The sequence below is a fragment of the Bradyrhizobium huanghuaihaiense genome, assembly GCF_025200885.1.
GTDB lineage: Bacteria > Pseudomonadota > Alphaproteobacteria > Rhizobiales > Xanthobacteraceae > Bradyrhizobium > Bradyrhizobium huanghuaihaiense.
This window is the reverse complement of the sequence record NZ_CP104172.1, coordinates 1,524,887-1,638,566: the sequence shown is the minus strand read 5'-3', so window position 1 is coordinate 1,638,566 and position 113,680 is coordinate 1,524,887. Positions and strand designations below refer to the sequence as shown.

The window sequence follows — 113,680 nt, the reverse complement described above, 5'->3', positions numbered from 1 at the left end:
GATGTTCCAGATTTTCGCGGCAAGGCGCGGGGCCCAGTAGATCACCTCGGGGCCGACCCGCAGCCATTCCGAATTCATGTGCGGGAACGAGGTCGGGAACGGCAGCACGTGGAAGCCCGGCGCGCGGTCGGTGGCGGTGACGTAGAATTGCGGCGCGTAGATGTTGAGGCCGACGAAGTCGTTCGGCGTGCCGATGATCTTCAATTCCTCGGGCGTGAACTTCGGCGCGTTCGCGCCGGCATAGGCGAGGAAGCCGTCGGTATACTTTCCCTCCAGCACCACGCCGAGAAAGCCGGCATTGAGCTCGCGCGTCGCGATCTCGGCGGCGCGGATGTTGTCCGGCGTCGCGATCGCCGGCACGCAGGCGGCGATGTTCTCGGCCGCGCCAACGCGCGTGCCGGCCCGCCCGGAGGCGCGGATCGCCTGCACGGCAAGCCCGTGCGCCAGCGCGACGTGATGGCGGGCCTGGTTGAGCTGCGCGGTCGGCAGCTTCAGGCCAGGCGCATCGATGCCCCAGCCATAACCGAAATTCACGAAGCGCCCAACCTCGTTCACGGTGAAGACGGTCTTGACGCGATCGGTCAGGCGTGCGGCGACGTAGGCGGCATAGTCGGCAAAGGCTTTTGACGTGTCGCTCGACTGCCAGCCGCCGACGCGGTCCTGCAGCGCCTGCGGCAGGTCCCAGTGATACAGCGTGGCGTAGGGCTCGATGCCGTTTGCGAGCAGCTCGTCGACGAGGCGGTTGTAGAAATCGAGCCCTTTTGGATTGGGCTGGCCCGATCCCTCCGGGAATACGCGTGGCCATGCGATGGAGAAACGATAGGCCTTGACGCCGAGCGCCTTGATCAGCGCGACGTCCTGCTTGTAGCGATGATAATGCTCGTTGGCGCGATCGCCGGTCGAGCCGTCCTCGATCTTGCCGGGCGTATGGCTGAAGATGTCCCAGATCGACTTGCCGCGGCCGTCCTCGTTGACGGCGCCTTCGATCTGGTAGGACGAGGTCGCCGTGCCCCACAGGAAATCCTTGGGGAAAGGCGCGGGCCCGTGACGGTCAGTGGTCTCGGCAGCCCTTGCACCCATTGCCGCGCCAAGCGCGGCGAGACCCGCAAGCCCTGCAAATTCGCGCCGCGAGACTTTTCCGGACATCGCTATCTCCGCGCCTGCTCCATATCGATCTGATAGACGGATATCCGGTCGATCTCGAAGGCCACGCTCGGCGGCGATTCCGCGTCGACCGGTCCCACGCCAATAAAGAACTTCGATCCGATCGCCAGGTTGACGATCATGTACATGGGATCGTCGAAGCCGATCGGCACCTTGATGTCGGACACCGGCCGACGGTCGATGAAATAGACCAGGCGATCCTCCTCCCACAGCACACCGTAATTGTGGAAGGTGTTCGAAGCATCGCCGACTGCGAAATCGAAGCCGCAGGACTGGATCTTCTGGGTCGACGGGACCCGCCAGTGCGTGGTCATCACGAGGTCCCCAGGCCGCTCGCCGCGGCCTTCCAGCACGTCGACTTCCGGCGGCCAGCCGCCGTCGTCCGCCAGCATCCAGAAGGCAGGCCACACCGCATGGCCGACCGGGACTTTTGCGCGGATTTCGAAATAGCCGTGCTTCTGCGCGAACGATCCCTGCGTCGTCAGGATCCCCGAGATGTACTCGTTGTTGAACAGAACGGATTTCAATTCCGGCGGCGTGCGGCTGGCGACGATGGAGAGCACGCCGTCCTCGACCTTGAACGGATCGAGCCCGAGCGGCGCCGCCCCGCGGCCGGCGTAACGCGGATCGACATAGATCTGCTGCTCGCCATTGGCGCTGGTCTTGCGCTTGAAGTCGGAGCCGTCGCCGCCCCAGTAGCGCGCCTCCGGCCACGCCGCACCGCCGGCATAATGCGGCACCCAGCGACCTGTCGCGAGCGGATGCTCGTTGAAATCGTCGTTGAACGTCCGGCGCAGCGTCAGGAACGCGAGCGACGAGGGATTGACCCTCTCCAGCCTGCGGCACTCGATCGTGGAAGGATCGGTCGTCACCTGCAGCGATACCGTGCCGGGCGCGTCACCGAGATCGTCCTGCGCCACGACAGGCGCAGGCACGACCGACAGACCGATCGCGACCAGAGCACCCTTCGTCCAACGGTCGATCATCACCGCACATCGAACATGCCAGGAAACCACACTGAAATTACCTTGCCTGTCCCTGAACGGGCAAGCGCACCGATCCGACGCCCCCGGGCGATTTCGCAAAGACATCTTGACCGCTCACGCCGATAGGCCCGGAAGCGCATCATCAGCACAAGCCTGATGACGAATCCGGGCAGATTCTCGCGCCAGGGACCGCTCCGCCGCCGAAATCCTTCCGGATTCCTTACCGTCCCTTAAGCCTCCAATGGCAGCCTTGCAGGGATCTGCGGACCTGCCCGGCCGGTCGCCAGTCCGTCAGGTATGAGGTTGCCGCCGCCATGCTCGCCGAAACACTGGAAGGAGTTCGGCTCTCGCCGTCGAAGCGGGCGACCTATGTGCGTCTCGTGCTGGCCGCGCTGACGGCGATCGTCGCTTTCAAGACCTTCTGGTTCGCCCGCTGGGGCGGCTGGACCGACCGCAAGCTCGCCGATTTCGACGCCTTCCACATCGTCGCGCAGCGCGCCTGGCGCGGCGACCTCGACCAGGTCTATCACTTCGAGGCCCTGCTGAAGATGCAGATGGAGGCCGCCGGCGGCGCGACCGGCTTCATGCCCTGGACCTATCCGCCGCAATACGATCTCCTGCTTGCGCCGTTCGCGTTGCTGCCGGTCGGCCTCGCCTATCTGCTGTTCACGGCCGCAACACTCGCGCTTTACCTCGCGGTGCTGCGCAAGATCGCGGACGTAAATTTCGCGCCGGTGCTGGTGATCCTGTTTCCGGCGCTGGCGATCACCATCGGCGCCGGGCAGAACGGCTTTCTCACCGGCGCGCTGATCGCGCTGGTCTGCCTCAGCGTCGAACGGCGGCCGCTTCTCGCGGGCCTTGCCCTCGGCGCCATGGTGATCAAGCCGCACCTTGCCATCGCCGTCGGCGTCTATCTGCTGGCGACGCGGCGCTGGGTCGCGCTTGCGACCGCGGCAGCCGTTGTGCTGGCGAGCTCGCTGCTCTGCACGCTCCTGTTCGGCTGGCAGATCTGGACGGCCTGGCTGGGCGCGATCAGGGAATCGGCGAGCTATCTCGAGCAGGGTTCCTATCCGCTCTATCGCATGATCTCGGCCTATGCCGCGCTCTACGAAGCCGGCCTTCCGGCAAATATCGCCTTTTGGGGCCAGGTGACCGTTGCAGGGCTGGCCTTGCTCGCCGTCCTCATCGGCACCGCACGGGGCACGTCGTCCAGATTCGCGCTTGGCATTGCGGTGATGGTGTCGGTGATGATCAGCCCTTACGCGTATGATTACGACTTGCCGATGCTGGGGATCGGTCTTGCTTTGATCCTGCCCGATCTCGCCACGCTGGCGAGCCCGCGCGAGCGCAGCTGGATGTACGGGTTGATCCTGCTCGCCGGCGCCTATGGGCTACTGCAATCGGCACGGCTGGCCGTGCAAGTCGAGCAGACAGCCGATCCCAGTCGGCATTTCACACCCGCCATTGGCGGCTTCGCGTTGATGGCACTACTGCTTTTCCTGCTCGGACTGCTGTGGAGACGGACACAGCCTGCACCGGCCTCGCCGCAGGCCGCACAACACCACGTCTAGGCGCGCTGCAATGCCAGCGTCACGCCGCCGAGCGTGAGCGCCATCGCCGCCCATTCGCGCAGGCCCAGCGGCTCGCCGAGGATGATTGCAGCGGAGATCACGCCGATCACGGGGACAATCAGCATGCCGGTCGACGCCGCGGTCGGCGGCAGGCGGCGCAGCGTCTCGAACCAGGTGACGTAGCAGAGGCCCATCGGCACCAGCGTCATGTAGACGAAGCAGCCGAGGCCCAGCGGGGTGATCGCCGAGACGTCCGGGTGCTCGAACAGCACGCCGAGAATCAGCATGGTGGCGCAGCCGAGCCCGACCTGCCAGGCGACGACGACCAGCGGCGGCATCGGCAGCGGCTTGCGATTAAGCACGTTGCCCAGCGCGAACAGGATGGCGCAGAGCAGCGCCAGGACGATGCCCAAGAGCTTGTCGGCGCCGAAGGCGAAGCCGTGGCCGCTCAGCAGCAGCGCAACGCCGGCAACGCCGAGGGCGAGCCCGAAACCATCCCGCAACGTGGGCCGGGTGTGCAGCACCGGCCAGGCGAACAGCATGGCCCAGATCGGCATGGTATAGGCGAGCAGCGCCCCTTCGCTCACGGTCACGTATTTCATTGCGACCGTGCCGAGCCCCATCCAGGCAAAGACATTGGTTAGGGTCGCAAACAGCAGCCGCGGGATCGCCTCCCGCGGCACGGCAAACGCCTCCTTCCGGCTCAGCGCCAGGATCCCGAGAATGACCGCGGCGCAGACACCGGCGAGCCCGCGGGCGAACAAGGGCGGCCATTGCTGGAGCAACAGCTTCATCAGCGGCCAGTTCAGCGCCCAGCCGAACGCCGTCACGCAGAGGCAGAGAGAGCCGATCGTCCTGTCGCGCCGCGCCGAATCCATGGCTAGCGCTTAGCAGGCGGACGCTGGCCGCTCCACCTCGGCTGGCGCATCCAGGCCATCGCAGAGCAGGGAACCCGAAGCCAGGCCGCCCGTTCACAGGGGAGGCCCGACGCTTTCGGATACACCGCGGGAGCGGTATCCGGGCCCGCCACAGCACAAGGGGAGACGCCTCATGCCCACCGCCGAGAAGGACCACGTCTACAAGATCCTGGAGCTGGTCGGATCATCCGAGACCTCGATCGAGGATGCGATCAAGAACGCGATCGGCCGCGCCGCCAAGACCGTCCGCGAGATGAAATGGTTCGAGGTGGTGCAGACGCGCGGTCACATCGAGAACAATTCCGTGCGCCACTACCAGGTGACGCTGCGGGTCGGATTTACGCTGGAGGGATGACGCGGCCGATGCCGGGCAAAACCGCCACGCCGCGGCAGCGTGGTTAACATCTGCCGACGACAGTCGATCAAGATCTATCGACCCGCCCCGGTTGAATACGGACCGCGCACAATCATCGCGGATATTGCAACAGGCCGTTAAGTCCAAAGTGAGAGGTTTGCTCCGATTTGGAGCAAGCCCGATGGTCACGAGCCGCGAACTCGGCAAGACGCGCCTTCCGCTCTGGGCGGCGGGTTTCGTCGTGCTCATCTGCGTGACGATCCTCGGCTTGAGCGCCTGGCGCGAATGGGAGACGCGAAATGCCGATCTCAGGAACGCCGAGATCGACATGGCAAATCTCGCGCATTCGCTGATTCAGCACGCGGACGACACGTTCGAGCTCGCCGATACGATCCTGGTCGGGCTGGTTCATCGTCTCGAACTCGACGGGATGGGTCCCGACACGATCGAGAAGCTCCAGACCTATCTGCCGACCCGCAAATCATCGGACCGCATCCGCGGCATCTTCGTCTATGACGAGACCGGCCGCTGGCTCGCCACGACCGAGCAGATCGATTTCTCCAGACTCAACAACAGCGACCGCGAATATTTCCAGCGGCACCGCGACTCTCCGGAAAAGGGCACGCTGATCGGGCGGCCCATCAAGAGCCGCGCCGGCGGTCAGTGGATCATCACTGCGTCGCGCCGGATCGACCGCCCCGACGGCAGCTTCGCCGGCGTCGCCCTGCTCACGATCGACGTCGCCTATTTCGTCAAATTCTACGAGCGCTTCGACGTCGGGCCGAACGGCTCGGCGTCGCTGCTGAACAATGACGGCATCATGCTGGCGCGCAGCCGCGACGAGAGCGGCGTCTTCGTCGGGCGCGACCTGTCGAAGGCGCCGTTGTTCAGGGAGTGGAAAAAGCGGCCGGTCGCGGCCGTCTACTATTTCAAGTCGCCGCTCGATGGCGTGCAGCGGCTGAGCTACTACCAGCGCAGCAGCCGCTATCCGCTGATGGTGCTGGCGAGCAAGTCGCAAGACGATGTGCTGACGCCCTGGCGACGCGCGGCCGTCACGCGCGTAACCTTCGTCCTCGGACTCGTCCTGTTGATCGCGGTGATCGGCTACTATCTGGTCCGACAGCTGTCGCAGCGCCAGCGCATGGCACAGGCGCTGGCCGCCAACGAAGCCCATTTCCGCCTGCTTGCCGAGCAATCCAGCGATATGGTGACCCGGATCGGGCTGGATAACCGCCTGCTCTACGTCTCTCCATCATGCCAGCGCATGATCGGCTGGTCGCCCGACGAGCTTCTCGGCAAGTCGGCCGTGGCCGGCATCCACGAGGAGGACATGGAACGGGTCGAGCAGGCCATCACCGCGCTGAAGAACGGCGAGGCCGAGGAGGCGAGGTTCGTCTACCGCCAACGCCATCGCGAGAACGGCGATATCTGGGTCGAAGCGGCCCTGCACGTGACACGGGCTTCCGACAGCGGCGAGATCGACGGCGTTGTTGCGGTCGTGCGCGACATGACCGAGCAGAAGGACCTTCAGGACAAGCTCGCCGCGCTTGCAACGACCGACGGCCTCACCGGCCTTGCCAACCGGCGCACGTTCGACGAACGCCTCACTGATGAATGGGCGCGCGCGCGGCGCGACGGCACGCAGCTTTCCCTCCTGCTGATCGATGTCGATCATTTCAAGAAGTTCAACGACCACTACGGACACCTGGCGGGCGACGGGTGCCTTCGCGCGCTGAGCCGGATCCTATCCGCTCACGCCAGGCGCCCCGCCGATCTCGCCGCCCGCTACGGCGGCGAGGAGTTCGCCGTGCTGTTGCCGGACACCGGCCCGGACGGCTGCGCCGAGGTCGGCGAAGCGATTCGCCAGGCGCTGCGCGATCTCGCAATGCTGCATGCGCAAAACCCGCCCTCTCGCCTGGTGACCGTCAGCGTAGGCGCCGCGGCAAGCCTCCCATCGGAAACCACTGCGGACGCCAGCACGCTGGTCGCGGCTGCCGACCGCGCGCTCTACGCCGCCAAGGACAACGGCCGTGACCGGCTGGTGATGTCGGGACAGGTCGTCCCCTGGCCGGCGAAGACCGCGTGACGGGATCGACCTCTCACCAGGCGCAACGAACGCTGCGGCGTGCACCACAACCGTAGAGACAGTCCCGGGTTTGTCCTCAGTCCGCCGGCGCGATATGACTGCAGTCACGGCCGGATGTTCGGCCACTCCAAGAGTGCTGTTGTGACCGACGGAATCAAGCTCGTCCTGTTCGACATGGACAACGTGCTTTGCGACTATGACAGGGCCAAGCGCGTCGCCTGTCTGGCGGAGCTGGCGGGGACGACCAGCGAATTCATCCACGAGGCGATCTGGGACAGCGGCTTCGAGGCGCTCGGCGATTCCGGCGCGCTCGATGCTGCGGATTACCTGCGAGGCTTCGGCGAACGCATGCGCTATCCGCTGTCGCTCGACGAGTGGGTGCAGGCGCGACGCCGTTCGATGCAGGCGAATGCCGAGATGCTGGAGATCGTCCGCTGCCTGCGCAAGACCGTCGATGTTGCGGTCCTGACCAACAACACCACGCTAGTCGCCGACCATATCGACGCGCTGCTGCCCGATCTGCGTCCGCTGTTCGGCTCGAGGATCTACGCCTCGGCCCGGTTCAAGACCGCGAAACCGGACCCGCGCTGCTATCGCCGCTGTCTGTCCGAGCTCAACCTGATGCCGCAGACCGTGCTGTTCGTCGACGATCTCATGGCCAATGTTACTGGCGCGCGCGAGGCGGGGCTGCTCGCGCATCACCATACGTCGGTAGAGGTTTTCAGGCAGGCTCTCTCGGATTATGGCCTGCTTCATGGATGAATATGCGTAACAGCGTAACGCCGATGAAGGCGTCCAGGCAGGCTCGGTCCCGGCGCGTCACCTGTCGCGATTGGGGACCCATTCCTCCGCGGTCGAGTCCCAATGGTGGGTATCGTCGAAGTGCCGCCATGGGGGCTGCTGTGGTTTGGGCTCGGCGGGCTTGTTCCGCGGTTGGGGCATGAGCGCGCCAAGCCTCATCGTCCAGTCACGAGCGCTCTGTTCCCAGTACGGCCTGTTGAAGGGCGTCAGCATCGGGGCCTCCTAAGAAGCGTCGCCATTCTAGCACCATCGGAGGCATGTGGTGTAAGATGCTTCACAGTCCGAAATGTTTTTTTCCGCTTACTCCTTCGCCCAAGAAGCTGCCGGGGATCCATGCCGCCCATGGAAGCGTCGAACGCGGGGGCGCCGGCCTTCGTTTCGAGGGGCCGGATTCCAGGCCGGCGAGCACTGGGACGTCCGATGCTCAACTTCCGTACAGATAGTTCGGCAGCCACAGCGTCAGGCCGGGCCAGATGTACATGAATACCATGCAGACGATCACGATCAGCATGTAGGGCATCATGCCGGAGAAGATCTGGTTGAGCGTGACGTGCTTTGGCGCCACGCCCTTCAGATAGAACGCCGACATCGCCACGGGCGGCGACAGGAATGCGGCCTGGAGGTTGACGAAGACCAGCACGCCCCACAGGACCGGATCGATGTTGAAGTGTTTCAGCATCGGCAGGAAGATCGGCACGAAGATCACGATGATCTCGGTCCATTCCAGCGGCCAGCCGAGCAGGAAGATGATCGCCTGCGACAGGATCATGAACTGGACCGGCGACATGTTGAGCGAGAGCACCCAGCTTTCGAGGAGCGCCTGGCCGCCGAGGATCGCGAACACCGCCGAGAACAGCGCCGAGCCCACGAAAAGCCAGCACACCATCGAGGTGGTCTTGGCGGTCAGGAACACCGCTTCCTTGGTGCGCTTCCAGTCCAGCGTCCGGGCCTGGAACGCGAGCAGGAAGGCGCCGGCCGCGCCCACTGCCGCCGATTCCGTCGCGGTGGTGATGCCGAACAGGATCACGGCGAGCACGACCACGGTCAGGATGCCGAGGGGCATCACGGACATGACCAGGAGCCGCAACACCTCGAACTGCTCGGCCTCCATGGTCCAGTAATAATAGAGCAGCATGAGCGCGAAGATGCCGGCGACGACGGCAAAATAAGTATAGAACTCGGGCGGCGGTCCGGACTCCACGGGCGCGGCCGTGGTCTTGCCCCGCAATTCGGCACTGCCCATCTGCTGGAGCACCTCGGGCTCGTTCGTCGTGGACCTCTCCGACCGGCTGGCGGCGCCGCCGAGCTCCTCGAGCTTGTCTTCGGCGCTCTCCTGCTGCTGGGCGCCCGCGCCGAGCGGCTGGAGCGTCTCCTCCGCGCGAGGCTGTTGCTGCGTCGCGGCCGCGACCGGCGTTTGAATGTCGGCCTGCTGGTGGATCACGACGTACCACCAGGTGACCCAGAGCGTTGCGAGCGTGAGGACCAGCGGCACCAGCGCGTAGCCGAGGCTCTTCACGAGCGTTGAATAGGTGACGCGGGCGCCATCGACGCCGGCGCTGACGATCCTGGCGGGCGCCAGCAGCGCCGCAACGAGTGCCGGCAGCACTTTGCGCGAATAGGCTTGCTGCAGCGTGACGAGCCACGGACGGACCGGAACCTTGATTTCGCTTTCGGGAAGCTTCGGCGCAATCTTCGGATTGAGCAGCGCCCAGCCGACGATGTAGACGAGATAGAGGAAGGCCAGGAAGAAGCCCGGAAACATCGCCGCCGCGTAGAGCTTCACCACCGACTGTCCGGCCACGGCCGCGTAGACGATGATCATCACCGAGGGCGGAATCAGGATGCCGAGCGTGCCGCCGGCGGTGATGACGCCGGAGGCGAGCTTGACGTCATAGCCGGCCTTCAGCATCGGATTGAAGGCGATGACGCCCATCAATACCACGACCGCGCCGACGAGCCCGCTTGCGATGCCCCAGAACGTGCAGACGATCAGCGTCGCCACCGCGAGCGAGGCAGGCACGCGGCGGAAGGCGAGCTGGATCGAGTAGAACATCTTGTCGACCAGCGCGCCGCGCTCCATGACGTAGCCCATCAGCACGAACAGCGGGATCGAGATCAGGACGTCGTTGGTCATCGCACCATAGGTGCGCTGAACCATCAGATCGAAGATGTGATTGTCTCCCCAGGCTTCGCCCGCCCGGTGATAGGCGAAGAAGCCGAAGAACATGCCGAGCCCCATCAGGGTGAAGGCGGTCGGAAAGCCCATCATGATCACGACCACGATGAGGCCGAGCATCAAGAGTCCGAGTGCCGGATCGCTGATCATCCCTGCAGGTCTCCGCCCATGCCGCGCTGCCGCGCGCTTTCCTCGATGTCCTGCGCGCGTGCGATCGCTGCCGTCCGCGCCTCTTCGTCGACATGCTCGCTGTGCGCAAGCTGCTCCTCGATGACGTCGATTTCGGAGACATCGGCGAGCCGGCTCGGCCAGGCCCCCGTCTTGAGACAGAGCACGCAGCGGGCGATTTCGGCTATGCCCTGCAGCAGCACCAGAGCGCCTGCGAGCGGAATCATGAACTTGAAGTGGTAGACCGGCGGACCCTCGGCGGTGACGTTGGAATGCTCGTTGATGCGCCAGGAATCCAGCGCATAGTCCCATCCCGCATAGACCAGCGCGGCGATGCCGGGCAGGAAGAATGCGAAGTACAGCACGAGGTCGAGGCTCGCCTGGGTGCGCGGCCGCATCGAGGAGTAGAGGAAGTCGCCGCGAACATGCGCGTTCTGGGCCAGCGTATAGGCGCCCGCGATCATGAACAGGGTGCCATACAGCATGTTCGAGGCGTCGAAGATCCAGGCGGTCGGCATGTTGAGGATGTAACGCTTGAAGACCTCGGCGCAGACCAGCGCCATCAGCCCCACGACCAGCCAGGCCGCGAACTTGCCGGTCCACGTGCTGATCGCGTCGATGGTGTACAGAAAGCGCTGCGGATTCATGTGCGTTGCCACCGCCAATCCTGGCGTTACTGCTGCCTAGAGACAAGACAAGCGCCATCCGGGTTGCGGTCCCGGATGACGCTTCGACCGTGCGATGAGCCGGCTAGCTCTTCTTCTTGGCGTTGGGACCAAAATAGTGGGCGTAGGCCATGCGGCGGCTGACCACCGTATCCTGCTCCCACTGCGTCGCCCGCTTGGCGAAGGCCAATTGCGATTCCACGATCTCCTTGAACAGCGGGTTCTCTGCCGACTTCTTCTCGGCCACCTGGTCGAACACCTCCAACTGCTTCTGGAGGATCGAGTCCGGTGTCTTGTAGAACTTGACCTTGTCCTTGGTCTGCAGCTCCTCGTAGTCCCTGGAATAGCGGTCGATCGCCTTCCAGGCCATGTCCTGGCCGGCCGAGTCGACAGCATTGGCGATGATCGCCCTCATCTTCTCCGGCAGCGCGTCGAACTTGGTCTTGTTGAACAAGATCTCGAACTGCTCCGCGTTCTGGTGGTAGCTCTGGAGCATGCAGATCTTGGAAACATCCGGGAAGCCGAGGACGCGATCGGATGTGGCGTTGTTGAATTCGGCCGCATCCAAGAGGCCACGGTCCATCGCCGAGACGATCTCACCACCCGGCAGCGCGTTGACTGCTGCGCCGAGGCCAGTGAACACGTCGATGGAGATGCCGACGGTGCGGAATTTCAGGCCCTGGAAATCCTCCACCTTGGTCATCGGCTTCTTGTACCAGCCGAGCGGCTGGGTCGGCATCGGCCCGTACGGGAACGAGACGACGTTGGCGCCGATCGAGGCGTAGAGCTTCTCGAGGAGCTCCTTGCCGCCGCCATAGCGGTGCCAGGCGAGCAGCATGTTGGCATCCATGGCATAGCCCGGACCCGAGCCCCACAGCGCCAGCGCGTTCTGCTTGCCATAGTGATAGGCGAGCACGCCGTGCCCGCCGTCGAGCGTGCCCTTCGACACTGCATCCAGCAGGCCGAAGGCCGGCACCACAGCGCCGGCGGGAAGCACCTCGATCTTGAGGTCGCCGCCGGTCATGTCGTTGACCTTCTTCGCATAGTCGAGCGCGTATTCGTGGAAGATGTCCTTGGCCGGCCAGGTGCTCTGCCAGCGCATGCTGATCGGCCCCTGCGCCAGGACGATGGTTGGTGCGGCGACAGTGGCGGCCGCCCCAGTTGCGGCCGCCTTCAGAAAACGGCGGCGCGTCGACGCGCCGTCCTTGCTCGTCTTCGTCATGATGTCCTCCCTCAGCGCGATCCGTGACGGATCGCCCCTTTTTTGTAAGGAGAAGACAAGGACTTGCGCCGGACTTTGGCAAGAAAGTTCCCGACGATGCGACGCTACGACGCGGAGGGCGTGCGGGACGACACCAACTCGCCCGTTCGAATTATTCCCCGCCCGTCGGATCAAATTAAGCGGCGGTGTAAGGGCGCCCGCTGCGCATGGCGCACTGCACCATTACGCCAGATGACACGCCACGAAATGCCCGCCCGCTCCCTCCTTCAGCTCCGGCGCGCTTTCGGCGCAGCGCGGCTGAGCGATCGGACACCGGGTGTGGAAGTGGCAGCCCGACGGCGGCTTCATCGGGCTCGGCACGTCGCCCTTGAGGCGGATGCGCTCGCGCTTGAGCTTTGGATCGGGCACCGGCACCGCCGATAGCAGCGCCTTGGTGTAGGGGTGCTGCGGATTGCGGTAGAGGTCGCTGGCCTTGGCGAGCTCGACGATGCGGCCGAGATACATCACCGCGACGCGGTCGGAGATGTGCTCGACCACCGAGAGGTCGTGGGCGACGAAGAGATAGGTCAGATTCAGCTCGGCCTGGAGATCTTCCAGCAGGTTGATGACCTGCGCCTGGATCGACACGTCGAGCGCCGAGACCGGCTCGTCGCAGACGATCAGCTTCGGCTCGACCGCAAGCGCGCGCGCGATCACGATGCGCTGGCGCTGGCCGCCGGAGAATTCGTGCGGATAGCGCCGCATGTGCTCGGCCTTGAGCCCGACCTTCACGAGCAGGCCCGCGACGCGCTCCTCGCGCTCCTTGGCGGACGAGGCCAGATTGTGGATGGTGAAGGCCTCGCCGAGAATGGCGCCGATCGTCATGCGCGGATTGAGCGAGGCGAACGGGTCCTGGAACACCAGCTGCATGTTCCGCCGCATCGCGCGCAGATCTGTACCGCCGAGCTTGCGCACGTCCTGGCCGTCGAAGGTGACCTCGCCGTCGGTCGGCTCGATCAGGCGCAGCACGCAGCGCCCCGTGGTCGACTTGCCGCAGCCGGACTCGCCAACGAGGCCGAGCGTCTCGCCGCGATTGACCGAGAACGACACGCCGTCGACCGCATAGACGCTGCCGACCTGGCGCGACAGCAGGCCGCCGAGCACGGGGAAATGTTTCTTCAGGCCGCTGACGCGGAGCAAGGGCTCGCTCATGCCGCGCCTCCCAACTGTGTATCGCCGAGGTGACAGGCCATGCGATGGCCGGGTGAGACCTCGCGCAGCAGCGGCTCCTTCTCGATGCAGACGTTCATGGCGAACTTGCAGCGCGGCGCGAAGCGGCAGCCGACCGGCGGATTGATCAGGATCGGCACCGAGCCGCCGATCGCCTCGAGCCGTGTCTTGTGCTCGCTGTCGAGGTCGATACGCGGGATCGAGCGGATCAGGCCTTGCGTATAGGGGTGACGGGGATCGCCGAAGAGATCGTCGACGGGCGCCTCCTCGACCACCTTGCCGGCATACATCACGACGACGCGCTGCGCGGTCTCGGCGACGACGCCCATGGCATGGGTGATCAGCATCACCGCCATGCCGAAGCGCTCCTTCATGTCCTGCAGGAGGTCGAGGATCTGCGCCTGGATGGTGACGTCGAGCGCCGTGGTGGGCTCGTCGGCGATGATCAGCTTCGGCTTGCAGGCGAGCGCCATCGCGATCATCACGCGCTGGCGCATGCCGCCGGAGAACTGGTGCGGATAATTGTGCACGCGGCCTTCGGCATTGGGGATCTGCACCAGCTTCAGCATCTCGATGGTGCGCTCGAGCGCCTGCTTCTTGGTCACCGCTTCGTGCCGGCGCAGGCTCTCGGCGATCTGCTCGCCGATCGTGAGCACCGGATTGAGCGAGGTCATCGGCTCCTGGAAAATGAAGCCGATCTCCTTGGCCCTGATCTCGTCGAGCTGATTGCTGGTCAGCGGTACGAGATCGCGGCCTTCGAAGATGATCTGGCCGGCCGCGATGCGGCCCGGCGGCATCGCGATCAGCTTCAGGATCGACATCGCGGTCACGGTCTTGCCGCAGCCGGATTCGCCGACGACGCAGAGCGTCTCGCCTTTGTTGATGGAGATGTCGACGCCGTCGACGGCCTGGAGGATGCCGTCGTCGGTGGAGAAGTGGGTTTTCAGGCCCTTGATCTCGAGCAGCGGCGCCATCAGATCACCCGTCGCGCATCGAGCGCGTCCCGCAGGCCGTCGCCGATGAAGTTGATGGCGACCACCGCGATGAAGATCGCGCCGCCCGGGAACAGCGCCCAGTGCGGGCCGATGTCGAGGAAGTCCTTGGCGTCATACAGCAGTCGTCCCCAGGTCGGAGTATCGGGCGGAAAGCCGAGACCGAGGAAGGACAGCGTCGATTCCGCGATGATGGCGGCGGCGACGTCGATGGTGCCGGCAATGATCACCGGGCCGACCGCATTGGGCAGGATGTGGCGCACCACCTGCCGCACCGGGCTGGCGCCGAGCGCGCGGGCCGCCTCGACGAACTCCTTCTCGCGGATCGACAGGAACTGCGCGCGCACGAGCCGCGCCACCGGCATCCAGCGCAAGCCCCCGATCACCAGTACGATCAGGATGAAGATGCCGCCTTCGGGACCAAACACCTGCTTCAGCCCGTCGCGGAAGAGATAGATGAGCAGGAGCAGCAGCGGCAGTTGCGGCAACGACAGGAAAAGGTCGGTGAGCCACATCAATCCGTGCCCGAGCGCACCACGCGACATGCCGGCGAGCGCGCCGATCAGCGTGCCGATGAAGACCGAGACCAGCATCGCGGCGAGTCCCACAGCGAGCGAGATGCGGCCGCCATAGATCATGCGCGCCAGGATGTCCTGGCCGAGATCGTCGGTGCCGAAGGGATGGGCGAACGACGGCCCCTGCATGCCCGCGACGATGTCGATCTCATTGATCTTCACGCGCCACACGAAGGGCCCGAGCACGACGGCGAGCACCAGGATGAGGAGCAGGAAGGCGCTGACGACAGCGAGCCGGTGGCGGCTGTAGCGCCGCCACGTCTCGCGCCAGGGCGAGTAGACGCCCCGCTCAGCGGAGGGAGATGCGAGGGTCAAGCCAGCCATAAAGGACGTCCGCGATGAGGTTGAACAGCACCACGAGGCACGCGAAGACGAAGGTGACGGCCATCACCACCGGCGTGTCGTTGGAAAGGATGGAGGAGATCAGCAGCGAGCCGATGCCGGGGATACGGAAGATCTGCTCGGTGACGATGGCGCCGCCGAACACCGCAGGCATCTGCAACGCGATCAGCGTGACCACGGGGATCATGGCGTTGCGCATCACGTGCTTGACGATCACCGTGGCCTGGCCGAGGCCCTTGGCCCGCGCCGTGGTGACGTAGTCGAGCCTAATGACGTCGAGCATCGCCGAGCGCACGAAGCGCGTCATCGACGCCGCCTGGAACAGGCCGAGCACGGCCACCGGCATGATAGCCTGACGGATCATCTCCAGCACCCAGTGGATGCCGGTGGCCTTGAGGTCGGTGGTGTAGACGAAGGGCAGCCAGTCCAGCGTGACCGAGAAGATCAGGATGAACAGGATGCCGGTGAAGAAGGTCGGCAGCGAGAAGCCGACGAAGGCGAGCGTGTTGGCAATCTGGTCGAACAACGAATAGGGCTTCGTCGCGGCATAGACCCCGACCGGAATCGCGATCAACAGCGCCAGGATCTGCGCCGAGCCGATCACGTAGAGCGTGGCCGGCAGGCGCTGGAGGATCAGCGTGTCGACGTTCATCCGGCTGACGAAGGAAAAGCCCCAGTCGCCGTGCAGCATGGCGTTGAGCCAGTGCAGGTAACGGAGGTGGATCGGATCGTCGAGGCCGAACTTGGCCCGAAGCGCGGCTTGCACTTCGGGCGGCACGTTCGGGTTCGTCGCCAGTTCAGAGAACGGATCGCCGGGGGCGAGCGCAAGCACGACGAACAGCACGACCGAGATTCCGAGCAGGCTCGGAATCGCGATCAGCAGGCGACGCAGGACGTATTGACTCATGAGGGAAGGGCCCCGTCTAGAGTTGGGGGATCATTCCTCGCGATACCAATCGTGCAGATTGTCGGTTTCGTTGGCCCAGCCGCTGATGATCGGCCGCAGATTGTTGGCCGCCGCTTCCACCTTCAACCGATGCTGCACCGGGATGAACACGGTGTCCTGATACATGAGGTCGTTGGCCTTGATGTAGTGCTCCGCGCGCTTGATCGGATCCATCTCGCTTTCGGCGGCTTCGATCGCTGCGTCGTAGTCCTTGTTGATCCAGCGCGGGAAATTCGTGCCCTGCCACTTGTTCTCCTTGGTGGCGACGTTGGTCGACAGAAAGCGGCGCATATGCTGCGACGGATCGGGCTGGCTCAGCGGGATCTGGAACATCTCGATGTCGGCATAGAATTTCGCATAGGTGTCGGGATTGGCGACGTCCGACGAGAAGAACACCGAGGCCACGACCGACTTCAATTCGACGTCGATGCCGGCCTTCTGACAGGCCTGCTTGACGATAGCCTGCGTCTTCTGGCGCGGACCGTTGATCGAGGTCTGGTACAAGAGCTTCAGCTTCTTGCCGTCCTTCTCGCGGATGCCGTCCGCGCCCGGCTTCCAGCCGGCATCGTCCAGGATCTTCGAAGCCTTCTCGATGCTGAATTCCCACGAAGTGTTCTTGGAGACGAATTTTTCCGGGCCGTTGAGGAAATTGGCCGTGGTGCGGCCGGCACGGCCGTAGATCGCCTTCTTCACCGACTCGCGATCGATCAGCAGCGATAGCGCCTTGCGGACCGCGGGGTCGGAGAACAGCGGATGCTTGGTCTTCATCGACGACTTCTCGCCGTCGACCTCGGTGTTGGGGTCGGTGAAGTTGAGCGCGATGAACTCGGTGTCGCCGCCGACGGCATAGATCGTCTTGCCCTTGCCGCCCTTCTCCAGGCGCAGGAGGACGTCGTCCTCGACCTGGATGTTCCAGCCGAAATCATATTCGCCGGTCTGGATCACGGCGCGCGCAGCCGAAACCGCGTCACCACCGCCCTTCATCTCGACCGTGTCGAAATAAGGCCGGTTCGGCATGTGGTAATCGGGATTGAGCTGGCCGCGGACGAGATCGCCGGGCTTGAATTCGACGAACTTGTACGGGCCGGTTCCGACCGGCGACAGGTTGGTCGGCGCTTCCCGCGATTTGGACCCCTTGTAGTCGGCGAACAGATGCTTGGGGATGATGGTGTTGGGCGCGCCAACAAAGGCGTCCGCCCAGAACGGCGTTGGCTTCTTGAAGGTGATGCGAACCGTCAGGTCGTCCACTTTCTCGACCGTGATGTCGCGGTAGGTGGCCACGGTAATGGCCGCTGTCGCGGGATCGATGATGTATTCCCAGGTGAAGACAATGTCGTCGGCGGTGAACGGCTTGCCGTCATGCCACTTCACGCCGGGCTTCAGCTTCCACGTCACCGACTTGCCGTCAGCCGCGAGCAGACCGTTCTGGATCGACGGAATTTCGGATGCCAGAACCAGCTTCATGTTGCCGTCCGGATCCCAGCAGGCGAGCGGCTCGTAGAACAGGCGCGAGCCGTCCTGGTCCTTGGTGCCGGTGGCGAAGTGCGGGTTGAGCAGGGTCGGACCCTGCCACCACAGCAGCTTCAGCGCGCCACCGCCGCCACGCTTGGTCGGCTTGTAGGTCGAGGGGCCCTCCGCCATGGCGACACCGCCAAGCGCGAGGATCTGGTTGGCCAGGGGGGCGGTGAGACCGACAGCGGCCATGCGCTTGATGAAGGCGCGGCGATCCATCCGCCCGTCCTTCACCTGACCGATCATCGAACGCAGTTCTTTATCCAGCATGGTTGTCCCCCGTCTGGTTCCCGTATGGATGCAGGCGGCCGCAAGACGCGACCGCCGGGTTTGGCTGGCGGTAGATGGCACACCGATTAGGGGGCACGTCAACTAGGACCGTGTGTATGCAAACGGTCTTCTGGCTGTCCGTTGGGCAAAACCCTGTTCCGCAGCCCAAGCGTTCGGCAATCCGGCGCCAAAATGCGCCGGAAACCGCGCTGCACTGCGGAAAATTTGTTCGCCGGATCAGACGAAGTATCGAGACGGAATTCTACGCCACGGACATATCGAGCGGGGGCGCGACATGGTCCGGCAGCGGACAAACGTAAGGCGTTTTCGCCGTGCGCTTCTGAAGGTCGGCCTTGGCGGCCTTGATCAGCTCCGGATCCGTCAGCGCCTTGATGCCGAGCCCGGCCATCGCCTTGGCCGCCTGCACCATGGCCTTGTGCGCGTGCGGGCTCTTGCCTTGCGCTACCACCTGCCAGGTGTGGAAGGGCGTGCCGATTGCAACCGTGGGTGCGTGAACCTGCACGGTCGGCACCACCCAGCTGACGTCGCCGACGTCGGTCGAGCCGACAAGCGGATTGCGCTTGGCATCGAGCGGCACCAGGAAATCGGCCAGCGGCCGATCGGTCGGCTCCATGCCGATCGCGTAGTAGACCGAGGAGATGTCCTTGTCGCTCAGCGTCGCGCGGATCTCTGTGGCAAAGCTCTTGTCCGCATCGTCGAAATGCGGCGGTCCGAGCTCTTCCATGACCCGATGCAGCGCCTGCTCCAGCGGCGCGTTCGGCAGGATGTTCGAGACCGCGGAGATGATCTTCATCTCGACCTTGGTCTCGGTCATCAGCGCAGCACCCTGCGCGATCTTGGACACGCGTTCGACCAGCTCGTTCATGCCGGGAAGATCGCGGGCGCGGATCGAGTAGCGCACGCGCGCATGCGCCTGCACCACGTTGGGCGCGATGCCGCCGGTGTCGAGCAGCGCATAATGCACGCGGGCATCGCTCGGCATGTGCTCGCGCATGTAGTTCACGCCGACATTCATCAGTTCCACGGCATCGAGCGCGGAACGGCCGAGATGCGGCGAGGCCGCCGCATGCGAGGTGCGGCCGGTGAAGATGAAGTCGGCGCGGGTGTTCGCGAGCGACGGCGTCACCGCCACTTCCCAGAAGCTGTGCGGATGCCAGGTGATGGCGATGTCGGCGTCCTCGAACGCGCCGAAGCGCACCATGAAGGCCTTTGCCGCGCCGCCTTCTTCGGCCGGGCAGCCGTAATAGCGCACGCGGCCGGGCACCTTGTTCTCGGCAAGCCAGTCCTTCACGGCGGTCGCAGCGAGCAGCGCGGCAGAGCCGAGCAGGTTGTGGCCGCAGCCATGGCCATGGCCGCCGGTCTCGACCGGACGGTGTTCCGCAACGCCCGCCTCCTGGCTGAGGCCCGGCAGCGCATCATATTCACCCATAAAGGCGATGACCGGTCCGCCCTCGCCCCATTCGCCCACCAGCGCGGTCGGGATGCCGGCGACGTTCTCGGTGATGCGGAAGCCCTGATGACGCAGCTCGGCGAGATGTTCGGCGGCGGACCGCGCCTCGGTGTAGCACACCTCGGGCGTGCCCCAGACCTTGTCGCTGAGGTCGATGAAACGCGCCTTGATCGTGTCGACGCCACGCCAGATGTCGCTGCGGTTATCCATGCTTCGGTCCGTGATCCCTTGGTCAAACGAAGCGGCAATGGTTAGCAGCTTCATTGCAGCCCGCCTAGCACCTCGCCGGACAGCAGCCATGCGGCCGGTGCCGGATCGCGCCGTTGCCCGCCCGCTGTGCACGAGGTGTTTCCGTGCGTTTCGAAGATTTCATGCGGCGTTCTCCGGAATTGTTGAGCAACGAGGCTTTCAAGACGGCCCTCTCCGGCCTAAATTATACGTGCTTCGCGCGTCGTCCGGCATGAATGGCGGCGCGATGCACTCAGCCAGGAGAACTCCATGCCCGCCCTGACCGAATGGAGAGTGCCGCCGGCCAATCAGCCGCGTGCGAGCGATTACGGATTCGATCTCGACCGCGCGCTCGCTTCCGTCGTCGGCCTGCACGCCATCGTCCCGCCGGACGCATTCAGCGCCGAAACGCTGGGCACCGAACGCGCCGGCAACGGAGTCGTGATCGACGACGGGCTGGTGCTCACCATCGGCTATCTCATCACCGAGGCGGAATCGGTCTGGCTGCACCTCGCCGACGGACGTGTCGTCGAGGGGCATGCCCTCGGTTTCGATTCCGTCACCGGCTTCGGCCTCGTGCAGGCACTCGGTCAGCTCGACGTCGAACCCTTGCCGCTTGGCAACTCGGCCGATACTCGCATCGGCGACCGCGTCGTGGTCGGCGGCGCCGGCGGCCGCACGCGGTCGGTTGCAAGCCAGATCGTGGCCAAGCAGGAATTCGCCGGCTACTGGGAATATCTACTGGATGAAGCCGTCTTCACCTATCCCGCGCATCCGAACTGGGGCGGCACCGGCCTGCTCAATGAGCGCGGCGAGTTGATCGGCATCGGCTCGCTCCAGCTCGAGCGAGAACGCGACGGCAAGGCCGAGCACGTCAACATGATCGTGCCGATCGACCTCTTGAAGCCGATCCTGGAGGACTTGCGCAAATTCGGCCGCGTCAACAAGCCGTCGCGGCCCTGGCTCGGGCTCTACTCGACCGAGATCGACAACCGCGTGGTGGTGATCGGGATCTCCGCCAACGGCCCGGCCGCACGCGCCGAACTCAAGACCGGCGACGTCATCCTCGCCGTGGACGGCGACAAGGTCACGAGCCAGACCGCCTTCTACAGGAAGATGTGGGCTCTCGGCGCCGCCGGCGTCGACGTGCCGCTGACCATCCATCACGAGGGCGTCACCTTCGACGTCACGGTGACCTCCACCGATCGCTTCAGGCTGTTGAAGGCGCCGAAGCTGCACTGACCCCAAGCCAGGAACGCCGCGATGAGCGAGGCCGTGATCGACGACATCGTGGCCGTTCTGCCGCCACTCCTCAATGCCCTTGAAGCGCTCGGCTTCTTCCAGCGGCATTTGCACCCGCCGGCCTTCGCCACGGTGATGAACGCGATCGGCGCGCCGGACGAGGCGCTGCAGGCATCGCACGCCGCGATTGGAGAATGGCCGGAGCAATTCGCCGGACTGCGCGAACGACTTGATCGCGCCTGCAGCGAGACGCTCGCCGCCTTTGTCGGCATCCGCGAGGTCGAGCGCGGCAATGGCGATCTCGTCGCCGTGTTTCGCGCACTGCGCCACGCGCCGCGCGCGCTGGAGGCGCTCTATCCGCTGGCGGCCCAGTTTCCGCCCGTGAGCAGCTTCTTTCTCAATGCCGCCAATCGCGAGAATGGCGATCTGCTCTCACGGCTGGAAGTCGGCGCAGGCGAACACACCGGCATCTTCCATGACCACAACGAGCCCGGCAGCCGCGGTGGCTTCTCGGTCTATGTCCCCGAATACTACACGCCCGATCGCGCCATGCCGCTGGTGATGGCGCTGCATGGCGGCAGCGGCAACGGCCGCGGCTTCCTGTGGAGCTGGCTGCGCGACGCACGCAGTCTCGGCGCGATCCTGCTGGCACCGACTGCAACCGGACCAACCTGGGCACTGATGGGCGACGATTCCGACACGCCGAACCTGATGCGCATCCTCGAGACCGTCCGCAGCCGCTGGACCATCGACGCCTCGCGCATGCTGCTGACCGGCATGAGCGACGGCGGCACCTTCTGCTACGTCACCGGCCTCGACGGCGCCTCGCCCTTCACGCATCTCGCGCCGGTCTCGGCGACCTTCCATCCGCTGATGGCGGAGATGGCGGACGCCGAGCGCATGCGGGGCCTGCCCATCTTCATCACCCACGGCAAGCTGGACTGGATGTTTCCGGTGCAGACCGCGCGGCAGACTCAGGCCACGCTCTCCGCCGCCGGCGCCGACGTCAGCTACCGCGAGATCGACGACCTCAGCCACACCTATCCGCGCGAGATCAACGCGGAGCTGCTGGCGTGGCTGAACGGAGAATGAACAACCTCTCCTTAGATGCGCCGCATGGCCGCGGAACCATCGTGGCCGTGCCGACGTTATCGGCGCGACACCGGAGGCTCGCTATGAGGACTTTTTTCGGAATGATTTTGGGCGCGCTGCTGCTTGCGGGCGGCGTCTATGTCTATGACTCCATGCAGACCTCGTCGGTCGCCAATGGCGAGGTCGCAACCACCAATCGCACCATCGTGAACTGGGATGTCGCGAAGGCCGATTGGGATGCGCTGCGCGATCGCGCGCACAAGGACTGGGTCCGCATCTCGTCGAAGTAACGTCGCGGTATCATGAACAAGGCGCCGTCGCGGGTCCGCGGCGGCGCCTTTGTGTTGGGCGACGATCAACGTTGCGCGCGTCAGTTCATCTTGGCTTTGCGGGCGTCGGCGATCACCTGCTCGAACTCGGTCATGCTGAGCACGCCGGGCACGCGGTACTTGCCGACGATGAAGGACGGGGTGCCGCGGAAACCAAAAGCCTCAGCCTGCTCGTTGTTGCGCTTGAGGATGGCGTCGATGTCCTTGGCGTGATCGGTGAGATCGCGCTTCAACCGGTCCATGTCGACGCCGGCGGTCGCGAGCAGCTCGTTGATGCGCGGCTCGGTCAGGCGCGAAGAGACGCCCATCATGGCGTCGTGGGCCTGGTGGTACTTGTCCTGGAATTTGGCCGCGAGCGCGATCCGTGCCGCCGTGACCGAGACCGGCCCCAGGATCGGCCAGTCCTTCATCACCAGCCTCACCTTGCCGTCATCCTGAACGACCTGGCGCAGCTCGGGCTCGAGCTTGCGACAATAGGGACAATTGTAGTCGGACCATTCGACGATGGTGATGTTGCCATCGGGATTGCCGGCGACCGGCGTGTCGGGATCGCGCAGCACCTTGGTTTCTGTCAGCACCTCGTCATCGTCGGTGGCTGCCAGCGCAGAGGTGATGCCGCCCGCCGCAAGCGCGCCCGCCCCGATCAGCGTCAGCGCCGCGCGCCGGGTCGGCACCAGGCGGCTCTTATTTCCAGATCCAGTCATATCTCGTCCCGTTTCGGTCCCATCTTCGGCAAATACGGCTTGGGACCGGGAATTGTTACCGACCATATAGAGTGTCGCGGCAGCGATGTCATCGCACCAGCAGCGTGACCGCCAAGGGTACCAGGAACGAGGTCACCAAAGCGTTCAGGCTCATGGCGATGCCGGAGAAGACGCCGGCGATCTCGTCGACCTGGAACGCGCGCGCCGTCCCGATGCCGTGCGCGGCAAGGCCCACGGCAAAGCCGCGAGCCCGATAATCGGTGATGCCGGTGCGGTTCATCAGCGGCGTCACGATGATCGCGCCCATGATGCCGGTGAGGATCACCGCGACCGCCGCCAGCGAAGGATCGGCGTGCAGGGATTCGGCGATGCCCATGGCGACGCCGGCGGTGACGGATTTCGGCGCCAGCGACAGCACGACATCGCGCGGCAGTCCAGCGACTTCGGCCAGCAGCACCACCGACACCACCGCCGTGACCGAGCCTGAGATCAGCGCCACCAGCATCGGCACGATGGATGAAACCACGCGCTTGCGGTTCTCGTAGAGCGGCACGGCCAGCGCGACGGTCGCGGGTCCAAGCAGGAAATGCACGAACTGCGCGCCGGCGAAATAGGTCGTGTAGGAGGTGCCGGTCAGGAGCAGGAACGCGCCGATGATCCACGTCGCATGCAGCACGGGATTGGCGAGCGGATGGCGCCGCGTCGCCAGCGACACCGCATCCGTGCTCGCATAGACCAGCAGGGTCACGGTCAGCCATAGCAGCGGGGACTGCGAGAGATAGACCCAGAGCGAGAACGGGTTGTCCTTCATCGCGCGTCCTGTTGCCGCAACAATCGGCTGACGAGGCGGAAGGTCAGCACAGTCGCGAGCAGCGTGACGACCACGGACAGCGCGAGCACGACGACGATGGCGATACCGTGAGACGCGAGGAGATCGAGCTCCTGCACGACACCGACGCCGGCCGGCACGAAGAGCAGCGAGAGATGGACCAGAAGGCCCTTGCTCGCCGTCTCGATGCCGCCATCGCGCAGCGGCCCGCGCGCAAGCAGCGCAAAGCGGTCGCGGGCGAGCAGCACGATCAGGAGCAGAAGAAGTCCGAGCACGGGCCCCGGCAATGGCAGGCCGAGGCCGCGCACGACGGCTTCGCCGATCAACTGGCAGAGCAGGATGAGGCCGAGACTTGCAAGCATGGCGTTCGCATCAAGGGATGCGCCGCCAGGCTTGTCAATCGCCGCTATGCGCGCGACGCGCGCACCTCATGCGAACTCGCAGGGCGAGGCAGCATCGCCATCAGCGTCCCGGTCATCGTGGCGATCAGCGTGGTCTTGCCGTCATGCTCGGCGAAGGCCTTTGCCTCGCAGAAGGTGAGTGTCCGGCCGGGCTTGACCACCTCGGCCTTGAAGACGAAACGCTCGCCCCGGGCGGGTGCGAGCAGCGTGGTCTTGAATTCGACGGTGAGGATGTCGGCCTCCGGTGGCATCAAGCTGTAGGCGGCAACGCCGCAGGCGTTGTCGAGCCCGGCCGTGATGATGCCGGCATGGATGAAACCGTTCTGCTGTGTGAAGGCCGGCGCATGCAGCATCGCCAGCTCGACCTCGCCCGGCGCGAGACGGACGATCACGATGCCGAGCGTGCGCATGGCCGGCTGGCCGTCGAACATGGCGATGGCCGCAGCACGATAGCCCGGGTTTTTCGGCTCGAATGCGGTCATGGCTCATACCTCGGCCGGTTCGACGAGATGCCGCGAGGCAGCTTCGCGGATGGCATCGGCGAACGGCGCGGACTTGCGGAGCTGACGGTCCATATGCACGCCCGTGATCTCGCACGTCGCGGCGATCTCCCCGGTCTCGGCATTCCGCATGTCGTGCCGGAAGCGGATCGACTTGTCGCGGACCTCGAGCAGGTGGCTGTGAATCTCGACGATGTCGCCGGCGAGCAGCTCGCGCTTGTAGGCGATGTTCTGCTGCACCGCGGCCATGCCGCGCCCGGAGCTGCGCAGGTAACTCGGCGTCAGCCCGAGACGGGCGAACAGATTCCAGTTGGCCTCGTCGAACTTGCCGACATACCACATGATGTTCATGTGGCCGACATGGTCGCATTGCCACGGATAAACCGTGCCGCGATAGGTCGCCTCCCGCTCCATCGCAATTTTCTCCCTGCCCGTTCCGTTCTTTGTTGTTGATACGGTAGCGTATCAGGGCTCCGGCGCGTTAGCAATACGGCACCGTATCAAGAACCGGTGAGGCTTCCTTCATGAGTGACGGCAAGGGCGATGTCTGGGTCGAGGCGGGGTTCGCCGAGCTCGCCCGCACGGGGGTCGAGGGTGTCAGGGTCGAGGTGCTCGCCAAGAATCTCGGCGTCACCAAGGGTGGCTTCTACCGCCGTTTCGCCGACCGCGCCGCGCTGCTCGAGACCATGCTGGAACGCTGGCGCGAGGGGCGCGCGGCGTCGATCGCGCAGCAGACGAGCCTCGACGGCGAGGCGCCCCGCGAACGGCTGAAGGCGATGATCCAGCTCTATTCCGAGCGGCTCAATCCGGAAGGCATGGCGATCGAGCTCGCGATCCGGCAATGGGCCCGCTCGGACGAGAACGCCGCGGCCGCGGTCGCGAGCGTGGATGCAGCGCGGCTCAAGCACGTTGCCGAGCTCTATCGCGCGATCGGCTTAGAGGCCGAGGCGGCCGAGGCGCAGGCCTTCCTGTTCTATTGCTTCATCTTCGGCCAGAGCCTGCTGTTCGTCGAGCGCGGCCCGCGCAAGCGTTCGCAGCTCGTGGCGAAATCGGCCGAGAAGCTGTTGGACTAGACGATCGGGTCAAACGAAAATGGCCGGAGCTTTGCTCCGGCCATCGCATCCCGTTCCGTTGAAGCTCAGGCGGCGCCCTTCAGCTTCTTGGTGCATTCGCTGTAATAGCCGCCGCCTTTCTGGATCCACTTCAAGCCGCCATTGCCGTTGGTGGTCTTGTTGGCATTGTACTGGTCGACGCAGGTGTGCAGGCGCGCCTTGCCGGCGGGCTCCTTGGCGTATTTCGGATCGACCGCGTTCGGATAGATCGCGGGGCCGGCCGGCAGCGCCGGCATGGCAGCGGGAGCCGCCTCCTTCTTGGCCTGCTTCGGTTCGGCCGGAGCGGCAGGCGCGGCAGGAGCAGCTGCGGTCGGCGCAGCGGCCGGCGTCGCATCGGCCCCGCACTGGGCCTTGCGGAAGTCGTTCCACTTCATGGTGCCGAGCGAGCCGTCCTTCTTGGCGGCCTGATATTTCGCGCTGCACTCCTGCGAGGTCAGCGCCTGCGCCGGCGCGGCGGCCATCAATGCCACGACACCTGACGCCACAATCGCACACAGCAATTTTGTCTGATTGGTCATCCCTGATCTCCTCCTTGGTCTTCCCTTGATCTTCCCTTGGGGGAAGTGAAACGAGGATTGCTATCCTAGCGTGCCGCCGGCTCGCGACAAGGAAGCGATGGCTTTCGCCGCAAAAATATAGTGATCGCACCGTTGAAATCATTCATGTCGCGTTCAGCATCGCGAGCCGACGTTCCAGCCCTCCGCAATTCTCGCAAGAAGAGTGCAACATCATGACCCTCGCCTCTCGCCTCGCCGCCGCCGCCCTCGTCTCCCTGCTCGCCTCGGGCGCCGCCTTCGCGCAGGCCACCGCGCCGGCCGCCAAGACCGATACCGCTGCCACCGCCGACAAGAAGGCGGCGCCGAAGGAGCGTTCGGCCGAGTCGCTCGAATGCTCCAAGCAGGCGGATGCCAAGGCCCTGAAGGGCAAGGAGCGCAAGAAATTCCGCCGCGAGTGCATGAAGGAAGCCAAAGCCGGCACTGGCGCCCCTGCCGCCGACAAGAAGTAACTCGGTCACAATACGGTTCGCGAGCATCAAGGAGAGGCGTCGCGCATTGCGGCATGACGTAGCCGCAATTGTGCGCCTCTCGCTGATTTGCGATAAGGTGGCGTGAAGCAAATCACCGCCTCCCTGCCGTTCGAATGGCCGAGCCGTGCCAAGATCCTGAGCACGGCGGAAACGCTTGTCATCGGCACAGCCGGCGGCCTGGTGTTTCTCTTCGCCAACCTTCCCGGCGGGTTGATCTCGGGCTCGATGATCGCGGTCGGGATCGCCGCGATCGCCGGCCGCCAGCTGACGCTGCCGCCGATCCTGACCCAGACCGTGCTCGTGCTGCTCGGCATCTCGCTGGGCTCGGTCGTCTCCCGCCATCTGATCCAGCAGGTCAGCGCCTATCCCCTCACGATCGGGCTGCTCGCGCTCGCCACCTTCTGCTCGACCTTCGGCTCGAGCTATTACCTCCAGCGCATCCATGGCTGGGACCGCACCTCGGCCTTCCTCGCCGGCAGTCCCGGCGCGCTGTCGCAGATCACGATCTTGGCCGTCGAGCGGGGCGCCGACCTGCCGGGCATCGCGGTGGTGCAGACCATGCGCGTCATCATCCTCACCGCCGCCCTGCCGATGGTACTGGCACTCGCGGGCGTGGCGCCTTCGGCCGCGCCGTCGCTGGCGACGACGATCGCCTCGCCGCTCGGCCTCCTGGCGCTGGTCGCGGCCTCCCTGGCTGCGGCGCTCCTGCTGCGGCTGGTCAAGTTTCCGGCGAGCTGGATGTTCGGCGCGATGATCGGCTCCAGCGTGCTGCATGGCGCGGGCTGGGTCGAGGGCGGCCTGCCGGATTGGGGGCGCGGCGTGGCGCTGGTCGGCATCGGCGCGCTGATCGGCAGCCGCTTTGCGCGGATGCGGATCAAGACGCTGGCCGGCCACATCAATGCGGCGCTGGGCTCGTTTGCCGTGGCCATCGCCGTCTCCGCGATCTTCGTCGGCATCGTCGCGCTCACCACGCAGGTGAAGTTCTCCGACGTGGTCGTCGCCTTCGCGCCGGGGGCCATGGACGCGATGCTGGCGCTGGCGCTGACACTGCATATCGACCCGATCTTCGTCGGCGCCCATCACCTGTCGCGTTTCGTGTTCGTGACGATCGCAACACCGGGCATCGTGCACCTGTTCGGGCGCACGCAGGACGATGTGGACGACTAGCTAGCTCTTCTCATCCCGAGCTCTCGTAGGATGGGCAAAGCGAAGCGTGCCCACCAGCTATGCCCGCTTCGCCGTCCGCACAAACCCCCACGCGGCGATCGCGGCCATCAGGAGCGAGATCAGCACGTTGTAGCCGGCGAGCGAGAGGCCGAGGAAGCGCCACTGCACCTCGTCGCAGCGGACCACCTTGACCGTGTCGAGCTTCGACAGCAGATCAGCAGCGCTGCCAAGATTGACGACGGGACCGGAGCAATCGGTCGGCCCCTTCCAGAAGCCCCATTCGACGCCGGAGTGGTAGGTGCCGAGGCCGGCATTGGCGAGGGTCGCCAGCGCGAGGATCGCAAGCCCTGCAAGCAGCAGCGGCCGCGGCGCGCCGGCGCGTGCCGCAAGCGCCGTGAGAGCGCCGACCGGGATCGCCAGATAGTAAGCGTAGCGCTGCTCCAGGCACAGCGGACAGGGCACGATTTCCAGCACGAGCTGGAAGAACCAGGCGCCTGCGATCGTGGCCGCCGCGATCAGGGTGACCGCAAGCGAGGCGGCCAGCGCGGAGCTCGTGGCCGCCGGCTTGAACGCGGGTATTGCGGCACTCTGGGTCGTCACGGCAGCCTCTTTCCGATCGGTCGCGCTCCCATGCCTCTAGCCCCGGCCCAAGCGGCTGTCGAGAACGGCCGGGATCACTTTGGCGCGGGTTGACCCCGCCTTGCCCATGGCTATAGTCCGCCGGCTTCGTGACGCCCTCCTTGGAGGGGCCGACCGAGGGCCCCTGTGGCGGAACTGGTAGACGCGCTCGACTCAAAATCGAGTTCCGCAAGGAGTGCTGGTTCGATTCCGGCCAGGGGCACCAACTAGGCGGTTCAGGCCCGTTCCAAATCGTTCGCAGCCGTCCGCGCAGTGCTCGGAAACCCTTGAAAAATAGGCACTTCCGCGTACATTTTCGTTCGTCACCGTTTGTTCTCGTCCGATCCCAGCCGCCCGATTTGCTGGTATTTTTGCTGGTATCGTGCTGGTATCAGGAGAACAAACGTTCACGGCGACTTTCGCTTTTCCGAATGAAGGAATTGAGCAGATGGCCGGCAAGAACGACCGCGCGTGCGCCAATCCCACGCAGATCAGGACCGACGTCGACTGCCGCGCCGCCCGACCGAAATTCGACAATGGCGCGTGGAGCCCCGCCAAGATTTCCGACGTGACCGGCGGCTGGCTATATCTCTTCGTCACGCCGGACGTGAGCAGGCCCGGCGACGCTGCCTCCAAGCTCTGGCGGATGGACTACCGCTTCCACGGCCGCCAGAAAACCTACTCCATTGGGCCTTACGGCAACGGCAAGGATGGCACCTTCTCGCTCGCCGACGCGCGGCGCGAGCGCGACAAGGCCAAAGACCTGCTCAAGGACGGCAAGGACCCGAGCACCGAGAAGCAGCTCGACAAGCACAGGCAGGCGGCCGCCCGGCCTTTCGGGCAATGGGCCGACGAGTGGCTCGCGAAGAAGAAGGTAGAGAAAGTCAAACGCGGCAGGATCGTCGCGGTGCGCGACCCCAAGACCATCGAGGTTCTTGAGCTGCGCGTCGGCTATATCAAGAAGCGCTTCGGCAAGCTGTGCAGGCCGGATATCAAGCGTCCGGACGTGCTCGCCTTCATGCGTTCGTATGAAAACGAGGGAAAGCTGGAAACCCGCGACCGCGTGCGCAGCATCGGTGAGCAAATCTGCGACTATGCCGACGTCGAAGGCGACGGCTATAATCCATTCCGCAATCTGCGTGGGCAAATGATTGCCAACATTTCGACGCCGCGTCCTGGCGTCACCGAGCCACGTGACGTGACGCGCGTCTTCAAGCTCATCAGCGTACCGTGGGCGGCAGCGCGGTTTGGTGACGTTGTTGGCCTTGCCTTGCGCTTCGATGCGCTGACCATTCCCCGCCCCGGCATGGTCAATGAGATGGAGTGGAGCGAGGTCGATTGGGACGCCGCTCGGTGGACTATTCCGGCCGTTAAAATGAAAACCGGTTGGGATCATGTCGTGCCTTTGTCGCGACAGGCGCTCGCAATCCTGCGCAGCGTTCAGAAGTTGACCGGCCATCGCCGGTACGCGTTTTCCTGCTCGAAGGACGCGCCGCTATCAAACAACACGCTCAACAAGCGCTTGCGGCTGCTTGGCATTGACACCAAAACTGATCATTGTGCCCACGGATTTCGGACTACCTTCTCGACCCTGTCTCACCACGAAGAGATCAAAGACGCCAAGGCCTGGGATGGTGATGTCGTCGAGTTGCAGCTTGCGCATCTCGATAACTCTACTGTGGAAGGTCTGTACAAAAGGCATGGACCGCTCGCGCTGATCGGCTCGCGCACCAAGCTGATGCAGCATTGGGCTGATCGAATCGACCACTGGCTAGATCCCAAGAAGGTGATCCCGATCAACGAAGGCGCGCCTGCTTGAAGTCACCTCAAGGCGTTCCCGGTCGCCTGGGCGGACATCGTGATATCGGCGCGCGCCGCTGATCAGACGCAGGCACAAAACTCCGCAAAGCAGTGCTTCATAATCTTTTGGAAGCTTATCCAGATTTCACGCGCCTTCACTCCTGCCGCGTTTCGCTGTTTCGGAGCATGCTTCTCCGAGCATCTTTGCCAAACTACTTTTCGGCGAGCGGGTGCTAGGTGGCCCAGGGGACTTGTGGTCTGGTCTCGAAGGTACGGCATGGCTATACCTCCGCGGCCGATGAGCTGAGCGTCGAGCTTATCGCTGCGCGGACGTGGCCATGCTGGTCAACGCGTATGTCTTCGTGCGGGCGTGATAGCATCAGCGGGGGCACAATCGGCTCGCGTCACGGAAATCATTGGACGTCCTTGTTTCCAACACACCGTGAAGCGCTTGAGGAATGGGATGGCCTGCGCTTCCTCACCGTTTTCGATCGCGCGCCGCTGTTCGTCGACTGGTACAAAGCGGTCGGCATAGACAACAGTAGTTCCTCGCTCGCCCTTGCGGACGTGACTGACCTGCCACTGCGTATTTCCTCCAGAAGGAGTTAGAGTCCGGCCCGAAGAAGGACGGACAGATGAAGCGAGCAAGGTTCACGGAAGAGCAGATTATCGCGGTATTGAAGGAGCATGAGGCTGGGGCGAAGACAGCCGACCTGGCTCGCAAGCACGGTGTTTCCGAGGCGACGATCTACAATTGGAAGGCCAAATTCGGCGGTATGGACGTTTCCGAAGCGAAGCGGCTGAGGGCCTTGGAAGAGGAGAACGCGAAGCTGAAGAAGCTTCTGGCCGAGCAGATGCTCGATGCGGCCGCACTTCGCGAGCTCCTTTCAAAAAAATGGTAGGGCCCGCCGCCAAGCGCGCTGCGATCGCGCATCTGCAGGCCGTCATGAGCCTGTCGGAACGGCGGGCCTGCTCGATTGTGGGGGCGGATCGGAAGATGATCCGCTATCGCTCCAGCCGCCCGCCGGACGCAGTTCTGCGTGGCCGATTGCGCGATCTCGCCAACGAGCGGCGGCGTTTCGGCTATCGCCGGTTGTTCGTCTTGCTGCGGCGGGAGGGCGAGCCATCGGGGATCAACCGGATCTACCGGCTTTACCGCGAGGAAGGGCTCACCGTCCGCAAACGGCGGGCTCGCCGCAAGGCCGTGGGGACCCGTGCCCCGATCCTGGTCGAGGCGAGGCCGAACGCGCGCTGGTCGCTGGACTTCGTCCACGACCAGTTCGCCAATGGCCGACGCTTCCGCATCCTCAACATCGTCGACGACGTCACCAAGGAATGCCTGGGCGCCATTCCGGAGACGTCGATCTCGGGGCGGCGCGTGGCCCGCGAACTGACGGCAATCGTCCAGCGACGCGGCAAGCCAGGAATGATCGTGTCCGACCATGGCACCGAATTCACCTGCAACGCCATGCTCGCTTGGTGCAAGGACGCAGCCATCGATTGGCACTTCATTGCGCCGGGAAAGCCGATGCAGAACGGCTTCGTCGAGAGTTTCAATGGCCGGATGCGCGATGAGCTACTCAACGAGACCCTGTTCTTCGATCTCGATGACGCCCGCGCCAAGATCGCCAACTGGGTCGCCGACTACAATCTCCAGCGTCCCCACTCGTCGCTGAAATACCTGACCCCCGCGGCCTACGCCGCCCACCTCACCGCAACGGACGATCGGCTGCGCAACCCCGACCAGCTCCGCCGATCGTCCGTTGCTCCATCCGCGCCACTTGGCGTACAAAACCGCGAGACTCTAACTGCCGCTGGATGAAAATGCAGTGGCAGGTCAAAATTGAAGAGAAGGCGTGCCGGTGCGCCTGACGCTACGGCAGCGCTGTCGCTATCAATTTTAGCTCACGCAATTGCGACGATCTCGGAGCAATCGGCTTAGATCGGCTTTCGTGCGGCATGCTTCTCTCCCGAACGACCGTCGCTGAGATGATCAATGCGTGGAACGTCTGCCGCTTCTCTCACGGCGATCGAATATCTTGTTTGGCTTCACGACGAGAGCTGCGGGCCTCGCTAATAGCCTCTGGCCCGCGCTAGGGAAAGACCGGAATTTCGTCCATCGCTCCTTTCAATTGGCATTGCCAGGATATTAGTCACCTTGTAAACGAGCCCCATACCATTTCGAGTCGGTTTCAACGACCGCCCGCAGCGGGGGCCTGTAGCTCAATGGTTAGAGCCGGCCGCTCATAACGGTCTGGTTCCTGGTTCGAGTCCAGGCGGGCCCACTACGCTGCAAATAATAATAATTAATACTACTGCAGCAGAAACGGTCCTCTCCACCTCAGGAACGCGGGAAAGCTGCGCTGATTTCGATCTACGTGTTTCCGTTCAGCGCGACCAACCGCATTTTGGTGAAATGATGCGCAGCTGTCGAGTAATTTCACGAGCTCGGCTAAACCCATGCTGCGATCGACGCATAACGCGAGAAGCGAACGCGCAGGCATTCTCGAGTTGACGTGACGATTGCTGTCGCTTGCGGCGGGCGCCTCCAACCTTGGTGTTGTCCATAACAAGCAAGGCTTGTAGATAATCCTGAACTACTTTTGATTGTAAGAGATTTTGGAGGTCGACTCTTGAAGATAAAGTCTATCGCTATCAAGAATTTTCGCTCTTTCAAGAACATGGTGGTTGACCTGGATGATTATACCGCTTTCGTTGGCCCTAACGGTGCCGGAAAGTCCACCGTTCTGTGCGCGCTGAATATCTTCTTCCGTCAGACAGAAGAAGCTCCGACGAATCTCATCGAGCTGGATATTGAGGATTTTCACAACGGAAACGTCAAAGAGCCTGTCGAGATTACGTTGACCTTCCACGATCTTGAACCGGAGGCTCAGGCCGATTTCTCCGAATATTATCGATCAGGCATCTTGGTCGTATCAGCCCTGGCGGAGTTCAGTGAGGCCACCCGCAAGGCACCGGTCCGCCAGTTTGCTAAGCGAAGCGCAATGAAAGAGTTCAGCGAATTCTTCCGCAGGTACAACGATGCGGCGTCGGCGGGGGAATTGGCAGGAATTTATGAGGAGGTTCGAGAGACTCACCCTGAATTTGGCCTTCCCAAGAAGGGCAGCAAAGAAGCAAATCGACAAGCCCTTCGATCCTATGAAGAGGATCATCCTGAGCGGTGTGTTCTGATCGACAGCGAAGATCAGTTCTACGGCTTCAGCAAAGGCGGCGATCGCCTATCCCGCTATATCCAGTGGGTTTACGTCCCAGCCGTAAAGGACGCGACGAAGGAAAATGTTGAAGGCCGCAATACTGCCCTCGGCAAACTCCTCTCCCGGACGGTGCGCTCAAAAGTAAATTTTGAGGGAGAGATGGCCTCGCTAAGGGACTCCACACTCGAGTCTTACAAGAAAATAATCCAGAAGCAGCAAACTGCGCTAGACGATCTCTCGCAGGCGTTGACAGCCAAGCTCGGTGAATGGGCACATCCCGAGGCGGTTGCGAGGCTAGAATGGACCGAGGATCCGATCAAGTCTGTACAAATAGCCGATCCAATTGCGCGGCTCTTCGCCAGCGAGGGAACGTTTTCCGGCGATCTTGCCAGATTTGGGCACGGCCTTCAGCGTTCCTATCTTTTGGCCCTCCTTCAGGAGCTTGCCGCGACGAACGAAGCAGCCCAACCTCGGCTGATCCTTGGGTGTGAAGAACCAGAGCTTTATCAGCATCCGCCCCAGGCACGGCATCTGGCCTCTGTCTTTAAGAAACTGAGCCAGAAAAACGCACAAATCCTGGTTTCGACCCACAGCCCTCATTTCGTGTCGGGGCGGCATTTCGAACATGTACGCCTGGTTCGCAGGGATGAAAGAAAAAAGGAATCCGGCATACGTGGGACCACCTGTGAAAAGGTTGCCCGTAGATTATCCGAAATCTCCGGAGATAAGGTAGCGCCCATTGAAGCCGAGCGCGCCCAGCTCCACCAAGCCCTGCAACCCCATATAAACGAGATGTTTTTCACGCAGAAGCTGGTGCTCGTGGAGGGGCTGGAAGATACGGCTTACATCACGGCGTGGCTCGCATATTCGAACCTGTGGGATGACTATCGTAAGTCCGGATGCAACATCTTCGTCGCGAACGGAAAGAGCTCGCTCATAGAGCCGCTTCTCATAGCGAAGGAACTTGGGATTCCGACATTCGTCGTCTTCGATGCCGATGGGGATGTGCAGGACCCGGGGCGACGAAACCTTCATAAACTGGACAATCTGAAAATTCTTACCCTGTTGGACGGTGATGTAAACACGCCTTTTCCAGACAATCCGGTGTGGACCAGCAGCTATGCCGTCTGGCCGGAGAATCTCGGCTCTATTCTCAAGCAAGAGGCTGGCGCAACGTTGTGGGACAGCTCCTATTCGGCGGCAACGAGGGGATTGGGCAATCCGTCGGGCAGCTTCACCAAGAATACGGTCCATATCGGCGACCATCTGGCGATCTTGAGAAGCAAAGGCGCAAAGATTCCCACGCTCGACCGGCTTTGTGCAGCGATCCTAGCGCTGACATAGGAGACTTTGAAAATGATGGATTACGTGAAAGTGAGGTCCAGCACCGTGGCAGCGGTCGGCTACGACGACTCGGCAGGGGCTCTCGGCGTGCAATTCGTCAACGGCAGTGAGTACCACTACTTTGCCGTGCCTAAGTCCCTGTTTGATGGCCTTAGAAATGCGTCCTCGGTCGGGAGCTACCTGAACAAATTTGTCAAGAATGCCGGTTACCAGTTCAAGCAAGTCAGATAGAGGAACGGCACGGAAGGACAGAGACACAATATGATCGAGCCAACCATCACCTGCCCGAAGTGCAGCAGCGAGATAAAGCTGAGCCAGGCAGGTTGGTGGCGATCCGCAAAGAAGAAGAACAGCCGCTTGACCTTCACGCTGCGGCATTCGGTCAGTAATTTCTGCAAACGTCGAGGGCTGAGATTGGCAAGGCGCTGCATCAGCATATCGGCCTGATGGAAGCTCTCGTGCTTCGGGCGCTCGTCGAGTATTCGAGAATGGCCCGCTCCGGCGTCGATACTGCAAGGGGCCAATCCCACTGACCCCATGATTGGACTATCCAGTTTTCACTGGGGCCGCTTTCGGGTTCGCTTTTGGCCTGGCCGAGATTCGTAAGAGGTTCGAGCGGTAAACCGTGGCGAAAGAGCTTGCGATCGTTGTGGTAGAGAAATTGAACATCGAGACTAAGCTTGTTCAGCCACTGCGGCGGTCGTTTGGGGCCGTAGAGATGAACCTGTCTGATGTTCTGAACCAGATAATGGGCGTATCCTTGTCCTTCGAGCGCCGTAAACAAGCAGCGGATAAGAGAGTATTGTCTGAAGTGAGATGACCCCTTGCTGCCAGGAAAGAGCACCACGAGGCCGACGGTACACTCCACGCGTCGGCTGCTTAAGCCAGCCCGCACTCACATAATGATTGAGCAATTGCCGGAAATAGCCGCGGATCCTGAGCCATGCAGCATCGACAAGGACTCCCTCGCAAGCTCTCTTTCGAGGCGGTTCAAAAATCGCTGATTTTGTCCAGCCATTACTTTAGCACATCTTTAAACCAAGTTCCTAGTTTGAAAAACACCCCTTAAGACAAGCCAAACTAGACAAAGGGTTGATATTGTAAACCACTAGGAGGGGCCTTCCAAAGGCGATCCGACGTTCGGAGTGGTTGCGGGAGCTGGATTTGAATCAGCGAATCGGCAAAAGGACCCCGGGCACAGCCCAGATCAATCGAAACGGTTCTTCCTTTTTGTACGCCACAGTAACCCAGCAGCCATATCTGCCCACTTGATTTCTTTCTTGCTAGAGCAGCCTACGATCTTATCGCCTCAGACTGACCGTGGTTCGGGACCGAGGGATGAGCGGCAAGCGCGAAAAGACTCCGATCGAGCCCTTGGAGTCGCTGCCGTCTGCCACGAAGCGCCGTCGTAAGAACCGTGGCATGCCGCCGCCGGCGACATTCGATATCGATACGCTGCCGGGTAGCTCTAACCTGACCGCACTAGAGGCAGCCGCGGTCATCCGTCGCACGCCCGGCGCATTGGAGCAGTGGCGGCGCGATCCGAACCACCCCCTGAAATGGCGTTACGTCGACGGCCGGCCACTCTATCGTGTTGATGCGGTGCGTGACTATCTGGCCAAGTGCGACAAAACCCCTAAGACGCCTCAGCCGCATAGTGCTCACGGAGACGCCCGAGGAGCTCGGCCTTGATCGGGTCAAGCGGATTCGTCCGCTGAAGGCGCACGACTTTGCCGACCCGTTTTGCGCCGACCAACTCCGCAATGTAGTCGTGAGCCGCTTCGAACGCCATCTTGCGGATGATCCATTGTTCGTCGTGATTGTAGACCTGATCGATTCCGCTAGGTTTTTGCCCGACACACAGCCGCTGGATTTCGTTGTCATAGCCACAGCGTGACATGACGGTGCGCAAGCTGCGCCTTAAGTCATGCATGGTGAACTTGGCGACGCTCGCTTCCTTGACCAGTCGGTTGACCATCTTGGTGAAGCCGGACATCTGGCCGCCGGTCTTCGGTGACGGGAAGACATAGTCGGAGGTTGCCCGCTGGAAATGTTTCGCGGCCGCGAGCACCTCGTTAACCAGGTGAGTGCGCGGTACATCGTGGTGCAACCCCATCTTGGTCCACGCCGCATCGAAGGTGATACGGTCGTCCATGATGTCCTTTCGCCACTCGATCATGGTAGGCTCGCTGCGGCGCGGGCCACCAAGCAGGCACATGCGTGCCAGGAGACCGAAAGCCCCGAGCTTGCCGCATGCATCCCAGACCTTGATGATTTCTTCATCGGTCAGCGCGCGACCCTTCGTTCGGCGTCCGACCCTTTGCGCGCGGGTTTCCTTGGGCGCGCGATAACCGGCGAGCACGTTGTGCTCGACGTAACCTTCGCCGACGCACCATTCGAGGAAGGTATGCACGTGCTTGCGCAAGTCCCTAGCTGCACCGCGCTTGCCAGTCTTGGCAATCTTGTCGACCGCAGCCATGATCTGCCGTCGCGTTAGGTCCCCCACACCGCTTTCGGCGTGATCCTTGAGCCCGCGCCGCAGCGCCGACATTGCTGGCTTCCAGTTGACGACTTGACGTTCGGTCAGGGAGGTTTGGTAGGGACCATCTTCAACAATGAGGGTCGCGAGCGTGGTGCGCTGCTTCTCGGCTACCTGTTGCCGCCTCGCCTCGCGCTTCGCGTCGTTCGGGTCCAAGCCCTTGACGACCTCGCCTGCGGCGATGGTGGCGGCCTTGCGCGCGGCCTTCTCATTATATTTGGGCCACGCGCCAAGGGTCTTGCGCTGGGTCCCCCTAACCCCCGGCTTGGTGAAGAGGTAGACCCAGGTCCGGCCGCCGGTGTCGCGCATGCGCAAGGCGAGGCCCGGCAGCTTGTCGTCGTGGAGATAATGCTGCGCCTTACCCGGCGGCAGCGTTGCGTTGCGGATCACCGCATCGGTGAGTGTCAGCTGGTTGGCCGGCTCTGTCATGATTTCTCCCCTCTCTCTGTGGGCCGGTATGCCCCGCAAGAAGGGCGTCAGCCCTCGAACAGAACCGGGCCTCAGACCTTCCCCTTGCCGTGTGCCCGCGCAGGGAGGATCCACACACCCAAAAAGAACCGGGTCTCAGACCTCCCGCCGGTTTTGTGCCCCAAGGGAAAATCCGCGGCGGGCACAACGGGGGCATACAAAATGTAGCAAGGTCACCTGTGGCCCTTTATGGCCGACAAGGCCATAACCCTACTTACTCAAAGGGATTTTTACATTTCAACTATGGCCGGATTTGGCTGGCTCAGGTCTACGGATTGTGGTTCACACGGGAGAGGTCCAAGGTTCGATCCCTTGTGCGCCCACCATCCATCCCCCTGACCCCATGCTGGTTGCGGACGATCATCCACGCTTGGAGGCGTTCGGCGCCGTCCAAATCAAAAATGTCGAAAACAACCCCATGCACAGTAGCCGACGTCAGTCGGATCAATGTGTTACGCCTTTTCCGAATCCCGCTTGCTCCGTCGGGCAAAACAGGGGCATGATGGCATGATCCCGCGACAGGCCGGCGCGCGGCTCTAATGAGCCATCAGGACAGGCAAATCCGCGTGTTCCATGATATAGCTGGTCGCCCCACCGAAGATCATTTGCCGCAGGCGAGTGCGGGTGAAGGCTCCCTTGATCAAGAGATCGCAGCCGTGAGCCCTGGCGGCATCGAGGACCGCCTCTCCGGTGTCACGATTTTCCAGTTCAACCCTTATCACATGGGCTGCAACGTCATTGTACCGCAGCTGTTGGACGATCCGATCGGCAGATGGTCCCGGTACCCCTTGGCCGCCAATAACGGTTAGGACCGATACCCTTTCGGCCGAACGAAGCAACGGCATGGCAAACGCATTTGCCCGAGCTTGCTCGGTACTACCGTTCCAGTGGATCATGATGTTCGTCGCGATGCTTCTTGATGCGTTCAACGGCGCCAGCAGGACCGGCCTGCCGCTCTCGAACAACGCGGATTCGATCGCGCGACGGTGAGGGCCCGCAGCATCAGCGTCAGACCGTGCCATCACGATCAGATCGAAAGCGCGTCCATAACTCCCGACGAAGTCTTCGCCCTCAGGCGCGTTTTCCAACCAGCCGCAGCATGCTCCGCTCGATCCCGCAGCCGCTCGAGGAATATCGTGCCTCATCATGAATGCCTCGAAAAAGGTGCGCATGTCGTTCAATTCGACTTCGCTCTTCTCCTGGTACGAATCCACAGGAATGCCGGTGGCCAATTCTGCGGTTAGATATCGGGGGATGCCGAACCGGAGTGGAAAAGCTTCGACGTAGGCGCCGAAACGTTGCGCGAGGCCCACGACGACATCGAGCGTGGACGGCATCATCGAAATATTCTGGAGCGGGACCAAGAGCGTCTTCATTCGTACCTCCCGGTGTTTTCGGTGAACATAGACGTAAGATGCCTAATCTCACTTGGGATAGCGGCGACCATGGTTTCACCTTGCGAGCCGTTCCGGTTTGTCATCGACCACGGCAAGGCTTCCGGTCATGCGGCCTGCTCGAGCCTCGTATCGATCTCCTGGCGCAGCGCGGCGAAGTCGATTGGTTTGGTCAACAGATCGGCTGCGCCGCTCGCCAGCGCTTTACGCTTGGTCTCCGCGTCACCGTAGGCCGTGATCATGATGACCGGCACATCGGGGTGGGCCGAGCGCACGATAGGTAGCATCTCCAGCCCGCTCATTCCGGGCATGTTGATGTCGGACAGGATCAGAATCAGGGTGGCATCCTCTATCTCGACCGCACGCGCCAGGGCTGCGGGTGCGGACGATGCGAACTCCATGAGAAAGCGGCCGGCGCGCAAATCACGCCGAAACTGCTGGCGGAACAACGCCTCGACGTCCGGCTCGTCGTCGACGACCAATATGTAGACGCTCAACTTCTGCCTCCGGTCTGCAATGGTGCCGCCAGCGTACGCGGCAGCGTAATGATGAACTCGGTATAATCGCCAGGCGCGGTATCGACTTCGATGCGGCCGCCGTGCTGCTTCACAACGATATCGTGACAGATTGACAGGCCGAGTCCGGTTCCTTCGCCCGCGGGCTTGGTTGTGAAGAATGGGTTGAATATCTTCTCTCTCACGTCGGCTGGGATGCCGGCGCCATTGTCCCGGATCCGGATTTCGACGGCGCCGCCGAGACTTGCGGTCGTTGCGCGCAGCTTCGGCTCGAAGCCGTCGCCGACGGCGTCCTTTTGTTTGCTCGCCGCGTAGAATCCATTCGAAATGAGATTGAGGAACACCCGCGTGATCTCCTGCGGATACAGCTCGAGCGCCCCTGCAGACGGATCGAGGCTCCTTTCAAGCGTGATATTGAAACCTGCTTTTTCAGCGCGCGCCCCGTGATAAGCAAGATTGAGACTCTCCTCGATGATAGCGTTGATATCGGCCGAGCGGCGTTCGCCGGACCCCTCGCGAGAGTGCAGAAGCATATTCTTGACGATGGAATCGGCGCGCTTTCCGTGCTGCACGATCTTTTCCAAATTGCCTTGCAGCGTTTCTATCAGCGCGTCGATGTCCCGCCTTGCTGCCTCGCCAAGTGCGACTGCGCGCAGCCCGTCGCCGAGCTCGTCGATCAGTTCGGAGGAAAGCGCCGCGAAGTTATTGATGAAATTGAGCGGGTTCTTGATTTCATGTGCGATGCCGGCGGTAAGTTGCCCGAGCGAGGCAAGCTTCTCGGTCTGGATCAACCGATCCTGCGCATTTCGTAATTCCTCGAGCGATTGCGACAACTCCATGGTGCGCTCGCGCAGTTCATTCAGGAGGCGCGCATTCTCGATCGCGATCACGCCCTGGTGCGCGAAATTGGACACGAGCTCGATCTGCTTGTCTGTGAAGGGTTTAACTTCCTGGCGAAAGATCGTGATGGTGCCGATCAGTTCATCTTCCTTGAGCATCGGCACGATGACGAGGGTCCTTGCGCCGGCAAGGTCGGCAAGCGCGCGAACGTCCAGGTTGCCTTCGACGTAGGGCGGCTGAGTCCTGATATCGTCGATATGAACCGTCTGATGATTTTTCTCGACGGTGCCGAGCCCGCTCGCCGGATGTGGACGAATGCTCTGGTATAGCCGGGTATCGACATAGGCCTGCGGCGCGTTGTGAAGTGCGACCGTGCGAAAGCCGCCGTCCTCGTAGAGATTCATGGTGCCGAAGCCGGCGCCGCAAATTCGCGTCGCATTCTCCAGCATCTTATGGAAAACCGGAGTCAAGGCGCCCGACGAAGCGCTTATGATCTCCAGCACCTCCGACGTCGCCGTCTGTCGCTCCAACGATTCGTTCAGTTGCTCGAACAGACGCACGTTGCCGATGGCGATGACAGCCTGATCCGCAAAGGTCTGCAAGAGGTTGATCTGCTTCTCGCCGAATGGGCGCACCTCCGTGCGACGCAGCACGATCGCACCCATGCTCTCGCCTTCGCGCAAAAGCGGCACACTCAGAACGGTGCGAACGTTGGAGCGAAGCGCAAATTCCCGTCCTGTCGGGAATTCCTCCCCTTCGGGCCCGAGCAGGTCGTGCACATGAACGGTACGGCGGTCGATAATGGCCCGGCCACTGGGCGATTTGACATTGATCAATCGCCGGCTCCACACCACGGGGACTTGTCCATGGTGCGCCTGGACAACGATCTCGTTGCCATCCCTCAGAACGACCAGCGCATCATATGCCTCGCAAAGTCCGCAAGCGCTTTCCACGATGGCCTTGAGCACCGGACCGACCTCGGTCGGCGAGGACGCGATAACCCGCAGGATATTGGCGCTGCCGGTCTGGTACGTCAGCGCCTCAGACAGGTCTCGCGTCCTGGTCTGCAATTGTTCGAAGAGCCGTACATTCTCGATGGCGATCACGGCCTGGTCGGCAAAGGTCGCGACGAGTTCGATCTGCTTTTCCGTGAAAGGCTGCACACGCCTGCGGGCGATCACGATCGCGCCGATGGGCTCGTTCTCGCGCAGGAGGGGAACCCCGAGCGCCGTGCGCTGACCAGCCATGGTAATGGACTCGCGCAGGCCGTATTCGGGATCGGCCGCGACATCGAGGACTTGCACCGGACGGCGCTCGATCACGGCCCGACCCGTGACCGTGCTCTGTCCGGGGGCGATCGGGTGCCCCCGCAGAAACTCGATGTAGTCCTCGGAGAACCCTACCGCTGCGCCGGCCAGATATTCATCGCCCTCGCGGCGCATGATGAATGCCATCTCCGCTTCGCACAGCCGCGCCGCCGAATCGACCAGCGTGTTGAGCACGGTTTGCAGGTCGAAGGTCGAGCGGCTGATCACCTTCAGCACATCGGCAGTCGCAGTTTGCTGCTGAAGCGATTCGGCGAGATCGCGCGTCTTCGCCTGGACCTCATCGAACAGCCGCGCATTCTCGATGGCGATAACGGCCTGATCGGCGAAGGTCTGCAGAAGTTGCACATGATGTGGCGCGAAGGTACCGGGCTCGACCCGCGTGACGCTGATCATGCCGATCACCGCGCCGTCGGTCGTGAGCGGAACGAACAACATGCTGCGAAAGCCGCGGGCGCGCGCGATGAATTTAATCTCGTTCGTCAGCGCTTCGGTGTCGGGGGTCGGTACCACGTTACCCGCCTGGGTTCTTGCGAAACCCTCAAAATCGGTGATCGCCCTCGGAAACATATTCTTCAGAGCCTCGTCGGCGGCAGAATTCGTCGGCGTGAATGCACTCAAGTGGGCAGTGCCGTCGATGAAGCGGAATACGGCCGTCGAAAAGCCGCCGAGCAAGGCATTGGCCCGCTTCGCGATTGCATCGAAGACCGGCTTCACCTCTGATGGCGAGCTGGCGATGATCTTGAGAATGTCCGCGGTGGCGCTCTCGCGATCTTGTGCGGCGCGCAATTCGGCCAGGAGCCGCGCGTTCTCTTGCTGCAAATCCGCCACCACGTCCTGAGGAAGCGCGGCCATGATGAAAATCCACATCGCCAGCCGGTTCGGGCCGACTTAAAATCCGATCAAGGAAAGCGTCAGGAATTATTCCACTCTCGGGTCCTTCCGACCAGACGTATCTTGAGTTGATTTTCCATCAGCTACGCGTCGGCCCGATCCTCGGAAATACCTCGGCTTCCTCCCGGCGGTGGTCTTGATCGCGCCGGATCTCGGGAGCTCAAGGTTTGATCCCTTGCGCGCCCCCCAATCCTCCTCCTGAACCATGCCGATTGTGGAGATCATCGACGCGTACGGCGGACAAGCCGCGCGCGATGACGGAGCAAGCTTCAAGCAGCCCGCTGCGGCCTTAAGACTGCGTAGAGACCGACGAGGGTCCCGATGGCGACCAGTGCCGCCGCCAGCAGCACCTGCAATTGCCCGTCATCGGTGGGGCCGACGGACGACACGAGCCTGGTCACGACGACGAACAGAATGCCTACGGACGCCGCTGCGCCCACGCACAGATGCGCGAGCTCCCGCGTCAGGTTGCCGCCGAGAAGTCCGAGTGCCGTAAAGTACATCGCGCAAGCGTTGGGGTGAACGAACAAGGCAACGCGCGCGTAAGGACCGTAGGTGTCGAGGAGGGACTCGCATCGACTCAGTGCCGCTTTTGAGGCGACCCGCTGCAGGAGCGGTCTGAAGAAACGCGCCTGTCCGTAACTCAAGACGGCGCCCACGATGATGGCCAGCCACGCCATGATGAAAACGGGCATGTCCGCGGACTTCGGACTGAGCGCCACCGACATCAGGATGAGCGCGGTCCCGGGAAAATAGCCAAAGTAAGGGAAGACCGACTCCAGCAGCACGCAGACGAACATGAAGACCGGAAACCATGCTGAACCGGCCGCCCCTTGGACGACGGCGTTCAAGTCGAAGAAGTTTGTCTTGTACAGGACGAGGTACATGCACATGGCGAGGCCCGCCAGTGCGTAGAACGGCAACGCTCCCGACAGAAACCGTTTCATTCAACTATCGGGCTTCGTTTCACGGACACGGCGGGAGCCATCTTACGCAATCGATACAATCTCGATCTCCTGCGTGCCCGTCCCCACGACGTCCCCCACCGCCTTCCCCATCAGCGACCTCGCGACCGGCGAGACGAACGAGATCGATCCGGCCTTCGGATCGGCCTCATCCTCGCCGACGATGCGATAGGTCTGCACGCGGCCGTCGGGGCGGCTGAAGGTCACCGTGCTGCCGAAGGCGACGATGTCGGTCGAGGTCGGGGTGGGCATGACCTGCGCCGTGCGCAGCCGCTCCGTCAGATAGCGGGCGTCGCGCAACGGCACGGCCGACTGCCGGCGCTTCTCGTTGACTTCGTCGATGGCTTGTGCGGCCTCATAGGCCTCGCGCGCTTGCTGGAGCTGCATCTGCAAGGCCTGCAGGCCGGCCTCTGTCACGAGGTTCGGATGCGGCGAGATCGGGCGATCCGGCAACAGCGTCTCGGACGCGGTCTCGGCGCTTTCTTCCTTGGTAAAGGCGACGCTCAATTCAAGAATCCTGTCGAACTGTCTGGTCGCGGCGCCACGCGCCGCCGTTAGCCCGGATTATATCTCAAGTGCGACGAAACGACGGAGCTTGACGACGAGATCCGGCATCGCCTGGCGGAACCGGGTCGCGTTCTGGAAGCTGGTGGAGAACGGCGCGAAGGTGATCATCGCGTTCCAGTGCCGGTAACCATAGACCGTCACGGACGCGCCGGTCGTCGGGAAATCCTCGATCTTGCGGAGCTCGCCGAGCACGAGATCGGCAATCGCTTCCGCCGGCAGCAACTGCCTGCCGTCCGGCGTCGTGGCGATCTTTACGGGCGGTTCGGCCGGCTTGGTTGCCGCGGGCGCGGCATTGGTCGCATGGTCGGGCTTGGGCGATTCGGCATCGGGACTCGACGCCGCGACCGGCTCGAATGCATGCGTCGGGGCCGTCGGTGGAACCTCGGTGAGCGGCGGCGGAGCAACGATGTCTGCGCGCTTGTTGCCTCCGAGGATGCTGCTGATCATGGCCACGAGGCCAGCATCCTTCACGTCGTCGCTCATTACGTCCCCCGGCACGCCCTTCGGCTTTGACGTACTTTAGCACCGCTCCGGCAGACCGCCACAATGGTTATGCAGTCCGCCTTTGCTTGACCCAGGCCAGCTCGCCAGCGGTCCATCCTTCGAGACGCCCGCCTGCGGCGGGCCGTCAGGATGAGGTTACGTCTTGCGGCGAGATGTCAGGCCCTCATGGTGAGGAGCCCGCCCGCGGGCGTCTCGAACCATGAAGGTCATGCAATCCGTCACTGCTTCTCGAACGGAATATATTGCCGGTACTGCTTCGGGACCGAGCTGCGGTAGCGCGCGGGCACGGTGCCGCTGTCGATCGAATGATCGATCTCCTGTTGCCGGGTCATCTTCTTCTTTGCCGGCTTCTTCGATGCGCTCTTCTTGGAGTCGGATGGCTGGCTGGTATCGGTGGTCGCGCCCGGCGCCGTCGTCGCGGCTGGCGCAGTGGTTGTCGCCGCAGGCGCCGCGGTGCCGCCGGCGGCCGGTGCGCTCTGCGCCAGCGCGAGCGATGATTGCGCGAGAAGCGCCAGCGCTGCTGTCGCAGCCAGCAAATATGAACTTTGCATCAGAACCTCCAAAAATTGACCTGACCCGAATGAGGAAAAGCGTAAGCTTTCGGGAGAGGCGCGTGCAAGTCCGCCGACGGTAAGTTGAAAGCAGGTGGCGAACTGTGGCCGAGATCACATTACTCGCCGCGGCTTGCCTCATCATAGGCGTATGTTGAACGCGGTGCCCACTGCGGACACCAAGACGAGCACGACTAAGTGTCGGACAAGTCGCGGAACACGCAAGTTGAGCTGGTGTTCCTCATCCCACCGTTCTCGAAGGAGACTGAAATGCGTCGCACCATCCTCACCCTCGCATCGTTCGCGGCCCTGATGGCCGCGATGGCCCCGACGGCCCAGGCCCAGCCCGCACCCGACAGATATTGCCTGCAGGGCCGCATCTGGGGCTATCCCGGCAACTGCCAGTTCGCGACCTATCAGCAGTGTCAGGCCTCCGCCTCCGGCACGTCGGCCTATTGCGGCGTCAATCCGCGCTACGCGTTCGCGCGGCAGCGCTACTACTGATGTGGTTGCGGCGTGCGCGCGATCACGCGCGCCGCCACAATTTTCACGTGAAGACGATCGCCGCGCCGACGGCCCGGCGAGTCGACATCGCACCCGCGGCTCGCGCGCACCGATGACGAGAATGTTATCCGTCATCGCTTCGGGAAAAATTTGCAAAGCGCGACCGCAGCTTGCCCGCACCCCTTCGCTTCGGAACAGCATCGACACCGCGCACAGTGTGAAGCCGCGGCTTGTGGCGCGCCAAAATCCCTGATCTAGCTTCGCCTGCATATTCTGCTGCAAACAACTTTAGCTTTATTCGTTCCGTCGTGACTTTTTCAGGGAGGTGTTTTCAATGAGCAGCCGCCACGCAATTGCTCCGCGCGGATTGAACGCAACCCGTTCGCCGCTTTCGCAAGGCCGCTTCGGCCGCATGTTTCGCAAGCTCACTCCGGCAAAATTCGGCGCCAGCGACTCCGCCAACATCGCCAACCTTTCGGCGCTGGCCGACAAGATGGTCGGCAAGTTCGATGAGCCCAAGGACGGACCGGACGCGGAGGAGAGCGGCATTCCCTCGCTCTACACCTATTTCGGCCAGTTCATCGACCACGACATCACCTTCGATCCGGTCAGCTCGCTGACCAGGCAGCAGGATCCCGACGGGCTCGTCGACTTCCGCACGCCGTCATTCGACCTGGACAACGTCTACGGCCGCGGGCCGAACGACCAGCCCTACATGTATGACGGCAACAAGTTCCGCCTCGGCGAGAAGCTGAGCGGCACGGGCGTGGCCGACACCCACGACCTGCCGCGCTTCAAGGGCCGCGCGCTGATCGGCGATCCCCGCAACGACGAGAACAGCATCGTCTCGCAGTTCCAGGCGTTGATGCTGCGCTTCCACAACCGCATGGTCGACGACAATGACAGCCTGTCGTTCGAGGAGGTGCAGCAGCGCGTCCGCTTCCATTATCAATACGTCGTGCTGAACGATTTCCTGCCGCGCATCGTCCACGCCAGCGTGCTGGACGAATTGAAGACCTCAGGGCACTACGACCGCAGCAAGCTCGCCAACTACCACTGGAAGACCTATCCGTTCATGCCGGTCGAGTTCTCGGTCGCGGCCTATAGGCTCGGCCACTCCATGATCCGCCCCGGCTACCGGCTGAACGATGCGGACAACTTGCTGCTGCAGATCTTCCCCGATCCGAACAATCCCGATCACAACGCACTGACGGGCTTCCGGGCCATGGGCCCGGGACGCGCCATCGACTGGGGCCGCTTCATCGATCTCGACACGCGGCCTTACGGCGTCGAGGACGACGACACCAATCCCGACAACAAGCGCCGGCTGCAGTTCGCCTATCGCATCGACGCATCGCTGGTCGATCCGCTGCGCAAGCTGCCGCCGGAGGTCGCATCCAATCCGGCATCGCTGGCGCTGCGCAATCTCGAGCGCGGCTGGCGGCTCGGCCTGCCCTCGGGCCAGGCTGTCGCCAGGGCGATGAACCTGACGCCGCTGACCGACGATCAGATCATCATCGGCAAGGCCGTCGACGAGCCCGGCCCTGACGATCCGCAAGCGCCCATCGCGACCATTGCGAACGGCGTGTTCGCCGGCAATTGCCCTCTCTGGACCTATATCCTGGCCGAGGCGCGGCAATTCCAGATCGCCGTGACGATTCCGGCTACCGGCGCGCCGGCGGCGGGAATCAACACGCCTCAGCTCGGCCCCGTCGGCGGCCGCATCGTGGCCGAGGTCTTCCTCGGCATGCTGTTCGGCGACAATTCCTCCGTGCTGTCGCTCGACCCGCAATGGACGCCGGTGACGGGCCCAAGCTTTGCGCTGAAGGACCTCGTCGCCTACGCGCTCGGCCAGGGCGATCCGCTGCATTGAGCGCGGGACGGAAGACGATGCAAGGGCCGCTCGCGTCACGCGGGCGGCCTTGTACCCGCCAGTCGCGTCCGGTTTGCTCTTTGAAAGCGACATTGAAAACGACATGCATCACGTCGGCCTTGGGCCAGAAGCTGACCTCGCGATTGGCTTATGGGCCCGGCATCATCATGGTCGGCTTTTCCAGCAGGGAAAAGTCATAGCCCTCGCAGCTAACATTCGGGTTGGTGGGCGCAAACATGCCGAGCGGGTTGTCCTTGAACAACCAGGCATGCAGATCATAATGCACAAACTCCTTTGGAATGAGCGGCTCATGTCCTTCCATCGGGCCCATAAAGGGTTGGTCGAAGAGAGAGGGACGCTGCGTGGTATCCGCCATTAGAGGCACCAGCCACTCAACAGCTACGAGCTTCAATTCCTTGCCCACGGGCTCGTAGATCAGGACGTTGGGCTTCATCGGATCAGGAGCGCCTCGCACCGTGAGATTGACAAAGTGCACTCCCATAGCGCCTTTGGCATACTCCATGTGGTGCGGTATTTTCTCGCCAGAATAATGCACGCAGCCCACCGTCGAGAGGTAGCGGTCGCGCACGGCTGCCTTGTAGTCCTGGTATTTCTCCAGCGATTTGCGCAACGTGTCGAGTTGAGCCTTGTAAGGCTCTTCTGCCGCAATTGGTCCGAGTGCTGCACCGAGAAAGGCAAGACCCAACGCGGCGACGAAGGTACCACGGACAGATTTGCGCATGTTCCCTCCTGGCTTTTCATCAATGCGGTGTCGGAATGAGCTGACCTAACCGAGGGTGAGCGTTTTTGCCATTTCCAACAAGGCGGTAACAACCTCGTGGCCCGCCAATCGCGATGGAAAAATGGTGGTACTCCGTCTTGGGCGGACATGGGCCTTGGATCGCTCAGCCGACGGACCGCGTTCTTCATCGCTCGACTGCCAAGAGGATGTCTCAATCGGGTCATCAGCAGTCGTTGTTGGTCGGGCGGGGCGACTTCCGCCTTGTCCTCGATATCCGACGCTTGAAAGCACACGCCCTAATGCGCGGCCCCTAATCCATTCTCCTCCAGCCGCGCTGCGAACCAGCGCGACATCGAGTCGTCGACGAGGCCGCTGACATAGACTTCCGACAGCGTCACATGCTGCTTGTCCAGCACCAGCAGCACGCCGATCCAGTAGGGAAACCAGACATGCACGTCGGTCAGCGCCCGCAGCTTGTGCTGGTCGTGCGCCAGCGGCGTGTGATTGCTCGCCTTGCGGATCTCCACAGTGAGCAGGTTGTTCGGAATCTCGCGCTGGTGCACGGCGACGTCGGGGTAGATCGACTTGCCCAGATGGTCGTCCGTCGAGATGATGGTGCCGTGCGGCAGATGCAGTGTGCGCTCGCCGAGCCGGTCGTAATTACAGTCGACGGCCCAGCCTGAAAACTGGCGTTCGAGATAGACGGCGAAGCGATGCGTGATCGCGCGCTCGCCGATGTCCTTCTCGAACAAAAATCCTTCGTGGGCGTAGAAGTCCCGGAGCGCCGCGATCACCTTGTTCAGCTCGGTCTGCATCGTGCCTCCGCCGCAGCGCGCGCCTCACTTTCAGTGTCGTCCCGGCGAAAGCCGGGACCCATACCGCGAGGTCTATCGAGTGCGCGCGGTGCGCGTACCGGCCCCCGAATCTTCGCCAAACCTCTCCCTGGGGTTATGGGTCCCGGCTTTCGCCGGGACGACAGCAGGAGAGCTTGGCCAAACAAACTACATCTGGACTTCGATCAGCCGCGGCCCGGGCTCGGCGACGGCTTCAGCCAGCGCCTTGTTGAACTCGTCGGCATTGGTGACGGCACGGCCAGGGACGCCCATGCCCTTGGCCAGTGCCACGAAGTCCAGCGTCGGCCGGTCGAGGCGGAGCATGTCGTTGGCGCGCTGTCCGGGTTCGCCGGCGCCGACATTGTCGAACTCGCCGCGCAGGATCTGGTAGATGCGGTTGGCGAACACGATGGTGACGATGTTGAGATTCTCGCGCGCCTGGGTCCACAGCGACTGGATCGTGTACATCGCGCTGCCGTCACCGACCATGGTGATGACCTTGCGGTCCGGGCAGGCGATCGCAGCACCAATCGAGAGCGGCGTCGAGAAGCCGATCGAGCCGCCCATGTTCTGCAGCCAGTCGTGCGGAGCCGCCGCCGCGGTCGGCGGGAAGAAGCCGCGGCCGGTCGTCAGCGACTCGTCGACCATGATCGCGTTCTCGGGGATCGCACAGGCGATCGCCTGCGCGATCGAGGCGAAATTCAGCGCGCCGGTCGGCTTGACCAGTTCAGCCAAGGCCTGCGGCTTGACGTCCTTCGCACTCGCCTTCACGGCACCGGCCAGCGCCTCGAGCGCGGCGACGGAATTCTCGCCCCAGGAGGTCATGCGATGCACCTCGCAGCCCTCGGGCTTGAGCATGCTCGGCTTGTTCGGATAGGCGAAGAAGGCCACGGGATCGTCGGACTCGACCAGCACGATGTGACGGAACTTCGCCAGCATCGGCAGCGCGTTCTCGATCACGTAGTGGATGCGGTCGATCGAGTAGCGGCCGCGGCCGCGCGCCATCTTCGGGCGGAAGGTCGGGCCCATCACCGTGCAGCCGGTCTTGCCCGCGATGCGCTCGGCCAGCGCCAGGCCCTGCTCGCTCAGCGCGCTGCCGGTCATCAGGAGCAGCGTACCCTCGCCGTCACCGTGCAGGATCTTGGCGGCCCGCTCGACCGCCTGCGGCGAATAGCTGGCGCGCTGCTGCTCGGCCGGCACCTCGGCGATGCCGTCGGCCTCGTTCCAGGCGGTGTCGGCAGGCAGGATCAGGGTCGCGATCTGCCCCGGGGCGCTTTTGGCGGCGGCAATCGCCGCGGCGCCGTCGGCGGCGACGGATTTGGAATTCGGCGAGGTCCGGACCCAGGACGACATCGGCCGGGCCAGGCCCTCGATGTCGGAGGTCAGCGGCGCGTTGTAGTCGATGTGGTAGACGGCATGCTGGCCGACGATGTTGACGATGCCGGAATTGGCCTTCTTGGCGTTGTGCAGGTTGGCAAGGCCGTTGGCGAGGCCGGGACCGAGATGCAGCAGGGTCGAGGCAGGCAGGCCCTTCATGCGGTAATAGCCGTCGGCCGCGCCCGTCACCACGCCTTCGAACAGGCCGAGCACGCAGCGCATGCCGGGAACGCGGTCGAGCGCCGCGACAAAATGCATCTCGGAGGTGCCGGGGTTGGTGAAGCAGACGTCGACCCCACCCTTGACCATCGTCCGCACCAGGCTTTCCGCACCATTCATTCTTTTTGCTCCCGCTACCGGCGATTTCCAGTGATCCGTCCGATCAATCATTGTTCGCAGGCCTCGTCAAAGCAATAGCGGCCGTTGCGGCCCTGCCCCGCGCGGCGACGCGCCGGCTTGGCTAACGCCCCGTTCCGATGGGATCGGAACGGGGCATTAGATTCTTGTTTTGACGCGTTTTCTTTATGCGAACCGGTATCCACTTCGCTTGAAAACGCTCTGACGCTTTGCTGCAAATTGGCCCGGTTGCCGATTTGGTAACGCCAATCGTTAAGCATGGCCTGCCTCACGGGGCCGTGGCTTGCGAAACCCTCGCAAATATGGCCTCTGACGTTCGTTGAATCGATTTTTTTCCGGGGGAGACAATGATCCGGTTTTTTGCCGCGCCGATTGCCGCCATCGCACTTTTGACCGCCACGGCCGGCGGCGCACTCGCCGAGGAGTTCGACTCCCGCGACATCATGGGCGGCGGCCCGAACTTCTTCCGCGGCGGCGCGAGCCCGATCCCCCGCTCCACCGTCATGTATAACGGCAATTACGCCCCCGGCACGATCGTGGTGAATACGTCCGAGCGGCGGCTGTATCTGGTGCTCCAGAACGGCCAGGCGCTGCGCTACGGTATCGGCGTCGGCCGCGACGGCTTCCGCTGGGGCGGGGTGCACAGGATCACCGCCAAGAAGGAATGGCCGGCCTGGACGCCGCCCTCGCAGATGCTGGCCCGCCGCCCGGACCTGCCGCGCCACATGAAGGGCGGCATCGAGAACCCGCTCGGCGCCCGCGCGATGTATCTCGGATCGACGCTTTACCGCATCCACGGCTCCAACGAGCCGGAGACGATCGGCCAGGCGGTGTCTTCGGGCTGCTTCCGCATGACCAATGACGACGTCACCGACCTCTACAGCCGGGTCTCGGTCGGCACCACCGTGGTGGTGCTGAACAACTGACCGAACAGCCACAGCAGGAACCTGCAGGCGCGTGAATTTGCGGTCTTGTGCGCGCGACGCGAATACGGCAGCGTCGCACAACGATGAGCGCATTGGACCTGTCCTCGGCTGCCCTTCGCATCGCCCTGCTGGCGCTCGCCACGCTCACCTGCGTGCCTGACACCGCTACCATGGCCGCCGCGGGCGAACTGCCCGCGATCGCGTCGCGCCAGCGCGCCGAGAAGAAGAGCTTTACCGACAACGAGATCGTCGAGGGTTTTCTCAAGACCGCGTTCGGTGCCGAATATCACCTCGCCGGCCGCGTCGACCGCATCCGCAAGTTCGACGGGCCGGTGCGCGTGTTCGCCGAGAGCGATCGCGCCGACCGCAAGACACAGCTGGCAAAAGTCGTCGCCGACATCGGCAAGCGCGTGCAGCATCTCGACATCGCCATGATCGACAGCAGCGAGGCGGCGAATGTGCGGGTGAAGCTGGTGCGCGACCGCGACCTGTTCCGCACCCTCACCAGCTTCTACGGCGTCGAGAAGGCGCGCGAGATCCGCTCCTCGCTCGATCCGCAGTGCCTGTCCGGCTTCCGCAAGAACGACAATTTCGAGATCGAGCATTCCGACGTCATCCTCACCGTCGACAATGGCGATTTCACCTTCCTCGACTGCGCCTATGAGGAGCTCCTGCAATCGCTCGGGCCCATCAACGACACCGCGAGCGTGCCGTGGACGATGTTCAACGACAACGTCTCGATGGGCTATTTCGACGTCTACGACCAGTACATCCTCAATCTGCTCTACGACCCCCGGATCAAGCCCGGCATGACCGTGCCGGAGGTCAAGGCCGTGCTGCCCGCTGTGCTCGCGGACGTCAGGGCGTGGGTGAAGCGGGTGAATGACCTGAGGGAGTGAGCGCTTGCCCTTCCCTGGAGGGTAAGCGCAGCGTCTCCTCCAGACGTCAGGCCCGTCCTACCAGCCATTGATCCGCGGCCAGACCGCGCTCACTCCGCCTTCCCGGTCCAGCACCTGATAGCGATCATATTGCGCGCCGGTCGCGCAGGCGTGGTTGGTGAGGATGCGGACGCGGGAGCCGATGGGCAGGTCGGGCAGCGCGGCATGCGAGCCTTTGCGCAAGCCGACGATGCCGTGCTCCTGGTTGGCATCGGTGACGATGAGGTCCGGGTACGGTTTCCCAGCGAGATCGCAGACCACGCCATAGCCCTGGTCGAGCGCCTGTTTCGCCGTGCTGCGATCGCGCGACAGCGCCATCCAGCCGGCGTCGACGATGATCCAGCCTTTTGCCTTCTGATGTCCGATCACGGTGGCAAGCACGGAGAGCGCGAGATCGTCCATCGCCACGGAGCCGACGCCGGCCTGATAGAGATCACCGAACATGAAGACACCGGCGCGCACTTCGGTGACGCCGGTGAGATCGCGTACATAACGCGCGGTCGGCGTCGCGCCGACGCTGACGACGGGACAGGGCAGACCCGCGCTGCGCAAGGCGCTCGCGGCAGTCACGGCGGCGATGCGTTCCGCTTCCGCCGCCTCCGCGATGGCTGCGGGATCGTTCAATGCGTAGCTGTCGCCGGCGTGCAGCAGCACGCCGCGCAAGGTCGCGCCGCCCGAGGCCAGGCGCTCGCCGATGGCGACCAGCGCTGCCGCGTCGGTCGGCGCAACGCCGGAGCGATGGCCGTCCGCGTCGACCTCGATCAGGACCGGGATGGCATCGCCGCTGCTCGCGGCATGCGCGGCGACGGCCTCGGCCTGTTCGATGCTGTCGAGGATCACGGCGAGATCGGCGCCGGTAGCCCGGATGGCAGAGACGCGCGCGAGCTTCGCAGGTGCGATGCCGACGGCGTAGATCATGTCGCGGACGCCGCCGGCCGCGAAATATTCGGCCTCGCGCAGCGTCGAGACCGTTGCCGGCCCCGCAGCAGAGGTCATCGCGATGCGCGCGACCTCCAGTGATTTTGCAGTCTTCAGATGCGGGCGGAAGGCCACGCCGAGACCGGCGAGGTGCGCCTTCATCCGCGCGACATTGGCGCGGAGCCGCTGCTCGTCGAGCAGCAGACAGGGTGTTTCCAGATCCAGCAAGCCTTGCACTATCGGGCATCGGCATATACCGTGGCACGCGACACTCCGAGATGAGCCGCAATGATGTCCGAGGATCGACGTACCTGCATGCAGCCGGCGTCGCGCAACTCGCGCAGCAGCGCGCGGCGATCCTCGGTGTTGAGCGCGCGGGGCGTGGTGGCACGGCGCGCGGCGAACTGGTCGATATGGGCGCGGATGGCGTCCGCACCCACGGGGCTCAGCGACTCGCGCGGGCCGTTCTGCGCATCGACGCTGACAAACTGGCCGATTGCGCTCTGCAAGCCCTGGAACAGCGTCAGGTCGACGTTGAGGCAGAGCGCAGCGACATAAGAACCATCCGCACCCTTGATACCGATGGACGTGCTCTTGGCCTGCCGTCCGTCGGCAAAGCTGTTGGCATAGTTCGAAATCACCTGCGCATAATCGGGGTCGGCGATGCGGGCAAGGCCGAGCTCGGTTGCGGGCTGGCCGACCTTGCGTCCCGACAGATTGTTATGAATGGCGACGATCGCCTGTTTGGGGTCGGTGAGATCGTGCAGCACGACTTCGCAGAACGGGGCCAGAGTCTCTCCCAACCCCTGCGCAATCTGCTGCAACTGATCGAACAGCAGTTTTCGCTCGGCTGCGGACTTGCCCGGGGCTGCTGATTTGCTGCGGCTCATCACCCGGTCCTACTGCACGAGATCGGCAACGGTGGTCGCGGCCTTGAGGCCCGTGCCGGTGAGCACCGCGACCGTAGTCTCGTTTGCCTTGATGGCACCGGCGGCCGAGAGTTTTTCAAGTGCTGCAGCCGCGCTGGCGCTGGTCGGCTCGGCAAACAGGCCCTGCCGCGCGAGACGCCGCAAGGCGGCGACGATCTCATCCTCGGTGAGCGCGACGGTGCCGCCGCCGCTCTCGCGCAAGGCGCCGATGATCTCGCGCAGGCGCAGGGGATTCTTGATCGCGGTGCCCTCGGCGATGGTCTTGCTGACCTCGCGCCCGACCGGCGTGTCGACACCGGCCTTGAAGCTTGCGTCGATCGGCGAGCAGTTTTGCGGCTGTGCCGCGAACAGACGCGGCAGCTTCGCGATCTGCCCGGCTTTCAGGAGCTCGCGGAAGCCGAAGGCGCAACCAAGGAGACTGCTGCCGGCACCGACGGGGACGATGACGTTGTCGGGGGCGCGGAAGCCGAGGTCTTCCCAGATTTCATAGGCGAGCGATTTGGTGCCTTCGAGGAAGAACGGCTGCCAATTGTGGCTGGCGTAGAAGGTCTGGGTGGACTGGCGGATGGCCTCGGCCTCGGACTCCTCGCGCGGCCCCTCGACCAGTTGCACCGTCGCGCCATAGGCGCGCACCTGCGCGATCTTGGCCGGCGACGTCGAGGCAGGCGCCAGAATCTTCACCCGCATCTCGCCGGCGGCGCCCAACCCCGCCATCGACGAGCCGCCATTGCCGGACGAGTCCTCCAGAATGGCGTCCACGCCGATCTGGCGCAGGAAGGACAGCATCACGGAGGAGCCACGGTCCTTGAAGCTGCCGGTCGGGTTGAACCATTCGAGCTTGAAGAACGGGCGCAGCTCGCCCCAAACCTGCTGGACCAGCGGCGTGCAGCCTTCGCCGAGTGTGATCGGGTTCGCGATCTCGACCGGCAGCGCCGCCCGGTAGCGCCAGAGCGAGCGCGTCCGGCTGTCGATATCCTCGCGCGATATCCCCGCGCCCGGCGTCACCAGCAGCGGCGTGCGCTCGTCCGAACACCAGCGCGGCTGGTCAAGGGAATAGAGCTTTCCGTTGCGGGGATCGATGTAGCTGGCGGCGGGCATGGCGAGCTCCGGGGCAGAGGCAATCTATACGATTTGTCTGATTATATACGTTTCGTCTAGCCTCGGCAATCGTCACGGCAGCCCCTTGAAACCAGAAAAAGTAAAACTATTTCAAATCCTTAGATCTATCCTCAGGTCGAACGGCAGAATTCTGCCGGAGCGACGAGGTGGCCGTCGGGCGAGCCGGACCTGCCGGTCGATGACGGGAATTTGGCCGCGAGCGGCCCTGCCCGCGCAGCACGATTAACTTGTCTGTCGTGCCTCGCCGCTACAATATGTTGGATTGAGCTTGCGCCGCCGGTGGTCTGCACCCGTAACGCAAGCGAGCCAGGCCCGTCCAAGCGGCGGGCCGTTGGCTTTTTGGGAGCCTGGACATGAGCCGCGCGAACCGTACCGACCACATCCGCCTGACCTCCCATCCGGAGCCGGGCCGGAAGGCCGCCTTCCCGATCCATTGGGGGGCAGCCGACGCCCGCGCCCGCGGGCCGATCATTGGCACGGTGTCGCGCGCCGGGGATCGCAACGTGATCGGCAGCCATGGCGGGTCCTACGCGATGTACCGCGCGCTCGCCGTCTCCGCCGGCGCGCTCGACCCGATCCGGCGCCCGGATCTCACCAACACCTTTCCGGCCGCGACCATCGGTCCGTTCGAGCAGTGGCGCGATCCCGCAAAGATCGTAGCGCTCGATCCCTGGGGGCACCTCGTCGCGGAGAATTTCGGCAAGGACATCGCCGAGGGCGTCGACATCCGCCCGAGCATCGCGGTGACGCGCGCGCGGCTCGACCTCCCGGAGATCCGCGAGGCGCTGGCGGCAAAACGCCTGCGCGCCGACGGCGAGGTGGTGCACGCCAATGGCAGCGTCTCGGTGGTGAAGATCGCGATCGATCCGGTCTGGTACCTGCCGGGCCTTGCGACGCGTTTCGGCACCGGCGAGACCGAGCTGCGCCGCACGCTGTTCGAGCAGACCGCCGGCATGTTCCCCGAACTCGTGACCCGGCCGGACCTGAAGGTGTTCCTGCCGCCGATCGGCGGCACCACCGTCTACATGTTCGGCGATGTGACAAAACTGCCGGACCATCGCACAAAAATCACCTGCCGCGTGCATGACGAATGCAACGGCTCCGACGTGTTCGGCTCCGACATCTGCACCTGCCGGCCCTACCTCATCCACGGCATCGAGGAATCCGCGCGCGGTGCGCAGGAGGGCGGGCTCGGGCTCGTCGTCTACAACCGGAAAGAGGGCCGCGCGCTCGGCGAGGTCACCAAATTCCTGGTCTACAATGCGCGCAAGCGCCAGGAGGACGGCGATGCCGCCGCGGCCTATTTCGAGCGCACCGAATGTGTCGCCGGCGTCCAGGACGCGCGCTTCCAGCAGCTCATGCCCGACACCATCCACTGGCTCGGCCTGAAGCGCATCGACCGCTTCCTGTCGATGAGCGACATGAAATACGACGCGCTGACCTCGCAAGGCATCGACATCGTCGAACGCGTGCCGATCCCGCCGGAGCTGATCCCGGCCGACGCCTATGTCGAGATCGCCGCGAAAAAGGCCGCCGGCTATTACTCGACCGACATCGCGCCGGAGAAGGACGTCGACGGCGTGGTCGGGCGCTCGCTGGAAAAATACTGATCGCGATGACGGAGAGTTTGGAACTGCAGGCGCGCACGCTGCTCACCGCAAAAGCGGTGCGTACGCGCGCCGGGCAGATGCTCGAGCTCGGCCTTGCCGGCGGGCTCACACATTTCACCATCGATCTCGATCGCATGGATGGCGTTGCCGAGGCCGTTCTCGCGGTCACGCGAAAAGCCTATCCGACGCTGGATGTCCCCTTTCATGCGCGGTGGCGGCACTTTGTGCTTAGCGGCGTCGACCGCTGGGCCCGGCTTGCGAACGCCCCATCATGGCCGGATCGTGCCGCGCGGGCGCGCGCCGAGTTCGACCTTGCGATCGTCAGCGTGCTGCTCGACGCCGGCGCAGGCGCTGCGTGGCGCTACCGCGATGCCGTGACCGGCGAAGCCATTGGGCGATCCGAAGGGCTTGCGATTGCGAGCCTCGACATGTTCGCGAGCGGGCTCTTTTCACGCGATGCCCGCGCGCCGTTCAGGGCCGATGCGGACGTGCTGGCAAAGCTGCCCCTCGCCGCCCTCACCTCCGCCTTTCAGGTCAGCGATGGCAATCCGCTGCTCGGGCTTGAAGGACGCACCGATCTGCTGCGGCGCCTCGGCAAGCAGGTCTCGGAGCGTGCGGACGTGTTCGGACTGCACGATACGCCGCGGCCGGGCGGGCTGTTCGATCATATCGCGGCGCAAGCCGTGGGCGGCGCGATCGCCGCGCCCGCCATTCTGTCGGCGGTGCTGAACCAGCTCGGACCAATCTGGCCGTCGCGGCTCGAGCTCGCGGGCGTCCCGCTCGGCGATTGCTGGCGGCATCCGGCGATCAAGGCCGACGATGCGACAGGAGGCCTCGTGCCGCTACACAAGCTGTCGCAATGGCTGAGCTACTCGCTGATCGAGCCGCTGCAGCGCGCCGGCTTCGCGGTTACCGACATCGACGGGCTGACCGGGCTTGCGGAATACCGCAATGGCGGCCTGTTCGTCGATCACGAGGTGCTGCGCCTGCGCGATGCCACGGATGCCGAGCGCGCGCATGCGGTGGATTCCCTGCTCGTCGTGGAGTGGCGCGCGCTGACGGTCGCACTGCTTGACAGGCTCGCCGAACTGGTTCGCGCCAAGCTCGGCCGCACACCCGAGACATTACCGCTCGCCAGCATTTTGGAAGGCGGCACCTGGGCCGCCGGCCGCGCCATTGCGTTTGCGCGCCGCCCCGATGGTTCGCCGCCGCTCAAGGTGATCAGCGACGGCACGGTTTTCTAGGTCATGGACAAAGATTTTCGGCCACGCGCGTCATTGCGAGCGCAGCGAAGCAATCCAGAATCTTTCCGCGGTGGGACTCTGGATTGCTTCGCTGCGCTCGCAATGACGATCCGGTGAATTTCAGGAGCAACCGATCATGGAAGGCGTCACGATCGTCGATCACCCGCTGGTGCAGCACAAGCTGACGCTGGTGCGGGACAAATCCATCTCGACAAAGTCGTTCCGCGAGCTGATCAAGGAGATCGGCATGCTGCTCTGCTACGAGGTGACGCGCGACCTGCCGCTCGCCGACACCGTCATCGAGACGCCGCTGGCGACGATGCACTCGGCCAAGATCGCCGGCAAGAAGCTGGTGTTCGTGCCGATGCTGCGCGCCGGCACCACCTTCGTCGACGGCATGATGGATTTGGTGCCGACCGCGCGCGTCGCGCATATCGGCCTCTACCGCGAGCCGCTCAGCTTTGCCGCGGTCGAGTATTTCTTCAAGTCGCCGTCGGACCTCGGCGAGCGCCTCGCCATCGTGGTGACCCCGGTGGTCGCGACCGCCAACACGGCCGTCGCCGCCATCGACCGGCTGAAGGAGCGCGGCGCCAGGGACATCCGCCTCGCCTGCCTGATCGCGGCCCCCGAAGGCCTCGAGCGGCTGCGCGGGCTGCATCCTGATGTACCGATCTGGACCGCCGCCGTCGACGAAGGTCTCGACGAGAACGGCTTCATTCTCCCGGGCCTCGGCGATGCCGGCGACCGCGCCTACGGGACGCGATAAGCAGCGAAGCCTAGATCTTCCCGCTGCCGCAAATCAATTTCAACGACTGCCACTCCTTGTCGGTCAGCAGCGGCGGGCCGTTGGCGGGACGATCTTCCTTCGTCATGCGGGCGAGCCGGTCCTCGGTCAGCGGATGGCTGGCGAGGATATTCGTCAGACCGGAGCCGCCTTCCTTGCCGGTGATGCGGAACATCAGCTCGGCCGCGGGCTTGGGCGAACGTCCGAGCGCGTGCATGATCTCGATCGCGAACGTATCCGCCGCAGTCTCCGCCTCGCGCGAATAGGAGGCCTCGACCACGCTGCGCGAGGCGAAGATCACGGCGGACGAGCCGGTGACGTCGCCGAACAACAGGCCGATCAGGAACGACGTGCCGCCGTTGTAGATGAGGCCGCGCATGTTGTCGTGATGCTTGAGATGGCCGAGCTCGTGGGCGAGGATGCCGGCGATCTCGTCGGGGCTATCGGCCTTGTCGAGCAGCCCCTTCAGCAGGAACACCTTGCCGCCGGGCAGCGCGAACGCATTCGGGATCGGGGTCGGCAGCACGCCCGCGGTCATGGAATCGTCGTCGAGGCCGGCGGCATCGCGCAGGCGGTTGACGAGCTTGGTGAACGCAGCCTTGCCCGCGGGGTCTTCGCAGACGCTGCGGCCGAAGATGGTCTTCACCTGCACTTCGGCGGCATCTCCGATCCGCCGTTCGACCGGCTTCGGCACCAGCGGTGCAAGCCGGTCGGCGGCGAGCGGCACGCCGAACAGCACGACGCAGACGATGGAGGCGGCAGCCGCCACCGACCAGCCGACGATCTTGGCGATGCCGCGGCGCGAGGTCTGGTGCTCGTCGAGACGGGTGCAGCGGGCGATCAATTCGGCCGCGAGCGCGGCGTCGCGGATCTCGAGCCGCGCCAAAGGCGGCGCAGCGGTGCAGGCCAGACGCAGGACGCCCGTCGGACTGTCGGCACGGCGAATATCGGCATAGGTCCAGCGGACGGGCGTTCCGCCCTCCTCGACGATCTCGAGCGCATCGCCGAGCGCAAGCGTCACCTGCCGCCTGCGGCTCGACACACCGTCGAAGAAGATGGTCGGCTTGGCGGACTGCGCCGGAGCCTCGGTAGACAACTCACTCACAGCTCAGAATCCTGCAACGTCAAGCCCATCGGCAAAGCCTTCGCCGAGCGCGCTGGCAAGTTCGCCGCTGCCGCGCACGTCCGACGCGGCGGCAATGTTGTGCACCTCGACCGTTTCCAGCACCTTGGCCCAGAGATCGCGCTGAAGATAGACGCGCATCACGATGTTGATGGCAAGGGCGACCGCGAAGTAGCCGATGACCATGATCACCAGCATCGGGATGCTCTTGGCGGGATCGCCGGACCCGAACAGCTGCTCGGCCGAGAGACCGCTCAGCTGGACGATGAGCGCGGTGGCGCCGCCGAGATAGGCGCCGAAAATCATCGAGAGCAGCACCCACCAGCCGATCACCTTCCAGTACAGGCCATAGAACGCGTTGTGCGGCAATTCGGAGGAGAGGCTGACGCCGCCGATACGGATGCCGTCCAGCCACCAGCGCCACTCACGCGCCTTGAACTCGGCATAGAAGAACGGCGCGAGCGGAAAGATGATCAGCGCGATCGGGCTGAGCAGCCACAGCCACCAGCCGCGCTTGAAGAAGGTCCAGCCATTGCCCTCGAACTCCCCGCGCAGATCGCCGTAATGGGTGTGCCGCATCTTGTAACGTTCGAGTGAAGCCGCGCGCCACGGCAGCGCCAGGCCGAGGGTCAGGAACACCAGGAGGCCCCACGCCATGGCGCGGAACGAATAGGCCCAGCCCGAGCCGTCCATCCAGAACCGCACGCCGCGCCAGACCGTGCGGGTCAGGCGATAGCGCCGCGCGCGAAAGATCGCGAACTGGCCGAAAGCGTAGAAGCTGATGAACAGCGGCGTCGAGGCAAAGCCCTGCCAGCGCTCGAACTCGATGCCGATGAGGAAGTAGGCGAGATAGATCGGCACCAGGATCGCGAGTGCGAACAGGAAGCCGACCAGCAGCTCCTTGCCGCGACCGGTATATTCGGCCGCATCGCCGTCGATCGCGGTGTGCGTCCATAAATGACGGCGAATGTCGGTGACCAGCCAGAACCGGTAGAAGCCGAAGGTGACGAGCTCCAGCATGGCACCCTTGGTGACCATGTTGAAGAACCCGGACCGATTGCCGCTGAAATCCACCCGCGTCGGCGGCAATGGTGGCGGGACCGGTTCGGAGCCGATGGGCGTCCACTGCATGTCGTTCACGGCGGCAACCTCGGGATGCGCATCTGCTGCGGTCAAACTATAGATCAGAGATTAGTCGATCCCCAAGATGGGCGGGTTCGATTTACCCCGATTCCAGTCGATTTCTGACGGGAATTCATGACGAACGGCGTGCGGCAGGTCACGCTGCGGATGTCCCGCAGCCCGGATTTCGCTCCGCGCCATCCGGGCTACGCGCCCGGCCACGCCCAAAGGTTGGATGTGGCAAAAGTCTCCCTTGCTCCGGCGCAGACAACGGGTTGTAATTGCAAATCAAATACCGCAGCGCAGAATTCAAAAAAGACGCGCGGAGGAACGCCAGGGAGAACGGTCATGCATGGGACCATTGAGAGCGCGTCCAAACTCGACGCACTTCGCGAGCGCGCGTCGACATTGCCGCTGGAGCAATTCGATCCCGGCGATCCGGAACTGTTCAGGACCGATACGTTTTGGCCCTATTTCGATCGTCTGCGCCGGGAAGATCCCGTGCACTACTGCAAGGACTCGATGTTCGGCCCGTACTGGTCGGTGACGCGGTACAACGACATCATGGAGATCGAGACCAACCATGCGGTGTTCTCCTCGGCTTCCGCGCTCGGCGGCATCACCATCCGCGACATCGATCCGGATCTGCGCCGCGAGAGTTTCATCTCGATGGATCCGCCGCGCCACGCCGCCCAGCGCAAGACCGTGGCGCCGATGTTCACACCGACGCATCTGGACAATCTCGCGCTCAACATCCGCAAGCGCTCGGCCGAGTGCCTGGACAATCTTCCCCGCGGCGAGGTGTTCGATTGGGTCGACCAGGTCTCGATCGAGCTGACCACGCAGATGCTCGCTGTGCTGTTCGACTTCCCGTGGGAAGACCGCCGCAAGCTGACGCGCTGGTCTGATATCGCCACCACCATTCCCGGACCTGACGGCCTCGTTGCCACCGAGGACGAACGGCAGGCCGAGCTGACGGAATGCGCGGGCTATTTCTCGAGGCTGTGGAAGGAACGCATCGAACAGCCGCCGAAGAGCGACCTGTTGTCGATGATGGCCCATGGCGCCGCGACGCGCGACATGGACGCGAAGAACTTCCTCGGCAATCTCGTCCTCTTGATCGTCGGTGGCAACGACACCACCCGCAACACCATGTCGGGTTCGCTTCTCGCGCTGAGCCAGCATCCGGAGCAGTATCGCAAGCTGCGCGAGAATCCTGCTCTGCTCGACAGTTTCGTACCGGAGGTGATCCGCTGGCAGACGCCGCTGGCGCATATGCGACGCACCGCGCTCGCCGATTTCGAGTTCCGCGGCAAGCAGATCAAGAAAGGTGACAAGGTCGTGATGTGGTACGTCTCCGGCAACCGGGACGAAGAGGCGATTGAAAAGCCATACGATTTCATCATCGACCGCGCCCGCCCGCGCACGCATCTCTCCTTCGGCTTCGGCATCCACCGCTGCGTCGGCCTCAGGCTTGCTGAACTCCAGCTCAAGATTATTTGGGAAGAGATCCTCAAGCGCTACGACCATATTGATGTGGTCGGCGAACCGAAGCGGGTCTATTCGAGTTTTGTGAAGGGACTTGAGACGTTGCCGGTGAAGATTGCGGCGTGAGTTAACTCCTCTCCCCGTTCTTACGGGGAGAGGGTCGGGGTGAGGGGCTCTCTCCGCGAACACGCTGAGACGGATTCGCGGAGAGTCCCCCTCACCCGGAATTCAAGCTTCGCTCGAATTCCGGCCTCTCCCCGCCCGCGGGGGGAGGCGAAGGAAGAACCAACTGGAGCCACGACGATGAATATCCAAGCGCCGGTTAAAGTGGACAGGGCCGAACGCATGCGCAGGGCGCGGGAAGAGGCCTATGCGACGCCGCTGGCGCAATTCCACCCCGGCGCGCCACGGCTGTTCCAGGACGACACGCTGTGGCCGTGGTTCGAGCGGCTGCGCAAGGAGGAGCCGGTGCATTACTGCACCAACGCGCCGATCGAGCCGTACTGGTCGGTGGTGAAATACAACGACATCATGCATGTTGACACCAACCACGGCATCTTCTCGTCGGACTCCACGCTCGGCGGCATCTCGATCCGCGACGTGCCGGAAGGCTACGACTATCCGAGCTTCATCGCGATGGACCAGCCCCGGCATTCGGCGCAGCGCAAGACGGTGTCGCCGATGTTCACGCCGACACACCTGGACGAGCTGGCAAAGCTGATCCGCCAGCGCTCGCAGACCGTGCTCGACAATCTGCCGCGCAACGAGACCTTCAATTTCGTCGAGCGCGTCTCGATCGAGCTGACCACGCAGATGCTGGCGACGCTGTTCGACTTCCCCTGGGAGGAGCGGCGCAAGCTGACGCGCTGGTCCGACGTCTCCACCGCGCTGCCCAAGAGCGGCATCGTCGCCTCCGCCGAGGAGCGCCGCCGCGAGATGGACGAGTGCTATGCCTACATGTCCAGGCTCTGGAACGAGCGCGTCAACTCGGCGCCGCGGAACGACCTGCTGTCGCTGATGGCGCATAACGACGCCACCCGCCACATGGACCCCGACAACCTCATGGGCAACATCATCCTGCTCATCGTCGGCGGCAACGACACCACGCGCAACACCATGACCGGCTCGGTGCTGGCGCTGAACGAGAACCCGGAGCAATACGAGATGCTGCGGAAGAATCCGGCGCTGATCGATTCCATGGTGCCGGAGGTGATCCGCTGGCAGACGCCGCTGGCGCATATGCGGCGCACCGCGCTGCAGGATACGGAGATCGGCGGCAAGCATATCAAGAAGGGCGACCGCGTCGTGATGTGGTACGTCTCCGGCAACCGCGACGAGGAGATGTTCGAGAGACCGAACGATTTCATCATCGACCGCCCGCGCCCGCGCACGCACCTCTCCTTCGGCTTCGGCATCCACCGCTGCGTCGGCATGCGCCTCGCCGAGCTGCAGCTGCGCATCGTCTGGGAGGAGATGCTGAAGCGGTTCGACCGGATCGAGGTGGTCGGCGAGCCCAAGCGGATCTATTCGAGCTTCATCAAGGGATATGAGTCGCTGCCGGTGCGGATTCCGGGGTAGGCGCCATCCTCCGTCATTGCGAGCGCAGCGAAGCAATCCAGACTGTCACCGCGGAGGGACTCTGGATTGCTTCGCTGCGCTCGCAATGACGAGTTCCGGGATGCAGATGCGCATCAAACCCGCAGCGCCCCCGCCCCAGCTATAAAATTTCGGCATGACAGCTCGCACCAGATGCGAAGGCCATACGGCGCGCGACTGTTCTACGACACGGCATCTAACTCAATTTGATGTCCCACACGCCTTCCTTGCGGCAGGCGGCGACCTCCTCGCGCAGGAGCGCCGTGATGGCGAGCGAGGCCGTCGAGGCCGGGCGGTCGATCGGAGAGGCGAAAATGAGCTCGCGCGTCATCGGCTTGGACACGGCGGTGATTTCCAGCCGCCCCTCCGCGACCTCGCCATGGACCGACGAGGGCGGCAAGAGCGCAAAGCCGAGCCCTTCCTCGACGAGGCTGGTCAGCACACGGAACGAATCCGCTTCCAGCTGGACGTCGAGCTTGATCTTGCGCTGGGCCGCGGCGTGCTCGATCAGCGCGCGGAGGCCGTGGGAATGACTGGGCAGCACCAGGCGCTGCCGCAGCAGCCAGCCGATATCGACGCTCTTCTTGCGCGCGAGGCCGCAGCCGCCCGGGCCGACCGCGACGATGTTGTCGCGGCCGAGGCTCTGCACGTTGAGATGCAGATCGGCGGAGCGGCCATAGAGGATGGCGAGGTCCATCTCGCCGCGATGCAGCCATTCGACCAGATGGCCGCTGTAGCTCTCGACGATGCGCAGCGAGATGCCGGGAAATTTTTCGACGCAGCGCCGCGCAAAGCGCGCCGACAGCACGCAGCTCACGGTCGGAACCAGGCCAAGCACGACCTGGCCGGACGGCGGGCCCTTGGCGGACTGGATGTCGTCGCGGATCTGGTCGATCTGCCTGACGATGCCGGAGGTGCGCGCAAGCAGAAGGCGCCCTGCTTCCGTCAGCACCATGCCGCGGCCGTTGCGCGTGAACAGCTCGGTGCGCAGCTCGTGTTCCAGCAGCTTGATCTGCCTGGAGAGCGCCGGCTGCGCCACGCGCAGCGTGTCGGAGGCCTTGGAGAGGCTGCCGAGCTCCGCCACGCAACTGAAGGTCCTGAGCTGTCGGAAATCCATGCTTGCCAATCCTGGAAGGCTACTCCATACGCTATAACAAATGAGCATAGGGGGCTGGCGTTGTTTTCACAACGCCTGAGGATTGGCCGGCGTTATCTTAACTGCCGCTACCAACGGGAAACGCCATGAGTGAACAACACCACACCGAAGATCACGCCGACATCCGCGAAGCCGTCGCAAAGCTGTGCGCGCAGTTTCCCGGCGAATACTGGCGCAAGCTCGATCGCGAGATGGCCTATCCGAAGGCCTTCGTCGATGCGCTGACGCAGGCGGGTTACCTCTCGGTGCTGATCCCGGAAGAGTATGGCGGCGCGGGGCTGAAGCTGTCCGCCGCCGCGGCGATCCTCGAGGAGATCCAGCGTGCCGGCTGCAACGGCGGCGGCTGCCACGCCCAGATGTACACGATGGGCACGGTGCTGCGGCACGGCAATGCCGAGCAGAAGGCAAAATACCTGCCGAAGATCGCGAGCGGCGAATTGCGCCTGCAGGCCTTCGGCGTCACCGAGCCGACCAGCGGCACCGACACCTCCTCGCTGAAGACCTTTGCGCGCAAGGAGGGCAACGACAGCTACATCGTCAACGGCCAGAAGATCTGGACCAGCCGCGCCGAGCATTCCGACCTGATGGTGCTCTTGGCGCGCACCACGCCGAAGGAGCAGGCCAAGAAGCGCACCGATGGTCTGTCGGTGTTCATCGTCGACATGCGCGAGGCCAAGAACAACGGCCTCGAGATCCGCCCGATCCGCACCATGATGAACCACGCCACCACCGAAGTGTTCTTTACCGACATGAAGGTGCCGGCGGAGAATCTGATCGGCGAGGAAGGCAAGGGTTTCCGCTACATCCTCTCCGGCATGAATGCCGAGCGTATCCTGATCGCGGCCGAATGCATCGGCGACGCCAAATGGTTCATCGCGAAGGCCACCAACTACGCCAAGGACCGCGCAGTGTTCGGCCGTCCGATCGGCCAAAATCAAGGCATCCAGTTCCCGATCGCCAAGGCCTACGCCTCGATGCGCGCGGCCGAGCTGATGGTGAAGGAGGCGACGCGCAAATACGAGGCCGGGCTCGACTGCGGCGCAGAGGCCAACATGGCCAAGATGCTGGCGGCGGATGCGTCCTGGGAAGCGGCGAACGCCTGCATCCAGACCCATGGCGGCTTCGGCTTTGCCGAGGAATACGACGTCGAGCGCAAATTCCGCGAGACGCGGCTCTACCAGGTGGCGCCGATCTCGACCAACCTCGTGCTGTCCTATGTCGCCGAGCATGTGCTCGGCATGCCGCGCTCGTACTGAGGCAACAATCATGGGCGCACTTGACGGGATCAGGGTGATTGCGGTCGAGCAGGCGGTGGCGGCGCCGTTCTGCTCCTCGCGACTGGCGGATGCCGGCGCGGAGGTGATCAAGATCGAGCGGCCCGAGGGCGATTTCGCCCGCGGCTATGACGCGGCGGCCAAGGGCCAGAGCAGCTACTTCGTCTGGCTCAACCGTGGCAAGCAATCGGCGGTGGTCGATCTCGCAACGAACGAAGGCTGCGCCGAGCTGGAGAAGCTGATCGCCAGCGCCGACGTGCTCATTCAAAACCTCAAGCCCGGTTCGATGGACAAGCTCGGCTTCTCACGCGAGCGGCTTTTAAAGGACTATCCAAAGCTGATCTCCTGCACGATCACCGGCTATGGCGACGAGGGCCCGTATGCGCATCGCAAGGCCTATGACCTGCTGATCCAGGCCGAGAGCGGGCTTGCCTCGATCACGGGCAATCCCGACGGCGCCTCGCGCGTCGGCATGTCGATCGTGGATGTTGCGACCGGCGCCACCGCGCACGCAGCGATCCTGGAGGCGCTGATCGGGCGTGGGCGCACCGGCAAAGGCGCCGACATCCGCATCTCCATGTTCGACGTGATGGCGGACTGGTGCACCGTGCCGCTGCTCAATGCGGAGGCCGGCAATCCGCCCAGGCGCATGGGCCTGCGCCATCCCTCGATCGCGCCCTATGGCGTGTTCACCTCGAAGGACGGCAAGGACATCCTGATCTCGATCCAGAGCGAGCGGGAGTGGAAGACGCTGTGCGCGAAGGTGCTGGATCAGCCCGATCTGCCCAGCGATCCCCGCGTCGCCAACATGGTCGAGCGCGTGCGCAACCGCGACTTCACCGACAAGACCGTCGCCGACATCTTCGGCAAGATGACGCGCGACGAGCTGCTCAAGCGGCTCTCGGACGCGGACATCGCCTTTGCCGAGGTCAACACCATGGCCGACCTCACCAACCATCCGCATCTGCGCCGGATCGAGGTCGACACGCCGAACGGCCGCGTCAGCTATCCCGCTCCGGCACCGATCATCGTCGGCGAGTCGCGCGCTTACGGCGCGGTGCCCGCGATCGGCGAAAAACCCAAGAAGTAACAGAGCGAGGCGTCATGACCGAGAAGCTCGACATTGATCATTTGCGGCAATGGATCGGCCGCAGCACGGAAGCCACCGACATCGTCACCGCGCAGCTCGTGATGGGCCTGCGCGCGACGCTGTTCCAGGAGGTCGGCGAGCCCAAGAAGGGCGATGCGGCGCCGTTCACGGTGCACTGGTGCCTGGCGCAGCCGGTGTTTCCGATGTCGATGCTCGGACCCGACGGGCACCCGACCCGCGGCGGCTTCCTGCCGCCGGTGCCGCTGCCGCGCCGGATGTGGGCCGGCGGCGAGATCGAATTTTTGCAGCCCTTGCGCGTCGGCGATGAATCGACGCGGACTTCGCGCATCGCCGACGTGCAGGTGAAGACGGGATCGACCGGCACGCTGTGCTTCGTCTCGGTCGAGCACAGCATCTCCTCCCCGCGCGGCACCGCCATCCGCGAGCGGCAGGACATCGTCTATCGCGAGATGACGAGCAGCGCGCCCGCTGGCGGCAAGGCGCCGCCTCCGCCGCCCAAGGCGCAGCACCGCGACACCCATGTCTCCGATCCCGTGCTGCTGTTTCGTTATTCCGCGCTGACCTTCAACGGCCACCGCATCCATTACGACCGCGACTATGTGACCAAGGTCGAGGGCTATCCGGGCCTGATCTTTCACGGCCCGTTGCAGGCGGCGCTGATCATCGAGATGGCCGCGAAGCTGCACGGCGGCAAGGCGCCGAAGAAGTTCACCTATCGCGGGCTTCAGCCGCTGTTCGAGGGCACGGAGTTCTCCGTCAACGCCAATGACAGCGGCGAGAGCATGGAGCTGTGGACCGCGAACGCGGAAGGGCAGCCGACGATGAAGGGCACGGCGGTGTGGTGAGCCACCGCTGTTTCCTCCTCGTCATTGCGAGCGCAGCGAAGCAATCCAGAATCCCTCCAGTGAGACAGTCTGGATTGCTTCGTCGCAAGGGCTCCTCGCAATGACGGGGTGAGGCTGCTACCTTTCATAAGCAACAAGGGACGGAAACCATGGCCAAGAACGGCAAGACCGGCAGCAAGTCCGTCACTGTCAAGCAGGCGACGCTCGACCTGCTGCGATCGTTCGGCATCGACCGTGTCTTCGGCAATCCCGGCTCGACCGAGCTGCCGTTCCTGAGCGACTGGCCCGACGACATCGACTACGTGCTGGCGCTGCAGGAGGCCAGCGCAGTCGGCATGGCCGATGGTTACGCGCAGGCGACGCGCAATGCCGGCTTCGTCAATCTGCATTCGGCCGCCGGCGTCGGCAACGCGCTCGGCAACATCTACACCGCACACCGTAACCAGACGCCGCTGGTGATCACCGCGGGCCAGCAGGCGCGCTCGATCCTCCCCTTGCAGGCGTTCCTCTATGCCGAGCGCGCGTCGGAGTTTCCGCGGCCTTACGTCAAATACAGCGTCGAGCCGGCGCGGGCCGAGGACGTGCCGGCTGCAATCGCACGCGCCTATTACACCGCGATGCAGCCGCCCTGCGGGCCGACCTTCGTGTCGATCCCGATCGACGACTGGGCGCATGCCTGTGCACCGGTTGAGGCGCGCAAGGTCAGCCGGGAGATCGGGCCCGAGCTTGACCCGATGAAGGCGCTGGTTGCCGCGCTCGGTTCGGCAAAGCACCCTGCCCTCGTCGTCGGCCCCGGCATCGACCGCGCCGGTGCGGTCGACCTGATGGTGCGCGTCGCCGAGAAGGCCAAGGCCAGCGTCTGGGTCAGCCCGTTCTCGGCGCGCTGCTCGTTTCCCGAACGGCATCCGCAGTTCGCGGGCTTCCTGCATGCTTCGCCCGCCCAACTCTCGGACGCGCTGCGCGAGCACGATCTCGTCGTCGTCATCGGCGCGCCGGTGTTCACTTTCCACGTCGAGGGCCACGCCGCGATCTTCGATGGCGGCGCGACGATCTTCCAGATCACGGATGATGCGGATGCGGCGGCCGTGACGCCGGTCGGCACCAGCATTGTCGCGACGATGAAGCCGGCACTCAGCATGCTGCTTGACCTCCTGCCGGAGAGCAAGCGCGCCACGCCAAAGGGCCGTACGCTGCCGCCGGCACCGAAGGCCGCCGACCCGCTGCCGGTCGAATTCCTGCTGCACTCGCTGTCTCAGGCGATGCCTGACGACGCATCGCTGGTCGAGGAAGTGCCCTCGCACCGGCCGGCGATGCAAAAATTCCTGCCGATGCGCGGCCAGGACAGTTTTTACACCATGGCGAGCGGCGGCCTCGGCTATAGCCTGCCCGCCGCCGTCGGCATGGCGCTGGGCAAGCCGAAGCAGCGCACCGTCTGCCTGATCGGCGACGGCTCGGCGATGTATTCGATCCAGGCGCTGTGGACCGCAGCGCAGCGCAAGCTGCCGCTGACCGTCGTCGTCATCAACAATTCCGGCTACGGCGCGATGCGCTCGTTCAGCCAGGTGATGCAGGTCAGGAACGTGCCGGGGCTGGAGCTGCCGGGCATCGACTTCGTGCGGCTCGCGGAGGGTATGGGGTGCCATGCCGTGCGGGTGAGCGAGGCGGCGGAGCTTGGCGAGGCGCTGAAGCGCGGCATGGCGTTCGCGGGCACGAGCCTGGTTGAGGTCGTCGTGGATTCGGCGGTGCCGGTGCTGTACGGGCAGAAGCATTGACGCCGTCGTCCCGGCGAAGGCCGGGACCCATACCCACAAGCAGGAGTTTGGCGAGGACTCGTAGTGGGCAGTCTCGCGCTACAACTCCTCCCTGGGGTTATGGGTCCCGGCCTTCGCCGGGACGACATCGAGTTTGCCGCACCACCACCCGCAACTACGACGCCAAAAATCCCCCGTCCGCCGCGAGCACGTGGCCGACCACGTAGGACGACGCGTCCGACGACAGCCATACCACCGCCTCGGCAACTTCCTCCGGGCTGCCCATTCGGCGCAGCGGCAGGCCGGCGCTCACCGTCGCGACATCGCCGACGCCGGCGCGCAGCATCATGTCGGTGACGACGCGGCCGGGCGCAATCGCATTGATGCGGATGCCGCGCGGGGCGTTCTCCATCGCCGCCGAGCGCGTCAGCGAGATCGCGGCGGCCTTCGAGGCCGAATAGAGCGAGAAGCCGGGATTGGGATTGCGCAGGCCGCTGACGGAGGCGTTGACGACGATGCTGCCGCGCCTCTGCGCCAGCATCGCCGGCAATTGATGGCGCAGACAGAGAAACAGCGCGCGGACATTGGTGTCGAACACGCTGTCGTAGATGTCGGTGCCCTGCTCTTCCAGCGGCGCACGGCGCTCCTGGAAGCCGGCATTGTTGAAGGCGACGTCGAGCCGGCCGCAACGCTCAACGGCGGTACCGACGAGACGCGCAACCTCATCCTCGCGCGTGATGTCGGTCTTGAGCGCGATCGCTTCCACGCCATGCTCGCGGCACGAAGCGGCGGCCGCCTCGATCTCGGCTTCGCGCCGTCCGGCAATGACGATCGCTTCCGCCCCTTCAGCCGCCATCCTCAGGGCCGTGGCGCGGCCGATGCCGCTGCCGCCGCCGGTGACCAGGCAGACCTTGCCCTTCATCCGCATCCCGGTTGGCAAAGTTCCGGTCATGGTCCCACTCCAAAACGCTTGCATGCGCCACGTTGCGCATATAGTTGTATGATACAACTATATGCGGAGAGTCAAGAGATGGCCGAGCTTGCGCTGATCGACGACATCCGCGCCGCCTCGCGGCTGATGGTGCGCGAGCTCGGCTTCATGGATGCGACGGTGGCGGCGTCGGACTATCCGCCCTCGGCGGTGCACACAATCCTGGAGATCGGCATCCGCGGCCCGATGACGTCGGGCGAGCTCGGCGACTTCCTGCGGCTGGAGAAATCCAGCGTCAGCCGCCTGGTGCGCAAGCTGATCGATTGCGGTGAGCTCAGGGAGACGCCGGACGAGCTTGATGCGCGCAGCAAGCTGCTGTCGCTGACGGCGAAGGGCCGGCGCACACTCGAGGCGCTGCACGCGTTCGGCCGGCAGCAGGTACGCGGCGCGCTGGCGGCGCTGACGGAGGCCGAGCAGCGCACGGTGCGCGAGGGGATGATGCTCTATGCGCGGGCGCTCAGGCAGAGCCGGGTGGAGGAGGAGGTCGTGGCGTGAGGCTGCCGTAGCCCGGATGGAGCGTAGCGCAATCCGGGGCCTTTCACGTCGCGGAGGGACTGTCCCGGATTTCGCTACGCTCCATCCGGGCTACGCCATCGTCGTCCTGGCGAAAGCCAGGACCCATTACCCCAGGGAGGAGTTTGGCGAAGACTTGTCGTTCGGTACTGCTACGCGGCAAGATCGATGGACCTCGCGGTATGGGTCCCGGCCTTCGCCGGGACGACACCGATTATTTGGCGCGAGCGTGGCTCGAAATACTTAGCCCGGAATCTCGAGATCCCGGGTTCGGTCCTGCGGACCGCCCCGGGATGACCTCAAGGTCACTTCCCGAACTCCTCCCGCATCTTGGCCTGGATCTTGGCCATGCCGCCGATCCAGCGGTCGTAATTCTCCGTCTTCTTGCGCATGTAGCCGAGCACCTGGGGATGCGGCAGGATCAAAAACGTCTCCTGCTCGAGGCCGGCGAGCACGTCTTTTGCGACCTGCTCGGGCGTGAGGTCGCCGTCGCCGGATTGCGGGCCCTTCGGGATCGAGCGCAGCATGTTGGTGTCGACGCCCTGCGGACAGAGAATCGAGACCTTGATATTGTCAGCCTTGTGCGAGATCGCGAGGTTCTCGGCAAAGCCGACCGCCGCGTGCTTGGTCGTCGAATAAGCGGGGCTGCCGACCTGCGACAACAGGCCCGCGGCCGAGATGGTGTTGAGGAAATAGCCGCGGCCACGCGCCTTCATCCGGGGGATCAGATGCCTGGCCGCGTAGACGTGCGCCATGACGTGGATCGCCCAGCTCCGCTGCCACGGCTCATCGGAGGCGCCGCCGGCATTGACCGACATCGGATCGAAGCCGCCGCCGATGCCGGCATTGGAGCAGAACAATTCGATCGGGCCGAACTGCCGCTCGGTCTCCTCGATGACGTGGGCGATGTCCTTTTCCTGCGCGACATCGCATTTGAACGCGGCGCCATCGACCATGGCGGCGACGGCCCTTGCATTGGCGGCGTCCATGTCCGCGACGACGACCTTGGCGGCGCCCGCCTTGTGAAAGGCCTCGCACAGCGCCTTGCCGATGCCGTTGGCGCCGCCCGTGACGACCACGACCTTGCCGGTCACCTGCATGCGACGTCTCCTCTTGTCTTGTATTGTCTTTTTGTCTTGTACCGCTTTATACCGCGCCGCTTATTCCGCGTCGCGGGTCCTGCTCAGCTCAACACGAGGTCGAGCACTGCGGTATAATGGCATGCCGCGCCGGCCAAGACAAAGCCGTGCCAGATCGCATTCTGGAAGCGCAACCGCCGCCAGGCATGGAAGATCACGCCAAAGCTGTAGAGCAGCCCGCCGGCAAGGATGAAGCCCAGCACCAGCGCGGGCAGCGCCTTGACCACGGGGCCGTAGAGCATGACGCCGCTCCAGCCCATCGCGAGATAGATGCCGACCGAGACGCGGTCGAACCGGCCCGGGAAGAACAGCTTCAGCACGATGCCGAGAATGGCGACGCACCAAACGCCGGCGAGCAGCACCAGCGCGAACACGCTGTCCTTCACTTCCAGGATGAACGGCGTGTAGGTCGCCGCGATCAGCAGATAGATCGCCGAATGGTCGAAGCGCCGCAGCAGCCATTTCGCCGGTGACACCGGCCAGAGATTGTAGGTCGCCGACAGCACCAGCATCGACAGCAGGCCGGCGACATAGATCGAGACGCCGACGATGTCCGTCGCGTCGGAATAGACCGTCGTCAGCACCACCAGCACGGTCGCGGCGATGAGGCCGGAGAGCACGCCGATCGCGTGGACGACGCCATCTGCGATCAGCTCGGCGCGGTCGTAATCCCAGCCGATCACGTCGGCGGCGGCGTGGACGGAGGAAGACGCAAACTGTTTCAGCTGGAAGACGGTCATGGCAATCCGCAAGGCTAGGGCAATGCCCTCTTCTATGGGTGTTTCGGGACCGGCGCGTCGTTCAAACGGCTGATTTGCCGACAAAGGCGGTGGAAGTATGAAAGCTTGATTTTCCTCAACCAGTTGCCACTTTTGTGATTAGTCCGTTTTGCGTACCCCTCGCCCGAGCCCCCTCACGTTCATATGGCATTCAGTTTCCAGGATATGGTCGAGGAGGCGCGGCTGTCGGCCCGGGCGCTGATCGACTATGGCGAGCATTTCTTCAACCCGACCGTGCGGCTTGGTGTCACCGGCCTGTCGCGCGCCGGTAAGACCGTATTCATCACCGCGCTGATCCATGGGCTGACGCGTGGCGGCCGGTTTCCGGTGTTCGAGGCCTATGCCTCGGGCCGGATCGCGCGGGCGCATCTGGCGCCGCAGCCTGATGATGCCGTGCCGCGGTTTGCCTATGAGAACCATCTTCGCGCGCTGGTCGAGGAACGGCGCTGGCCGAACTCCACCGTCGACATCAGCGAGCTCCGCCTCGTCATCGACTACCAGCGCCCGAACGGCGCCGACCGCACGCTGACGCTCGACATCGTCGATTATCCCGGCGAATGGCTGCTCGACCTGCCGCTGCTGCAGAAGAGCTACGAGCAATGGTCGGCGGAGAGCCTGGCGCTGTCGCGCGAGGCGCCGCGCGCGCATCTTGCGAGCGAATGGCACGCGCATCTCGCGACGCTCAAACCCGAGGCGCGCGAGGACGAGCAGGCGACGCTCACGGCCGCAAAACTCTTCACGGATTATCTGCGCGCCTGCCGCGACGAGCGCTTTGCAATGAGCCTGCTGCCGCCCGGCCGTTTCCTGATGCCGGGCAATCTTGCAGGCTCGCCGGCGCTGACCTTTGCGCCGCTCGACGTGCCCGCAGGCGGACAGGCGCCCGAGGGTTCGCTGTGGGCGATGATGGTGCGGCGCTTCGAGGCCTACAAGGACGTCGTGGTGCGACCGTTCTTCAGGGATCATTTCGCGAGGCTCGATCGCCAAATCGTGCTGGCCGACGCGCTCGCCGCGTTCAACTCCGGCCCCGAGGCGCTGCACGATCTCGAAGCGGCACTGGCCGGCATTCTCGACTGCTTCAACATCGGCCGCAGCACGATCCTCTCCAGCCTGTTCCGGCCGCGCATTGACCGCATCCTGTTCGCGGCGACCAAGGCGGATCATCTGCATCATTCCAGCCACGACCGGCTCGAGGCCGTGCTCCGCCGCGCCGTCTCGCGTGCCGTTGCGCGTGCGGAAGATACCGGCGCGGCGATCGATGTCGTGGCGCTCGCCGCCGTCCGCGCCACAAGAGAAGCTCAAGTCGCGCATGGCCGCGACAAATTGCCGTCGATCCTGGGAACGCCCGCCGCGGGCGAGAGCGCCGGCGGCGAATTCTTCGACGGCAACACGGAGGTTGCGACCTTTCCGGGCGATTTGCCGCTGGATCCCGAGCCGCTGTTCAATGGCAGGAACGCGTTCCAAGGGTTGTCGACACATGCCGCCGAAAAGAGCGATTTCCGCTTCCTGCGCTTCCGCCCGCCCAAGCTCGAACGCGAGGGTGCTGACGAGCCTACGCTGCCACATATCCGCCTCGACCGTGCCTTGCAGTTCCTGATCGGAGACAAGCTCGCATGAACGACCGATCGAAGCCACGGCGGCCGGCGACGTTCCGGCTCGACGATCCCGGCGTCGTCGTCACCGAAGCCGACGAGACCAGCCGGCTCGGTCGCGCGACCATCCAGATCACGCCGGAGCCCGATCCAATGACGCTGCCGGTGCCGGTGCAAGCCGCTCTGCCGGCACGGCGCGGCTTTCCCTGGGGCACGCTGTTCTGGTCGGGGCTCGCGGGATTGACGCTGCTCGGCACCGGGCTTGGCGTCGTGCACCTGATCGAGGACCTGTTTGCGCGCAGCGAAACGCTCGGCATCATTGGCGTTTCCTTCGCCTTCGTCACCGCGCTTGCACTCGCAGTGGTGATCGGACGCGAGGCGTTTGGCCTGGCGCGCCTTGCGACCATCGAGAAGCTGCATCAGCGCGCAGCCGCGGTCCTTGCCAGCGACGACCGCAAGGAGAGCCGCGTCATCGTGCAGGACCTGCTCAAGATCGCGCACCAGAACCCGCAGCTCGCCCGCGCCCGCGCCACGCTGGAGAGCCACACCGGCGAGATCATCGACGGCGCCGACATGATCCGCCTCGCCGAGCGCGAATTGATGTCACCGCTGGATATCGAGGCGCGGCGGCTGGTGTCGTCAGCGGCGCAAAAGGTCTCGATCGTCACCGCGGTCTCGCCCCGCGCCGCGATCGACGTGCTGTTCGTGTTCGTCGCCGCGCTGCGGCTGATCCGCCAGCTTGCCTATCTCTATGGCGGACGTCCCGGCGCACTCGGCATGATCCGCCTGCTCCGCCACGTCATCGCCCATCTCGCGATCACCGGCGGCATGGCCGCCAGCGACAGCCTGGTGCAGCAGATGCTCGGCCACGGCATCGCAGCGAAGCTGTCGCAGCGGCTGGGCGAAGGCGTGCTGAACGGGCTGCTGACGGCGCGACTGGGCCTCGCCGCGATCGACGTGACGCGGCCGCTGCCGTTCGCGGCGCTGCCGCCGCCGAAGCTGTCGGATCTGGCGACGGATCTGCTGCGGAAGAAGGAGGATGAGGAGTAGTTGGCTCTTGCTTACCCTCCCCTGGAGGGGGAGGGTCGCTACGCATGAAGCGCAGCGCAATGCGCAGCGGGGTGGGGTGACAGTCTCTCCGTCCTGCACACTGCCCGCGGGGAGAGATCACCCCACCCCGCTCGCGCTGCGCGCGATCGACCCTCCCCCTCCAGGGGAGGGTAAGAGAAGGCGCTCTATCCGCGCTCCCGCTTTTCAAATTCCCCTGCCAGCACCCGCCACTGAAACAGCGGCGAATCCTTTGGCGGCGAGAGCTCCGGGGTCCAGCCGGAGAGCTTTTCGATCACATAGGTATCCGTCACAACGCCGCGCCAGCGGCGCTCGACTTCGCCGAGCGGCTCGCGTTTCGCCGGGATATTCTCCCACTGCGCCGAACGGTTGTCCGGCACACGGCCGACATAGACGCCCGCATGTCCCCTGATCTTGTCCATGCCGGGATCGCGGAAATCCTGGAAACGGCCGCGCTCGTTGATCTCGATGACGGGCACGCGGCCCCGGAACAGCCAGCGCATCATGGCGTAAGTGCGGTAGTCCGTGGTCGCGATCCAGGTCGCGCCTGTTTCGTCGAGGGCAGCCTGGGCGCGCGCCGCGACCTGCTCGTAGCCCGCTTCGGCGCCGATCGGATCGATCTTGCCGAGCAGATTCCAGGGGGCCGCGACGTAATAGAGGAACACGATGACGACGAAGACGATGCCCGAGACGATCGCCGTCTTCACCCAGAACAGGCTCGACCGGATCATCCGCGCCGACCATTTTTCACCCGGCAGCATGACGAGGTTCACCGCCGCAGCCGCAAAGCCCACCGGCCACATGAACATCGGCCAGGTGTCGCCGACCCGCAGCGTCAGCGATTTCACCAGGAAATAGAGAAACGGCACCAGCACTGCGGTCGACAGCAGGATCGCAACCGGCTCGCGCGTGCGATAGCCGCGCCATGCGGTCAGTACGAGGCCTGTCAGCACCACCGGCAGCATGACGAAGCCGACGAGGCCGAATTGCAGGCCGATGTAGTCGCCGACCGTGCGCAGCGAGATGCCGTAATTGGTGGTGGCGCGCACGCCCTGGAAGCGGATCGAAGCCCAGTCGTGCTGCACGTTCCAGATCAGCACCGGCGAGAACACCGCGAGCGCGACCAGCACCGCGAGATAGGGATAAGGGCTGCGCAACCAGCGCCAGCGCCAGTCCGGCACCAGCAGAAAAGCGGCAACCGCGGGCGCGAATAGGATCACGGTGAACTTCGACAGCATCGCGAGGCCAGCGAACAGTCCGGCCGCGAGCCACCAGCGGCCGTCGCCGCTCTGCGCCAGCCGCACCAGGGACCATATCATCGCCACCGCGAACGGGATCATGGCGACATCAGGCGCGACCTTGGCCATCAGGAGGCCGTAATAGAGCGCGGCCTCCGGCATCAGCACGGCGAATACGACCGCGCGAATGTCGTGCGTGAGGCGGCGGACGATGTCGGCGAGCAGCAGCTGCGTCACCAGCATCGCGACGATGCCGCCGAAGCGGACGCCGAGCGTGGTGTCGCCGAAGATCGCGGTTCCGAAACGGATCAGCCAGGCGATGCCGGGGGGATGATCGAGGAAGCTGAGCGCGGCCTCCTTCGACCAGGTCCAGTAATAGGCCTCGTCCGTGCGCAGCTCGATTGCGGAGGCATAGACGATACGAAGCAGCGTCATCGCCGCGATGATCGCCGCGGCCATGACGAGGGGCCGGCGCGCGGCGCCACGGGGGAACACGGTGATATCAGGGGATGTCGTCACGGCCGCGCTTTTCGCCAACCTGGGAGGGGGAGTCAATGTCGGCAGTCCAGACATAGGTGTCGTCCCGGGCAAGCAAAGCGCAGACCCGGGACCCATAACCACAGGGAGGGGTTATGGCACGAGCTGGTAACCACGAGTCCTCGCCAAACCCGACCCCGTGGCTATGGGTCCCGGATCGGCGCGCGCTTAGGGCGCGCTTGTCCGGGACGACGGCGGAGTGTGAGGCGCCTTCCCGGGCATGTGATCCCCGAACCTGTCCACCCCCGGAATTAAACGCTACGCTGGCTGTTCTCCTTGATGAACTGATACAACCGAATCATGGCCACCGCTCCCGTCCACATGCCCGAACTCGTCCGCGCCACCAGCGTGCGGCAGGTGCGGCTGGTCTGCGGCATCATCCTGTTCGCTTATGTGGTCAGCCATTTCCTCAACCATGCGCTCGGCAACATCTCGGTCGATGCCATGGAGGCCGGGGTCTATTACCACGTCCTGTTCTGGCAGTTCCTGCCCGTGACGATCGTGTTCTACGCGGCCGCGTTGATCCACGCCGGGCTCGGTGTGTTCGCGCTGTACCAGCGCCGCGAGTTTCGCTGGAAGACGGTCGAGCCGCTTCAGCTCGCGCTGGGCCTGAGCATCCCCCTGCTCGTCATGGCGCATGTGATCGGGATACGGCTCGGCCTGACGCTCTACGGGCACGAGAAGCTTTACCCGCAGGAGCTCTATCTGTTCTTCGTCCTGGCGCCCGCCCGGCTCTGGCAGATGACGATTTTGCTCGTGGTCGCCTGGGTGCACGGCTGCGTCGGCATATACTTCTGGCTGCGGATGAAGACCTTCTTCACGCGCGCCGCGCCCTATCTGCTCGCAGCCGCCGTACTGATCCCGACGCTGGCGCTGCTCGGCATCTACCAGGGCGGGCGCAGCGTTGCCGCCGACAGCGACGACGCGGACTGGCGCAAGACGAATTATACGAGGCAACAGGTCGGCACGGTCGCGGAAAACAAAGTGCTCGACCGCATCAGCGGCGGCCTCGTCATGGGCTATTTCGGCCTGCTCGGCGTGGTGCTGCTCGCAAGAGGCGCGCGGGCCTGGCGTGAGCGGCGCGGCGGCATGATCGCGCTGTCCTATGGCAACGGCAAGACGGTGCGCGTGCCAAAGGGCCTCTCCGTGCTGGAAGCGAGCCTGCGCCACAACGTCCCGCATGCCAGCGTCTGCGGCGGCCGCGCCCGCTGCTCGACCTGCCGCATCCGCGTCATCGGCGACCATGGTGCCCTGCCCCAGCCGTCGCAGCGCGAGGCCTTCGTGCTGGCCCGTGTCGGCACCGCCGATCCCTCGATCCGGCTTGCGTGCCAGCTGCGTCCGGAATGCGACCTCTCCTTCTTCCAGCTCTTCACGCCGCATACGCAGGCGGCGGACGGGCAGGCCACGACGCCGGCGCGCATCGGCCAGGAGCGCTATCTCGTCAGCCTATTCGTGGACATGCGCGGCTCGACGCAGCTCGCCGAGAAGCGGCTGCCGTTCGACACCGTCTTCATCGTCAACCGTTTCCTCGGCGCGGTCTCGCAGGCCGTGATCGCGAATGGCGGCCAGCCCAACCAGTTCGTCGGCGACGGCATGCTGGCGCTGTTCGGGCTGTCGGCGGATCCGCAAGAGGCCTGCCGCCAGGCGCTGAAGGCCGCCAGCAGCCTCGCTGCAAACATCGACGAGTTGAATCAGCTCCTCAGCCACGATCTGCGCGAGCCGATCCGCTTCGGCATCGGCATTCACGGCGGCGAGGTCATCATCGGCGACATCGGCTACCGCGATCACATCGTCTTCACCGCCCTCGGCGACGCCGTCAATGTCGCCGCACGCCTGCAGGACATGACCAAGACCCTCGCCTGCGAGGCGATCGTCTCGGAGGAAGTGCGCCGCACCGCCGGCCTTGCCGACGACGCCCTGCCGCAGCAGGAGGTCGCGATCCGCGGCCGCGACGAGCCGATGGCGGTGCGCGTGGTCGCGGATGCGAGGGAGCTCGCGATGCTGGTCGATCGGGGCGCGCTGGTGGCGGCGTAGAGCGCAAACCACGCGCGAGGTGCGCTCCCTCTCCCGCTTGCGGGAGAGGGTTGGGGAGAGGGTGTCTCCACAACGGGACAATCCCCTAGAGGAAAGAACCCTCACCCGGCGCGCGGGACGATGCTTCGCATCGCCCGGGACGCGCCGACCTCTCCCGCAAGCGGGAGAGGTGCACCGCCTTCGCCGCTAGCTCAGGTCGTCAACCTCATTACATGCGTAACACCGGCTTGCTGCAACGCAGCGGCATGGGCTTGCTGCGAAAGCACGAATTGACTTCGTCCGAGTCGTTGCGACAGATGAGCGCGGGATCGCGGTGATGACCGCTGTCCAACGATAAGCTCCGGGAGGAGACCACATGTTCGATCGACGCGACCTGCTCAGAGGAGCGGGGCTTGCCGCCATGGCGGCCACACTGAATTCCACCAAGGCGCTGGCCCTGGACACCGTCACCCTGCCCTTCGTCAATGGCGAACGGCCGTTGGTGAAATATCCGCAGAAGCGGCCGATGATCGGCCTCACCAGCCGGCCGCCGCAGCTCGAGACGCCATTTGCGGTGTTCAACGACGGGCCGCTGACGCCGAACAACGCCTTCTTCGTGCGCTACCACCTCTCCGACCTGCCCTACAATCTCGACCCCGACAAGTTCACGCTGGAGGTCAAGGGCAAGGTCGACAAACCGCTGAGACTTTCGCTGAAAGACATCAGGAAGATGAAGGCGACCGAGATCGTCGCCGTCAACCAGTGCTCCGGCAACAGCCGCGGCTTCTTCGAGCCGCGCGTCGCCGGCGGCCAGCTCGCCAATGGCGCGATGGGCTGCGCACGCTGGCGCGGCGTGCCGCTCAAGGCCGTGCTGGAGATGGCGGGCGTGCAGGCCGGCGCCAAGCAGGTGACGTTCAACGGCATGGACGGCCCAGTCAGCGACAAGACGCCCGACTTCATCAAGGCGCTCGATCTCGATCACGCCACCGACGGCGAGGTGATGCTGGCCTATGGCATGAACGGCGAGGACCTGCCGTTCCTCAACGGCTTTCCGCTGCGCCTGGTCGTGCCCGGCTATTACGGCACCTACTGGGTCAAACACCTCAACGAGATCACCGTCATCGACAACGTCTATGACGGCTTCTGGATGAAGTCGGCCTATCGCATTCCCGATACGCCGAACAATGCGATCGAGCCCGGCACCGCGCCGAAGGCGACGATCCCGATCAACCGCTTCACCATCCGCTCCTTCATCACGAGCGTGCCTGATGGCGCCAAGCTGAAGGCGGGGACTGTGACCCTGCGCGGCATCGCCTTCGACGGCGGCAAGGGCATCAAGGATGTTCAGGTCTCCACCGACGGCGGCAAGACCTGGGCGAGCGCGAAGCTCGGCAAGGACCTCGGCAAATACGCCTTCCGCGAATGGAAGCTGCCGGTGAAGCTCGCGGCCGGCGCCGTCGAGCTCAAGGTCCGCGCCACCGGCAATGGCGGCGAGATCCAGCCGGATACGCCGCGCTGGAACCCGGCGGGTTATTTGCGCAACGTCGTCGAAACCGTCCGCGTCAGCGTGGCCTGAGAGGGAGAATGATCATGCAGCGCACCGTTCTCCTCGCCGCCTCGCTCGCCCTCGCCGCCGCGGTGGGTTCGGCGCTTGCAGCGCCGGTCAACTACAAGACCCCCGACGAGGTCGCCGCGTTCAAGCCCGGGCCCAATCTCGAGGTGGTGCAGGGCAATTGCACCGCCTGCCACTCGTCCGACTACATCAACACCCAGCCGCCGATGAAGGACAAGAAGGGCTTCTGGCAGGCCGAGGTGACCAAGATGATCAAGGTCTATGGCGCACCGATCGACGATGCCGATGTCGGCAAGATCGTCGATTATCTGACCGCGACTTATTGACGGACGCCACGCGGCGCGCGGGCCGATTGACCGCGAAACGGGCAAAACCGGCAAAAACGCCGCGAAGTTGAGCGGAATTCGGCGAAAGGCGGATGTGGTTTGAGCTACCAAGCCCGCCACATTCCGCGTATCCTGTTAGGACCGAACCGGCCGGTTGGCGGGGACTGGCGGTTCGAGATCTCGGAGGAAGACCCGCGGAGAAGTCGTGATGGCTAAAGGTACGGTCAAGTGGTTCAACCCGACGAAGGGTTATGGATTTATCCAGCCTGCGTCGGGAGGCAAGGATGTGTTCGTGCATATCTCGGCAGTGCAGAAGGCCGGTCTGTCGACCCTGAACGAGGGACAGACGGTTGAATACGAAGAGATCGCAAACCGGGGCAAGACCTCCGCAGAGAACCTCAAAGTATAAGCCCGCCAGCGTTTCGCTGCCTCCCGGACCGCTTCCGGGAGCGAGGCCAAAAAAATTTAGAAGACGGCCAGTGCATTCGACGACAGGCGTTGCGACTGCACACGGAGGGCTATTTTCCCGCGAAGACCGCTCATTCAACGCCACGGCAATGACAATCGCGACGACACTTCGCTAACCCACCGGCAACGGTGCGTCGCGCTTGATCTCCTCCATCACCGCGTAGGTCCGCGTCTCGCGCACGCCCGGCATCGACAGCAGGGTCTCGCCGAGGAAGCGTCGATAGGCGGTCATGTCAGCAAGCCGCGCCTTCACAAGATAGTCGAAGCCGCCGGCAACCATGTGACACTCCAGCACTTCAGGCGCGAGCTTCACCGCGCGCGCAAAGCGCTCGAAATTGTCGGGCGTGGTCTTGTCGAGCAGCACCTCGACGAACACGAGCAAGCCGAGACCGAGCCGGTGCGGATTGAGCCGCGCGCCGTAGCCCTCGACAAAGCCCTCACGCTGCAGGCGCTTCAGCCGCTCGCCGATCGAGGTCGGCGACAGGCCGATGCGTTCGGCGAGCTCGACATTGGCGATGCGTCCATCTTCCTGCAAAATCGAGAGGATCTTCCGGTCGATTCGATCCAGTTCCATATTTTATCTTGTAAATGTTATATCTGGCTTCATTTTCTAAGGCAAAATCGCTAATTTGTCTATCGAACTACGGTAACGCGGGCCTTATCCTGGATTTGAGCCACAGGACACGCCATGCCGAACATTCCGCCGCCCTTCACCGCCCCCTACGCCCCCGACGATGCCGAGATCGCCGCACGGCTGCTGCCGGCCGCGCATCTGGCCCCGCCACAGGAGGCGCGGATCGACCGCACCGCGACGCGGCTGATCGAGGCGATCCGCAAGCGGGACGACCGCCTCGGCGGAGTCGAGGACATGCTGCGGGAGTTCGCGCTCTCGACCAAGGAGGGCCTCGCGCTGATGGTGCTGGCCGAGGCGCTGCTGCGCGTGCCTGATGCACGCACCGCCGACCAGTTCATCGAGGACAAGCTCGGCGAGGGCGACTTCATCCATCACGAGACCAAGTCCACGGCGTTCCTTGTCAACGCCTCGGCCTGGGCGCTTGGCCTGTCGGCGCGGGTGATCCAGCCCGGCGAGACACCCGACGGCACCATCGGCCGGCTGGTGAAGCGGCTCGGCGCGCCGGCGGTGCGCACCGCCACGCGCCAGGCGATGCGGCTGATGGGTAATCATTTCGTGCTGGGCGAGACCATCGAGCAGGCGCTGGAGCGGGGCAAGCCGCGTTCCGGACAGAAACCGCGCTATTCCTTCGACATGCTCGGCGAAGGCGCGCGCACGGCGGCTGACGCCAAGCGCTATTTCGACGCCTATGCCAGCGCGATCGAGACCATCGGCAAGGCGGCAGGCCCCCATCCCCTGCCCGACCGGCCCGGCATCTCGGTCAAACTCTCGGCGCTGCATCCTCGCTTCGAGGCGATCAGCCGCGACCGTGTGATGCGCGAATTGGTGCCGCTGCTGCTGGACCTCGCGCAGCGCGCCAAGGCGCATGATCTGAACTTCACCGTCGATGCCGAGGAGGCCGACCGGCTGGAGCTGTCGCTCGACGTGATCGCGGCGACGCTCGCTGATCCCTCGCTCAAGGGCTGGGACGGCTTTGGCCTCGCCATCCAGGCCTATCAGAAGCGCGCCAGCGCGGTGATCGACTATGTCGATGCGCTCGCCCGCGCGCATGACCGCAAGCTGATGGTACGGCTGGTCAAGGGCGCCTATTGGGACACCGAGATCAAGCGCGCGCAGGAGCGCGGGCTCGGCGGCTATCCCGTGTTCACGCGCAAGGCGATGACGGATCTGAATTACGTCGCCTGCGCGACGAAGCTTTTGGCCTTGCGGCCGCGCATCTTCCCGCAATTCGCCACCCACAACGCGCTGACGGTCGCGACCGTGCTGGAGATGGCCGGCGGCAGCGGCGGCTTCGAATTCCAGCGCCTGCACGGCATGGGCGAAGCGCTCTACGAGCAGCTCGCCAAGGATCACCCCGATATCGCCTACCGCACCTATGCGCCGGTCGGCAGCCATCGCGATCTGCTGGCCTATCTGGTGCGGCGGCTGCTGGAGAACGGCGCGAACTCATCCTTCGTGGCGCAGGCCGCCGACTATCGCGTACCCATGTCGGCGCTGCTGCAGCGTCCGGCGGATGCCATCGTCCGGCCGCAAGCGGCGGCGCATCCCAGGATTCCGTTGCCGGGCGACCTGTTCGCGCCGGAGCGGCGCAATTCGCGCGGCGTCGAGTTCGGCGCGCGCGCCGCGCTCGAGCAATTGCTGACGGAGGTCAAGGCTGGGGCGATCGATCTCAAACCGATCGCTGACGCAGCGCCGGAGCAGGCCAATGCAGCGGTCGCAGCAAGCCGCGCCGGTTTTGCCGCCTGGAGCCGGACGCCTGCGGGCACACGTGCGGCGGCCCTGGAGCAGGCCGCGCATCTCCTGGAGAGCCGCAGCGCGCATTTCATCGCACTGCTGCAAGCCGAGGGTGGCAAGACCCTCGACGACGCGCTGTCGGAGCTGCGCGAAGCCGCCGACTTCTGCCGCTACTACGCCGCGCAGGGTCGCAAGCTGTTCGGCGTTGATGCCGCTATGCCGGGCCCGACCGGCGAGAGCAATGCGCTTGGCCTGCGCGGCCGCGGCGTGTTCGTCGCGATCTCGCCCTGGAATTTTCCGCTGGCCATTTTCCTCGGTCAGGTCACGGCCGCGCTGATGGCCGGCAACAGCGTCGTGGCAAAACCCGCCGAGCAGACGCCGCGCATCGCGCGCGAGGCGGTCGCCCTGCTGCACGAGGCCGGCATTCCCAGGAGCGCGCTGCATCTCGTCACCGGGGACGGCCGCATCGGCGCGCTGCTCACCGCGCACCAGGATATCGCCGGCGTCGTCTTCACCGGCTCGACCGAGGTCGCGCGCAGCATCAACCGGACGCTCGCGGGCAAGGACGGGCCGATCGTGCCGCTGATCGCGGAGACAGGCGGCATCAACGCCATGATTGCCGATGCGACCGCGCTGCCCGAGCAGGTCGCCGACGATGTCGTGACCTCAGCCTTCCGCTCCGCCGGCCAGCGCTGCTCGGCGCTGCGGCTGCTGTTCGTGCAGGAGGACGTCGCAGACCGCATGATCGAGATGATCGCGGGCGCGGCGCGCGAACTGAAGATCGGCGATCCCGCAGATGTCGCAACCCACGTCGGTCCGGTGATCGACATTGAGGCCAAGCAGCGGCTCGATGCGCATATCGCGCGGATGAAGCGAGAGGCGCGGCTGCATTTTGCCGGCACCGCGCCGGAGGGCTGCTTCGTCGCCCCGCACATCTTCGAGCTCAGGGATGCCGGTCAGCTCACCGAGGAGGTGTTCGGCCCGATCCTGCACGTGGTGCGTTATCGCGCCGAGAACCTCGGCCACGTGCTGCAGTCGATCGAGCGCACCGGCTACGGGCTGACGCTCGGCGTCCACTCCCGCATCGACGACACCATCGAAGCCATCATCGACCGTGTGCAGGTCGGCAACATCTACGTCAACCGCAACATGATCGGCGCCGTCGTCGGCGTGCAGCCGTTCGGCGGCAACGGCCTGTCCGGAACCGGCCCCAAGGCCGGCGGCCCGCATTACCTCGCACGCTTTGCGACCGAGCAGACCGTGACAATCAACACCGCGGCAGCGGGCGGCAATGCGGCGCTGCTGGCGGGGGAGGAGTGAGGGGCGCTCCTGGAGGCGCCTTCACAGCACGCGCAATATCAGTTCCGTCATCCTGAGGTGCGAGTGGCGCGATGCAAGGCATCGCGCCGGGAGCCTCGAAGGATGGACGGCCCGGATACAGCCGGGCCCTCGCTCTTCGAGGCTCGTCCTGCGGTACACCGCAGGACGAGCACCTCAGGGTGACGGGAGATGGTTTTAGATCCCTGGCTGACGTGCTGGATGTCGCGCAACGAGCCCTGCGCCCGGCGCCGTTGCATCCCGGCGAAACATCGGTCTAATGCTGCCAGACTTGGCCCGCGCCAATTCCAGCGCGCGGGAAACAACAAGAACGAGGGAGCAACGCCGCGATGGAAAAAGGCATTTTTGCGGGGCTGAAGGTTCTGGACTGCGCGAGCTTCATCGCAGCGCCCGCGGCCGCGACCGTGCTGTCCGATTTCGGCGCCGACGTCATCAAGATCGAGCCGCCCGGCGCTGGCGACCCCTACCGCAATCTGCCCAACCTGCCCGGCTATCCCACGGGCGAGCACAATTTCGCTTGGCTGCTGGAGGCGCGCAACAAGAAGAGCATCGCGCTCGACCTCGCAAAGCCGGAGGCGCAGGCGGTGCTCTACAAGCTGGTGGAGGAGGCCGACGTCTTCATCACCAACATGCCGCCGCCGGTGCGTACCAAGCTCGGCATCACCTATGACCATCTCGCCCATCTCAACGACCGGCTGATCTACGCCTCCTTCACCGGCTATGGCGAGAAGGGCGAGGAAGCCAACAAGCCCGGCTTCGACAGCAACGCCTATTGGGCGCGCTCCGGCCTGATGGACCTCGTCCGCGCCGACATCGACACCACGCCGGCGCGCTCGGTCGCCGGCATGGGCGACCACCCCTGCGCCATGGCGTTCTACGGCGCCATCGTCACGGCGCTGTATCAGCGCGAGAAGACCGGCAAGGGCTCGCATGTCGCCTCCAATCTGATGGCGAACGGGCTGTGGGCGGCGAGCGTGCTGGCGCAGGCAAAGCTCTGCGGCGCAAAGTTCGGCGAGCGGCGCCCGCGCGAGCGCGCGCTGAACGCGGTCGCCAACCATTACCAGTGCAAGGACGGCCGCTGGCTGATCCTGTCGCTGCTGAACGAGGAGAAGCAGTTTCCGACGCTGGCCAAATGCCTCGGACGCGAAGACCTGATCAATGATCCCCGTTTCGCCACCAAGGCCGACCGTCACGCTCGCTCGGTCGAGCTGATCAAGATATTGGACGAGACCTTCGCCACCAGGGATCTCTCCGAATGGCGAAAAATCCTCGACGGCAATGGCCTCGTGTTCGGCGTCGTCGCCATTCTGGACGACATCCCGAACGACAAGCAGATGCTCGACAACGAGGTGCTGGTGCCATTCGAGAACGACACCATGCTCACCATCTCCAGCCCGATCTGGATCGACGGCGCCAAGAAGGTCCAGCCGCGCAAGCCGCCTGCCGTCGGCGAGCACAGTGACGAGATTTTGCGCGCGGCGGGATACGACGAGGCGACGATCAAGCAGCTGCGCGGCTCGGGGGCGGTGGGGTAAGGCGGTCGCCTTAAAACTCCGCTGTCGTCCCGGGGCGCGCAAAGCGCGAGCCCGGGACCCATAACCACAGGGAACGGTTATCGCGCGGACTGATCACTCCGAGTCTTCGCCAAACGCCTTCCTGTGGTTATGAGTCCCGGATCTGCGCTCCGCTTCGCTGCGCTTGTCCGGGACGACGATGGCGAGGCGGACCGCGCAACAAAGCCCCGTCATTGCGAGCGCAGCGAAGCAATCCAGAATCCCACCGCGGATGCATTGCTGGATTGCTTCGCTGCGCTCGCAATGACGGCGCGGGACCATCTCGGTATAACAATCGGCAGAACATCAATACCGCGAGGTCCCATGCCCAGTTATCGCCTGCACTACTTCCCCGAATCCGGCAACAGCTACAAGCTGGCGCTGATGCTGACGCTTTGCGGCGAGACGTTCGAGCCGGTGTGGACCGACTTTGGCGGCGGCGTCACGCGCACCGCAGAATGGCGCAAGGCCGTCAACGAGATGGGCGAGATTCCCGTGCTCGAAGTGGACGGCGTGAAGATGACGCAGACCGCGCCGCTCCTCTTGAAGCTCGCCGAGCAGTACGGCCGCTTCGGTGCCGACACGGAGGAGGAAAAGTTCGAGCTGTTGCGCTGGCTGTTCTGGGACAACCACAAGCTCACCGGCTACATGGCGACCTATCGCTTCATGCGCGCCTTCACCGAGAAGAACGATCCGCAGGTGCTGAAGCATTTTCGCAGGCGGCTCGATGATTTCCTCGGCATTCTCGACGGACATCTCCAGCACAATGCCTTTGCGATCGGTACGAAGCCAACGGTCGCCGATATCTCGATGATGGCGTACCTGCACTATCCCAGCGACGAGCACGGCTTCGACTTCGCCACGAGCCATCCCGCGATCCACGCCTGGCTCGGCCGCATGGCCGCGCTACCCGGCTGGAAGCCGGCCTATGAGCTGCTGCCGGGAAAGCGGATGACGAATTACGCGAAGTGAGGGCTCTCTCTTTCCCCTCTCTCCGCACGCGGGGAGAGGCAAAAAGAAAACTACCTCAACGCCAGCCAGCCGAGCGTGAACAGGATGCCGCCGATGATGACGGCCACCGCGACGGCCCAGATGCTGACGCGCACGCTGCCGGTGATCTGCTTGGCTTCCTCGTTGCGCGCGATCTCGCGATTGCGCATCTTGTTGGCTTCGCTCGTGTCCGTCATGGGTCATCCAAACCAGGTTGGAGGCGGCCTAACGCGTCTTGATGAAGCACATGCCGATGCGGCGCGAGGCCGCGGCAGCCTGACAGGTCAAGCCTCTAGCACAGCTCCATGACGTAAAACTCTCGTCCCGCCTTCCCGATCCCGCATCTTGCAAGGAACAATGCGCGCCCCAGCCGTCCTGATATTCGGTGCCGGCCAGCTCCGCGCTGCCGCGGGTCTGCGGCCGGCTGGCAAATCCGCGTGAGAAATCAGGGCGTTTGCCCGCGGCGAACGCGGTCAGGATGTCGCGGCGGCGCACCTGGTCGCCGATAAAATGCGGCGAGGCCGGCACGATGGTGGAATTGGACGGCTTGTCGGCGAGCCAGTCGACGCCCGGGAAATGGAAGCCGCCGATCCCTCGGGTCTGGTGGCAGCCGGCGCAGGTGACATCGTTGAGGCGGCGCTGGAAGCCCGCGACCGAGCGGATGTTCTGCAAGTCACCGCGCGCGGCCGCCTGCTTCAGCGCGCCGACCACGTCGTCGTCGGTGAAGACCGGATTGTCCTTGCCCTCCCCTTTTCCTTCCCCTTGCATCATGCCGAACTCCGGCTGCAACGGCGAAGCATCGAGGCCGGTCGGCGTCGGCACGACCGCGGCCTTGGCCAGGAACTTCTCGGGGATCAGCACTGTGCCGCGATCGAACTCGCGGAGATTTTCCGGCGCGAGCAGCCAGGACTTGAAATCGCGCCGGAGATCGTTGTCGGCAATGATCCGGTCGCGGTCGATCTGGTTCTCCAGCGTCGATTCCTCGAACGTCTTCGTCGTGGCGTTGTACTTGAAGACCTTGAGCAGATAGTCGGAGCGGAAATCGTGCAGTGCCGATTTCGGCGCGATCGAGACCTGGATGTTGGTCTCGATGCGGTCGAGCATCGCGTCGTGAGGATAGAAGCGGCCGCCGATCAGCCCCTGCCAGTCGCCATTGTCGAGCCAGCGCCGCGCGACCTCGGCGCAGCTGACCGGCTTGCCGCTCGCATCCGTCTGGCGCGCGTCACGGGCCTTCAGCACCAGATTGAACGTCATCGGCAGCCGCGTCGCCGTCTTGGCCCCATCAGGCCCGGCATCGAAACGCGCCAGCCGGTAGATCAAGCGGATCTCGCCGCAGGACTCCTCCGCCACATAGGCGCGGTCCATGCGGTTGACGATACCGGCCAGCACGAAACGCGTGTTCGGAGATTTCAGCACGGCCCGATCGAACAGCTGCACGTCAACGCCTTCGCCGACGCCGATGGTCTCGCTTGGAAAGGCGACTTTCTGCTGCGCGATGTAGCGGTCGAACTCCGCATCGATCGCGGGCGGAATGTCCTTGAGCTGCGGCAGCCAGGCGAACAGCAGATCCGTCGTCAGCGAAAAATTCGCGTTGCGCTCCGGCCATATCAGGCGAGAGATCGTCAGCTGGTCGTCCTGGTCGAGCTTGCGCAGCAGGTCGGGATCGGTGATCGCGGTTCCGCGCGTGAGCTGTGCGTTCTCAGCCGCCGATGGCGACGTGACGCCGCCGAACAACACGACGACAGCAAGGATAATTCGCAAGGCGCGGCTCATGCCTCAAGTAACACCGCGCGAGCGCGCCTATTCAAGCAAAAAGGCGCTTCACATGGTGGTGAAGCGCCTCTTCCAAAGTCGAATATCGAACGCTCAGCGTGCGACGATCAGGCCCTTGCTGGTGACGACCACCCAGCGGCCGTCCTGGCGGCGGATCGCGTCGACGCGGCCGACGCCGGGGATGGGATCGCCGGCATAGACCTCGTAGAGGCCGTCGCGGCCCTCGATCAGCGCGCCGCCATTGGCGACGTCGCGCAGCCTCCAGCCTTCGAGCGTCGGCAGGCGGCCGACCTCGATCTTGGGTGCGGCGGGGACGGGCGCCGGAACGGCAGCCGCGGTCGCAACCTGCGCCGGGGCGATCGAGCCGGTCGTCTCCTTGGGCGCCACGGCAGCGGCCTGCGCGGGAGGGGCAGGCGGCGTGGCACGGAGCTTGTCGACGGTCTCGGACAGCTTTGCGAGCTTCGCCATCGGCTCGGCCTGCGCCTTCTCGAGCTTGTCGAGACGGTCGTTGGCGCGGTTGAACTGGGTGAGGCCGGTCTTGGAGCTGTGCTCGACATTCGCCTTGAGCGCGACGAGGTCGGCATCGATCCGCGCGACGGACGCATCCAGCGCGCTGGTGTCGGCGACCTGCACCGGCGCGGCGGCCGGGGCGGCAAAATGCATCATGCCGGCCGTTGCCAGCGCGCCGCTGATCGCACCAACGCTGGCCGCGATCGCCACCACGGCGGCCATGGCCGAGAGGCGACGCTTGCTGCCGGTCTCACGCGGCTCATCCGCCTTCACATGCGGGGCGAACTCCTCGCGTTCCCAGGCGCGGTCGGCGGGCGGCATGACGATGAGCTTGCCGAGCTTCGGCTCGGGCTTGGATTCAGCCTTGACCTCGGTCTTGACCTCGCTCTTGGCTTCCAATTTCGGCACCTCGATCCGCGGCGGCTCAACCTTCGCGGCGTCTGCCTTCACCGGATCAGGCTTGGGCGGCGCTTCGTGGTCGGGGGCGATCGAGGGGGCGTCGATACCGGCGGCAGCCTCGACGGTCTGCGGCGCTGCGACGTCGACAGCACCGGAATCCTGGGCAGCCTGCTCAGCCATTGGTTCGCTCACGGCTCAAATACTCCAGTCTGGATTGACCTTTTGGTAACTTTCATTGCTTGCGAAATCCTTACCTTCGGACCCGCTTACCGAAATTTTAGGAACTCATCCGGGGCTGAATTGGGCCGGGAACGTGGAACCGGTGTGGCGGGCGTGAAACAATTTGTAAGCGAGGCGAGATGAACGGCGGCGGAATGGACGCTGGGCGCCCTTTGAGGGCCGCTCCGCTCGCACCTCGGAGTGTCGGCGAGAGGGTCGGCCCCGCAGCTTCCACATCGTCATTGCGAGCGCAGCGAAGCAATCCAGAGTCTTTCCGCGGAGACGGTCTGGATTGCTTCGTCGCAAGGGCTCCTCGCAATGACGGAGTGAGTGGCGCCCGCTCCGTCCACATCACTCCCCGTCACATCACCACCGGTGCATCCGGCAGCTCGTTCGCATGCGGGCCTTGCGGCGGGAAATGCCGTGCCAGCTCACGCGACACCGCCGCGATGCCGCTGATCACGCCGCGCTCGAACTGGCCGGACCTGAACTCGGTCTCCATCGCGCGGCAGATGGTCTCCCACCCCGCCGCGCCCACCTTCGCGTCGATGCCGCGGTCGGCGATGATCTCGACGTCGCGGTCGGCGAGCAGGAGATAGATCAGGACGCCATTGTTGTGCGCGGTGTCCCAGATGCGCAAATGCGAGAACAGGTCGAGCGCGCGCTCGCGTGCCGGCTGGTTGCGGAACAGCGGGCGGCCGTCGAGCGCGCCTTCGACCACGAAGCGGACCTGGCCGGAATGGGTGGTCTCGCCCTGCCGGATGGCCTGTTGGATGCGGTCGAGCGCGGCCTGCGGGAAGATCTGCCTTGCCCGCCAATGATGCTGCACCAGGTGTCTGGCAATGCGCTTGATGCTCATGACCGCTACCAGCTCCCCGAGGCGCCGCCGCCACCAAAGCTGCCGCCGCCGCCGCTGAAGCTGCCGCTGTCACTTGACGACGAACCGCCGCTCCAGCCGCCGGACGAGGAGCCGCTCGACCAGGAGCCGCCGCGCGAGCGGCCTGTGCCCGGCGTGATCGCCGAAAACAGATCAGCGACGAATCCGATGATGAAGCCGAGACCACCGAGCGCGAGAGCAAGTGCGAAAGACCCGAGGATGATCCAGGTCAGCGCGGCGATGATGCCGCCGGTGACGAAAGATCCGAGCAATCGTCCCAGCGTGGCACGGAAGAACCCGCCCACCCCGATGGAGGCGAACAGCGTCACGATGAAGAGCGGCGCGAGGTCGTCCAGGCTGCCGAAGTTCACGGTGGGCGAAGGAACCGGCAACGGCTCGCCATCGATCACCCGCATCATGCGCTCGACGCCATCGCTGATGCCGCCGCCAAAATCGCCCGTCCTGAATTTCGGCGTGATGATCTCGTCGATGATGCGCCGCGAGGTGACGTCGGTCAGCGCGCCTTCGAGGCCGTAGCCGACCTCGATGCGCAAATGCCGGTCGTTCTTGGCGACGACGAGGATCGCGCCGTCGTCGATCTTCTTGCGGCCGAGCTTCCAGGCCTCCGCAACGCGGATCGAGTACTGCTCGATCGTCTCCGGCTGCGTGGTCGGCACGATCAGCACGGCGACCTGGCTGCCCTTGCGCGTCTCGAAGTCGCGCAGCTTTTGGGAGAGCGCGGCGATGTCGCCGCTGGAGAGCGTGCCGGTCTGATCGACCACGCGACCGGTGAGCTGGGGAACGGCGACGTCGGCGGAAGCTGGGACGGCGAAGGCGAGGAGGAGTGCGACGATGAACCACACACTCGCTGTCATCGCCCGGCTTGCCGTCTTCGCTGACGCTTCGCCGGCCCAATACCGAGGTGCCCGGCGAAGCCCTAGGCGGAGCCGGGACCGGGCGATCCAGTATTGCAGAGCCGCCGACGGACTACGGAGAAGCCGCGACGTACTGGATTCCCCGCTTGCCGCCTGCGCTAAAGCTTCGGCGCGCCCTAGACCGAAACCTCGGCGAAGCCTTGGCGTAGCCGGGTCGCGGGGAATGACAGTGGTGGGTGGGACGAAGCGCATTCGCAAAATCGAACGCGCTTACTTCGACGGCGCAGGCGCCGGGTTGAAATCCACCTTCGGCGCAGTCGAGATCTCCTTCTCGTTCTCGACCGAGAAGTTCGGCTTCTCCTTGTAGCCGAACGTCATCGCGGTGAGGTTGGTCGGGAACGAGCGGATGGTGACGTTGTAGTCCTGCACCGCCTTGATGTAGCGGTTGCGTGCCACCGTGATGCGGTTCTCGGTGCCCTCCAGCTGCGACATCAGATCCTTGAACAGGGCGTCCGACTTCAGCTGCGGATAATTCTCGGTGACGACCAGCAGGCGCGACAGCGCGCTGGAGAGCTCGCTTTGGGCGGCCTGGAATTTCTGAAAGGCAGCGGGGTCGTTCAGCACCTCCGGCGTCGCCTGGATGCTGCCGACCTTGGCGCGGGCATTGGTGACCCCGAGCAGCACGTCCTTCTCCTGCTGGGCAAAGCCCTTCACCGAGTTGACGAGATTTGGCACGAGGTCAGCGCGGCGCTGATACTGGTTCACGACCTCGGACCAGTTGGCCTTGATCTGCTCGTCCTCGCTCTGGATCGCGTTGTAGCCGCAATTGGTCAGGCTCAGCGAAGCCAGCGCCGCCAGCACGGTGAGGATCTTGCGCATTAAATTTCTCCCGGTGGAATCTCGTGCAAACTACCAGATTGAGCGCGCGAGACGCCAGACCTCTTGGAGACGCGGAAAGCAGCCGACTGACGCAAGCCCCTTGCCTATCCCTGGCCGACATTGTCAACTCGGGCACAACAAGAACATCAACGCCAGGGAACGCCAAGGGGAACGCGATGAGCTCGTTCGAGACCATCCTCGTGGAGCGGCCGGAGCCGGCGATCACGCGGGTCGTGATGAACCGGCCCGAGGCGCGCAACGCACAGAACCTGCAGATGACCTACGAGCTCAACGCCGCCTTCGATGCGGCGGTGCAGGACGATGCGGTCAAGGTCATCATTCTCGCCGGCAGCGGCCCGCACTTCTCGTCCGGCCACGATCTGCGTCCCGGCGGCAAGAACGCCGCCGGCGTCGATTTCCCGCCGATCGGAAATTGGGGCGGCTTCGCTGAACCGAACGCACATGGCCGCTTCGCGCGCGAGCAGGAAATATATCTCCAGATCACACGGCGCTGGCGGAACCTGGCCAAACCGACCATTGCCGAGGTGCATGGCAAGTGCATCGCGGGCGGCTTGATGCTGGCCTGGGCCTGTGACCTCATCGTCGCCAGCGACGATGCGCAGTTCTGTGACCCCGTGGTCACCATGGGCGTCTGCGGCGTCGAATGGTTCGTGCATCCCTGGGAGCTCGGGCCGCGCAAGGCCAAGGAATTCCTGTTCACCGCCGACAGCTGGAGCGCCGAGGAGGCGCACCAGCTCGGCATGGTCAATCAGGTGGTGCCGCGTGCCGAACTGTCATCGCGAGTGCTGGAGCTGGCGCGCCGGATCGCATCGAAACCGTCCTTCGCGCTGAAGCTGACCAAGGAAGCCGTGAACCGCTCGGTCGACGTGATGGGCCAGCCCGCCGCGATCGACCAGGCCTTTGCGCTGCATCAGCTCTGTCACGCCCACAATCTCCAGGAGTTCGGCATGATCGTCGATCCATCCGGCTTGCATCCCTCCGTGCGCAAACCGCCCGCGGCTGCGGAGTAGATGCGATGGACCTGAACCTCAGTGACGAGCAGCGGCTGCTGCGCGAGAGCGCGGACCGCTTCGTGGCCGAAAGCTACGATGCGGACCATCGCCGCAAGATGGCGAATGATCCGCTTGGCTACAGCCCTGCAGTTTGGAAGCAGTTTGCCGAGCTCGGCTGGTTGGCGCTGCCGATTCCCGAAGAGTTCGGCGGGCTCGGCGCCGGCGCGGTCGAGATCAGCATCTTGATGGAAGCCTTCGGCCGCGGGCTGGTGTCGGAGCCCTATGTGGCAACGGTCGTGCTGGGCGCGGCGCTCATCGAGCGATGCGGCAGTGCAGCCCAGAAACAGGGAATCCTGCCCAAGGTCGCCGACGGCTCACTGAAGCTCGCCTTTGCGCATTCCGAACGCGCGGCACGGTTCGATCTCGCCAAGGTCGCGACCACCGCGAACAAAACAGAGCAAGGCTGGCGCCTTGCCGGAAACAAGATCACCGTGCTCGACGGGCACGCCGCCGATGAGATCATCGTCTCCGCGCATCTCCATGATCATCGCGGCCCGTCGGGGCGGATCGGTCTGTTCCTGGTCCCGGCGACGGCATCTGGCCTTATCATCAGCGACTATCCTCGTCTTGGCGGCGGGCGCGCCTGCAACATCGAACTATCAGACGTGCACCTGCCTGAAGACGCCTTGCTCGGCAACGGGAGCGATGCGCTGCCCGCGATCGAATGGGCGGTCGACCGCGCCATGGCCGCGTTAGGCGCGGAAGCCGTCGGCATCATGCAGACGCTGCTGGACATCACGCTCGAATACACCAAGATCCGCAAGCAATTCGGCCGACCGCTCTCGGCCAACCAGGTGATCCGCCATCGCCTCGCCGACATGGCGATGCAGGTCGACGAGGCGCGTTCGATGGCGCTGCGGGCTGCGTTGAAGGCAGATAGCCCGCCGGTCGAACGCGCTCGCGCCGCCTCCGGTGCGAAGGCGAAAATCGGCAAATGCGCGCGCTTCGTCGGCGAGCAGTCGATCCAGCTTCACGGCGGCATGGGCGTTACCGAAGAGCTCGAGGTCGGCGCCTATTTCAAGCGGCTGGTCGCTTTCGACACGCTGTTCGGCGGCAGCGCGCATCACTATGCCCGCCACGCGCAGCTCGGCCGTACGGCCTGACACTGGGAGAGCCTCATGGACCTCACGTTCAATGCCGAGGAGCGCGCCTTCCAGAGCGAGGTGCGCGGGTTCATCGCCAAAAACCTCACCGAAGAGATGAAGCGCGCGACCGCGCTGACGCCGTCGGTGTTCTCTGATCCTGATATCGGCATGGCCTGGCAGCGTGCGCTGCACAGGCAGGGATGGGGCGCGCCGGGCTGGCCGGTCGAATATGGCGGCCCGGACTGGACGCCGGCGCAGCGCTGGATTTTTGAGACCGAATCCGCGCGCGCGGGCGTGCCGAATGTCAACGTGATGGGCGTGAAGATGGTCGGGCCGGTCATCATCGGCTTCGGCAGCCCTGAGCAGAAGAATTTTTACCTGCCACGAATTCTTTCAGGTGAAGACTATTGGTGCCAGGGCTACTCAGAGCCGGGCTCCGGCTCCGACCTCTCCTCGCTGAAGACGCGCGCGGTGCGCGACGGCGATGACTACATCATCAACGGCACCAAGATCTGGACCACGCATGCCCACCACGCCAACCGCATGTTCGCGCTGGTGCGTACCAGCGACGGCGAGCGGCAGCAGGACGGCATCAGCTTCATCCTGATCGACATGAAGACGCCGGGTATCACGACGCGCCCCATCCTCACCATCGGCGGCGACCACGAGGTCAACCAGGTGTTCTTCGACGACGTCCGCGTGCCCGTGGTCAACCGCGTCGGCGAGGAAGGCAAAGGCTGGACCTACGGCAAATATCTGCTGGAGTTCGAGCGCGGCTCCGGCATTGCGTCAGCCAAGCTCCGCGAGGGGCTGAAGGCGATCGCGGATCTTGCTGCATCCGATTTGACCGGGCGCGCGATCGACACCCCGGACATCGCAACGCGCATCTCCGAGGTCGAGGTCGACATCGACGCGCTGGAGATGACGGAGCTGCGCGTGCTCTCGGCGCTGCAGACCGGACAGAACCCCGGCGCGGTGTCGTCGATCCTGAAGCTGCGCAACAGCGAGATCCGCCAGGCCGTGACGCGGCTGGGCGTCGACGTGATCGGCCACGACGCCCTCGCCGTCGAGCCGATGCGCCCGCTCTACAGGCTCAACCACGAGCCGGCGATCCCGGAGGACATGCTGACGGTGGTGCCGGAATATCTCAACGGCCGGGCGTACACGATCTTCGGCGGCACCTCGGAGATCCAGCGCGATATTATTGCGAAGATGATGCTGGGGATTTAGCTGGGCTGGCGCGACACCCTCCGCCGTCGTCCCGGCGCAGGCCGGGACCCATACGCCGGAGAGAGTGTGTGGCGCGAGCTGGTCATGACCAATCTTCGCCAAACTGGATTCGGTGGTTATGGGTCCCGGCCTGCGCCGGGACGACACCGAATTTGAGGCTTCAGCTAAGCCCCTAACCCACCTTCGCATCCCGGATCGCCTGCCAGATCTTCTGCGGCGTCAACGGCGTATTGAGCTGGGTGATGCCGAGCTCGGCGAGCGCGTCCATCACGCCATTGGTGACGCAGGGCGGGCCGCCGATGGCGCCGGATTCGCCGCAGCCCTTGGCGCCGAGCGGATTGGTGCGGCAGGGCGCGGTATCGTCGAGCGTCACCACGATCGGCGGCACGTCGTCGGCGCGCGGGATGCAGTAATCCTGGTAGCTGGCGGTGAGGAGCTGGCCGTCCGGATCGTAGGAGACGCCCTCATAGAGCGCCTGGCCGATACCTTGCGCGACGCCCCCGTGGATCTGGCCGGTGACCAGCATCGGGTTCACGGCGACGCCGACGTCGTCAACGGTGGTGTAGCGCACGACCTTGGAGACACCGGTCTCCGGGTCGATCTCGACCTCGCAGATATGCGTGCCGTTCGGCCAGCTCGGTCCATCCACCTCGCCTTCCGAATCGACGCTGAGCTTGGCCCCGCTCTCCTTCTCGGCGAGATCGAACAGGCTGATGCGGCGATCGGTGCCGACCACGGTGAGCATGCCGCCCTGATATTCGATGTCCTCGACCGAGGTCTCCAGCACGTTGGCCGCCTTCTCGCGTGCCTTCCGGATCAGGTCGCTGGAGGAGACCGCGACCGCCGTGCCGCCGACGAACAGCGAGCGCGAGCCGACGCTCCCAAAGCCCATGGCAAGATCAGTGTCGCCCTGGACCACGTCGATCTTGTCGAGGGGAATGCCGAGCGAGTCGGAAATCATCTGGGTGTAGGTGGTCTGCAGCCCCTGCCCCATCGCCATGGTGCCGGAATGCAGCACCACGCGCCCTTGCGAGGTCGCGTGCAGGCTGACCTTCTCGGTGTGGGCGCGGCCGCCGGTCCATTCGATGTAGGAGGTGAGCCCGCGGCCGTAGAGCATGCCCTTCTTCTTGGCGGCCTTCTTGCGCGCGGCAAAGCCGTCCCAGTCGGCGAGCTTCACGGCGCGGTCGAGCATGTGCGCGAAGGCGCCGGAATCGTAGACTTGGCCGGCCGCATTGGTGTAGGGCAGCTGCGCCGGCTTGATGTAGTTGGCTTTCCGGATCGCGCGCGGATCCATGCCGATTTTTCGCGCGGCAGCGTCGAACAGGCGCTCGACGATGAAGACCGCTTCGGGACGGCCGGCGCCGCGATAGGCGCCGACAGGCGCGGTGTGGGTCATCACCGATTGCACCTCGAAATGCACCAGCGGCAGATCGTAGACGCCGGTCTGCACGAACGGCCCGAGCACCAGCGGAATGATGTTGGCCGCGCCCGAGGAATAGGCGCCGGTGCAGCCGATCGACTTGACGCGATAGGCCAGCACCTTGCCCTTCTCGTCGAGCGCGAACGACGCCGTCGAGGTGAGATCGCGGCCATGGGTGCCGCCGACGAACTCGTCGGTGCGGTCGCCGCGCCAGCGGATCTTCTTGTTCAGCTTGGTCGCGGCGTAGGCGACGATGCCGTCCTCGGGATAGAGGTTGGTCTTCTGGCCAAAGCCACCGCCGATGTCGCCGACCAGCACGCGGACGCTGTCCTTGGGACGCTTCAGCACGGCTTCCGCCAGCACGTCGCGGGTCGAGGCCGGCGTCTGCGACTGCACGTGCAGCAGGAGACGGCCGGTCTTCTTGTCGATCTCGGCAATAGTCGAGCGCGGCTCCATCGCGGAAGGCACCAGGCGCTGGCTGACGAGATCGAGCTCGACTGTGTGCGCGGCCCTGGCAAAGGCCTCGTCGACCTTGGCGGCATCGCCGTAAGCCATCGCGCCGACGATGTTGTCGGGCGCCTCGGGCCACACCACGGGCGCGCCGGGCTTTACGGCCTCGACGGGATCCACCACTGCTGACTGCACGTCGTATTCGACGACGATTGCCTCGGCCGCGCTCTGCGCTTCGGTGCGCGAGGCGGCCACCACCGCCGCCACCGCTTCGCCGGCGTAGCGCACGATCTCATGGGCGAGCAGCCGGCGCGGCGGCACCGTCATCGGCTTGCCGTCGGGGCGCTTGAAGATGCTCAAGGTCGGGATGACGCCGATGTCGTCCTTGACGAGGTCGGCACCGGTGTAGACCGCGGTGACGCCGGGCATCGCGACCGCCGCGCTGGTGTCGATCGAGACGATCTTCGCATGCGCATGCGGCGAGCGCAGCACGTACAACCACAGCGCGCCGTCTTCCGGCTTGTCGTCGATGAATTGCCCCTTCCCGGTCAGCAGCCGCTGGTCTTCCAAACGCTTGACGGGCTGGCCCGCTCCGAAACGCAAATTGCCGGGAAGAATGTTCATTCCGTGGGGTCCTCAGGGTCTTTTCGAAACTGCGGGCAGCCTTTTAGCGGATCGATCAGGGGCATGCCAGCCGCGGTTTTGGGCGGGATATCCACGATTTCGGCATGTCGTTGGGGATCGTCATTCCGGGATGGTCCGAAGGACCAGACCCGGAATCTCGAGATTCCGGGTTCGTCCTGCGGACGCCCCGGAATGACAGCTAGGCCAGCTCCCGGAGCGCCGCGTCCACCACCTTGCGCGCATCGGCCGTCAGCGGGGCCTGTGGCGGGACGGGATCGCCGACGTCGTAGCCCTGGATCGAGAGGCCGGCCTTGATGCAGGCGGCGAGGTTGAAGCGAGCGAAGGCCTCATTGATACGCCACTGCCGACGCTGGAGCGCCATGGCCTCGTCCCAGCGGCCGGCCTTGCAGAGGTCGTAGAGCTTAACGCTCTGGCGCGGGATGATGCAGGCCGGCCCGGCCATCCAGCCGAGGCCGCCGATCAGCATGACCGCCGCCGGGATATGGGCGGAGGCCGAGAACACCCGCAAGCCATCGCCGCAGCGGTTCATGATCGAGAGCAGCCGGCCGGTGTTGGTCGAGGCGTCCTTGATGTAGCCGATGCGCGGATGCTCCGCGAGCCGCGCGATCACGTCGAGGGTCAGATCGGAGCGCTGGAATTGCGGATTGGTGTAGATGACGACGGGAATGTCCACGGCATCCGCGATGGCGCGGAAGTAGGATTCGACCTGGGCATCGGCGAGCGGGAAATAGGCTTCCAGGATCGCCAGGATGCCGTCGGCGCCGAGCTTCTGATAAGCCCGTGCCTGCGCTACCGCATCCGCGGTCGAGGTGGAGGCGACGCCGGCCACGACCGGCACGCGGCCCTTTGCGGCTTCGATCGTGGTCTGCACGATCGCGCTCCGCTGCGCGGCATTGAGATAGGCGAACTCGCCGGTCGAACCGAGCGGCGTCAGTCCGTGCACGCCGGCAGCGATCAGGTCGTCGCAGAGCTTCGCGAGCACGTTCGTCCGCACCGTGCCGTCCGCATCGACGGGGGAGACGAGGTAGGGAAAGACGCCGTGGAATTCGGACATGTCGGGGGCTCCGGAGGCTGGCACCCCTGAGGTATTAGCAATGCCCGTCCCGGCGATCAAACCTTGAGCAAGCGTACCCGCGTGCCCCAGGGATCGATCGCCTCAACGCCATCCGCAAGCGCCGTGACCTTCACGCCGCTCTTGCGCAGGCGATCTTCCTGAGCGGCGAGCAGCTCCTGCTTCGCCATCACCAGCGAGAACCAGGCGAGACCAGTCGTGGAATCGTCGCGCTGGCCGGCGCCCTGGCTCTGCCAGACATTCATGCCGAGGTGATGGTGGTAGCGACCCGACGACAGGAACGCCGCGCCGTTGCGCTTGCGGGTCGGGTCGAGGCCAACCGTGCCGTGATAGAAGCGCTCGGCCTCGGCGAGATCGCCGACGCGCAGATGCATGTGGCCGACGCGCATTCCGTCCGGCGCCTTGGCATAATCAGGAACGCGTGTGTTGGTCAGCGACAGCAAGTCGGGAATGTTGAGCTCGTCCGTCGCCATCTTCACGCTGCCCTCGCTCCACTGCCATTGCGAGGGATCGCGATCGGCATAGACCTCGATGCCGTTGCCTTCGGGGTCGTCGAGATAGACGGATTCGCTGACGAGGTGATCGGCAAAGCCCGACAGCTTCACGCGGTGCGAGGCGGCGTGGACCAGCCAGCGCGCGAGGTCCTTGCGGGTCGGCATCAGGAAGGCGGTGTGGTAGAGGCCGGCCGCGCTGCGCGATTCAATCGCGGCATCGGGACGGGCTTCGAGCACCAGCAGCGTGATGCCGCCAGTGCCGAGCTTCGCGCCCGCCGCCGAGCGTTCCATCACGGTGAGCCCGATCACGTCGCGGTAGTAGTCGGCAACCGTATCGAGATTCTTGACCCGGAGCGTCACCATGCCGACCCGCATCGGCGTGCGGCTGGCATAGGTCGGGCCGCCGCCCTGCGGGTTGCCCTCGGCACGCGCCGCGGCTGCGGCCGCCATCGCAAGCGAGGTGGCACCGGCGAGGTGAAGCAGGGTGCGGCGGGTGAAATCGATGGTCATCAGTCGGGGCTCGCTGAAATCCTTGAGGCCATAGGGCGCAATTTCGGGATTGCTACACGTTCCCGTGAGGCGCTCCCAATCACATGTTCGTCGGCCGTGGTCCTACGGAGGCCTGCCACTTTCCTGGCCACCCGGCCAGTTTCGCAATCGCCCGCGGCATCCCAGATTGAGGACAACTTACAGGAGCCCGCCATGACCGATTCCAGCCCCCTGTCCTCACTGTCGTCCGCGCTCTCGGACGTGGTGGCGCGCATCGCGCCGTCCGTCGTCTCCGTGCATTCGCACCGCTCCCGCTCGACCGGCTTCGTCTGGAAGAGCGGCCTCATTATCACCGCCGACGAGGCACTTGCCGACGAGGGCGAGGTCGAGATCGGCCTCGCCGACGGCAGCCGGGTCGCCGCCACGATTGTCGGCCGCGACCACACGACCGACATCGCATTGCTGCGCGCCGACATCGCCGTTGCGCCTGTGAAGCTGGCCACCACAGTCCCACCGCTCGGTGCCTTGTCGATCGTGGTCGCCACCCATCGCGAGACGCCGAGCGCGGCGCTCGGGATCGTCTCGGCGTCCGGCAAGAGCTGGCGCTCCCTGCGCGGCGGCGACATCGATGCCCGGATCGAGCTCGACGTCCGTCTGCGCGAAAGCCAGCAGGGCGGCCTGGCGCTCGACGCATCGGGCGACGCCTTCGGCATGGCCGTGCTCGGGCCGCGGCGAGTGCTCGTCATTCCGACCGCGACGATCGAGCGTATCGCTCCGCAGCTCGAGACGCGCGGCCGCATCGCCCGCGGATATCTCGGCCTCGGGCTGCAGCCGGTGCGGCTCGACGACGGCATCGGCGCGATGGTGATGAATGTCGACAAGGCCGGACCTTCGGCCGCGGCCGGCATCCGCCAGGGCGACGTGATCGTGGCGGTCAACGACCAGAAACTGTCAGGCGTGCGCGCGCTGTCGCGGACGCTCGGTCCTGCCAGCGTCGGCGCCGTGGTCGATGTCGCGGTGCGCCGCGGCGGCGAGCCGGTCAGCTTCAAGGTCACTGTCGGCGAGAGGCCGGAGGCGTGAGCGCGGACAAGACGGCCGAGATCGTGCTCGCGCTGGAGATCGACGATCCTGCGCTGGCCGATCGCTTGACGGCGCTGCTCGACAATGTCAGCGGGATTCGCCTCGCCGGGCCCGGTGAGCAGGCCGCGGCGACGGTGGTCGCCCGCGATCCGCGCAGCATGCCTGAGGACATCGCGCTGACGCAGCGCGAGCTCGACGTGCTGGCGCTGATGGCCGAGGGCTCGTCCAACAAGATGATCGCGCGTCAGCTCGGCATCTCCGTGCATACCGTGAAATTCCACGTCGGCTCGCTGCTCGACAAGCTGGACGCCACCGGCCGCACCGATGCGGTCGCGCATGCGGCTCGCCGCGGCGTGATCGAGCTCTGAGCGGCGTGGATCAATCGCCGACGGCCATCTGCGCCAGCGCGCGCATGCGGTCGGTGTTGACGACGCGCCCGTGGCTGATGACGACACGCGGGGGGTTGTGGAAACGCAGCGCCTCGGTGACGTCGCCCTGATCGAGCACGACCAGATTGGCCGTGCAGCCGAGCCCGAGGCCGTAGCGTTCCAGATTCATCGCCGTGGCTGCGCGCGTGGTGATCATGTCGTAAAGCGTTTCGAACTCGCTCTTCGCGGTCATCCAGAGCAGATGCGAGGCGAGGAACGCCACTTCCAGCATGTTGTTGCGGCCGAGCGGATAGTAGGCGTCGGAGATATCGTCCTGGCCGAGGCAGACATTGATGTCGGCGGCCAGCAGGTCCTTCACGCGCGCATGCAGCGGCCCGTTGTGGGGATTGCTCACGACGCTGACGCGGGCCTCTCCGAGCAGCGCCATCAATCCACGGAAATAATTGTCGGGATAGAGGGCCATCGCCCGGCAGTGATGCGCGAGCGCCCGGCCTTCGACGCCACGAGCGATCACCGCGCGCGCCATCATGTCGAGCGTGCGCATATTGGCGTCACCGACGTCATCCAGCAGCATCGAGACGTCCGCCCCGTGCTGGGCCGCGAGGTCGAAGCAGAAATCGATGTGGCGGCGCCGGGCCTCTTCATCGGCTTCGATCCAGGGAATGCCGCCGACGATATCGGCCCCGAGCGTCATCGCCTTGCGCATCAGGTCGTCCGCGCCCGGCTCGCGAAACAGGCCGTCCTGCGGGAACGCCACGACCTGGATATCGACGATGCCGCGAAATTCCTCGCGAATGGCAAGCAGTGCCTTGATACCCTCGAGCCGGGCCTTGGTGTCGACATCGGCGAAGGCGCGGATGTGGAGATTGCCGTGGAGCGCGGCGAGCGCCACCGCACGCCGCGCGTTCGGGACGATCCAGGACGCGTCATAGTTGTTCTTCACCACCGCGGCGAGCTCGACCGCCTTCGCCGCCTCGCTCATGCCGCCGCCCTGATAGGCCGCGAGCGCCGCCTCGGACATCATCGGCAGGGTCCAGACCTTGCAGAGATGCAGATGCGGATTGACGAACGCGGGCGTGACCAGACCGCCTCTGGCATCGACGAAGGATTGGGCGCCGGTCTGCAGCCGGCTGCCGATCGCGGTGATCACACCATCGGTGATCCCTATGTCCACGATCTCGCGGCTGCGCGTGCGGGCGTTGGTGATGACGAGGTCTGGCAGGCGGGACATTGCAGGACTTCCACTCGATACCAGGGCGATCATGCAAGTTGGGGGCCGGTATGCGGAAACCGGAGCCGGACGGTCAGACCCGGCGCATTCTCATGCAGTGCAATCTCGGCGCCATGAAGGCGCGCGACGGCGGCGACGAGGCTGAGACCGAGGCCGTTGCCCGGCGTGTAGCGGCTCTGCTCGAGCCGGTAGAAGCGCTTGAAGACGTGATCGCGCGCCTCGGTGGGAATGCCCGGTCCGTCGTCGGCGATCGCGATCGCCGCGCCGCCATCTGCATTGCGGCAGGTCACCGTCACCTGCCCACCCTTGCGCCCGTGCTTGATGGCGTTGTCGACGAGATTGGCGACGGCGTCGAACAGCAGGTCGCGGTCGCCCGTGATCGGCACTTCGCGGTCGCCATCGAGACTGAGGCGGGTTGCGACCTGTTCGGCGGCGGCGTCGTAGAGCTCGACGACCTCGCCTGCGATCTCGGTCAGGTTCAGCGCGCGAAAGGCGCTCCGGCGCGCGCGGGTCTCGATCTCCGAGATCCGCGTGATGGAGGCGAACATGCCGAGCACGGCATCGAGATCGGCGATGGTGTCGCCGATCAGCGCCGCGTCGGCCTCGCTGTTGCGCGGCGTATGATAGGCCTTCTCGAGCCGGCCGCGCATGCGCGTCAGCGGCGTGCGCAGATCGTGGGCGACGTTGTCGCTGACCTGCTTGACCTCGCCCATCAGCGTCTCGATGCGGTCCAGCATCTGGTTGAGGTTTTCGGCGACGCGGTCCCACTCGTCGTGACTGCCGCGCAACGGGATGCGGCGGTCGAGGCCCGACAGCATGATGGCACGGCTGGTCGCGTTGATCTCCTCGATCCGGCCCACCGTGCGGCGCGTCACCAGCACCGCCGCAAGGCCGGCGAGGACGAGGAGCAGCACGGCGACCGCGACCATCGCGAGCTCGATCATGCCGGTGAAGCCGTCGTGATCGGCGGCAGCTCCGAGACGGCGCTCCACATAGGCGAGCGTTCCGACATAGACGTAGGCCATGATCGCCGCGACGATCAGCCCGAACGCCGCGATCGCCATCAGCGCCAGACGGAAGGTCGAGGAGCGGAGCGTCTTAGCCAGGAGCACGGAGGCAATATCCGATGCCGCGGATGGTATGGATCAGCGGATAGGCCTGGGCATCGTCGACCTTGCGGCGGACGCGGCCGACATAGACGTCGATGATGTTGGTGGAAGGATCGAAATGCAGGTCCCAGACGTGCTGGAGCAGCATCGCGCGGGAGACGACGCGGCCCTCGTTACGGACGAGATATTCGAGCAGCTGGAATTCCCGCGGCAGCAGCGGAATCTTGCGGCCGCGGCGGCTGGCGCTGCGTGCGATCAGGTCGATGGCAAGGTCGCCGACGCGCAGCAGCGTCTCCTTGGCGATGGTGTCGCTGCGCCGGCCCAGGGCCTCCAGCCGCGCCAGCAGCTCGACGAAGGAGAACGGCTTGACCAGATAGTCGTCGCCGCCGGCGCGCAAGCCCCGGACGCGGTCGTCGACCTCGCCGAGCGCGGAGATGATCAGGAAGGGCGCGGCAATGCCGTCGTCGCGCAACTGGCGCATCACGGTGATGCCGTCGATGTCGGGCAGCATGCGGTCGATGGTGATCACGGCATAGTCGCGCGCGACGCCGTGGCTGAGGGCCTCGCGCCCGGTGGCGGCGAGATCGACGTCATAGCCAGAGGTCGTCAGCTCCTCGACGAGCTGGCCTGCGGTTTCCGGATCGTCCTCGACGACCAGGATGCGGCGGTGACCTCCGGTCATGCGAAACTCCGCGCGACGATCGCCACCAGACTATCCCGTTCCGGGGCTGAGCGGAACTGCCCGATGGCGATCGCGACAATGGTGCGGTACGGCGATACGACTACCAATAGTCTCCGCACACATTGACCCATTGCCATCCATACGGCGTCCAGCTCCTGCGCCAGCAGCCGTCGTCGTAGTAGTTGGCATAGATGAACGGCGCGCCGACGAAGGCGAACCGGCGGAAGTGATGACGGTGGAAGAAGGCATGGCGGCCGATGAAGGGCCTGCCGTGCCAGCCCGTGCCGGCAAACCGCGGTCCAAAGGCGGCGCGGGTCGCCAGCGGAGCTCCGGCAAAGCGGGGTCCGATGGCGGCGCGCGCGGCCATCGGCGAACCGACGAAGCGGGCGCCGCCGAAATGGGCGCCGCCCATCCCGCCAAATCGCATGCCCCCGCCACCCATGCCGCCACCGCCGACATGCATGCCGCCACCACCGAAGTGGCCACCGCCGCCAAAGCCGCCATGGCCACCACCGCCGAAGCCGCCGTGACCTCCACCACCCATGCCGCCACGGGCGAGCACTGGTGAACCGAGCGCCATCACTGCGGCGACCGTCACCGCAGTGAGGCCTTTGAGAAGCCTGTTGTCCATCGAAGCATCCTCCGTGCTGCGCGGCGATATTTCTGCCGCGTCAGAAGGATCAGATGAGAGGAAGGGACAGAGACCTTCAACTTACAAACGCGCCAGATTCTGACGCGGAAGTTAGGGAAGCGGAGCTCCGCTCTCTCCTCGTCATTGCGAGGAGCCCTTGCGACGAAGCAATCCAGACTGTTTCCGCGGCGGCAGTCTGGATTGCTTCGCTGCGCTCGCAATGACGTGGAGATAGCTCTCCCTGTATCCACAGCTAACCTCTCCCCGCAAAGAGCGGGGAGAGGTAAGAGACGTCTCACGCCCGCTTGCCGTTGTTCTTCTCGGCCGCGCGGCGCATGGCCTCGGCAAGCGCGCCGCCGCCGGAGGATTCCTGCTTGCGCGGCGCGGACGAGGTCATGCGGCTCGCGTTGCGCTGGCCGTTGTCGCGCTGCATGCCGGGGGGGTCCTTCTTGGCGCCGACCTCGTCGTCGAGCCGCAGCGTCAGCGAGATGCGCTTGCGGGCGACCTCGAAGTCCAGCACCTTCACCTTGACGATGTCGCCGGGCTTCACCACCTCGCGCGGATCCTTGATGAAGTTCTTCGACATCGCCGAGATATGGACGAGGCCATCCTGGTGCACGCCGATGTCGACGAAGGCGCCGAAGGCGGCGACGTTGGTCACGGTGCCCTCGAGGATCATGCCCTTCTTGAGATCCTTGATCTCCTCGACGCCTTCCTTGAACACGGCGGCCTTGAATGCCGGACGCGGGTCGCGGCCGGGCTTTTCCAGCTCGCGCAGGATGTCGGTGACGGTCGGCAGACCGAAGGTCTCGTCGACAAAATCCTTCGGCTTCAGCGTGCGCACGATCTCGCTGCTGCCGATCAGCGCCTTGATGTCGCTCTTGGTCGCCTCGAGAATCCGCCGCACCACGGGATAGGCTTCAGGATGCACGCCGGAGGCATCGAGCGGGTCCTCGCCGCCGAGGATGCGCAAGAAGCCCGCGCACTGCTCGAACGCCTTCGGCCCCAGCCGCGGCACGTCCTTGAGCGCCTTGCGCGACTTGAACGGGCCGTTGGCGTCGCGATGCGCCACGATGCTCTGGGCAAGGCCCGAGCCGACGCCCGACACGCGCGCGAGCAGCGGGGCGGAGGCGGTGTTGACGTCGACGCCGACGGCGTTCACGCAATCTTCCACCACGGCATCGAGCGATTTGGCCAGCTTGGCCTGGCCTAGGTCATGCTGATACTGGCCGACGCCGATCGCCTTCGGCTCGATCTTGACCAGCTCGGCGAGCGGGTCCTGCAGGCGCCGCGCGATCGAGACCGCGCCGCGCAGGGTGACGTCGAGGCCGGGCAATTCTTCCGACGCAAAGGCCGAGGCCGAATAGACCGACGCGCCGGCTTCCGACACCACGATCTTGTTCATCTTCAGCTCGGCGAGGCCCTTGACGAGATCACCCGCGAGCTTGTCGGTCTCGCGCGAGGCGGTGCCGTTGCCGATCGCGATCAGCTCGACGCGGTGCTTCATCGCGAGCCGGCCGAGCGTCGCCAGCGACTCGTTCCACTGCCGCTGCGGCTCGTGCGGATAGATCACGGCCGTATCGACCACCTTGCCGGTGGCGTCGGTGACGGCGACCTTGACGCCGGTGCGGTAACCGGGATCAAGCCCCATGGTGGCGCGGGTGCCGGCGGGCGCGGCCAGCAGCAGGTCGCGCAGATTGGAGGCGAACACGCGCACCGCCTCGGTTTCGGCCGCATTCCACAGCCGCATGCGCAGGTCGATGTTGAGATGCACCTGGATCTTGGTGCGCCAGGCCCAGCGCACGGTGTCGACCAGCCAGCGGTCGCCGGCACGCTTGAGGTCGGCGATAGCGAAGCGCTTCATGATCTTCAATTCATAGGCGCTGGGCACACCGGGCGGCGGTGCTTCGGCCTCGGGCTGGATCTGGAGATCGAGGATCTCCTCCTTCTCGCCGCGGAACATCGCGAGGATGCGGTGCGACGGCAGCCTGGTCAGCGGCTCCGAGAAATCGAAATAGTCGGCGAACTTTTCGCCCTCGGTCTTCTTGCCGTCGCGCACCTTGGAGGCCATGCGCGCGTTGGTCCACATCTCCTCACGCAGCGCGCCGATCAGGTCGGCGTCCTCGTCGAAGCGTTCGACCAGGATGGCGCGGGCGCCGTCGAGCGCGGCGGCAGCATCCGCAACACCCTTCTCGGCGTTGATGAAGCCTTCCGCCACGACCTTCGGATCGTTGCCGGGCTCGGCGATGAGCTGGTTGGCGAGCGGCTCGAGGCCGGCTTCCTTGGCGATCTCGGCCTTGGTGCGGCGCTTGGGCTTGAACGGCAGATAGATGTCTTCCAGGCGCGCCTTGCTGTCGGCGGCCATGATGGTGGCTTCCAGCGCGGCATCGAGCTTGCCCTGCTCGCGGACCGATTCGAGGATGGCCTTGCGGCGGTCCTCGAGCTCGCGCAGGTAGACCAGGCGCTCCTCCAGGGTGCGCAATTGCGCGTCGTCGAGCGCACCGGTCGCTTCCTTGCGGTAGCGGGCGATGAAGGGAACCGTGGCGCCGCCGTCGAGCAGCGTCACCGCCGCCTCGACCTGCTCCGCCCGAACCCCAAGCTCCTGCGCAATTTTCTGGTTGATATTTGCCACGCGAGAATCCCTCTATCCAAGCACGCGACGCAGGGGCGAACCACTGGCCGCGGGACGCCGCTTATGGACCAACCAAGGTTGATTCATCAAGGTGCGGCGCGCAACCGTCGACAGAGGATTTTTTTGCTGGATCGATGCGATCTCGCCACATTCATGGGGATGGCGCGCGTTCTCTCTTGCGTCGCGACAAACCCAAATAGCCGACCCGTCATCCCTGCGTAACGGCGAAGCCGTTATCGCTGGAGGTGCGAGGCATGGGACGCAACGCGTCCCATGGAGAGCTCGAAGGATGAGCGGCCGGGATGCAGCCGGGCCGTCGCCCTTCGTGGGCCGCTGAAGAAGCGGCCACCTCCAGCGACAACGGCTTCGCCGTTGCGCGGGGGTGACGGTGAGAAATGGCCGCTTGTGGCTTGACAGGTCCAGCGCTTCCACGGCTGGTGAACCTGCCGGACCACCGAACTCCATGTGAGAACTAGAATGCGCACCACATCGGTCGGCGTCTTCAAAATCGCCACCACGGGCCCCGGCGACGTCTCCGGCCTGATGGCCATGATCGGCTCCGGCGCGATCGATCCGAAGTCGATCCTCGCCATTCTCGGCAAGACCGAGGGCAACGGCGGCGTCAACGATTTTACCCGGGAGTACGCCGTCGCCGCGCTGTGCACGGGGCTGGCACCAAAGCTTGGCCTGTCGCCGGAGGCGGTCGAGCAGCGCATCGCCTTCGTCATGTCCGGCGGCACCGAAGGCGTGCTGAGCCCGCATATCACGGTGTTCACGCGGCATGAGGCCGATCGCCCGGCTGGCCTGTCCGGCAAGCGCCTGAGCATCGGCATGGCGCATACTCGGGATTTCCTGCCCGAAGAGCTTGGGCGCTCCGCACAGATCGCGGAGACGGCCAAGGCTGTGAAGGCCGCGATGGCGGATGCCGGCATCCTCGAGCCCGCCGACGTGCATTTCGTGCAGATCAAGTGCCCGCTGCTGACCAGCGAGCGTGTCGCGACGGCAAACGCGCGCGGCAACAAGACGGCGACGACGAGCTCTTACAGCTCGATGGCCTATTCACGCGGCGCCTCCGCGCTGGGGGTTGCGGTCGCGCTCGGCGAGATCGGCCCCGACGTCCGCGACGAGGACGTGCTGCGACGCTACGACCTGTTCTCGAACGTCGCATCCACCTCGTCCGGGATCGAGCTGATGCACAACGTCGTCATCGTGCTCGGCAACTCGCAGTCGTCAGCGAGCGAGTTCGAGATCGGGCATGCCGTGATGAAGGACGCGATCGACGCGCCGGCTGTGGTATCGGCATTGAACAGCGTCGGGCTTGGCGTCGCACCGCAAACCGGCGCGGGCCGCGCGCTCGTCAACATCTTCGCCAAGGCGGAAGCCTCGCCTGACGGCAGCGTGCGCGGCTTTCGCCACACCATGCTCGAAGACACCGATATCAGCTCGACGCGCCACGCCCGCGCTGCAGTCGGCGGACTGATCGCAGGCCTTGCCGGCACCGGCGCGGTCTACGTGTCCGGCGGCGCCGAGCATCAGGGGCCGGCCGGCGGCGGTCCGGTTGCGGCGATCGCGCGACTGTCGGATTGATAGAGCGAGCATCCCCGATCGTCCGACCTCTCCGCCCGGCGCAACCCTGCCCCTCGCGCCGGCTCAGTTGATTCACGCGGGCCATTGCGAAAAAGGTGGCGCCGCACCTTAAGGGGATTTTGACTGCATGACTTTGCCGATGAGCTGGAATGAATGGGCGCAGCACGATGGCGTGGCGCTGGCGGCACGCGTCCGCAAGGGCGAGCTGACGGCGAAGGAATTGGCGCGCCAGGCCGCCGCCGGCGTCGCCAAGGTCAATCCGGCACTGTCGGGCGTGGTCGAGCTGTTCGAGGACGTGATCGCCGATCCTGCCAAGGACGGCGCCAATCTCGCAGGTCCGTTCGCCGGCCTGCCCTTCCTGATGAAGGATCTGGGACCGACCATGAAGGGCCGGCTCCAGGAAATGGGCTCGCTGCTGATGCGCGGCAATCGTGCCGCGGCCGACACGTTCCTCACCGGTAAATTCCGCCAGGCGGGGCTCAACCTGATCGGACGCACCACGACGCCGGAATTCGGCGTATGCAGCTCGGCCGACAATCCCGCCGTCTATGTCACCCGCAATCCCTGGAACACCGACTACACCACCTGCGGCTCGTCGGCGGGCAGCGCCGCGATGGTCGCCGCGGGCGTCGTACCGATCGCGCATGCGACCGACGGTGGCGGCTCGATCCGCATTCCCGCCGGCGTCAACGGCAATATCGGCCTGAAGGTCTCGCGCGGCGTGTTCTCGCTGGCCCCGCACATGTCCGACCTCACCGGCCTCGTCTCGATCCAGGGCTGCCAGTCGCGCTCGGTGCGCGACACCGCCGCCTTCGTCGATCATGCGCGCGGGCCCGCGCCCGGCGAGTTCATGCCGTTCTGGACCACGGCACAGCCGTATTCCGAGATGATCAAGCGCGATCCGACAAAACTTCGCATCGCGCTGTCGCACACCTGGGGCGATTACACCGCGACGCCTGAGATTGCTGCCGAGTTGGAGAAGACCGGCCGCTTCCTCGAAGGCCTCGGCCATCACGTCGACTACGCGCTACCCGAGCTCGACTTCCGCGCCGCCTTTGCGGCGCAAACGACCTGCTACATCTCGAACTTTTCCGTGGTGATCTCGAACATGCTGGCCGCGCGCGGGCTGGAGCGCCCGCCGGAGAATC

General features: G+C 64.6%; 102 protein-coding genes, 2 tRNA genes and 1 pseudogene (2 of these 105 cut by a window edge). 46 read left to right on the top strand and 59 right to left on the bottom strand.

Annotated elements, in window-relative coordinates; genetic code table 11:
* Together N2603_RS07755 and N2603_RS07750 are read right to left on the bottom strand one after the other, a co-directional pair.
* On the bottom strand, nucleotides 1-1,146 hold the 5' portion of the coding sequence (locus N2603_RS07755) for a GH1 family beta-glucosidase (RefSeq protein ID WP_260388286.1). It extends 309 nt beyond the left edge of the window; 1,146 of the gene's 1,455 nt are visible here — the first part of the coding sequence; it begins with the start codon at nucleotides 1,144-1,146; its stop codon lies beyond the left edge, outside the window.
* A gap of 2 nt (nucleotides 1,147-1,148) precedes the next feature.
* A complete protein-coding gene (locus N2603_RS07750) occupies nucleotides 1,149-2,150 on the bottom strand; it encodes a glycoside hydrolase family 16 protein (RefSeq protein ID WP_260388285.1) in 1,002 nt (333 codons plus the stop codon).
* 314 nt (nucleotides 2,151-2,464) lie between these two features.
* On the opposite strand from N2603_RS07750, the gene N2603_RS07745 reads away from it, so the two are divergent.
* Nucleotides 2,465-3,721 (top strand): glycosyltransferase family 87 protein, encoded by a 1,257-nt coding sequence (locus N2603_RS07745; RefSeq protein ID WP_260388284.1) that lies wholly within the window; start codon nucleotides 2,465-2,467, stop codon nucleotides 3,719-3,721.
* Here N2603_RS07745 and N2603_RS07740 read toward each other — a convergent pair.
* Complete coding sequence (locus N2603_RS07740; RefSeq protein ID WP_018646509.1) at nucleotides 3,718-4,599, bottom strand: DMT family transporter; 882 nt, start codon at nucleotides 4,597-4,599, stop codon at nucleotides 3,718-3,720. The genes N2603_RS07745 and N2603_RS07740 overlap by 4 nt on opposite strands.
* Nucleotides 4,600-4,771: 172 nt before the next feature.
* Here N2603_RS07740 and N2603_RS07735 point away from each other — a divergent pair, with 172 nt between their 5' ends.
* The 3 genes from N2603_RS07735 to N2603_RS07725 all read left to right on the top strand — a co-directional run bounded on the left by N2603_RS07735 (nucleotide 4,772) and on the right by N2603_RS07725 (nucleotide 7,841).
* Entirely contained in the window at nucleotides 4,772-4,993 is a 222-nt protein-coding gene (locus N2603_RS07735) for a dodecin (protein WP_260388283.1), read from the top strand.
* Between the two features lie 181 nt (nucleotides 4,994-5,174).
* Nucleotides 5,175-7,079, top strand: coding sequence for a sensor domain-containing diguanylate cyclase (locus tag N2603_RS07730; protein ID WP_260388282.1), 1,905 nt, complete (start codon nucleotides 5,175-5,177; stop codon nucleotides 7,077-7,079).
* A 114-nt stretch (nucleotides 7,080-7,193) separates the two neighbouring features.
* Nucleotides 7,194-7,841 carry an HAD family hydrolase gene (locus tag N2603_RS07725; RefSeq protein WP_260388281.1) on the top strand — a complete coding sequence of 216 codons (648 nt, stop codon included), beginning with the start codon at nucleotides 7,194-7,196 and terminating at the stop codon, nucleotides 7,839-7,841.
* A gap of 463 nt (nucleotides 7,842-8,304) precedes the next feature.
* Here N2603_RS07725 and N2603_RS07720 read toward each other — a convergent pair whose 3' ends face one another.
* The 9 genes from N2603_RS07720 to N2603_RS07680 form a co-directional block, all read right to left on the bottom strand.
* Nucleotides 8,305-10,203: a TRAP transporter large permease gene (locus N2603_RS07720; protein WP_026312541.1), complete on the bottom strand. Its 1,899-nt coding sequence runs from the start codon at nucleotides 10,201-10,203 to the stop codon at nucleotides 8,305-8,307.
* Entirely contained in the window at nucleotides 10,203-10,871 is a 669-nt protein-coding gene (locus N2603_RS07715) for a TRAP transporter small permease subunit (protein ID WP_260424163.1), read from the bottom strand. The genes N2603_RS07720 and N2603_RS07715 overlap by 1 nt, the downstream gene beginning before the upstream one ends.
* A gap of 103 nt (nucleotides 10,872-10,974) precedes the next feature.
* Entirely contained in the window at nucleotides 10,975-12,111 is a 1,137-nt protein-coding gene (locus N2603_RS07710) for a TRAP transporter substrate-binding protein (RefSeq protein WP_018646502.1), read from the bottom strand.
* Nucleotides 12,112-12,333: 222 nt separating this feature from the next.
* Nucleotides 12,334-13,302, bottom strand: coding sequence for an ABC transporter ATP-binding protein (locus N2603_RS07705; protein ID WP_260388280.1), 969 nt, complete (start codon nucleotides 13,300-13,302; stop codon nucleotides 12,334-12,336).
* Complete coding sequence (locus N2603_RS07700; protein WP_018646500.1) at nucleotides 13,299-14,294, bottom strand: ABC transporter ATP-binding protein; 996 nt, start codon at nucleotides 14,292-14,294, stop codon at nucleotides 13,299-13,301. Before N2603_RS07700 ends, N2603_RS07705 begins: the two co-directional genes overlap by 4 nt.
* Nucleotides 14,294-15,211 carry an ABC transporter permease gene (locus tag N2603_RS07695; RefSeq protein ID WP_018646499.1) on the bottom strand — a complete coding sequence of 306 codons (918 nt, stop codon included), beginning with the start codon at nucleotides 15,209-15,211 and terminating at the stop codon, nucleotides 14,294-14,296. The genes N2603_RS07700 and N2603_RS07695 overlap by 1 nt, the downstream gene beginning before the upstream one ends.
* Nucleotides 15,177-16,136 (bottom strand): ABC transporter permease, encoded by a 960-nt coding sequence (locus tag N2603_RS07690; RefSeq protein WP_260388279.1) that lies wholly within the window; start codon nucleotides 16,134-16,136, stop codon nucleotides 15,177-15,179. Before N2603_RS07690 ends, N2603_RS07695 begins: the two co-directional genes overlap by 35 nt.
* 30 nt (nucleotides 16,137-16,166) lie before the next feature.
* Nucleotides 16,167-17,957, bottom strand: coding sequence for a peptide ABC transporter substrate-binding protein (locus N2603_RS07685; RefSeq protein ID WP_260388278.1), 1,791 nt, complete (start codon nucleotides 17,955-17,957; stop codon nucleotides 16,167-16,169).
* 262 nt (nucleotides 17,958-18,219) lie between these two features.
* Nucleotides 18,220-19,638 carry a M20 family metallopeptidase gene (locus N2603_RS07680; RefSeq protein WP_260388277.1) on the bottom strand — a complete coding sequence of 473 codons (1,419 nt, stop codon included), beginning with the start codon at nucleotides 19,636-19,638 and terminating at the stop codon, nucleotides 18,220-18,222.
* Nucleotides 19,639-19,926: 288 nt separating this feature from the next.
* Here N2603_RS07680 and N2603_RS07675 point away from each other — a divergent pair, with 288 nt between their 5' ends.
* From N2603_RS07675 to N2603_RS07665, 3 genes are all read left to right on the top strand, one after another.
* Entirely contained in the window at nucleotides 19,927-20,898 is a 972-nt protein-coding gene (locus N2603_RS07675; protein WP_018646495.1) for a S1C family serine protease, read from the top strand.
* Nucleotides 20,899-20,919: 21 nt separating this feature from the next.
* The gene (locus N2603_RS07670; RefSeq protein WP_260388276.1) at nucleotides 20,920-21,990 is read left to right on the top strand and encodes a carboxylesterase family protein; all 1,071 of its coding nucleotides are present in this window, start codon (nucleotides 20,920-20,922) and stop codon (nucleotides 21,988-21,990) included.
* 83 nt (nucleotides 21,991-22,073) lie between these two features.
* Nucleotides 22,074-22,280, top strand: coding sequence for a hypothetical protein (locus N2603_RS07665; protein ID WP_026312539.1), 207 nt, complete (start codon nucleotides 22,074-22,076; stop codon nucleotides 22,278-22,280).
* An 80-nt stretch (nucleotides 22,281-22,360) separates the two neighbouring features.
* Here the strand turns inward: N2603_RS07665 and N2603_RS07660 are convergent, their stop codons facing one another.
* The 5 genes from N2603_RS07660 to N2603_RS07640 all read right to left on the bottom strand — a co-directional run bounded on the left by N2603_RS07660 (nucleotide 22,361) and on the right by N2603_RS07640 (nucleotide 25,167).
* Complete coding sequence (locus N2603_RS07660) at nucleotides 22,361-23,023, bottom strand: DsbA family protein (protein WP_260388275.1); 663 nt, start codon at nucleotides 23,021-23,023, stop codon at nucleotides 22,361-22,363.
* An 88-nt stretch (nucleotides 23,024-23,111) separates the two neighbouring features.
* On the bottom strand, nucleotides 23,112-23,834 hold the full coding sequence (locus N2603_RS07655; RefSeq protein WP_260388274.1) for an LrgB family protein: 723 nt from the start codon (nucleotides 23,832-23,834) through the stop codon (nucleotides 23,112-23,114).
* Complete coding sequence (locus N2603_RS07650; protein ID WP_018646490.1) at nucleotides 23,831-24,214, bottom strand: CidA/LrgA family protein; 384 nt, start codon at nucleotides 24,212-24,214, stop codon at nucleotides 23,831-23,833. Before N2603_RS07650 ends, N2603_RS07655 begins: the two co-directional genes overlap by 4 nt.
* Before the next feature lie 44 nt (nucleotides 24,215-24,258).
* Entirely contained in the window at nucleotides 24,259-24,735 is a 477-nt protein-coding gene (locus tag N2603_RS07645) for a PaaI family thioesterase (RefSeq protein ID WP_260388273.1), read from the bottom strand.
* Between the two features lie 3 nt (nucleotides 24,736-24,738).
* On the bottom strand, nucleotides 24,739-25,167 hold the full coding sequence (locus N2603_RS07640; RefSeq protein ID WP_260388272.1) for an acyl-CoA thioesterase: 429 nt from the start codon (nucleotides 25,165-25,167) through the stop codon (nucleotides 24,739-24,741).
* A 110-nt stretch (nucleotides 25,168-25,277) separates the two neighbouring features.
* On the opposite strand from N2603_RS07640, the gene N2603_RS07635 reads away from it, so the two are divergent.
* Nucleotides 25,278-25,826: a TetR/AcrR family transcriptional regulator gene (locus N2603_RS07635; RefSeq protein ID WP_260388271.1), complete on the top strand. Its 549-nt coding sequence runs from the start codon at nucleotides 25,278-25,280 to the stop codon at nucleotides 25,824-25,826.
* Nucleotides 25,827-25,891: 65 nt separating this feature from the next.
* On the opposite strand, the gene N2603_RS07630 is transcribed toward N2603_RS07635, so the two are convergent.
* Nucleotides 25,892-26,383: a hypothetical protein gene (locus N2603_RS07630; protein ID WP_260388270.1), complete on the bottom strand. Its 492-nt coding sequence runs from the start codon at nucleotides 26,381-26,383 to the stop codon at nucleotides 25,892-25,894.
* Nucleotides 26,384-26,595: 212 nt separating this feature from the next.
* Between N2603_RS07630 and N2603_RS07625 the strand changes: the two genes are divergently transcribed.
* Both N2603_RS07625 and N2603_RS07620 read left to right on the top strand, forming a co-directional pair.
* Complete coding sequence (locus N2603_RS07625; RefSeq protein WP_260388269.1) at nucleotides 26,596-26,871, top strand: PsiF family protein; 276 nt, start codon at nucleotides 26,596-26,598, stop codon at nucleotides 26,869-26,871.
* Between the two features lie 102 nt (nucleotides 26,872-26,973).
* A complete protein-coding gene (locus N2603_RS07620) occupies nucleotides 26,974-28,059 on the top strand; it encodes an AbrB family transcriptional regulator (protein ID WP_260388268.1) in 1,086 nt (361 codons plus the stop codon).
* Nucleotides 28,060-28,116: 57 nt separating this feature from the next.
* Here N2603_RS07620 and N2603_RS07615 read toward each other — a convergent pair whose 3' ends face one another.
* Complete coding sequence (locus N2603_RS07615; protein ID WP_260388267.1) at nucleotides 28,117-28,659, bottom strand: disulfide bond formation protein B; 543 nt, start codon at nucleotides 28,657-28,659, stop codon at nucleotides 28,117-28,119.
* Nucleotides 28,660-28,818: 159 nt separating this feature from the next.
* Here N2603_RS07615 and N2603_RS07610 point away from each other — a divergent pair.
* Nucleotides 28,819-28,903: transfer RNA gene (locus N2603_RS07610), tRNA-Leu, on the top strand.
* Nucleotides 28,904-29,125: 222 nt separating this feature from the next.
* Nucleotides 29,126-30,496: a tyrosine-type recombinase/integrase gene (locus N2603_RS07605; protein ID WP_260388266.1), complete on the top strand. Its 1,371-nt coding sequence runs from the start codon at nucleotides 29,126-29,128 to the stop codon at nucleotides 30,494-30,496.
* 419 nt (nucleotides 30,497-30,915) lie between these two features.
* Here N2603_RS07605 and N2603_RS07600 read toward each other — a convergent pair.
* A pseudogene (locus tag N2603_RS07600) lies at nucleotides 30,916-31,047 on the bottom strand (ArdC-like ssDNA-binding domain-containing protein); the annotation flags it as partial.
* A 65-nt stretch (nucleotides 31,048-31,112) separates the two neighbouring features.
* Here N2603_RS07600 and N2603_RS07595 point away from each other — a divergent pair.
* The 4 genes from N2603_RS07595 (at nucleotide 31,113) to N2603_RS07580 (ending at nucleotide 35,267) form a co-directional block, all read left to right on the top strand.
* Nucleotides 31,113-32,299, top strand: a protein-coding gene (locus N2603_RS07595) for an IS3 family transposase (protein ID WP_260386094.1) whose coding sequence is annotated in 2 segments (ribosomal slippage) — nucleotides 31,113-31,365 and nucleotides 31,365-32,299 — 1,188 coding nt in all. Because the reading frame shifts where the segments join, the coding sequence is not laid out codon by codon here.
* 390 nt (nucleotides 32,300-32,689) lie between these two features.
* Nucleotides 32,690-32,762 (top strand) — tRNA-Ile (locus N2603_RS07590).
* Between the two features lie 348 nt (nucleotides 32,763-33,110).
* Nucleotides 33,111-35,036 carry an ATP-dependent nuclease gene (locus N2603_RS07585; RefSeq protein ID WP_260388265.1) on the top strand — a complete coding sequence of 642 codons (1,926 nt, stop codon included), beginning with the start codon at nucleotides 33,111-33,113 and terminating at the stop codon, nucleotides 35,034-35,036.
* A 12-nt stretch (nucleotides 35,037-35,048) separates the two neighbouring features.
* Complete coding sequence (locus tag N2603_RS07580; protein ID WP_260388264.1) at nucleotides 35,049-35,267, top strand: KTSC domain-containing protein; 219 nt, start codon at nucleotides 35,049-35,051, stop codon at nucleotides 35,265-35,267.
* Here the strand turns inward: N2603_RS07580 and N2603_RS07575 are convergent.
* The 10 genes from N2603_RS07575 to N2603_RS07530 all read right to left on the bottom strand — a co-directional run bounded on the left by N2603_RS07575 (nucleotide 35,243) and on the right by N2603_RS07530 (nucleotide 45,598).
* The gene (locus N2603_RS07575) at nucleotides 35,243-35,575 is read right to left on the bottom strand and encodes a type IV toxin-antitoxin system AbiEi family antitoxin domain-containing protein (protein WP_260388263.1); all 333 of its coding nucleotides are present in this window, start codon (nucleotides 35,573-35,575) and stop codon (nucleotides 35,243-35,245) included. The genes N2603_RS07580 and N2603_RS07575 overlap by 25 nt on opposite strands.
* Nucleotides 35,576-35,710: 135 nt before the next feature.
* Entirely contained in the window at nucleotides 35,711-35,950 is a 240-nt protein-coding gene (locus N2603_RS07570; protein WP_260388262.1) for an AbiEi antitoxin N-terminal domain-containing protein, read from the bottom strand.
* 722 nt (nucleotides 35,951-36,672) lie between these two features.
* On the bottom strand, nucleotides 36,673-38,004 hold the full coding sequence (locus N2603_RS07565) for a tyrosine-type recombinase/integrase (RefSeq protein WP_260388261.1): 1,332 nt from the start codon (nucleotides 38,002-38,004) through the stop codon (nucleotides 36,673-36,675).
* A 575-nt stretch (nucleotides 38,005-38,579) separates the two neighbouring features.
* Nucleotides 38,580-39,419, bottom strand: coding sequence for a universal stress protein (locus N2603_RS07560; RefSeq protein WP_260388260.1), 840 nt, complete (start codon nucleotides 39,417-39,419; stop codon nucleotides 38,580-38,582).
* Between the two features lie 125 nt (nucleotides 39,420-39,544).
* Nucleotides 39,545-39,934 carry a response regulator gene (locus N2603_RS07555; protein WP_018641675.1) on the bottom strand — a complete coding sequence of 130 codons (390 nt, stop codon included), beginning with the start codon at nucleotides 39,932-39,934 and terminating at the stop codon, nucleotides 39,545-39,547.
* Entirely contained in the window at nucleotides 39,931-42,972 is a 3,042-nt protein-coding gene (locus N2603_RS07550) for a GAF domain-containing protein (protein ID WP_260388259.1), read from the bottom strand. Before N2603_RS07550 ends, N2603_RS07555 begins: the two co-directional genes overlap by 4 nt.
* Before the next feature lie 308 nt (nucleotides 42,973-43,280).
* The gene (locus N2603_RS07545) at nucleotides 43,281-43,958 is read right to left on the bottom strand and encodes a hypothetical protein (protein ID WP_260388258.1); all 678 of its coding nucleotides are present in this window, start codon (nucleotides 43,956-43,958) and stop codon (nucleotides 43,281-43,283) included.
* A 42-nt stretch (nucleotides 43,959-44,000) separates the two neighbouring features.
* Entirely contained in the window at nucleotides 44,001-44,483 is a 483-nt protein-coding gene (gene greA, locus N2603_RS07540; RefSeq protein WP_260388257.1) for a transcription elongation factor GreA, read from the bottom strand.
* A 57-nt stretch (nucleotides 44,484-44,540) separates the two neighbouring features.
* Nucleotides 44,541-45,026, bottom strand: coding sequence for a hypothetical protein (locus N2603_RS07535; RefSeq protein WP_260388256.1), 486 nt, complete (start codon nucleotides 45,024-45,026; stop codon nucleotides 44,541-44,543).
* Between the two features lie 239 nt (nucleotides 45,027-45,265).
* On the bottom strand, nucleotides 45,266-45,598 hold the full coding sequence (locus tag N2603_RS07530) for a hypothetical protein (protein WP_260388255.1): 333 nt from the start codon (nucleotides 45,596-45,598) through the stop codon (nucleotides 45,266-45,268).
* Nucleotides 45,599-45,868: 270 nt separating this feature from the next.
* On the opposite strand from N2603_RS07530, the gene N2603_RS07525 reads away from it, so the two are divergent.
* Nucleotides 45,869-46,102, top strand: coding sequence for a DUF3551 domain-containing protein (locus N2603_RS07525; RefSeq protein ID WP_018643685.1), 234 nt, complete (start codon nucleotides 45,869-45,871; stop codon nucleotides 46,100-46,102).
* Nucleotides 46,103-46,436: 334 nt separating this feature from the next.
* Nucleotides 46,437-47,975 (top strand): peroxidase family protein, encoded by a 1,539-nt coding sequence (locus N2603_RS07520; protein ID WP_260388254.1) that lies wholly within the window; start codon nucleotides 46,437-46,439, stop codon nucleotides 47,973-47,975.
* Between the two features lie 148 nt (nucleotides 47,976-48,123).
* Here N2603_RS07520 and N2603_RS07515 read toward each other — a convergent pair whose 3' ends face one another.
* The 4 genes from N2603_RS07515 to N2603_RS07500 all read right to left on the bottom strand — a co-directional run bounded on the left by N2603_RS07515 (nucleotide 48,124) and on the right by N2603_RS07500 (nucleotide 51,544).
* Nucleotides 48,124-48,717 carry a hypothetical protein gene (locus N2603_RS07515; protein ID WP_260388253.1) on the bottom strand — a complete coding sequence of 198 codons (594 nt, stop codon included), beginning with the start codon at nucleotides 48,715-48,717 and terminating at the stop codon, nucleotides 48,124-48,126.
* A 296-nt stretch (nucleotides 48,718-49,013) separates the two neighbouring features.
* Nucleotides 49,014-49,532 (bottom strand): hypothetical protein, encoded by a 519-nt coding sequence (locus N2603_RS07510; RefSeq protein WP_260388252.1) that lies wholly within the window; start codon nucleotides 49,530-49,532, stop codon nucleotides 49,014-49,016.
* A gap of 186 nt (nucleotides 49,533-49,718) precedes the next feature.
* A complete protein-coding gene (locus N2603_RS07505) occupies nucleotides 49,719-51,266 on the bottom strand; it encodes an acetolactate synthase large subunit (protein ID WP_018643689.1) in 1,548 nt (515 codons plus the stop codon).
* Between the two features lie 47 nt (nucleotides 51,267-51,313).
* A complete protein-coding gene (locus tag N2603_RS07500) occupies nucleotides 51,314-51,544 on the bottom strand; it encodes a hypothetical protein (RefSeq protein ID WP_260388251.1) in 231 nt (76 codons plus the stop codon).
* A gap of 87 nt (nucleotides 51,545-51,631) precedes the next feature.
* Here N2603_RS07500 and N2603_RS07495 point away from each other — a divergent pair, with 87 nt between their 5' ends.
* Both N2603_RS07495 and N2603_RS07490 read left to right on the top strand, forming a co-directional pair.
* The gene (locus N2603_RS07495) at nucleotides 51,632-52,210 is read left to right on the top strand and encodes a L,D-transpeptidase (RefSeq protein WP_018643690.1); all 579 of its coding nucleotides are present in this window, start codon (nucleotides 51,632-51,634) and stop codon (nucleotides 52,208-52,210) included.
* Nucleotides 52,211-52,293: 83 nt separating this feature from the next.
* Nucleotides 52,294-53,109, top strand: coding sequence for a DUF2927 domain-containing protein (locus tag N2603_RS07490; protein ID WP_260388250.1), 816 nt, complete (start codon nucleotides 52,294-52,296; stop codon nucleotides 53,107-53,109).
* Between the two features lie 57 nt (nucleotides 53,110-53,166).
* On the opposite strand, the gene N2603_RS07485 is transcribed toward N2603_RS07490, so the two are convergent.
* Genes N2603_RS07485 through N2603_RS07475 form a run of 3 tightly spaced genes read right to left on the bottom strand, consistent with a single transcriptional unit; the run spans nucleotide 53,167 to nucleotide 56,093 of the window.
* On the bottom strand, nucleotides 53,167-54,294 hold the full coding sequence (locus tag N2603_RS07485; RefSeq protein ID WP_260388249.1) for an alanine racemase: 1,128 nt from the start codon (nucleotides 54,292-54,294) through the stop codon (nucleotides 53,167-53,169).
* An 8-nt stretch (nucleotides 54,295-54,302) separates the two neighbouring features.
* On the bottom strand, nucleotides 54,303-54,956 hold the full coding sequence (locus N2603_RS07480; protein ID WP_018643693.1) for a helix-turn-helix transcriptional regulator: 654 nt from the start codon (nucleotides 54,954-54,956) through the stop codon (nucleotides 54,303-54,305).
* 9 nt (nucleotides 54,957-54,965) lie between these two features.
* Nucleotides 54,966-56,093: a threonine synthase gene (locus tag N2603_RS07475; RefSeq protein ID WP_260388248.1), complete on the bottom strand. Its 1,128-nt coding sequence runs from the start codon at nucleotides 56,091-56,093 to the stop codon at nucleotides 54,966-54,968.
* A 374-nt stretch (nucleotides 56,094-56,467) separates the two neighbouring features.
* Between N2603_RS07475 and N2603_RS07470 the strand changes: the two genes are divergently transcribed.
* The 3 genes from N2603_RS07470 to upp all read left to right on the top strand — a co-directional run bounded on the left by N2603_RS07470 (nucleotide 56,468) and on the right by upp (nucleotide 59,734).
* A complete protein-coding gene (locus N2603_RS07470; RefSeq protein ID WP_018643695.1) occupies nucleotides 56,468-57,724 on the top strand; it encodes a GTP cyclohydrolase II in 1,257 nt (418 codons plus the stop codon).
* Between the two features lie 5 nt (nucleotides 57,725-57,729).
* Complete coding sequence (locus N2603_RS07465; protein ID WP_260388247.1) at nucleotides 57,730-58,968, top strand: URC4/urg3 family protein; 1,239 nt, start codon at nucleotides 57,730-57,732, stop codon at nucleotides 58,966-58,968.
* 136 nt (nucleotides 58,969-59,104) lie between these two features.
* On the top strand, nucleotides 59,105-59,734 hold the full coding sequence (upp, locus tag N2603_RS07460) for a uracil phosphoribosyltransferase (protein WP_018643697.1): 630 nt from the start codon (nucleotides 59,105-59,107) through the stop codon (nucleotides 59,732-59,734).
* A 10-nt stretch (nucleotides 59,735-59,744) separates the two neighbouring features.
* On the opposite strand, the gene N2603_RS07455 is transcribed toward upp, so the two are convergent.
* On the bottom strand, nucleotides 59,745-60,857 hold the full coding sequence (locus N2603_RS07455; protein ID WP_260388246.1) for a M48 family metallopeptidase: 1,113 nt from the start codon (nucleotides 60,855-60,857) through the stop codon (nucleotides 59,745-59,747).
* Nucleotides 60,858-60,860: 3 nt separating this feature from the next.
* A complete protein-coding gene (locus tag N2603_RS07450) occupies nucleotides 60,861-62,006 on the bottom strand; it encodes a YjgN family protein (RefSeq protein WP_260424162.1) in 1,146 nt (381 codons plus the stop codon).
* Between the two features lie 339 nt (nucleotides 62,007-62,345).
* Between N2603_RS07450 and N2603_RS07445 the strand changes: the two genes are divergently transcribed.
* Both N2603_RS07445 and N2603_RS07440 read left to right on the top strand, forming a co-directional pair.
* Complete coding sequence (locus N2603_RS07445; RefSeq protein WP_260388245.1) at nucleotides 62,346-63,611, top strand: cytochrome P450; 1,266 nt, start codon at nucleotides 62,346-62,348, stop codon at nucleotides 63,609-63,611.
* A 177-nt stretch (nucleotides 63,612-63,788) separates the two neighbouring features.
* Entirely contained in the window at nucleotides 63,789-65,063 is a 1,275-nt protein-coding gene (locus N2603_RS07440) for a cytochrome P450 (protein ID WP_260388244.1), read from the top strand.
* Nucleotides 65,064-65,277: 214 nt separating this feature from the next.
* Here N2603_RS07440 and N2603_RS07435 read toward each other — a convergent pair whose 3' ends face one another.
* Nucleotides 65,278-66,198, bottom strand: a complete 921-nt coding sequence (locus N2603_RS07435) for a LysR substrate-binding domain-containing protein (RefSeq protein WP_260388243.1) — start codon at nucleotides 66,196-66,198, stop codon at nucleotides 65,278-65,280.
* A 125-nt stretch (nucleotides 66,199-66,323) separates the two neighbouring features.
* Between N2603_RS07435 and N2603_RS07430 the strand changes: the two genes are divergently transcribed.
* From N2603_RS07430 to mdlC, 4 genes are all read left to right on the top strand, one after another.
* Nucleotides 66,324-67,493 carry an acyl-CoA dehydrogenase family protein gene (locus N2603_RS07430; protein WP_260388242.1) on the top strand — a complete coding sequence of 390 codons (1,170 nt, stop codon included), beginning with the start codon at nucleotides 66,324-66,326 and terminating at the stop codon, nucleotides 67,491-67,493.
* A 10-nt stretch (nucleotides 67,494-67,503) separates the two neighbouring features.
* Complete coding sequence (locus N2603_RS07425; RefSeq protein ID WP_260388241.1) at nucleotides 67,504-68,601, top strand: CaiB/BaiF CoA transferase family protein; 1,098 nt, start codon at nucleotides 67,504-67,506, stop codon at nucleotides 68,599-68,601.
* A 14-nt stretch (nucleotides 68,602-68,615) separates the two neighbouring features.
* On the top strand, nucleotides 68,616-69,467 hold the full coding sequence (locus tag N2603_RS07420; protein WP_260388240.1) for an HTD2 family dehydratase: 852 nt from the start codon (nucleotides 68,616-68,618) through the stop codon (nucleotides 69,465-69,467).
* Between the two features lie 149 nt (nucleotides 69,468-69,616).
* The gene (mdlC, locus tag N2603_RS07415) at nucleotides 69,617-71,239 is read left to right on the top strand and encodes a benzoylformate decarboxylase (RefSeq protein WP_260388239.1); all 1,623 of its coding nucleotides are present in this window, start codon (nucleotides 69,617-69,619) and stop codon (nucleotides 71,237-71,239) included.
* A gap of 154 nt (nucleotides 71,240-71,393) precedes the next feature.
* Here the strand turns inward: mdlC and N2603_RS07410 are convergent, their stop codons facing one another.
* A complete protein-coding gene (locus tag N2603_RS07410) occupies nucleotides 71,394-72,170 on the bottom strand; it encodes an SDR family NAD(P)-dependent oxidoreductase (protein ID WP_260388238.1) in 777 nt (258 codons plus the stop codon).
* Nucleotides 72,171-72,248: 78 nt separating this feature from the next.
* Between N2603_RS07410 and N2603_RS07405 the strand changes: the two genes are divergently transcribed.
* The gene (locus N2603_RS07405) at nucleotides 72,249-72,704 is read left to right on the top strand and encodes a MarR family winged helix-turn-helix transcriptional regulator (RefSeq protein ID WP_260388237.1); all 456 of its coding nucleotides are present in this window, start codon (nucleotides 72,249-72,251) and stop codon (nucleotides 72,702-72,704) included.
* Between the two features lie 323 nt (nucleotides 72,705-73,027).
* Here the strand turns inward: N2603_RS07405 and N2603_RS07400 are convergent, their stop codons facing one another.
* Nucleotides 73,028-73,822 (bottom strand): SDR family oxidoreductase, encoded by a 795-nt coding sequence (locus N2603_RS07400; protein ID WP_018643708.1) that lies wholly within the window; start codon nucleotides 73,820-73,822, stop codon nucleotides 73,028-73,030.
* 83 nt (nucleotides 73,823-73,905) lie between these two features.
* Nucleotides 73,906-74,601: a PAQR family membrane homeostasis protein TrhA gene (gene trhA / locus N2603_RS07395; protein ID WP_018643709.1), complete on the bottom strand. Its 696-nt coding sequence runs from the start codon at nucleotides 74,599-74,601 to the stop codon at nucleotides 73,906-73,908.
* A gap of 183 nt (nucleotides 74,602-74,784) precedes the next feature.
* On the opposite strand from trhA, the gene N2603_RS07390 reads away from it, so the two are divergent.
* Both N2603_RS07390 and N2603_RS07385 read left to right on the top strand, forming a co-directional pair.
* Nucleotides 74,785-76,254 carry a YcjX family GTP-binding protein gene (locus N2603_RS07390; protein ID WP_260388236.1) on the top strand — a complete coding sequence of 490 codons (1,470 nt, stop codon included), beginning with the start codon at nucleotides 74,785-74,787 and terminating at the stop codon, nucleotides 76,252-76,254.
* A complete protein-coding gene (locus N2603_RS07385; protein ID WP_260388235.1) occupies nucleotides 76,251-77,279 on the top strand; it encodes a YcjF family protein in 1,029 nt (342 codons plus the stop codon). Before N2603_RS07390 ends, N2603_RS07385 begins: the two co-directional genes overlap by 4 nt.
* 185 nt (nucleotides 77,280-77,464) lie before the next feature.
* Here the strand turns inward: N2603_RS07385 and N2603_RS07380 are convergent, their stop codons facing one another.
* Nucleotides 77,465-78,994 carry a glycosyltransferase family 39 protein gene (locus tag N2603_RS07380; protein WP_260424161.1) on the bottom strand — a complete coding sequence of 510 codons (1,530 nt, stop codon included), beginning with the start codon at nucleotides 78,992-78,994 and terminating at the stop codon, nucleotides 77,465-77,467.
* A 378-nt stretch (nucleotides 78,995-79,372) separates the two neighbouring features.
* Between N2603_RS07380 and N2603_RS07375 the strand changes: the two genes are divergently transcribed.
* The 4 genes from N2603_RS07375 (at nucleotide 79,373) to N2603_RS07360 (ending at nucleotide 83,393) form a co-directional block, all read left to right on the top strand.
* Complete coding sequence (locus N2603_RS07375; RefSeq protein ID WP_260388234.1) at nucleotides 79,373-81,106, top strand: adenylate/guanylate cyclase domain-containing protein; 1,734 nt, start codon at nucleotides 79,373-79,375, stop codon at nucleotides 81,104-81,106.
* 355 nt (nucleotides 81,107-81,461) lie between these two features.
* Entirely contained in the window at nucleotides 81,462-82,661 is a 1,200-nt protein-coding gene (gene sorA, locus N2603_RS07370; protein WP_260388233.1) for a SorA family sulfite dehydrogenase catalytic subunit, read from the top strand.
* A 14-nt stretch (nucleotides 82,662-82,675) separates the two neighbouring features.
* Complete coding sequence (gene sorB, locus N2603_RS07365) at nucleotides 82,676-82,984, top strand: SorB family sulfite dehydrogenase c-type cytochrome subunit (protein ID WP_260388232.1); 309 nt, start codon at nucleotides 82,676-82,678, stop codon at nucleotides 82,982-82,984.
* A gap of 208 nt (nucleotides 82,985-83,192) precedes the next feature.
* Nucleotides 83,193-83,393 carry a cold-shock protein gene (locus tag N2603_RS07360; RefSeq protein WP_008563500.1) on the top strand — a complete coding sequence of 67 codons (201 nt, stop codon included), beginning with the start codon at nucleotides 83,193-83,195 and terminating at the stop codon, nucleotides 83,391-83,393.
* A 171-nt stretch (nucleotides 83,394-83,564) separates the two neighbouring features.
* On the opposite strand, the gene N2603_RS07355 is transcribed toward N2603_RS07360, so the two are convergent.
* A complete protein-coding gene (locus N2603_RS07355; protein WP_018643717.1) occupies nucleotides 83,565-84,026 on the bottom strand; it encodes an Lrp/AsnC ligand binding domain-containing protein in 462 nt (153 codons plus the stop codon).
* Nucleotides 84,027-84,140: 114 nt separating this feature from the next.
* Here N2603_RS07355 and putA point away from each other — a divergent pair, with 114 nt between their 5' ends.
* From putA to N2603_RS07340, 3 genes are all read left to right on the top strand, one after another.
* The gene (putA, locus tag N2603_RS07350; RefSeq protein ID WP_260388231.1) at nucleotides 84,141-87,140 is read left to right on the top strand and encodes a bifunctional proline dehydrogenase/L-glutamate gamma-semialdehyde dehydrogenase PutA; all 3,000 of its coding nucleotides are present in this window, start codon (nucleotides 84,141-84,143) and stop codon (nucleotides 87,138-87,140) included.
* Nucleotides 87,141-87,487: 347 nt separating this feature from the next.
* Nucleotides 87,488-88,693 (top strand): CaiB/BaiF CoA transferase family protein, encoded by a 1,206-nt coding sequence (locus N2603_RS07345; protein ID WP_018643719.1) that lies wholly within the window; start codon nucleotides 87,488-87,490, stop codon nucleotides 88,691-88,693.
* Nucleotides 88,694-89,035: 342 nt separating this feature from the next.
* Entirely contained in the window at nucleotides 89,036-89,683 is a 648-nt protein-coding gene (locus N2603_RS07340) for a glutathione S-transferase family protein (RefSeq protein WP_018643720.1), read from the top strand.
* A gap of 50 nt (nucleotides 89,684-89,733) precedes the next feature.
* Here the strand turns inward: N2603_RS07340 and N2603_RS07335 are convergent, their stop codons facing one another.
* From N2603_RS07335 to N2603_RS07310, 6 genes are all read right to left on the bottom strand, one after another.
* Nucleotides 89,734-89,898 (bottom strand): hypothetical protein, encoded by a 165-nt coding sequence (locus tag N2603_RS07335; protein WP_260388230.1) that lies wholly within the window; start codon nucleotides 89,896-89,898, stop codon nucleotides 89,734-89,736.
* 28 nt (nucleotides 89,899-89,926) lie between these two features.
* Nucleotides 89,927-91,474: a hypothetical protein gene (locus N2603_RS07330; protein WP_260388229.1), complete on the bottom strand. Its 1,548-nt coding sequence runs from the start codon at nucleotides 91,472-91,474 to the stop codon at nucleotides 89,927-89,929.
* Between the two features lie 93 nt (nucleotides 91,475-91,567).
* On the bottom strand, nucleotides 91,568-92,563 hold the full coding sequence (locus N2603_RS07325) for a hypothetical protein (protein ID WP_260388228.1): 996 nt from the start codon (nucleotides 92,561-92,563) through the stop codon (nucleotides 91,568-91,570).
* Nucleotides 92,564-92,963: 400 nt separating this feature from the next.
* Nucleotides 92,964-93,461, bottom strand: a complete 498-nt coding sequence (locus tag N2603_RS07320) for a TPM domain-containing protein (RefSeq protein WP_260388227.1) — start codon at nucleotides 93,459-93,461, stop codon at nucleotides 92,964-92,966.
* 5 nt (nucleotides 93,462-93,466) lie between these two features.
* Nucleotides 93,467-94,354, bottom strand: a complete 888-nt coding sequence (locus N2603_RS07315; protein ID WP_260388226.1) for a TPM domain-containing protein — start codon at nucleotides 94,352-94,354, stop codon at nucleotides 93,467-93,469.
* A gap of 270 nt (nucleotides 94,355-94,624) precedes the next feature.
* The gene (locus N2603_RS07310; RefSeq protein WP_260388225.1) at nucleotides 94,625-95,233 is read right to left on the bottom strand and encodes a LemA family protein; all 609 of its coding nucleotides are present in this window, start codon (nucleotides 95,231-95,233) and stop codon (nucleotides 94,625-94,627) included.
* A gap of 176 nt (nucleotides 95,234-95,409) precedes the next feature.
* Here N2603_RS07310 and N2603_RS07305 point away from each other — a divergent pair, with 176 nt between their 5' ends.
* Genes N2603_RS07305 through N2603_RS07295 form a run of 3 tightly spaced genes read left to right on the top strand, consistent with a single transcriptional unit; the run spans nucleotide 95,410 to nucleotide 98,621 of the window.
* Nucleotides 95,410-96,264 (top strand): enoyl-CoA hydratase, encoded by an 855-nt coding sequence (locus N2603_RS07305; RefSeq protein WP_260388224.1) that lies wholly within the window; start codon nucleotides 95,410-95,412, stop codon nucleotides 96,262-96,264.
* A gap of 5 nt (nucleotides 96,265-96,269) precedes the next feature.
* A complete protein-coding gene (locus tag N2603_RS07300) occupies nucleotides 96,270-97,409 on the top strand; it encodes an acyl-CoA dehydrogenase family protein (protein ID WP_260388223.1) in 1,140 nt (379 codons plus the stop codon).
* A 15-nt stretch (nucleotides 97,410-97,424) separates the two neighbouring features.
* Complete coding sequence (locus tag N2603_RS07295; RefSeq protein WP_260388222.1) at nucleotides 97,425-98,621, top strand: acyl-CoA dehydrogenase family protein; 1,197 nt, start codon at nucleotides 97,425-97,427, stop codon at nucleotides 98,619-98,621.
* A 172-nt stretch (nucleotides 98,622-98,793) separates the two neighbouring features.
* Here the strand turns inward: N2603_RS07295 and N2603_RS07290 are convergent, their stop codons facing one another.
* The 3 genes from N2603_RS07290 to N2603_RS07280 form a co-directional block, all read right to left on the bottom strand.
* Nucleotides 98,794-101,115: a xanthine dehydrogenase family protein molybdopterin-binding subunit gene (locus tag N2603_RS07290; RefSeq protein WP_260388221.1), complete on the bottom strand. Its 2,322-nt coding sequence runs from the start codon at nucleotides 101,113-101,115 to the stop codon at nucleotides 98,794-98,796.
* Between the two features lie 199 nt (nucleotides 101,116-101,314).
* Nucleotides 101,315-102,190 carry a dihydrodipicolinate synthase family protein gene (locus tag N2603_RS07285; protein ID WP_260388220.1) on the bottom strand — a complete coding sequence of 292 codons (876 nt, stop codon included), beginning with the start codon at nucleotides 102,188-102,190 and terminating at the stop codon, nucleotides 101,315-101,317.
* Between the two features lie 56 nt (nucleotides 102,191-102,246).
* Nucleotides 102,247-103,212 (bottom strand): VOC family protein, encoded by a 966-nt coding sequence (locus N2603_RS07280; RefSeq protein WP_260388219.1) that lies wholly within the window; start codon nucleotides 103,210-103,212, stop codon nucleotides 102,247-102,249.
* A 192-nt stretch (nucleotides 103,213-103,404) separates the two neighbouring features.
* On the opposite strand from N2603_RS07280, the gene N2603_RS07275 reads away from it, so the two are divergent.
* Nucleotides 103,405-104,271 (top strand): S1C family serine protease, encoded by an 867-nt coding sequence (locus tag N2603_RS07275; protein WP_260388218.1) that lies wholly within the window; start codon nucleotides 103,405-103,407, stop codon nucleotides 104,269-104,271.
* Nucleotides 104,268-104,639: a response regulator transcription factor gene (locus N2603_RS07270; protein ID WP_018643733.1), complete on the top strand. Its 372-nt coding sequence runs from the start codon at nucleotides 104,268-104,270 to the stop codon at nucleotides 104,637-104,639. The genes N2603_RS07275 and N2603_RS07270 overlap by 4 nt, the downstream gene beginning before the upstream one ends.
* Nucleotides 104,640-104,649: 10 nt before the next feature.
* Here the strand turns inward: N2603_RS07270 and N2603_RS07265 are convergent, their stop codons facing one another.
* The 5 genes from N2603_RS07265 to N2603_RS07245 all read right to left on the bottom strand — a co-directional run bounded on the left by N2603_RS07265 (nucleotide 104,650) and on the right by N2603_RS07245 (nucleotide 110,945).
* Nucleotides 104,650-105,891 carry an amidohydrolase family protein gene (locus N2603_RS07265; RefSeq protein WP_260388217.1) on the bottom strand — a complete coding sequence of 414 codons (1,242 nt, stop codon included), beginning with the start codon at nucleotides 105,889-105,891 and terminating at the stop codon, nucleotides 104,650-104,652.
* Between the two features lie 29 nt (nucleotides 105,892-105,920).
* Nucleotides 105,921-107,003 carry a sensor histidine kinase gene (locus N2603_RS07260; protein WP_260388216.1) on the bottom strand — a complete coding sequence of 361 codons (1,083 nt, stop codon included), beginning with the start codon at nucleotides 107,001-107,003 and terminating at the stop codon, nucleotides 105,921-105,923.
* Complete coding sequence (locus tag N2603_RS07255) at nucleotides 106,990-107,682, bottom strand: response regulator transcription factor (RefSeq protein WP_018643736.1); 693 nt, start codon at nucleotides 107,680-107,682, stop codon at nucleotides 106,990-106,992. The genes N2603_RS07260 and N2603_RS07255 overlap by 14 nt, the downstream gene beginning before the upstream one ends.
* 100 nt (nucleotides 107,683-107,782) lie before the next feature.
* The gene (locus N2603_RS07250; protein WP_260388215.1) at nucleotides 107,783-108,313 is read right to left on the bottom strand and encodes a hypothetical protein; all 531 of its coding nucleotides are present in this window, start codon (nucleotides 108,311-108,313) and stop codon (nucleotides 107,783-107,785) included.
* A 295-nt stretch (nucleotides 108,314-108,608) separates the two neighbouring features.
* Nucleotides 108,609-110,945 carry a Tex family protein gene (locus N2603_RS07245; protein WP_260388214.1) on the bottom strand — a complete coding sequence of 779 codons (2,337 nt, stop codon included), beginning with the start codon at nucleotides 110,943-110,945 and terminating at the stop codon, nucleotides 108,609-108,611.
* Nucleotides 110,946-111,422: 477 nt separating this feature from the next.
* On the opposite strand from N2603_RS07245, the gene atzD reads away from it, so the two are divergent.
* Both atzD and N2603_RS07235 read left to right on the top strand, forming a co-directional pair.
* Nucleotides 111,423-112,532: a cyanuric acid amidohydrolase gene (atzD, locus tag N2603_RS07240; protein WP_260388213.1), complete on the top strand. Its 1,110-nt coding sequence runs from the start codon at nucleotides 111,423-111,425 to the stop codon at nucleotides 112,530-112,532.
* A gap of 127 nt (nucleotides 112,533-112,659) precedes the next feature.
* Nucleotides 112,660-113,680: the 5' portion of an amidase gene (locus tag N2603_RS07235; protein ID WP_260388212.1), read on the top strand. 449 nt of this gene lie beyond the right edge of the window; 1,021 of the gene's 1,470 nt are visible here — the first part of the coding sequence; the start codon lies at nucleotides 112,660-112,662; its stop codon lies beyond the right edge, outside the window.

Bases quoted from the DNA above. Each gene is read 5' to 3' on its own strand.
- N2603_RS07750 (WP_260388285.1), bottom strand. From the start codon at position 2,150: ATGATCGACCGTTGGACGAAGGGTGCTCTGGTCGCGATCGGTCTGTCG.
- N2603_RS07745 (WP_260388284.1), top strand. From the start codon at position 2,465: ATGCTCGCCGAAACACTGGAAGGAGTTCGGCTCTCGCCGTCGAAGCGG.
- N2603_RS07740 (WP_018646509.1), bottom strand. From the start codon at position 4,599: ATGGATTCGGCGCGGCGCGACAGGACGATCGGCTCTCTCTGCCTCTGC.
- N2603_RS07735 (WP_260388283.1), top strand. From the start codon at position 4,772: ATGCCCACCGCCGAGAAGGACCACGTCTACAAGATCCTGGAGCTGGTC.
- N2603_RS07730 (WP_260388282.1), top strand. From the start codon at position 5,175: ATGGTCACGAGCCGCGAACTCGGCAAGACGCGCCTTCCGCTCTGGGCG.
- N2603_RS07725 (WP_260388281.1), top strand. From the start codon at position 7,194: ATGTTCGGCCACTCCAAGAGTGCTGTTGTGACCGACGGAATCAAGCTC.
- N2603_RS07715 (WP_260424163.1), bottom strand. From the start codon at position 10,871: ATGAATCCGCAGCGCTTTCTGTACACCATCGACGCGATCAGCACGTGG.
- N2603_RS07710 (WP_018646502.1), bottom strand. From the start codon at position 12,111: ATGACGAAGACGAGCAAGGACGGCGCGTCGACGCGCCGCCGTTTTCTG.
- N2603_RS07705 (WP_260388280.1), bottom strand. From the start codon at position 13,302: ATGAGCGAGCCCTTGCTCCGCGTCAGCGGCCTGAAGAAACATTTCCCC.
- N2603_RS07700 (WP_018646500.1), bottom strand. From the start codon at position 14,294: ATGGCGCCGCTGCTCGAGATCAAGGGCCTGAAAACCCACTTCTCCACC.
- N2603_RS07695 (WP_018646499.1), bottom strand. From the start codon at position 15,211: ATGGCTGGCTTGACCCTCGCATCTCCCTCCGCTGAGCGGGGCGTCTAC.
- N2603_RS07690 (WP_260388279.1), bottom strand. From the start codon at position 16,136: ATGAGTCAATACGTCCTGCGTCGCCTGCTGATCGCGATTCCGAGCCTG.
- N2603_RS07685 (WP_260388278.1), bottom strand. From the start codon at position 17,957: ATGCTGGATAAAGAACTGCGTTCGATGATCGGTCAGGTGAAGGACGGG.
- N2603_RS07680 (WP_260388277.1), bottom strand. From the start codon at position 19,638: ATGGATAACCGCAGCGACATCTGGCGTGGCGTCGACACGATCAAGGCG.
- N2603_RS07675 (WP_018646495.1), top strand. From the start codon at position 19,927: ATGCCCGCCCTGACCGAATGGAGAGTGCCGCCGGCCAATCAGCCGCGT.
- N2603_RS07670 (WP_260388276.1), top strand. From the start codon at position 20,920: ATGAGCGAGGCCGTGATCGACGACATCGTGGCCGTTCTGCCGCCACTC.
- N2603_RS07665 (WP_026312539.1), top strand. From the start codon at position 22,074: ATGAGGACTTTTTTCGGAATGATTTTGGGCGCGCTGCTGCTTGCGGGC.
- N2603_RS07660 (WP_260388275.1), bottom strand. From the start codon at position 23,023: ATGACTGGATCTGGAAATAAGAGCCGCCTGGTGCCGACCCGGCGCGCG.
- N2603_RS07655 (WP_260388274.1), bottom strand. From the start codon at position 23,834: ATGAAGGACAACCCGTTCTCGCTCTGGGTCTATCTCTCGCAGTCCCCG.
- N2603_RS07650 (WP_018646490.1), bottom strand. From the start codon at position 24,214: ATGCTTGCAAGTCTCGGCCTCATCCTGCTCTGCCAGTTGATCGGCGAA.
- N2603_RS07645 (WP_260388273.1), bottom strand. From the start codon at position 24,735: ATGACCGCATTCGAGCCGAAAAACCCGGGCTATCGTGCTGCGGCCATC.
- N2603_RS07640 (WP_260388272.1), bottom strand. From the start codon at position 25,167: ATGGAGCGGGAGGCGACCTATCGCGGCACGGTTTATCCGTGGCAATGC.
- N2603_RS07635 (WP_260388271.1), top strand. From the start codon at position 25,278: ATGAGTGACGGCAAGGGCGATGTCTGGGTCGAGGCGGGGTTCGCCGAG.
- N2603_RS07630 (WP_260388270.1), bottom strand. From the start codon at position 26,383: ATGACCAATCAGACAAAATTGCTGTGTGCGATTGTGGCGTCAGGTGTC.
- N2603_RS07625 (WP_260388269.1), top strand. From the start codon at position 26,596: ATGACCCTCGCCTCTCGCCTCGCCGCCGCCGCCCTCGTCTCCCTGCTC.
- N2603_RS07605 (WP_260388266.1), top strand. From the start codon at position 29,126: ATGGCCGGCAAGAACGACCGCGCGTGCGCCAATCCCACGCAGATCAGG.
- N2603_RS07580 (WP_260388264.1), top strand. From the start codon at position 35,049: ATGATGGATTACGTGAAAGTGAGGTCCAGCACCGTGGCAGCGGTCGGC.
- N2603_RS07575 (WP_260388263.1), bottom strand. From the start codon at position 35,575: ATGGGGTCAGTGGGATTGGCCCCTTGCAGTATCGACGCCGGAGCGGGC.
- N2603_RS07565 (WP_260388261.1), bottom strand. From the start codon at position 38,004: ATGACAGAGCCGGCCAACCAGCTGACACTCACCGATGCGGTGATCCGC.
- N2603_RS07560 (WP_260388260.1), bottom strand. From the start codon at position 39,419: ATGAAGACGCTCTTGGTCCCGCTCCAGAATATTTCGATGATGCCGTCC.
- N2603_RS07550 (WP_260388259.1), bottom strand. From the start codon at position 42,972: ATGGCCGCGCTTCCTCAGGACGTGGTGGCGGATTTGCAGCAAGAGAAC.
- N2603_RS07545 (WP_260388258.1), bottom strand. From the start codon at position 43,958: ATGAAACGGTTTCTGTCGGGAGCGTTGCCGTTCTACGCACTGGCGGGC.
- N2603_RS07535 (WP_260388256.1), bottom strand. From the start codon at position 45,026: ATGAGCGACGACGTGAAGGATGCTGGCCTCGTGGCCATGATCAGCAGC.
- N2603_RS07530 (WP_260388255.1), bottom strand. From the start codon at position 45,598: ATGCAAAGTTCATATTTGCTGGCTGCGACAGCAGCGCTGGCGCTTCTC.
- N2603_RS07525 (WP_018643685.1), top strand. From the start codon at position 45,869: ATGCGTCGCACCATCCTCACCCTCGCATCGTTCGCGGCCCTGATGGCC.
- N2603_RS07520 (WP_260388254.1), top strand. From the start codon at position 46,437: ATGAGCAGCCGCCACGCAATTGCTCCGCGCGGATTGAACGCAACCCGT.
- N2603_RS07515 (WP_260388253.1), bottom strand. From the start codon at position 48,717: ATGCGCAAATCTGTCCGTGGTACCTTCGTCGCCGCGTTGGGTCTTGCC.
- N2603_RS07510 (WP_260388252.1), bottom strand. From the start codon at position 49,532: ATGCAGACCGAGCTGAACAAGGTGATCGCGGCGCTCCGGGACTTCTAC.
- N2603_RS07505 (WP_018643689.1), bottom strand. From the start codon at position 51,266: ATGAATGGTGCGGAAAGCCTGGTGCGGACGATGGTCAAGGGTGGGGTC.
- N2603_RS07500 (WP_260388251.1), bottom strand. From the start codon at position 51,544: ATGCTTAACGATTGGCGTTACCAAATCGGCAACCGGGCCAATTTGCAG.
- N2603_RS07495 (WP_018643690.1), top strand. From the start codon at position 51,632: ATGATCCGGTTTTTTGCCGCGCCGATTGCCGCCATCGCACTTTTGACC.
- N2603_RS07490 (WP_260388250.1), top strand. From the start codon at position 52,294: ATGAGCGCATTGGACCTGTCCTCGGCTGCCCTTCGCATCGCCCTGCTG.
- N2603_RS07480 (WP_018643693.1), bottom strand. From the start codon at position 54,956: ATGAGCCGCAGCAAATCAGCAGCCCCGGGCAAGTCCGCAGCCGAGCGA.
- N2603_RS07475 (WP_260388248.1), bottom strand. From the start codon at position 56,093: ATGCCCGCCGCCAGCTACATCGATCCCCGCAACGGAAAGCTCTATTCC.
- N2603_RS07470 (WP_018643695.1), top strand. From the start codon at position 56,468: ATGAGCCGCGCGAACCGTACCGACCACATCCGCCTGACCTCCCATCCG.
- N2603_RS07465 (WP_260388247.1), top strand. From the start codon at position 57,730: ATGACGGAGAGTTTGGAACTGCAGGCGCGCACGCTGCTCACCGCAAAA.
- upp (WP_018643697.1), top strand. From the start codon at position 59,105: ATGGAAGGCGTCACGATCGTCGATCACCCGCTGGTGCAGCACAAGCTG.
- N2603_RS07450 (WP_260424162.1), bottom strand. From the start codon at position 62,006: ATGCAGTGGACGCCCATCGGCTCCGAACCGGTCCCGCCACCATTGCCG.
- N2603_RS07445 (WP_260388245.1), top strand. From the start codon at position 62,346: ATGCATGGGACCATTGAGAGCGCGTCCAAACTCGACGCACTTCGCGAG.
- N2603_RS07440 (WP_260388244.1), top strand. From the start codon at position 63,789: ATGAATATCCAAGCGCCGGTTAAAGTGGACAGGGCCGAACGCATGCGC.
- N2603_RS07435 (WP_260388243.1), bottom strand. From the start codon at position 66,198: ATGGATTTCCGACAGCTCAGGACCTTCAGTTGCGTGGCGGAGCTCGGC.
- N2603_RS07430 (WP_260388242.1), top strand. From the start codon at position 66,324: ATGAGTGAACAACACCACACCGAAGATCACGCCGACATCCGCGAAGCC.
- N2603_RS07425 (WP_260388241.1), top strand. From the start codon at position 67,504: ATGGGCGCACTTGACGGGATCAGGGTGATTGCGGTCGAGCAGGCGGTG.
- N2603_RS07420 (WP_260388240.1), top strand. From the start codon at position 68,616: ATGACCGAGAAGCTCGACATTGATCATTTGCGGCAATGGATCGGCCGC.
- mdlC (WP_260388239.1), top strand. From the start codon at position 69,617: ATGGCCAAGAACGGCAAGACCGGCAGCAAGTCCGTCACTGTCAAGCAG.
- N2603_RS07410 (WP_260388238.1), bottom strand. From the start codon at position 72,170: ATGACCGGAACTTTGCCAACCGGGATGCGGATGAAGGGCAAGGTCTGC.
- N2603_RS07405 (WP_260388237.1), top strand. From the start codon at position 72,249: ATGGCCGAGCTTGCGCTGATCGACGACATCCGCGCCGCCTCGCGGCTG.
- N2603_RS07400 (WP_018643708.1), bottom strand. From the start codon at position 73,822: ATGCAGGTGACCGGCAAGGTCGTGGTCGTCACGGGCGGCGCCAACGGC.
- trhA (WP_018643709.1), bottom strand. From the start codon at position 74,601: ATGACCGTCTTCCAGCTGAAACAGTTTGCGTCTTCCTCCGTCCACGCC.
- N2603_RS07390 (WP_260388236.1), top strand. From the start codon at position 74,785: ATGGCATTCAGTTTCCAGGATATGGTCGAGGAGGCGCGGCTGTCGGCC.
- N2603_RS07385 (WP_260388235.1), top strand. From the start codon at position 76,251: ATGAACGACCGATCGAAGCCACGGCGGCCGGCGACGTTCCGGCTCGAC.
- N2603_RS07380 (WP_260424161.1), bottom strand. From the start codon at position 78,994: ATGGCCGCGGCGATCATCGCGGCGATGACGCTGCTTCGTATCGTCTAT.
- N2603_RS07375 (WP_260388234.1), top strand. From the start codon at position 79,373: ATGGCCACCGCTCCCGTCCACATGCCCGAACTCGTCCGCGCCACCAGC.
- sorA (WP_260388233.1), top strand. From the start codon at position 81,462: ATGTTCGATCGACGCGACCTGCTCAGAGGAGCGGGGCTTGCCGCCATG.
- sorB (WP_260388232.1), top strand. From the start codon at position 82,676: ATGCAGCGCACCGTTCTCCTCGCCGCCTCGCTCGCCCTCGCCGCCGCG.
- N2603_RS07360 (WP_008563500.1), top strand. From the start codon at position 83,193: ATGGCTAAAGGTACGGTCAAGTGGTTCAACCCGACGAAGGGTTATGGA.
- N2603_RS07355 (WP_018643717.1), bottom strand. From the start codon at position 84,026: ATGGAACTGGATCGAATCGACCGGAAGATCCTCTCGATTTTGCAGGAA.
- putA (WP_260388231.1), top strand. From the start codon at position 84,141: ATGCCGAACATTCCGCCGCCCTTCACCGCCCCCTACGCCCCCGACGAT.
- N2603_RS07345 (WP_018643719.1), top strand. From the start codon at position 87,488: ATGGAAAAAGGCATTTTTGCGGGGCTGAAGGTTCTGGACTGCGCGAGC.
- N2603_RS07340 (WP_018643720.1), top strand. From the start codon at position 89,036: ATGCCCAGTTATCGCCTGCACTACTTCCCCGAATCCGGCAACAGCTAC.
- N2603_RS07335 (WP_260388230.1), bottom strand. From the start codon at position 89,898: ATGACGGACACGAGCGAAGCCAACAAGATGCGCAATCGCGAGATCGCG.
- N2603_RS07330 (WP_260388229.1), bottom strand. From the start codon at position 91,474: ATGAGCCGCGCCTTGCGAATTATCCTTGCTGTCGTCGTGTTGTTCGGC.
- N2603_RS07325 (WP_260388228.1), bottom strand. From the start codon at position 92,563: ATGGCTGAGCAGGCTGCCCAGGATTCCGGTGCTGTCGACGTCGCAGCG.
- N2603_RS07320 (WP_260388227.1), bottom strand. From the start codon at position 93,461: ATGAGCATCAAGCGCATTGCCAGACACCTGGTGCAGCATCATTGGCGG.
- N2603_RS07315 (WP_260388226.1), bottom strand. From the start codon at position 94,354: ATGACAGCGAGTGTGTGGTTCATCGTCGCACTCCTCCTCGCCTTCGCC.
- N2603_RS07310 (WP_260388225.1), bottom strand. From the start codon at position 95,233: ATGCGCAAGATCCTCACCGTGCTGGCGGCGCTGGCTTCGCTGAGCCTG.
- N2603_RS07305 (WP_260388224.1), top strand. From the start codon at position 95,410: ATGAGCTCGTTCGAGACCATCCTCGTGGAGCGGCCGGAGCCGGCGATC.
- N2603_RS07300 (WP_260388223.1), top strand. From the start codon at position 96,270: ATGGACCTGAACCTCAGTGACGAGCAGCGGCTGCTGCGCGAGAGCGCG.
- N2603_RS07295 (WP_260388222.1), top strand. From the start codon at position 97,425: ATGGACCTCACGTTCAATGCCGAGGAGCGCGCCTTCCAGAGCGAGGTG.
- N2603_RS07290 (WP_260388221.1), bottom strand. From the start codon at position 101,115: ATGAACATTCTTCCCGGCAATTTGCGTTTCGGAGCGGGCCAGCCCGTC.
- N2603_RS07285 (WP_260388220.1), bottom strand. From the start codon at position 102,190: ATGTCCGAATTCCACGGCGTCTTTCCCTACCTCGTCTCCCCCGTCGAT.
- N2603_RS07280 (WP_260388219.1), bottom strand. From the start codon at position 103,212: ATGACCATCGATTTCACCCGCCGCACCCTGCTTCACCTCGCCGGTGCC.
- N2603_RS07275 (WP_260388218.1), top strand. From the start codon at position 103,405: ATGACCGATTCCAGCCCCCTGTCCTCACTGTCGTCCGCGCTCTCGGAC.
- N2603_RS07265 (WP_260388217.1), bottom strand. From the start codon at position 105,891: ATGTCCCGCCTGCCAGACCTCGTCATCACCAACGCCCGCACGCGCAGC.
- N2603_RS07255 (WP_018643736.1), bottom strand. From the start codon at position 107,682: ATGACCGGAGGTCACCGCCGCATCCTGGTCGTCGAGGACGATCCGGAA.
- N2603_RS07250 (WP_260388215.1), bottom strand. From the start codon at position 108,313: ATGGACAACAGGCTTCTCAAAGGCCTCACTGCGGTGACGGTCGCCGCA.
- atzD (WP_260388213.1), top strand. From the start codon at position 111,423: ATGCGCACCACATCGGTCGGCGTCTTCAAAATCGCCACCACGGGCCCC.